Genomic DNA, 102,552 nt, shown 5'->3' on the forward strand with positions numbered 1-102,552 from the left:
AGCCACCACCCGCCGCCACCGCGGACACCTCAACCCCGCTTAACTTCGAAGAGCCCCGATGACGGGGCTCCGGACGGAACCGGACGACGAATCGACCTCCCGGTCGCCTGAGGAGCCGCCTACACCCCGCGCGCACCTGAAGCCTCTTCCAAGAGGAACGGCAAGGCGGTGCGGAGCCTCGACTGCGACGTCCAGCGGATGGTCGTGCCGGTGTGGGACGAGTCGGCCAGGGCGCTTGCTTGTGGCGCCGTAACGCACGCAAACAATCCGTGGCGGCGTCGACAGCCAGCCTTCGATAATGACCGGTGTGGAAGAGGTCGCGGTCGTCGTCGCCCACAACGAGCGCGTGACCCTGCGCGTCGGCGACGTGTTCCTGAAGGTCGACAGCGATCAGGCGCGCATCGATGTCGAGGTCGAGGCGATGCGGCTGGCACCCGTCCCGACTCCCGAGGTCCTGTGGCGCAAGCCGCCCGTCCTCGCGATCGCCGCCGTCCCTGGCCAGGCACTCGGCCGTCTCGGTGAGCCGTCACCCGCGTCACCGGCGGCGTGGGCCGCGGCGGGTGCTGCGATCCGGAAGCTGCACGACGCGCCACCGCCGCCGTGGGTCGGTAAGAAGCTCGTCGGGTTGGACGCGGAACTCGAGCGCGAATGCGCCTGGCTCGTCGACAACGGCGTCCTGCCTGCCGGCCTGGTCGACCGTAACCGCGAGATAGCCCAGGCCGCGATTCGGCCGTGGACGCCAGTGTTCATGCACGGTGATCTGCAGATCACCCATATCTTCACCGACGGCGACGAGGTCACCGGGGTGATCGACTGGTCCGAGGCGGCACCTGGCGATCCGCTGTTCGACCTGGCCATCCTGACCCTCGGGCACGAGGAACGTCTCGGCGACCTCCTCGCCGGTTACGGCACCGACGTCGACCGGGACCTGATCCGCGCCTGGTGGTCGCTACGCAGCTTGCTGGCATCCCGCTGGCTGATCGAACACGGCTTCGACCCCTCCTCGCCAGGCTGCGAGTTCGACGTACTGAGATCACAGATGGGTTGACCTCAACCAGAGTTGAGGTGCTTCACTGCCTGCCGTGGATCTTGATGGTGTGCGTGTCGTCATCACCGGTGCGGCACGGGGCACGGGGCGACTCCTGGCCGAAGCGTTCGCCGAACGCGGCGCACAGGTCTTCCTCTCGGCCCGCGACCTGGCGGCGGCCGAGCATGTTGCGGATGCGATCAGCCGGCGAGGGCCGGGTCGGGCTCACGCGTTCCGCTGCGACCTCGCCGTACCGAACTCCGTGCGCGTGTTCGCCGCGGCCGTGGCCGACCGGACGAGCCACCTCGATGTGCTGATCAACAATGGTGCCGCATACCTCGAAGGCGAGGACCTGGCGGACGGCTCCGACGATGCGATCGAAAGCGTGATGGCCGCGGGCGGAACCGGCACCGTGCTACTGACCAAGCACCTTTTGCCGCTGCTACGCGCATCGTCGCGGCCTGACGTCGTCAACATGATCTCCGCGTGCGGCGAGGTGGGGCACCGCCGTTCAGGCGCCCATCCCGCGTTCTACGCGGCCAAGCACGCCCATGCCGGGCTCGCTGAGATCCTGTCGTACCGGCTCCGGCCGGAAGGGATCCGAGTGATCTCCCTGTTTCCACCGGACTTCGTCCAGGACGGGCCGCGGCAGGCGGACAGCGACCTCACCGCGCGGTCGGTCATCGACTGCGTGCTCTTCGCGGTCGGTCAACCACGAGACTGCTTCATCCGCGAGTTCCACTTCGAGCAGGTGCGAAGTCCGTACGCGTGAACGCCCGCGGTGCCAGGCAGCCTGGCTGACGAGGCTTCTCGGCGCAGGTCAACGCGCGCGTTCGCCCACGACCGGAGCATTCACCAGGATTGCCGGACCAGTCAGTTGACGGGCCTACCCGAGCAGCGTCGCCGCGGCGGCCAGGGTCGCCAGCGACAGCGTCGTGGTCACCACCACCGCCCGATTGGCGAACGCCTGGCCGACACCGTACTCCTGGCCGAAGATGAACGTGTTCTGCGCTGTCGGCAGGCCCGCGCACACCACCACGGCGAGCAACTGCGGCGCGGACAGGTGCAAGGCCAGCCCGGCCGCGTACGCGATGACCGGCTGTGCGACGAGCTTCAACGCGGTGATCACAGCCAGCTCGGCCACCCCGACCGGTTCGGCCGGCTCTGCCCGGGACGGCGCCGTGTGGTGCAGGGACGCGCCGAGGGCGACCAGGGCCGCCGGAACCGCGGCACCCGCCAGCAGGGTGAGCGACGCGTCGGCCGCCGACGGCAGTTGTAGGTCGGCAGCCGAGCACGCGACGCCGAGCAGCGACGCCAGGATCACCGGGTTGCGTACCGGCAGGGAGGCGATACGGCGGACCCGTACCCGCCCGGCCGGGTCGCTGTGCCGGTCCAGGGCGACCAGGATCACGGGTGTCACCACCAGCGCCTGCAGCAGCACCACCTCCGCCAGGAACGACACGTCGCCGAGAACCTGCGTGGCGATGGGGATGCCGAGGTTCGCCGAGTTGACGTACCCGGCGGCCATGCCCCAGATGGGCCGTTCGCCGGGTGCGCGACCGAACAGCCGGCTCGCGCCGACCCACCCGAATCCGAGGACCACGGCGGTGCTCACCGCGAAGGCGAGCAGCGGGCGGCCTGCGAACCCGGAGAGCGGCATTCGGGACAGGGCCAGGAACAGGGCGGCCGGCATCGCAAGGTGGAATACGAACCGGCCGAGCACCGACGCCCCCGCCTCGCCCAGCAGGCCCCACCGACAAGCCGCGTAGCCGACCGCGGTGAGAATCCAGATCGGCACGAACGCCGACACCAGGCTCATACAGGCGTCACCGGCAGGCGGGCATCGCACCGGCCCAGGGACTCGCGGGCACCCGGGATGTACGAGTCGAGAGACCTGGCGATGACCTCGACCCGGGCGAGGATGTCATCAACCTGCCGCAGGTACGTCGATCGGGGAGCCACGCGTTCAGCCTCGCATCCCCTCCGGGCCGAGCACACGCCCCGCTCTCGCACGGCTCTGACGGGCCAATCCCCACGTGCACATCGCGGCCGAGCGCAGACGTGCGGCAAGCCCGGCGTGGCCGACTCCGGTCTGTCCAAGCTCGGGCCGCCCGGCCGATGGTTCCTGGAGTCAGGAACCTGCGCCCGGACCCTTCGGATCCACCGGAGGGAAGGGGACAGGGCTGATCGGGACAGGACTGGGCAGGTCGGCCGGCGGGGAGGGGACAGGGCTGATCGGGACAGGGCTGGGGAAGTCCACCGGTGGCTGATCGGCGGGCGCGGACGGCGGGGCGTCCCGGCTCACCGCCAACGCCAGTGGCGTGCCGACCATGAGGGCGGCGACGACGCCCGCCACCCCCACCGAGACGGTGAGGGTACGACGCCGGCGCGCCCGGGCGACGGCGGAGTCTGTCAGGTTCATCGGAACTGCCTCCTCGGCAAGGTCGGTAAGGGTGGATCGGATGAGGTCGTCGATCGGGGTGTTCATCGCTTCAGCTCCAGCACGAGTTCGGCACCGGGCAGCACCTCACGCAGCCGGCTGACCGCCCGGTGGGTCCGGCTGCGGACCGTCCCGACCGAGCAGCCGAGCACCTCGGCCACCTGTTGCTCGGGCAGGTCCTCGTAGTACCGCAGGACCAGCACCGCACGTTGCGCCACGGGAAGGCGCAGCAGAGCTGCCCGCATGGCCAGCCGCAGGTCGGCATGGCAGCTGTCGTCCGGGTGTTCCCGCTCGACCGGCGAGCCGACAAGCGTCTCCCGTAGTCGTCCCCGGCGCCGCCACCAGCTGACCCGCTCGCGGTACATCACCGCGCGCACGTACCCCTCGGGGTCCTCGTGCCGGAGAGTCGGCCATCTGGCATACGTCTTGGCCAGCGCCGACTGCACCAGATCCTCGGCGGCATGCTGGTCGCCGGTGAGCAGGTACGCCGCCCTGATCAGGGCGGCGGTCCGGTTCTGCGCGAAGTCACCGAACCTGGCTCTCGCCTTGTCGTCCAACCGCTGAACTCCGTCCCGTACGCCTCATTCACCACCACAGACGCACGGGATCGCGCCCACTATCCACGAAATGCTGTCCATGATCGTCGAGGTGGAACTGCTCCGGGCCGGCGACCTCGACCACCGCGTTGGCCGGCGCGCCGACCACGACCTCGGCCACCGCGACGACGTCGTCGGCTGCCATCGGTTGGATCAGCACCGGTGCGAGGTGCACGGTGCAGCCGGCTTGCGTTGACTACGGCTCCTAGGATGAGTTCCTTGGTGGATGATTCCGCCGAGATTGCGCCAACGACATCACTCCTTGGTCGGGGTTTAGGGTGGTCATCGAATGCGCGACCTCAAGAGGTTCACGGCTGACTGGGCAATCTCGGTTCTGGGCACGCTGGTCTCTCTCGTCGCAATCGTCGCCACGTTGCTGGCTGGCATCAGCGGGCCGATGAGCGTTGCCCTGGGTCTCACGGGCGTGGCCACGAGCCTGTTGTTCGGGATGATGCAGAAACTCAACGAGATCAAGGAAGAGCAGGCCCGCGCGCACCGCGAACTGGACCAGGGCTGGACGCGAACTGAGTCTGCCCTGCGCTCGGTTACCGAGACGTACGATTTCATCAGCAGAGGCGCCAACCTCGGATTGTTCGACCCCGAGGTCAAGCGGCTGGCGAAGATCGGGCAGGCCAGCCGCGCGGAGAACCTCGATCACATCCTCGTGGAGCAGGCCGTGGCGCGGGTACGAAACACTCTGGACGACCTGTCCGGCCTCGCCGATGGCCGTCTGCAACTCGACTTCACGTACTCCAACGTGCTGCTGGATCTGATGCGCTCCGCCACAACCGAGGTGCTCGGCACGAGCCCGGCCGAGGTTGAGGACGTGTGGTGGCAGTTGCCGCTTTACCGCGAGTATCTGGAGATCCAGCGTTCGCTCATCGCCGACCGCGGTGTCCGAATCTCCCGCATCTTCATCTCCGAGAACGTGACACCGAAACTCTACGACCTCATGGAAATTGAGGCAAATCTCGGGATCAACGTCAAATGGGTGCAGAACCGCCGGATACAGAAGTCGCTTCGCGAGTCATTTGTTGTCATCGACGGAAGGATCATGCACCGGACCGTGTCGATGTCGGACCATGACGACGACAATCACTTCTCGCAGAATGCTGCCGATATCGCGAGCTATGCCGGCAAGTTCCACCGGCTTCTCCCGTTTTCCCAGGACCTGGCTTCCGTGGGGCCGCGGACATGATGGAAAGCCGGCCGCCAACCAGCGCTTGAGCCTGGTGGAGCGCACCGGGCCGGCTCGTGCTGGCCTTGGGAAGAACCCGGTGTCCGTGTGGGCCGCGACGTCGTGAAGCAATCGCACCACGTCAATCGATGTGGATGTGCATGCGCACGCACTGGCGGGCCTCCATCGAGTTCACTCGATCGCTCCTCTGGCGCTGTCCGTGGTGACGTGCCGTCACTTGCGGGCAGGTAACAGGTTCGATACACAATGGCCAGTACACCGAGCGCGCCGGAGCGAGAACCCAGTGTGATCCGCTGAGACCGATGGAGGCACGTCCATGGCGTTGACCCCGGAGGCCGGCGGTCGTGGCGATTCCGCGTCATCCGTGCCGATGCAGTCCCCGGGGCCGGTGAATACCGAGGTCGAGTGGGACAGGTTCGACCCGCAGGCCTATGTCCGGCACAACTACGCGGACCTGCGCTCCGACGACCGGGAGCTGCTCCGCCGAACCCGTGACTTCTTCGCCGCAGCGAAGCTGGCCGACGCGCGTTGTGTCGACGTCGGATCGGGTGCCAACCTCTATCCGGCCCTGACGCTCCTGCCGTTCGCGCACACCATCGATCTGTGTGAATGGTCGGCGTCGAATGTGCGCTGGCTGCGTACGCAGGTCGACGGCTACGACGAACTCTGGGATCCGTACTGGCAGGTCTGCGTCGAGCATCCGGCGTACGCGGCGCTGTCGGATCCGCGACAGCGCCTGGCTCAGGTCGGCCAGGTCTGCCGGACCAGCGTCTTCGACCTGCCGCAGCACACCTGGGACGCCGGCACGATGTTTTTCGTGGCCTGCTCCATCTCGGCCGACCGGGCGGAGGCCGAACACGCCGTCACCCGGTTCCTGCGGGCGCTGCGTCCCGGCGCACCCTTCGCCGTGGCCGTCATGCTCGGATCCGTCGGCTACCGCGTCGGCCTGCGCTCGTTTCCGGCCGTGGCGTTGCACCGCGCCGAGGTGGTGGCTGGCATCGCGGCCGGCGCGTACGACGTGACCGTCCACGAGGAGCGCCCTCGACCGCCGTTGCGCGACGGATACCTGAGCATGCTGCTGACCACCGGCCGCACCCGCGGATAGGCGCCGGCGACCGTCATGGTCGCCCCCGACCGGATGCCCCGGCCTGCCGCGTGGAACCCTGCACCACGTCCTGCGGCTCGCTGACATGCGGGTGGCAGAGCGTCTCCGGTGACACTCGACCGGCCCGTTACCATGACACTGCACATCCGTGCCGGTCATCGTGGATCACCGTGCGCGCGGCAACACCAGCAATTCCGAGTCGGCGACTACATGCAGACGGCGGTGGATCATGCGGATACAGCCGCGCCAGGAGATCCTCGACATCTGGCGGGCCACGGTGCGGAGCTGCTGGGAAAAAGGCGAATGGCACTGGGGCGGCCGAAGCGGTAGCAATTCCATCAATGATGCCGAGCAACTGCTGACCCTGCTGCTGCCCGCATCGAAGATCCCTGCGCTGTCGCTCGACGACCCCGACCGCGCCGACGACGAGGTGATCGAGTCCCTCAATTCCCTCGGCGGTGCGATCGAAATACCCCGACGGCTGGTCACCGTCATGATCGATTACTTCCGGCGGTACACCGCCGAGGACGGCACGCCCGTCTTCGGCGGCGGCGGCTACCTCACCCCCGTCGAGGGCGGCCCGGAGCTCACCGAGGAACAACGTTCCCAGGACATCGTCGACTCGTTCGCCGTCTCCGTCACCCTCACGCTGGCGACCATCGGTTTCGTCAAGGTCTACCGCAGCGCTACCCAGCGACGGGAACTGCTCGCGCAACTGGACGAGTTGGAGACGATGGCCAGCATTCGGCTCACCGCCGCCATGGTGGGCCTGCTGCGCAGCTTCAGCACCTTCGTCTTCACCTCCACCGACGAGTACGGCCGACGACTGTGCGACATGGTCAACCAGGACGAGCTACCGCGCCGGGAACTCGTCGCGGCGCTGCGCGAGCAGTTGCGAGACACCATGGCCAGTCTGCGTAGCGTGGTCATCGGGTCGGGCCGGGTCACCGAAGACCTCGACAACAGCGACATGCTCTTCGAATGCGGCTGGTCGTGGGGCGTCATCGCCGGCGCCGAGGAAGTCCCCACCAGCGAGTCGATCGGTCGGCAACGCGAAGGCTCGGCCGAGAATGCCCCCTACCTCTACTTCACGGTCATCGCGATGGATGCCATCGAAGACCTGAACTCCGAACGTACCCGCCTGCTCGGCCTGCTCAACGAGGAACAACAACGGTTGTCCCGGGCGCTGCAGCTACGCTGGGAGCTGACCCGGACCTACTGGGCGACGGTGGCGACCTTCGGCAACCGTCGGCGATGGCCCATCGAGGACATCCCGTGGCGCACGACCGACGGTGACCGCACCGACTACTACACCCTCCAAGCGACGTCGCTGGCAGTCAAGGGACTGCTCGCGGTCGGACGCGGCGGTGACGAGGAACTCGGCCGCATCGCTGCGGTCCTGGTGGAACTGGCCCAGCGGGCCCGCGTCACCCGACGCGCAACGCCCGGCGAGTCAGCGCTGCTTGTGCACACTCCCGGTAAGCGGGTCACTCTCAATGACGATACGTCCAAGCCGATCATGACGTGGGTCGTGAACGAGTTCTCCACCGTGCTGCTGCAGCGGGCGATCACCGTCGCCGGTCTGCTGAGCAATGCCCGGCGGCGCAGCGAACTGCTCGAGTTGGCCGACGAGGTGTGGGACCACCTGCTGCTGCGCCGCATTCCCGACGGCCGGCACCGAGGGCTGTGGGACCATGCCGGCGGCGCTTTCCCCGGGCTGGCACCCAAGCCGGACGCGCCCTCCTGGTATCTGACCGCGCGGGTCGTACAGGCGCTGGTGAACGCCGGTCAGCTGCTCTGGGATCGGCCCTTCCCGCGCGCAGCCAGGCTCTCCGGGTACGCGCAGGATCTGATCGACGAAGCGGAATACCTGTTCGACCGGGAGTTGATGCGCGGCACGTTCGCCGGCGAGGCGATGCAACGCAGCATGCGCAGCATCCGGGCGAGCCTGCGCCAGGCGCAACTGCTGGTGGACGAACGCCCGGGCACGGCGGCCGCCCTGGCGAACACGCTGCTGCTCCTGCTCAACGACATCACTACCGGGCAGCAGAAAGCCAGCGAGGGGATCTGATGCTGGTCTTCGTCACGTCGCACAAGGGTGGCACCGGTCGTTCGGTGACCGCCGCGAACATCGCCTACCGCAGCGCCCTGTCCGGCCGTCCCACCTGTTACCTGGACTACGACTTCGGCTCGCCTACGGCCGGCATCACGTTTCAGATCCCGGACGCTGTCAACGGGGTGGAGGGCGCCGGACCCAACAACGGCGGCCTGCACCGCTACCTGCGCGGAGAAATCCCGTTTCCCGAGCAGCTGGACGTGTGGGGTAGCTCGGAACGGGCCAGCCTGCGCCAGCGACCGATCGGTTCGGGTCCGCTGGTGCTCCTACCCGGCCAGCGCAACGGCAGTGAGTTCGGTTTCACCAACGACATCGCCAAACGCTGCGCCGAGCTCTTCCTCCGACTGGAAGAGGAGTTCGACCTGACCCTGGTAGACCTCAGCGCCGGCCGGTCGTACGCCAGTCAGATGGTGCTGGCTGCCACCGCGACCCCCGCGCTACGCAAGGTGGTCGCACGCTGGTTGGTCTTCCACCGCTGGACTCCCCAGCACGTCACCGCCGCGGCTGATCTCGCCTTTGAGGCGGGCGGCATCCTCGCCATGGCCAAGGAGTACGGCCACGAGCCGGAGCGGCTGAGGGAGTCGCTGCGTTTCATCCGCACAGCAGTGATCGACTCCCGCGGCCCCGAGGTCGGCCACCTCGACCTCGCGCAGCAGGCATTCCTGCGCAAGTGCGACACGGAACTGTCGGAACTGGCCCGCCGCCGAGGTGTCGGACGCACGACGCTGCTCGGCGCGGTGCCGCTGGACCCGCTGTTGCAGTGGCGCGAACAGCTCATCTCGGACCATGACGTACAAGCCAAGATTGCGAATGTGAAGACGGTGGACGCCATCGTGGAGCTGACCGAAAAGCTCTTCGACGAGACCGCATGGGAAACCGTGTGATCGACGTGGATGTCAGGTTCCAGGAGGCAGCTGCGGTGCGTCGGACAGAGAGCGTGGCGTACTCACATCTGTCGGTCGAGTTGGGCCACTTCTACGCGGACGACTTCGGCAGCGGCTGCCAGGATCTGCGGCGCAGGTTCGCGCGCATCGCCGACTGGTCACCGGCGATCCCGGCACTTGCCCGCCAGGGACTGTCGGCCCCGCGCCAGCCGCGGATCAGCACCTGCTTCATGGTGGACGACTACTTCCACCGATTCGGCTCACCCCGCGAGGTGATCCCACAGGTGCAGAGCGCCGCGGCAGAGCTGGGCCTGGTGTTGGACTACGTGGCTCGGGAATCCAGCTTCGCCCGTCACGGCGGCGTCGAACTCGCCCAGATGGTGGTCGACACCCTCGTGGTGGAGCCACCTCGGCACACCACCGGAAGCCGGCCCCCGCTCAGTGAATCCGGGTGGCTGTCCAACGGCATGCGCTCGCCCGGGTACGTGGACGCGCCGGCGATGACCCTGCCTCGTCCCTGGTCCCCGCCGGTGCAGTCCGGTGACCCCCGGCACTCGATCTTCGTCGACATAGAGCTGTGGTCCGACGAACCGAAGACCCGGGAGTGGGCGTGCGCGCTGCTCGCATCGGTCTGGCAGATGGCCCGGCTGGGCGTGCTGCGACACCGCGGGCAGACGCTGATGCAACCGAGCCGGCTCACCGGCGAGCTGCCCGCCGACTGGGACGAGTTGCCGGCGATCGTCCAGCTCAACCCGACTGCCGCGCCGTTCTGCGCGTACCGCACACTGACCCTCATGGACACCCAGTACCTGCCGGTCGAGCTGGCGGTACGGACCATTCTCGGTCAGGTGGCGGTACCGCCGGCGGTCGCGCAACAGGTCACCCGGCGCGCTGGTGGTGAAGGGCTGGACCTGCCCAGCGAGCTCGTCGACCGGCTGAGTTACGTGTTCATCGGTGGGTGAGTGTGCTCAGCGCCCACATGGCTGGTCGACCGACATGCGGCCCGCCAGGTCACGCAGTAGCGCCAGGTTGCCCACACTGATCTGATCGCGGATCCAGTTCACCGACGAGTTCCACTGGCGGCTGAATCCGGGCACCTGCTCCAACCGGTCCCAGATCGGCCGCAGTCGCGGGTCGACCCGCGCGCCCGGCAACCACAGGTGCAGCAGGTGCTCCAACACCGGACGCAATCGCTCGACATGCTCCTGCCCGTTGCCGGACCGGGTGACAACGGCCTCCATCAGGGAGGAGAGCGTGGTCAGCAGCCAGTCGTGCAACGCGAGGTCCTCGCAGAGACCGGCCACGGCCGCCGGCACGTCCTGGGGGGCGAGCACCAGTTCGACCGTACGCAGGGTCGGGGAGTCCACGGTGACGACGGCCGAGACCTCCCGGTCCGGCTGCTGGCCCACCTGCGCGGTCCAGCGCAGCCGGGTACGCGCCGCACGCAGCGGCGGACGCCGGTCCAGCAGGTCGGACATCTGCACCCCGTCGAGCACCCGCCCGGTGATCGCCTCCAGGTTCAGCACGTCCGTGTCGTGGCCGTGCAGGAACCCCGAGGTCAGGTCGGCGCTGTCCAGCTTGCCGACCGTCTCCAGGACGCCCGGGTTGGCCAGATAGTGCGACCAGGGCTGGCGACGTTCTCCGGCGACGACCTGGATGACCGACGACGCCTGCACGATTCGGCCACCGGTGATGATGGCCCGGGTGACCACCGCGCCCACCCCCCGTAACCTCCTCCGCCTGGCGCTGGGCAGCCAGCAGTCCACGCCGGTGCGCACATCGGGCGAGACCGCATAGAGCGACGGACGGCGGGATGTCAGCACGGCCTCGCCTTCGACCAGGCTGAGTACCTGCGAACTCTGCTCCTGAACCAGCGCCGTGCTGTGTTGAAGCAGGTTGGTGTGCACCTCACCGAAAGTGATCATGGCTTCCTCCGCATCGCCGTCCGCCCGCAATCATCCTGCGGAATGCGACCCCCGCTGATTAACCTCGCCGTGACCTGCGCGGACACCGACCCCATTGAGACCCGGCGAAAACGGAATCGACCCGCGGGTCGGCGTCTGCCCTGGGGGCATCATAGGCCCGACATCGGCGGGAATCCTATGGCGGCGGAGCGTCGCCGGCCGCACGAACGTGACGACGACTGATATTTTCGATAGTGCGGACGCCAGCTACCCCTGGAGTTGCCGTTTATGAAGGTCTACCTTTCGGCCACTCAGAAAGACCTGCTGGAATATCGCGCTGCCGTACACGCAGTGGCACGCCGTCTGGAGATCGAGGACGTCGCCATGGAAGCGTACGGTGCCGACGTCCGACCACCGCTCGACCGTTGCCTGGCCGACGTACGCCGCTGCGACCTCTACATCGGACTTTTCGCCTGGCGCTACGGATTTCGCCCGCCCGGTCAGGAATCCTCCATTACCGAACTGGAGTACCGCGAGGCACTCGCGGCCGGAAAGCCCTGCCTGGTCTTCCTCCTCGCCGAGGAGACCCCCTGGCCGGTCGACCAGGTCGACCGGGGCGCCGACGGCGAGCGAATCGTCGAACTGCGCCGCGAACTCAAGGAACGACACCTGTGCGCCTTTTTCACCAGCGTCGACGACCTCACCGCCAAGGTCACCGCGGCGCTGGCCGACGTACGCAGTGGACGCTCTCCCGCACGTGGACCCGCCGATCCGGACACCCACCTACCCGAAGCCGTACGCAGCCACTACCACAAGCAACTGGCGCTCAGATATCAAGCCGTCCCGGTCGACGCCGTCTCACCACGTCCGACCATCGGCTACCTCACCGTCGGACTGCCGAAATTGTTCGTCGAGCCCCGAGTACACGAGGAAGCCCGCCCGGAGATGCCACTGGCCTGGTGGCGATGGGCCGGCACCACATCCGACGGCGACACCAGCGGCCTACCCGGCGTGGTGAACCCGGAAGAGCTCGAACGACTCTGGGAGGAGTACGCGGCCAAGGACGCGCTCTCGCTGTTCGACGTGGTCTGCGACCCCGGCCGCCGAACGATCGTCCTGCTCGGCGACCCGGGCTCCGGCAAGTCAGCGGCCGCGCAGTACCTGGCACTGGCACTGGCCGGAGCCTGCGACGAACCGCGACTCGCGGCGCTCAACCAGTACCTGCCCGTGCTGATCGAGCTCCGCTCCTACGCCGCGCACCGCGGCGACGGCCGCTGCGACGGCTTACTCGACTACGTCGGCCACCGCCACCAACAGGGATTGACCGGAATCGACCAGGAGGTGCTGGAGTCATACCTGCGCCAAGGCGGCCAAGCCCTCTTCCTCTTCGACGGACTCGACGAGGTGTTCGACCCGGCCCAGCGCGAAGAGGTGGCCGCACAGATCGCCACCTTCGCCAACGAGTATCCGGGAGTGCTGTCAGTGGTCACCTCACGGGCGGCCGGCTACCAGCGACACACATTCGCCAACGCCGGGTTCGACCACTTCACCCTCGAAGACCTCGACGACGAACAGATTACCCAGTTCCTCGACAACTGGTACCGCTACGTGATGCCCACCCCAGCTGTCGAAGCACAACGGCAACGACGACAGCTTCTCGACATGCTGCGCAACTCCCGAGCGATGCACGAGATCGCCGGCAACCCACTCCTGCTGATGCTCATGACGATCGTCGGCCGCAGCCACCCCCTGCCCCGCAACCGACGCCGACTGTACGCACACGTCACCGACGTCCTCATCTCCGAGTGGGACGTGACCAAACAACTGCGGGAGAGCCACGGCGACGTCCCCTCGCTGGACCTGCAGGCGAAGCGTCGACTACTGCGTCACCTGGCATTCCACATGCAGTTCCGGGAATCGGGACCAGCAGGCAACTACATCGACTCCGACGAACTGGGCCGCGTCTTCCGGGACCACCTCGTCGCGTTCTACGGTTTCGAGAACGAGCGGGCGCTCGCCATGGCCTACTCGATGATCGAAAAACTGCGTCACCGAAGCTTCATCCTGGAACGATACGGACTGCGACTGTTCGGGTTCGTGCACCGCGCGTTCCTGGAATTCTTCTGCGCCGAGGAGATCGTGGACAGGTTCGAAAACGACCCCGGTGCCTGGGACCTCGACCGGCTCCGCGCCCTCTTCCGCGAACACTGGGCCGACCCGTCCTGGCGAGAGGTGCTGCGCCTCGTCGCCGGTGCCCTACCCGCCCGGATCGCCAACGACCTGATCACCCTGCTCGCCACCGAGACCACCCAACCCTGGCCGCCGCTGAACCTGACCGCCCCGCCCTGGAACCTGGTGCTGGCCGCACAATGCGTGGCCGAAACCCCACAGCCCGCCGAACTGACCGCTGCGGGTAACGCCGTGCTGTGCCAGATCGTCCTGCTTGTCGAACACGGCATCTCCGCCGACGACCCCAACCTGACCGAGCTCACCGAACAGGAACTGCTCTCGTCGGTGCGGGCACTCGGGCCGAACTGGCCCGGCCGGCACACCTTCCTGAACTGGTACCGCCGCCGCGGCGTACGCACCAGCTGGCGCTCCGGCTCCACCTTTGCCACCCGGATCGCCGCAGCGCTGTCCACCACCGAGGAACACCTGGAGGAACTGCTGGTCCGGGAGCTCCAGCACGGCCGCGAGCGGCAAGCCCACCTCGCCCTGGTCGCCGGGCTCGCCGAAGCCGCCGGCCGGCTGAACGCCACCGACGGCGACCGTCACCGCTACCGGGACATCCTGATCACACAGGCCGGAGCCGAGGTCTCCACCGCCGTTCGGCAGGCCGCCGTACGGGCCCTGATCACTCACTTCGGCGCCGATGCCGACCTCATCCACGAGCTACGCGACCTCACCGACTCGCCCGACCCCGCGGTCCGCGCGCTGGCCGTACAGTCTCTCGGCGGTCGGGCGGAACTCAGCGACAACATCCGCCACGTCCTGCTCCGGGCCACCGAGGACAACGCCGCCACGGTACGACGGGCGGCGGTCGCCGTGCTCACCGCGCGCTGCACCGACCTACCGCACGCACCCGGCACCCTCCAGCGACTGCTGGCCACGGACTCCGATCCCGCAGTCGTGCAGGAGGCGCTGACAGCCCTGCTGGCCCTGCCCGAACACGCCGAGACCGCCCGCAGTCGCGCGCTACAGCGAATGACCGGCGACTCCCCGGACGAGGTGCGGCGCTGCCTGGCGACCAGACTGCTGCCGGGCCGGGCCGGCCCGGAGGAGACCGAGCTGTTGCTGAAGCTGGCCGGCTCAGACAGCTCCGCCCGGCTCCGCGCCACCGCCGTACAGCGGTTGACGCTCGTGCCTGACCCGGACGGCCGCTGCCGGGCCCGGCTGATCGATCAGATCGAACAGGACGAGGACGCCTCCGTGCGGGCTGCCGCCGTGACCGCACTGATCGACCGGGACAGCACCGACGACGCCAGCTGGACCGTGGTGGCGCGGGCGGCTCGCGCCGACGAGGACGCCACCGTACGCCTCGCCGCGGTACGCGCCCTGGCCGAGACCCACCCGGACCCGCGTACCGAAGAACTACTACTAGCCAGCGCCCGACGCGACCCGACCGCCAGCGTCCGACTCGCCGCCGTCGACCTGCTCACCGGCCGACAACTGTTCGGCCGTGCCACCCGCGACCTGCTCATCAGCCGAGCCTTCGAAGAGCGCGACGCGCTCGTCCGACTGCGGGTCACCCGAAGCCTGGCCCGTCTCGCCGACCCACCCGACCCCGCCGTACGGGAGTGCCTGGCCGAACAGGTCAGCCGAGATCCCGACCCGAACGTGCTGCGCGCGGCCGCCGACGCGCTCGCCCGGCACGGCGAGACCGACAGCCTTGTCGAAACACTGTGCCGGCGAGCCCGCCGGGACAGCTACGTCGGCATCCGGTTGGCCGCCGTGCGGACGCTCTGCCGTCACGGCAGTCCCGACGTGGTGACCGACACGCTGCTGGAATGCGTCGAGTCAGACACCGACCCGACCGTGTTCGACGCCGCGGTCTGCTGCCTCACCGAGCAGGGGAGCGCCTCCATGGCGGTGACACTGCGACTGATGCGCCGCCTGTCCGACCAGGACCCGGCGATCCGTGCCCGCATCGCCGCCGCGCTCGGCGAACACTTCGGCACCGACCCCGAGGTTCAGGTGCTGCTCGTCGGACTGGTCCGCGACGACCCGGCCCTGGAGGTCCGGCGCCGAGCGGTGGAACAACTCGGCGCGACCCTGGCCGGCCGGGCCGGAGTGCCGGAGCTGCTGCTCCGGCTGGCCGCTGACAACGACTGGGAAATCCGCCGGACCGCATTGCTGGCGCTGACCCGACACCACTACCGAGACACCCGGACTCGAGAGCTGCTCATACGGCTCGGCCGCCAGCGGGACGACGACACCGTACGGCGCCTGGCCGGGCAACTGCTCGCCACGCTGCCCGACATCACGCCCGACGACTTTCCGTGATCCACGGCCTCGTGCAGGGCCCGGGAAACCGCTTGTCGTCAGCCGCGCTACCTGCCTAGCCTGCTGGCTGTGCGGACCCTTCACCTTCCGACTCACCGAGTGTGCCGGTGAGCGGCCGACTTCGTGAGATCGCTCGCTAGACGGTGGCGATCGCCGAGTCGGGACGCTATCGCAACGCCGCCGGTGATGAGGTCGTCATCGGCGAGGCGGTACGTGCCGCAGTCGCCGGCACGCGCCATCACCTGCCGAACGAGGTCCTCGCGGTGGAAAGCGCGGCGCCTGGCGCGGGTGAGGTGGAGGTGACGTACGAGTCGACGTTGCAGGCGGCTTACCGGCTGGGGCCTGGGGCGGCCTGTCTGGTGTTCGCGTCGGCGAAGAACCCGGGTGGCGGATTCCTGGGCGGGGCGAAAGCGCAGGAGGAGAGCATCGCCCGCGCATCGGCGCTGTACCCGTGTCTGCTTACGGCACCAGAGTTCTACACGTTCCATCGAGGACAGCGGGATCTGCGGTACAGCGACCGCGTCATCTACTCCCCGAACGTGCCGGTGTTCCGTGACGACAAGGGCAACCTGCTCGACCAGTCGTACACCACATCGTTCCTGACCGCTGCGGCGCCGAACCTTGGCGCGATCCTCCGCAACCAGCCCGAGCACGCGACGGACGTACCGGCGGTGCTGGTCCGGCGCGCCCGGCGGGTGCTGCAGGCCGCGGCTGCGCACGGGCATCGGACGCTGGTGTTGGGTGCGTGGGGGTGCGGCGTGTTCCGCAACGACCCCGCCGCGGTGGCCGGTGCGTTCGCCGACGCGTTGGAGATGGTCGACCGATTCGACCGCGTGGTGTTTGCCATCCGCGATGGTCTGCCGGGCACACCGGTGTATCGCACCTTCGTGGAGCGCTTTCCGGAACTGCCGTGAAATCGGCGGCTGGGAGCGCGGACGCACGCCCTCAACAGGCGGACTGCGGCGGCGCTGCTACCCGACGCCGTCCGCAGGCATCTCGGCTCCATCGAGATCCGGCAGATCCTTGCTGACGACGGCTGGCTGCCGCCGAACGGGACGATATATCGATCTCCTCGCGGATGGGGTGGAGGGCAGAATGCACGCTGTGCTCACTGCCACCCATGACCTGCTGAACTCGCTCGATCCGTTGCCCTACCGCAAACGGATGAACCGTCTCGCGCAGTGGGCGCAGACTGCCCCTGACCGGGTGCAGGTGTGTGCCGACCTCCGCGAGCGGGGCCCCTACGAGCGGCACCTCGCTTTCGTCGCGGCGCGGGTGGCGGGGGACAGCGATGGCGTCGTCGCGGCGCTGCGTGATCCCCAGCCATCGATCAGGGGTGCCGCGCTCACCTCGGCGCTGCGTATGGGTCTCCCGATCGGTGAGGTCACCGATCGGCCGGCGGTAGAGCGACGGCGTGTCTATCGGGATCTTCGCCGCCGGCCCGCACCGGACATCGCCGATGCGCTGATCGGCGAGATCCGTGCCCAGTTCGGTGATGAAGAAGCCGCCGCCTTGTTGCCGGCATGCGGCACCGCGACGGTGCGGGCGTTGCTGCCCGACCTGGAGCACGCGACGCGCCTGGAGCGGCTTGTCCGGTGGCACGCCGGCCCGCTGCTGGACCGGGTCCGCGAGCGGCTCGCCGCAGCCCGACCCGAACTGCGGCAAAGAATCTGGGTCGAGGCCGCTGCTGCGGTGCTGAGGTGCGACCCGGCGCAGGCACTCGACCTGCTCGAACGGTACGCGCCTGAGGAGTGGCTACCCGGCCCTCTCACCGCGTACGGGGTGCTCGCGGCGTACGACGCCAGCCGGGTTATCCGGCTGCTCACCGCGCCTGGCCGGGCTGCGTGGCTGCGGCGTTCCGCGCTTCCGCCGGCTGTGCTGCGGCGGCTGGCGGTGCTGCCCACCGACGAGTTGGTGTCGCTGGCCAGTCGGCTCCACGACCGCAGCCGGGCTCTGGCGGCACTGCTCGATGCTGTCGCGCCGGCCCGGCGTGGGGAGCTGTACGACCGTGCCCTGGCCGAGGTCGACACGGCGGCGTGGATACCGAGCGCCGAGATCATGGAGGTGCTGCCAGCCGCGGTCCGGGTGCGTGAGGCGAACCGGGTGCTGGGCCTGCCGAAGATCCGCGAACGGGAGGCCGACGTACGGACCTGGTCGGCGTACCTGAACTGGCCGCAGGCGTCCGCGGCGCTGGAGAACGCGCTGCGTTCGGGCGACGCCGACGAGCGGGCGCACAGCTACACGCTGCTCTTGCAGGCCGCCCGCCGCTCCCGTGACCCACAGGCGGTGGCGGAGGTGGTTGTGCGGCTCAGTCGGCTGCGTAACGAGCAGGATCCGGTCCGGGCCGCCGCGCTCACCGCACTGGCGAGGGTGGCGCCACTGCTCACCGCGGACACGGCAGCCGGTCTCACGCAGCTGAGCACCGACGCGGTCGACGCCCGTGACGCCTCCGCCGCCACCACGACAGCACTGAGTAGCCTCGCCGTCGACGTGCTGCAACACCACGTCGCCGTGCCGCCGCTGTGGGAGTGGGCGCTACTCACGATCGACCTGGTGAGCACCGGTGCCCACGTGCCGGTGCTGCGCCGCTTCGACACGGTGCTGCGGCGAGGGCAGGAGACGCTGGTCTTCCAGCGGCTGCACGACTGGGTCACGGCCGGCATCGACCGGGGCCGGTACGGGCCGCTCTTCGCGCTCAGCTACGCGTTCGGCAAACGAGCCTGGCGCGTGCCGCAACTGCAGGACCTGCTGCGTCGCGCGATCGGCCCGCACACGCTGCCCTCGGTGGCCCGTACCGCAATCGGATTGTGGCTGGACGATCCACGTACGCGTGCGGGCCGCGTCGCCGAGGTAGTCGCGACCGATCCGTCGGCGGTGACGATCGACGAGGTGTGGACGACGATCTGCACCGTCCGCACCGACCTGCTCGACCAGGCGCTGGACCACCGTCCCCGCGGCCGGTTCATCGAGGCGGGAACGCCGTGGGTGCCCGTCCGGGCGGTGCACCCGGAGCGTTGGCTGCCCCGCCAACAGGCCCGCTTCGTGCACCTGCAGGAACTCGTCATCGCCGACACAGGGCAGAAGGTGTGGTTCCGGGCGGCGGCGATCTGGACCGCTGCCCGCGTTCCGGGTGCGGGACGGGAGTTGGTGTTGCGTCACGTCGACGCCCCTGAGGTGGCGATTGCCGAGGCAGCGCTGGGCGCGCTGGTCTGGACCGACCGGCCCGACGAGGCACTGCGGCTCCTGCTGCGGTACGCCGACAGCGACCGGGCTCGGGTCGCGCTGTACGCGGCAGGCCGGGCCGCCCGGCACGTCGCACCGTCGCTGCTGGTGCGGCTGCTCAGCGAGGTGCTCACCGGCGCGGTGAAGATCATCAGCCGGAAGGAGGCAGCTCGGCTGCTGGCCCGCTACGGGCCGCCGCAGACGCTGACGACCCTGCTCGACGTCCACCGACGCCCGGACGCGCACCGCGACGTGCGCGCGGCGATCGTGTCCGCCGCCCGGCAGCGGCTACACACCGACGCGAGCTGGACCATCCTGCGGGCCGCCGTCGACGGTAGCCGGGAGGAGCGCCGCGCCGTCCTCGACGCGTACCCGGACACGATCCCGCACCGACACCGCCCGGCCTACGGCGCGCTCGTCGTCGACGCCTGTCGGGCCACCGACCGTGAGATCCGACGTGCCGCGTTCGTCCAACTCGGGGCCTGGTCACCGTGGCTGACCGGAGTCGCCGACCTCGTCGTGCACCGCCTCATCGACCTTGACGAGACGACCACGTCCAGCGAGGTCGCCGATCTGCTCAAGGCCGGCGGCGACGACGTACTCCGTGATGCGCTGACACGCCTCGTCGCCCGGGATGCCGACGACAACCATCCTGGCGACCCCGCCACGGGTGACCGCCCGCACCGACGCCGCATCGAACTTCTCGCCCGGGGTGCGGCCGTCCGATCCGGCCACCAGCCGCCCAGTGCCGACCGCAGCACACTTGTCGAATCAGCACGCTGGCTCGCCACCCGACCCGGCTTCACCGGCACGGCGACCGCGCTGCTGGTCGACCTTCACCGACTCGACAATCTCGACGAGATCGCCGACCTGTGCGAAGGCCGACCCGTCCTCGCGGTCCGCACCGCCGAACGCGTCGGCGTCCGCCTGCGCAGCCTGCACGAGTGGCCCGACACCGACGCTCTCGCCACCACCATCGTCGACCTGGCAGAGCGCGGCGACCTTGCCGGTGGCCTGTTCGCGGTATCGCTGGTCCGTCACGGCGCCGGCTTCGGATGGAAAACGCCATGGCGAGACCTGCTGATCCGGCTACGCCAGCACCCGGACCTCGACGTGCGCGCAGAGGCATACGCCATCGACATGAGCTGACCGGGGTAGCCGTGTCCCCACCGTTATCGGGGCACCGGTCGCCCGGTCACCATCTCCGCGCGGGCTCAGGACCGTCGGGTTCGGTCGCCGGTCCAGGCCGCTTCGAGGATCGCGGTCAGGCTGGCGGTGTCGGTCGGGCCGGGATGGTTTTGGATCAAGCGGGTGACGCCGCTGGCCATCTCCGCGAAGCGGGGCAGGTCGGCGCGGGCCACGCCGATGTCCGCCAAGGTGGGCGGGATGCCGATGTCGGCGAGGAGCCCGTCGAGCCAGGTGAGGAACGTGTCTGTGGCCTCGGCATCCGAGGCGTCGGTCACGTCGAGCCCGCACACCCCGGCGAGGACGGCCAGCCGGTCGCCGATGGCGTCCCGGGCTGCGTCCAGGGCGTAGGGCAGTAGCAGCCCGACGCCCAGGCCGTGCGGCGTGTGCGTGGCGGCGCCGATGGGGTACTGGAGGGCGTGCGGGGCCGCGTTGCCCGCGTGGGAGAAGGCGAGTCCGGCGAGCATGGACCCGTAGGACATGTCGGCGCGTGCCTGCGTGTCGCCTCCGTTGCTGACGGCACGGCGCAGGCTACGGGCGATGCGCCGTGCGGCCTGGAGCGCGTAGTGGTCGGTGACCGGGTTGCGGCCGAGGAACACCTGTTCCACGGGGTCGCGTGGTCCGTGGGCCCGGGGTCGGGCGGTGTAGCTCTCCACCGCGTGGCAGAACGCGTCGATGCCGGAGTGGGCGGTGACGGTCGCCGGGCAGGTGTAGGTGAGTTCGGGGTCGACGATGGCGAAGTCGGGCACGATGTGGACGCTGGAGACCCCGACCTTGAGGGCGCGGTCCGGGTCGGTCAACACCGAGACAGGGGTGAGTTCGGAGCCGGTGCCCGACGTCGTCGGGACCGCGACGAGAGGAATCGTCGGCCCCGGCACTCTGGACTCGCCGTAGTAGTCGCGCGGCGTTCCGCCGTGGCGGCGGATGACGCCGACGATTTTGGCGAGGTCGATGACCGTGCCGCCGCCGATGGCGAGGATCACGTCGGCGTCCACCTCGGCGGCGGCCGTCACGGCCAGGGCGACGTCGGTGAGTGGCACGTCCGCGGTCGCGTCGGAGAACACCTTGACCGCCTCGACCTTCTCCCGTACGGCGGCCACGATGTCGGCCACGCCCGGCTGCCCCAGAAGCACCTGGTCGGTCACGATGAGGACGCGTGAGCCGCTCTCGGCCACCACTCGGGGGATGTTCTGCGCGACCCCTTCGCCCACGATCAGTTGGCGTGGTCCGCGGACGGTCTCAAGCATGTCGGTGCCTCTCGGAAACGGCGGCGACGATTGGCGGGGCGGACGTCCAGGTCACCTGCGCAACCGCGCCCGGGTGGCGCAGGCACATGCCCGGTGCCCGGGGCAGCAGGCCGGTCACGGGAGGTCGATCGCGGCGTAGGTGAGGTCGAGGTACTCGAGGATGCCCTCGTGCGACCCTTCCCTGCCGATGCCGGACTGCTTCACGCCTCCGAACGGCGCTGACGGGTCCGAGATCAGACCACGGTTGACGCCGAGCATTCCCGTGTCCAGCCCTTCGATGAAGCGCAGCGCACGCCGCAGGTCACGGGTGAAGACGTAGCCGACCAGGCCGTACTCGGTGTCGTTGGCCTTGGCGATCACCTCCTGGTCGGAGGTGAACGAGATGATCGGCGCCACCGGGCCGAAGATCTCGGCCTGCAGCATCCGCGCGTCGTCGGGCACGTCGGTGAGGACCGTGGGCGGGTAGAAGTGGCCCGGCCCGTCCGGACGTTCGCCGCCCACCAGGACCCGGGCGCCGCGACCGACGGCGTCGGCGACGAGGTCGTCGATCGTGGTGACCGAGACGGCGTCGATCAACGCTCCGACGTCCACGCCGTCGTCGAGACCATGACCCACCGACAGCGCGGCCATCCGTTCGGCGAAGCGTGCCGTGAACTCCTCGCGCACCGGTTCCTCGACGTAGATCCGGTTGGCGGCGACGCAGGACTGCCCGATGTTGCGCATCTTGGCCACCATGGCGCCGTCGAGCGCGACGTCCAGGTCGGCGTCGGCACACACGATCAGGGCGGCGTTGCCGCCCAATTCCATGGAGGTACGCAGCACGTTGTCCGCCGCCTGCCGGAGCAGGATCCGCCCGACCTCGGTCGACCCGGTGAACGACAGCTTGCGGGTCCGACCGTCGGCCAGCAGCGCGGAGACCACCTCGCCGGAACGCTTGGTGGTCACCACGTTGACGACGCCCGGGGGAACGCCTACCTCTTCCATGATGCGGGCCAGCAACAGCATGGTCAGTGGTGTCTGGGCGGCCGGCTTGGTGATCGTCGTGCAGCCCGCGGCCAACGCGGGCGCGATCTTGCGGGCGCCCATGGCCAACGGGAAGTTCCAGGGTGTCACGAACACGCACGGGCCGACCGGCTTCGGCACGGTGAGGATGCGGTAGCCGCCTGGGGGAGCGGTGCTGTAGCGGCCCTCGACGCGTACCGCCTCCTCGGCGAACCATCGGAAGAACTCCGCGCCGTAGGCCACCTCGGCCCGAGCTTCGGCCAGCGGCTTGCCCATCTCCAGGGTTATCAGCCGGGCGACCTCCTCGGACCGCTCGGTCAACGCCCGGTACGTGGCGGTCAGCAACTCTGACCGTTTCCGTGGCGGGGTCGCCGCCCACTGGCCCGCCGCCCTGCTCGCCGCGTCCAGAGCGGCGAGCCCGTCGACGACACCGGCGTCCGCCACCTCGGCGATGGTCTTGCCGGTGGCCGGGTCCTCGACGGCAAATGTGGCCCCGCTTGCGGCATCGCGCCAGGCGTCGCCGATGCGCAGCCGCCGGTGCTCGGGGGCCAGGACGTTCGTCGGGTCACTCATCGCGTCGCCTCCTGTGATCATCAACGCTGGGCTGCACCTGGGCGCAGGCAAGGACGAGCCGGGCGCGGCGTGTCGTCGCGCCCGGCGCGGTTACCGCCCCGCCTCGGACACCGACAGGCCGGTGTCCGCGTCGAACAGGTGCGCCCGGTCCAGGTCGACCGTGACCTGCAGCCGCTCGCCCGGCGTACCGGTGACCGTGGGTCGTGCCTTGACCTTGACGATCGTCGTCCCCACCTGGACGTCGACCACCGTCCGGTCACCGAGCGGCTCAAGCCCGTAGAGCTCTCCCGGCAACGACGCGTCCCCGCGTTGCTCGACGGACAGGTCCTCCGCCCGCAGGCCCAGCAGCAGCGGCTGACCGTCCTGCGCGGTGCTCCAGCGGGGCCGCGGCAGCGTCCACCCCTGCGCACCGACCAGACGATCTCCCTCGGCATGGCAGGCGAGCAGGCTGATCGGAGGGCTGCCGACGAATCCGGCGACCCACTGGTTGGCGGGACGCTCGTACACCTCGGTCGGTGTGCCGACCTGTTGCACCGTTCCCTCCTTGAGGACCGCGACCTGGTCGGCCATGGACAGGGCCTCGACCTGGTCGTTCGTCACGTAGACGAAGGTTGCTCCGAGGCTGCGGTGGATGCGGGTGAGCTCGGTACGCATCTCGACGCGGAGTTTGAGGTCGAGGTTCGTCAGCGGCTCGTCCATGAGGAACGCGCGCGGGCTACGGACCAGTGCCCGGGCCAGGGCGACCCGCTGCATCTCACCGCCGGACAACTGCGCGGGACGACGTTGCAGCAACCGTTCGATGTGCAGCAGGCGCGACATCTGCTCGACTGCGGCGGCGATCTCGCTGGACGAACAGCGGCGGGCCCGCAGCGGTGATGCGATGTTCTCGTACACGGTGTGTCGCGGGTAGAGGGCGTAGCTCTGGAAGACCATGGCCAGGTCGCGTTCGGCCGGAGCGTCACCTGTCGCGTCCCTGCCGTCCAGGTGCACCGACCCGGCGTCGAGCTTCTCCAGACCGGCGATCGCCCGCAGCGTCGTCGTCTTGCCCGCCCCGGAGGGGCCGAGGACGACGAAGAAGGCACCGTCCGGCACGTCCAGACTCACCCCGTCCAGGGCCTGAACCTTGCCGAAGGACTTGCACAGCCCGTGCGCTGCCACGGTTCCCATCAGGCCACCAGCTCTTCCGTACGCAGGTCGTAGACCGCCGGGGTCGCGCCGGTGTGCCGGAGCCCGACCGGTGCGTCAGCGTCGAATCGGACGGTCGGTGGCATCCGCACCCGCACGTCGCGCTGGCCGCCGTGGTCGACGACGTAGATGATTTCGTCGCCCAGCCACTCCGCCGAGACCACGCGGGCCGGGACCGAACGCTCCGCCCCCGGTGCGGTGACCTCCAGCGCCTCCGGCCGCACACCTGCGACCAGGTGACAGTCGCGGGACAGACCGGGCGGTGGCGTGAGGGCCAGCCCGCCCTGAGCGCGCAACGCCCCGTCGGCCACCTCCACCTCGATCAGGTTCATCGGCGGTGAGCCGATGAAGGCGGCGCAGAAGAGACTCGCCGGACGGTCGTAGACCTCCAGCGGCGTGCCGATCTGCTCGACGCGGCCCTTGTTGAGGATGGCGATGCGGTGGCCGAGCGACATCGCTTCGACCTGGTCGTGGGTGACGTAGACCATCGTCGCCCCCAACTCTCCCTGCAGGTGCTTGATCTCGGTACGCATGTCCGCCCGCAGCTCCGCGTCCAGGTTGGTGAGCGGCTCGTCCATCAGGAATGCGCGCGGCCGTCGCACCAGGGCGCGGGCGAGCGCGACGCGCTGCTGCTCCCCGCCGGACAGTTGACGCGGTCGCCGGTCCATCAGCGGACCGAGCCGCATCAGCCGGGCGGCCTCGTCGACCCGCTTGAGCACCTCCGACTTGGGCAGCCCCTCGGCCCGCAGGGGGAACGCCAGGTTGTCGCGGGTCTTCAGATGCGGGTAGAGGGCGTAGAACTGGAACACCATGGCGATGTCCCGCTCGGCCGGCGGCAGGTCGTTGACAAGCGTGTCACCGATGCGGATGTCGCCTGTCGTCTGCCGCTCCAGGCCGGCGATGGCGCGCAGCGTGGTCGTCTTGCCGCAACCCGACGGGCCGAGCATCACGAACAACTCGCCGTGGCCGATCGACAGGTCGACCTGTTCGACGGCGACCGTGCCGTCCGGGTAGCGCTTGTGCAGGGCGGTCACCTCGATGCCGGCCATCAGCGTCGCACCGCCCCGAGCGTCACACCGGCGATGAGGTGCTTGCGGACCAGGTAGGCGAAGACGAGCACCGGTAGGGCGAACACCACGGAGGCAGCGGCCACCAGCCCCCAGTCCGTCGTGGTGCCACCGATGAGGCCGGCGATGGCGGGTGGGGCGGTACGCACACTGTCGCTGGAGGTGAGGAAGATGGCGAACACGAACTCGTTCCACGAGAAGATGAGGGCGAAGACCGCCGTCGCGGCGATGCCGGGCACGAGCAGGGGAAGGGTGTGTCGCCGGAACGCCTGCAGACGGGTGTACCCGTCGAGCATGGCGGCGTCCTCGTACTCCGAGGGCACCTCGTCGACGAATCCCTTCATCATCCAGATGGTGAACGGCAGGTTGTACGCGGCGTAGATGAGGATCAGGCCGAGCTTGCTGTCGATGAGTCCGACCTGGCGGTACATGAGGAAGATCGGGATCACGACCACCACGGGCGGCATGAAGCGGGTGGACAGGATGAAGAACAGTTGGTCCTTCTTGGCCTTCACGGCGAAGCGTGAGTAGGCCCAGGCCGCCGGGACCCCCAGCAGGGTGGCCAGCACCGTCGAGGCCCCGGCGACCAGCACGGAGTTGAGGAACGCGACGGACAGGGCCGAGCGACCGCCGTCGGGGCCGACGAACACGTCCTTGAAATGTTCCATCGTGACCGTGAAGCCGAAGAACTCGGCGGGGACGGCGTAGACGTCCCGGTTCTCCTTGATGGACGTCTCGATCATCCACAGCACCGGGAAGAGCATCACGACGGCCAGCACGGTCAGCAGCGCGACCTCCAGCACCGAGCGGCCCCGGCCGCCCCGGCGGCGTGCGGGGCGGCCGCGATCCCGGGCAGGACCTGTGGACACGGCCTCGTCGACGGAGACGGCCATCAGCCCTCCTTGAGTCTGTTCAGGTAGCGCAGGTAGATCTGCGAGAGGACGATGACGACGAGGACCATGAGGATCCCGTACGCCGATGCGGTTCCGGTGTTGAAGCCCAGGAACGCGACCTTGTAGACGTGGAACGACAACGTCTCGGTGGAGACACCCGGGCCGCCGTTGGTGAGGATGTAGACGAGGTCGAACAGCCGGAAGGCCTCGATGGCCCGGAACAACACGGCGATCAGCAGCAGCGGCCACACCAGCGGAAGGGTGATGGTGCGGAACCGGAACCACTCCGACGCCCGGTCGATCGAGGCGGCCTCGTACAGGTACTTGGGCACCGCGGTGAGCCCCGCCAACGCGATGAGCATGATGAACGGCGTCCACTGCCAGGTGTCGACCACGATCAGGGAGATCAACGCCGTGCGCTGCCGGGTCAGCCACTCCACCTGACCCAGGCCGATCGACCCGAGCATGCTGTTGACCACGCCGAACTGTGCGTCGAGCATGAACCGCCAGAACAGCCCGACCACGACCGGCGACAGCATCATCGGGACCAGGAACAACGTGGTCAGCAGCCCTCGCCCACGGGTACGCCGGGAGATCAGGTACGCGATGGTGAAGCCGAGCACCGTCTGCAGGGTGACCGCGCCGACCACGTAGATCAACGTCGTCAGGGCCCGCTGGTGGACCTGCGCCGACGTCAGGATGGCGGTGTAGTTGCCGAACCCGACGAAATAGGCGCGCCCGCCACGGGTGGCCGAGTAGTCGGTGAACGACAGGTACAGCGCCCACAGCAGCGGGAACACCGACATCGCGAGCAACAGCAGCAACGCGGGGGAGATGAACGCCACCGCCAGTCCGCGGTCGCTCAGCCGGCGGGACCGACCCGGTGCAGGTGGCGGCGTCGCCGCCACCTGCCCGGCATCGTCGGTCATCACAGGTACGGAACTCACAGTCCGCCGCCACCCTTGCGGCCGCTGGAGTCCAGTACGCTCTGCTGCTCCTTGGCGATGTCGTCGAGCGCAGCCTTCGGATTCTTCGCACCGTTGAGAGCCGCGTTGACGTTGGTGTTCTCGATGTCGACGAGGCGCGCGTACTCGGGCACGTTCCACATGTCCCGCATCCGCGGCACCGAGTCGGCGTACACCTGGTTGAACGGCCCGGCGTTGAGGAACTCCGGCGAGGACAGGGCGTCCGTACGCGACGGCACGCCACCGGCCGCAGCCCACTTCTTCTGGACATCAGCCTGCTGGAACCACTTCATGAAGTTCAGGGCCTCCACCTGGTTCGCCTCGGCGGAGTAGGCCGACACGTGCATCCCCATGCCGCCGAGCGGGACCAGGTCGGTCTTCTGGCTCGGCAGGGTGGCGAAACCCAGCTTGTCGAGGATCTGCTCCCGGGTGTTGCCGAGCGTCGACTCCTTCGGATCGAGCAGGCCGCCGCTCGCGGCGATCCAGTTGAACGCGATGCATGCCTTGCCCTGGGCGACCGCCGCGTTCACCTCGTCGATGAACCAGTTGCCGGAGCCCCTGGCGGTCAGCGGCTTCATCTTGTTGACCAGGACGTCCATCGCCTCGTGGCCCGCAGCATCGTTGAGAACGCCGTCGATCTTGCGCGTCTTCGGGTCCCACAGGTTGCCGCCGTACACGCCGTTGACCGTGTTGTAGGTGACGGCCGCGGCGTCGGAGCCGTTGGCCTGGTGGAAAGCCAGCCCGCTGACGCCAGGGTTGTCCGCCTGACACTTCTCGGCGACGGAGATCATCTCGTCCCAGGTCTGCGGCGGCTTGTCGCCGATCAGGTCCTTGCGGTAGATCATCGTCCAGGTGTCGCCGAGCAGCGGCAGCCCGTACAGGCTGGCGTTCTCGTCGCGCTGGCCGGTCTCCGCCTGCGGGAACTGGCCGTAGGCCGCCAGCAGATACGGGTTGTACGCGTCGACCTCGATGTTGTTCTTGACGAAGTCGGTGATGTCGAGGATGTTGCCGTTCGTCACGGCCTCGCCGATGTGCTGCGAGTCCAGGATCGCGATGTCGAAGTCGGTCTTGCGGGCGGCGAACTGGGTGAACATCGCGTCGTGCCAGTTCGCGTTCGGTACGGTGTTGACCTTGACGGTGACGTTCGGGCGGTCCTTTGTGTACTCCGCGTTCGCGAAGTCTTCGAGGGCCTTGGCGGGGGGCCAGTCGAACCAGATGAAGCTGAGGGTCAGCGGGTCCTTGGTGAGCTCCGGGATGGTCGCCGGTGCCTTCGGCGCGCTCGCCGTCGCACCGTCGTCCCCGCCGTCGCCGCATGCCGCCACGGTCGTGGCCATCAGCAGCATGGCCGCCGTTGCCAGCTGCACCTTCCGCCGGGGAGCGGACAATCGATCCATTCGCTGTGAATGCCGCATATTCCTGCCTGCTTTCTGGGGACGGGCTTCAAGAACCTCGCTATGTGCTTCGCCGAGCAGTTGCTGAGTTGTTCAGCGCGTGGTGCCGGGGCGCCCAAGGGCGACCCACGGACCGGCACCCCGAGTGCGCCGGGCTGTACCGGGCCGTCATGCCGCTGAGAAGTCGTCGGTCCAACTGCCGCCCGGTGACGAACCGAGCCCGACGTCGCGCATGCTGAGGGGAGCTTCAGATGATCGAGCGGAGCGGTGGTGTGGGCGGTGCCCTGCGGGTTGCAGGATGGCGGTCAGTCGCCACTTTTCCTATACGATCCGGTGGGGCGTCAGCATGCCGCAGCGTGATGGCTGGTGTCAATGAGTTCCGGAAGACGCAAGGAAGGACCTCACGCCACGATGGATGACGAAGCGATGATCGGGCGGGGCCGCAGGGCGTGGACGGGCGGAGGATCGTCGGGGCGTGCCGGCGGCCGGCTGGCCGACGAGGTGTACGACACGCTGCTCGGACAGCTGATGTCGCTGCGGATCGAGCCCGGCTCCCGGGTCACGATCGACGTTCTGGCGCGAGAGCTGGGAGTCTCGCAGACACCGATCCGGGACGCCCTCAACCGCATGGAGTCCGAGGGTCTGGTCGTACGCGTGCCCCACGCCGGCTACCGCATTCCACCCCAGATCACCCGAAACCGGTTCGAGGACATGCTGGAGGTCCGCCTGCTCCTCGAACCGGCAGCGGCCCGCAGATCCGCCGAACGCGCAACGTTGGCGCAGGTGGCCGACCTGCGACGAATGCTGGAGGAGATGGCCGAGCTGGAAGGAGGAGACGGGCCCACCGCCTACGGCGCCTTCGGTCTGCGGGACGCCGCCTTTCACGACCTCGTCGCCCTGAGCGCGGAGAACCAGGTCATCCGTGAAACGCTCGCCCGCCTGCACAGCCACGTGCACCTCTTCCGGCTGCACCGCGACGCCCAGGTCACCCACCTGGCCATGGCCGAGCACGAGGACGTCGTGGCCGCGATCGCCGCACGAGACCCCGACGCCGCCGCCTACGCGATGCGCCGGCACATCCTGCGCTCCGGCGAGCGCTTTCGACGACTGTTCGACGAACTCAAGGAAACGGACCCGGTGGCGGTGGAGGCTTGACGGGCGGACGGGGCCGGGTAATGCTGAACCGATCCGATCGTATTGGATCTATCTCGCCCGTCCCCAGATGCGAGGAGAAGCAGATGCCCAGAGCGCTGCTCCTGACCGGCGACGCCGCCGAAGAACTCGACACCATGTACCCCTACTACCGCGTGCAGGAAGGCGGCTGGGACGTCGACGTCTCGTCACGCACGATGCGTGACGTGCAACTGGTCATCCACGAGTTCGACCCCAACTCCGACGCCTACGTGGAGAAGAACGGCCGGAAGCTACCGGTCGACGTGCCCTGGGCCGAGGTCGACGTCGAACGCTACGACGCCCTCATCATCCCCGGCGGACGAGCCCCCGAGTGGATCCGGGTCGACGCCGACGTCCGGCGCATCACCGAACACTTCTTCGCCCGCAACCTTCCCATCGCGCTTGTGTGCCACGGCGCCCAGGTGCCCGCGGTGTACGGGCTGCTGAAGGGTCGAAAGACCGCATGCTTCCCACCCATCACCGGTGACATGGAGAACGCGGGCGCGACGGTCATCGACGCCCCCGACGTCGTGGACGGCAACCTCGTCTCCTGCCGGGGATGGCCCGACATGCCGCAGTTCGGCAGGGCGATGATGGAAGTCTTCTCGAAGTCCGTCAACCCCGCGTGAGCACTGGCATCTTCCGGTGACAGCACTTCGGACCGTCACGGTCCACGGCTCTCCCGTCCACCTCATGGAGAGCGGTACCGGACCTGCGGTGCTGATGCTGCACGGCTCCGGACCCGGCACGACCGGGTCCGGAGCCTGGGCGACCACCGCGCAGGCACTGGGCACCTCCTGGCACTTCGTCGCTCCTGACCAGGCCGGATTCGGCCGCACACCCGTCCCGGCGGGCTCCAGGGGCGGGCTCCGGCTGTGGACGGAACAGGCCGCAGGCCTCATGGACGCTCTCGGCATCGAGCACTACGCCGTGATGGGTCACTCCATGGGTGGCGCCGTGGCACTGGCGTTGGCGGCCGCCCGCCCCCAGCAGGTCACCCGGGTCGTGGCTGTCTCGACGATGGGCGCCCCCGACGCGCCGCTGTCCGCCGATCTCGACGCGATCTGGGCCGCGCCCGCCGGCGTGCTCGGCGCACGAGACATGCTCAGTCGCCTCGTCCTCGACCAGGCACTCGTGACCGATGCGGCCGTCGACGCCCGCGCCGCCGCCATGCGAGCGGGAGCAGACGCGTTCGCCTCGCTGTTCCCGCCACCCCGGGCGCGATGGGCCGACGACCTCACCCTCTCCGCGCAGACGCTGGCAGGGATCCGCGTGCCCGTGCTGCTCGTACACGGCGCCGAGGACCGGGTCATTCCGCTCGAAACGGCAGCCCAGCCGCTACTCGCACACCTGGCCGATGTCCGTTTGCACGTGTTCGGCCGATGCGGGCACGTACCGGCGATCGAGCACCCGCACGAGTTCAGGCAACTGCTGTCAGGCTTCCTCCGCCCGAACCACTGTCCCTGACCGCTGCGGTAGGCCCCTGGCTTCCGATTCGTATTCGGGTGGTGGAGGCTTTGGCACGCTCGGCGGCGTGTAGCTATTCGGGCGGCGTGTTCGGGTAGGTGTCGAGGCGGGCGGCGGCCTTGTCGGCGCAGGTGGTGACGACGTGGCGGGGGTCGTGGCCGAGGCTGGTGATGGCGACCAGGGCGGTGAGCACCACGTCGGCCAGCTCGGCGGCCACGTCGTCGCTGGTGTGGGTGATGCCTTTGCGGGGGTTCTGGCCGATGGCGCCGATCCACGCTGCGGCGACTTCGCCTGCTTCTTCGGTGACCTTGAGGATGCGCAGGCCGATCTCCTCGCGGCTACGGCCGTTGACGGCGTCCAGCCGGGCGGTGACCAGAGCGGCGAGGTCGAACAGGTCAGTCATCGGGGAGTCCTTCGAGGTTGGGACGCAGTAACATTGACGGTTGTCTCTGGTGTGCGGCAAGATTGCTGCGAGCCATCCGCGCGGGAACACCCGCCCTCTTGTATCGGCTGAGGGCATGGGGACGTCTGGGCAACGACCCGCCTGCCACGGTCAGTTGATCGCACTCGCAGCATGCTGAGCCATGCCGCCGAACCGTACCCGTGCCGAGGCAGCGCCGCCTCCACTTTGCACAACCGACGATGCCTTGGGAGAACAAGACGTGAAGGAACATCAGGAGGGCCGGCTGCGGACGCGGTGGCGGCGGGCAGCTCGAACCGCCGTTGCCGCGGCGACGGCCGTCGTGGGAATCACCGTGCTCTCCGTCGGCCTTACGGCGGGCGCGGCCGCGGCGGGCGGCAGCCCCGCAGACCGGGACACGTCGAGCGCCTCGGTCGCCGCCGCGGCGGTGTCCCAGGTCGCCACGGGTGATCTGCACACCTGTGTGATCCCCACCGACGGGACGCTCTGGTGCTGGGGCAACAACTTCAACGGCCAGCTCGGCGACGGGACCACCACGAGCCGGGCCACTCCGGTCCGGATCGGCGACGCCACCACCTGGGCGCAGGTCGACGGCGGCAAGAGCAGCACCTGCGCGGTGCGCACGGACGGAACGCTCTGGTGCTGGGGTGCCAACAACAACGGGCAGCTCGGCGACGGGACCACCACGAGCCGGACCACTCCGGTCCGGATCGGTGACGCCACCACCTGGGCCAGCGTCAGCACCAGCAACAATCACACCTGCGCGGTCCGGACCACCGGCACCCTGTGGTGCTGGGGCCTGAACACTCACGCCCAGCTCGGCGTCGGTATGACCCACCTGATGTCGCCCACCCCCCTCCAGGTCGGCACGGCGACCACCTGGGCCAGTGTTGCGACCGGGTACGGACACAGCTGCGCCGTCCGCACCGACGGAACCCTGTGGTGCTGGGGCAGCAGTTCCGACGGGCAGCTCGGTCTGGGCATCATGAGCTACAAGACGACACCGACCCAGGTGGGCACCGCGACCACGTGGTCCGCAGTGACGACCGGGTACGTCCACACCTGTGCGGTCCGCACCGACGGGACCCTGTGGTGCTGGGGCGAGAACGGGTACGGCCAGTTGGGCGGGGGCAGCGGTCACCAGACCGTGCCACTGCAGATCGGTACCGCCACCACCTGGGCGCGGGTCGAGGCGAGCATCGACTCGTCCTGCGCGGCCCGTACCGACGGCAGCCTGTGGTGCTGGGGCAGGAACACCTACGGGCAGGTCGGTGACGGCACCACCACCCACCGGGTGGCCCCGACCCAGGTCGGCACCGCAACGACCTGGACGGGAAGTTTGGCGGTGTCGCACCACGGCTGCGCCGTCCGCACCGACGGAACCCTGTGGTGCTGGGGCGACAACTTCCTCGGGCAACTCGGTGACGGCACCACCACCGGCCGGACGACCCCGGGACAGGTCCTCCTGCCGGCCTGACCGCATCGACAACGGAGTGGAACCACTGCCATCGGGCGTGGTTCCACTCCGTGCGTCATGCCGCCGGGGACCATCGCCGCTGCCGGCGGCGTGTCAGACAGCGATCACCAGCTTGCCGGCGGTGTGACCGGTCTCCACGGCAGCCAGCGCCTCCGCGCTCTGGTCGAAGCTGTACGTGCGGGTGATCCGCGGATCGACGGTGCCGTTGAGCATCAGCGCGGCAACCGTCTCCAGTGACGCCCGGTCGAGGCGGCGGGGCAGGTACTCGCCGCCCAGTTCGCTGACGGCGACGTCGGCGGCCGACAACAGCTGCCGGGCATCAGTCACCAGCGCGGCGACCGACCGCAGCGAGTCGCCGCCGACGAGGTCGATCAGGCCGTCGACACCGGCCGGAGCGACATCGCGTACCTGTTCGACGACGTCACCGACGGTGTAGCTGGCGAAGGCGACGCCGAGAGCCTCGGCTTCGGCACGCTTGCTGTCGCTGCCGGTTCCGATGACCGTCAGGCCCCGCGATCGAGCAAGCTGCGCGGTGATCTGGCCCGTGCTGCCCCCGACGCCGTTGATCAGCAGCGTGGAACCCTCCGCCAGGTCGAGCCGGTCGAGCCCGTCGAGGGCGGTGGTGCCGGAGACCGGTATCGTCGCCGCCCACTCGTAGGGCAGGGCCTCCGGCTTACGAGCCACGTTCACCGCCGGCAGGACCGTCGTCTGGGCGTACGTGCCGGCGCCGCTGAGCGCGAACCCGAATACCGCGTCGCCCACCGTGATGTCGGTGACGCCGGTACCGACCGCGAGCACGTCGCCGGCGGCCTCCATCCCCATCACCTGCGGGAAGGGCAGGTGCCCGTTGAGCGCCCGGACGAGTCCGGACCGGAGCATGTGATCGATGCGGGCCACCCCGATGGCCCGAACCTGGATGAGGATCTCCCCATCGCCGGGCCGTGGATCGGGCCGATCGAAGTAGAACTGGACCTCCGGGCCACCGAAGGCGCGATACCCAAACACGCGGCTCATTGTCGTACTCCCTCACTCGTTGTCGACCGGCGACGCTAATTGCTGACGCCGACGTCAGGGGCAAGGACGTGTAGCCCAGCTCACGCGTACGTGCGGGGCCGTGAACATGCAAATGGGGCCGTACTCAGGACGATCGGGCGGCTCGGCGTGGGCCCCGGTCGAGCGCGATGACGCTGGACGACCGCTGACCCGGATTCACCAGCCTCGGTCGTCACGCATCGTCTCGTTGACCTGGCAGTACGCCGAAGTTAGCGTTAACAACACCACTCTCGTCCACACCAGAGAGTCCACCACCAAGGAGGACCCATTGAGATCGAGGCAGCCAAGGTCACGTCCCAGGCTGAATCGCAAGGGTAGGACCATCGCGGTCCTTGCCCTGGGTGCGCTTCTCTCGACCTCGTTCGCGGCCACCCCGTCGTACGCGGCCGACGACCAGCTCAACGAGGGCCTGGTGCACCGCTTCGCTCTCGACGAGACAAGCGGAACGACGCTCGTCAACTCCGGTAGCGCCGGGGCGGCGGCGAACGCCACGCTCGTCAACCCGCAGAAGGCGACGTTGACCGGCAACGGAGTCAGGTTCAACCCCGACTCGTACGAGGGTGCCCTTGAAGGCGCGTACGTGAAGCTGCCGAACAACCTCACCGCCGGCATGTCGAACCTCACCGTCGACTACGACGTGTGGATCGACCCGGCGAACGTCGGCGAGCACCAGATGTGGAGCTTCGGCGCGAAGTCCGGGTCGTGTGACGCCGACACCGGCGCCCAGGGCGCCATCTTCGCCTCGAACACCCAGCGTTTCCGCGTCGCGGTGGGTTCGACGAACCTCCAGCAGAACCGGGTCCGGATGACCGAGGGGGCGTGGACGCACGTCACGTACACCCAGTCGCTGAACGCGAACGGCACCAGCTGGACCGGTCGGCTCTATCTCGACGGCGTGCTGCACGCGACGCAAGCGAACCTGACCACGCCGCCGTCGGTGAACGCCGCGGGGACCACCTGCAACTTCCTCGCCCGCTCGCAGAACTCGGGCCACTACTCGTTCCGCGGCACTCTCCGGGACTTCCGCATCTACGACCGGGCCGTGAGCGCCGACGAGACGCTCGCGCTGGCGCAGCGGACCGTCTCCGACGGCGTCCGCGCCGACGCCGCCGCCATCGACCTTGGACTGACCAGCGCGATCGTACGCGACATCGTGCTGCCCAAGGTGGGCTCCGCGGCGGGCTCGACCATCACCTGGACGAGTTCGGACCCGTCGGTCGTCGCGGTCTACACCCCGCCGGCGCTCAACAGCGCCCGCAAGGTGCCGGTGACCGGCCGGATCACCCGGCCCGGGCAGGGACAGCCCGACGCGACGGCCGTCCTCACCGCGACGGTCCGCAAGGGCGCTACCGAGGTCGCCACGCGGGACATCCCTGTCGTGGTGAAGGCCGAGTTCGACAACGCGCAGGCGGTCGACCGGGACACGCTCGACCTGACCCTGTACGCCACCGACGACGTGCGCGGAAACATCAACCTCCCGGCGACCGGCGAGTTCGGGTCCACGATCACCTGGACGTCGACAACCGACCTCGTCTCCCCGACCGGCGAGGTGACTCGTCCGGCCTTCGGCCGTGCGGATGTCGAGGCCACCCTGACCGCGACCATCACCAAGGGGTCGGCGTCGAAGACCAAGTCGTTCCCGGTGACCATCACCGCCATGCCCCGGACCGAGGAGTACGAGCGGTACTTCATGGGGTACTTCAAGGGTGAGGGGATCGCCGACGGTGAGCAGATCATGTTCGCCACCTCCAACGGCAACACCGCGCTGGACTGGACCGGTCTGACCGGTGGTCGGCCGTCGCTCATCTCCCAGCTGGGCGACCAGGGACTTCGTGACCCGCACATCGTCCGCTCACCCGACGGCGACACGTTCTACATGATCGCCACCGACCTGAACTGGTACGACCAGGGCGGCTACGCCATCAACGACACTCAGTACATCGAGGTGTTCGAGTCGCACGACCTGGTCAACTGGACTCCGCAGCGGCACGTGAAGGTCGCCCCCGACGACGCGGGCAACGCCTTCGCCCCCGAGTCGCTGTGGGTCGACGAGATCGGCGCCTACGCCGTCTTCTGGGCGCAGTCGCTGTGGAACAACCCGGTGAACCGTACGGGTCAGGGCAACGCGCAGATGTGGTACGCCACGACGCGCGACTTCCAGACGTTCTCCGCCCCGCAGGTCTGGCAGGACCCGGCGCCGCTGTCGCGGATCGACACGACCGCCATCAAGGTCGGCGATCACTACTACCGGGTGACCAAGAACGAGGCCGGTAACCAGGGCTCGGACATCTTCTCCGAGAAGCACACCGACTTCCTGGACAGCAACATCAACAACTGGACGCTGCTGGCTCCGGCGCTGGGACGCACGACGTGGGTCGCCAACCAGGGCTACGAAGGGCCGGTCATCTTCAAGGCCAACCCTGGTGACACCGCCTGCCCCGGCCAGTTCTACCTCTGGGGTGACCGGTACACCAACGGTGGTGGCTACCAGGCCGCCTGCCACGAGGACATCGAGGCGCCGACCTGGAACGCCAAGCCGATCACGATGACCAACGCCGGTGTCGTCCGGCCGCGGCACGGCACGGTGATCCCGCTGACCCTGCGCGAGTGGAACGACATCCGGGGGATCCCGAACAGCGACGTCACGACCACCACCGAGGTGTCGGTCGAGCCGTACGCGAGCGGGGCCCAGACGACCACGGCCACCGCCACGGTCACCGCGGCCGACGGGTTCGAGACCGGCGGTCAGGTGCGGTTCAGCGTCGGCTCGTGGTCGGAGGTCGCCTACCTGACCGACGGCGCGGCCACGGTCACGCTGCCGACGGGGCTGCCTGCGGGTACCCGGTCGGTCAAGGCCGAGTACCTCGGCGTCGACTACCTGAAGGCGTCGGCGGGTACCGCGTCGGTCCAGGTGCCGCAGGGTTCGAAGGCTGTGAAGGTCCACGCGAAGGCCGCACCGGCGTCGGTGGTCCGAGGCGGCACGTTCACGTTGAACGTGACGGTCGAGCCGAAGGGTGGGCCGAAGAAGGACGCGGCGACCCCGACCGGCGAGGTCACTGTCACCTTCGCCGGCAGCGTGCAGGTCGTGTCGCTTGTCGACGGCAAGGCCGTCGTCACGCTGCAGACCGCCGATCTGAAGCGCGGGAACTACCGGGTCCACGTCGCCTACTCCGGCAACCCGACCTACCAGGGCCACGCCGACACCTATCAGAACCTGACGGTGCGGTAGCCGGCACAGGTACGCCGAGGCGGTGCGGAAACCGCCACACGAAGGAGCGGGCGAGATCGGTTGATCTCGCCCGCTCTCTTTGCGTCGCCCCGGTAACCGGACTACGGGGTGAGCATGCCCTTGGAAGCGACGAGGTGGTAGTTCTCCCCGAACACGCCTAGCTCGTGGACGCCGACCTTCACGTTCTCGGTCGTACCCAGGATCCTCAGTCGGACCGCGTTGGTCAGCACCCGGTCGAAGGTGACGTAGTCAGCCGTGTACGCGGTGGTGTTCGTACTCCGGTCGACAAGCGTCCGCCACGTGTTGGTGGGGATGTCCTTGTACTCCAGGGTGTACTGCACGGCGTTGTCCTTGGTGAACGTGCGCCCGAGTTCCTTCCACTGGATCTGGGCTGCGGAGATGTGGAACACCGTGCCGAAGCCCCTGATGTAGGTGGGCGTGCTGTCGTTGTCGGCCGGCTCCCACCAGGTCGACAGGGACCGGTCGCTGCCGTAGTACGGGCTACGTCCGGGCGCGTAGCTGCTCGACCAGTACGCCTGGCTGTTGGTGGCCACGTTGTAGAGCCCGACGTCGTCGCGGCCGGAGATCTTCCTGCCCGGAGCCAACTGCGGCGTGTTGGACAACTCGCACTCGATCGCACCCTTCTGCGGACCGTTGGGAATCACGGTGCAGACGTCCATCCCCAGGCGTCGCTCGAAGAACTCCTCGTAGGCGATGACGTAGGTGTAGAAGAACACCAGGTTGCCGGAGGCGTCGACCACGAAGCTGCCGTGCCCGGCGTTCGGATACACCGCGCTGGGGTGGTTGTCGCCGGCGCCGATCGGGTTGCGTTGCGTCTCCTTGAACCCGGACAGCGGCCGGTCCGACGTCATGACACCTGTCGCGTACGTGGTGAACTCCGTCCCGCCGGAGGCGACCTGCAGGTAGTACGTGTCGCCCAGCTTGAACAGCTGCGAACCCTCCACGTACCCGTGCGTGTAGGTGGCCTTGTTGTCGCCGATGTGCTGCCACTCCTGGCGTGGGTCGAAGGTCCAGAGCACCACCGGGTCGCTGATGAGCTGGCGAGGGTTGTTCGGGTCCAGTTCGGCGCCCATGATCGGCGAGCCGATGTTGTACGTCAGGTACAACCGGCCGTCGGTGTCGAGGAAGAACTGCACGTCGCCGACGCTCAGGACCTGGCCATTCGGGCGTAGGAAGTTGCCCATGCTGGTCCACGGGCCGGTGGGGGAGTCCGCTCGGTAGACCGGGGTGTTGTTGCCGGCCATGTAGAAGGTGTCGCCGACCTGCACGACGGTGGGCGCCACCAGGCCCAGGTTCATCTCGTGCGGCGTCCAGGTGAGGTAGTCGGTGGTGGACCAGACGGTGCGGTTGTTGTTCGGCGCGTTCTGCATGGCGCCAGAGGCGTAGAGGTAGATGGTCCCGTCGACGTTCACCGCGGACCAGTCCGCCCCGGTGCGCGCCGAGTTCTCCGAGATCCTGGTGAAACCGACGCTGGACCGGCTGGAGAGGGTCCGTCCGGACGCCGCCGTCCACGTCGGCAGGTTCAAGCTGGCGGGAATCTGCGAGGTGTTGGCGACATTCGCGTCGGTGGGCGGCATCGTCCCGACGATGTTGCGTACCGCCATCCCCGGCAGGTTGATCGGGTTGACGTACGTCTGCGTCATGTCGACGCCGCTCAGCGGCACCTTGGCCAGCTGGGTCTTGGGTCCGACGCCCTGTGCCCCCGGCTTCTCGGGCTTTTCCGCCGCAGCCGGCGCCACCGGTGACAGTTGGCCTATCCCGACGCCTACCGCGAGAGCGAGGCCGATCGCCGCTATGCCTCGACGTCGCTTCCCGGCGGCCCTTTCGTCAGCCATGAGTTCCTAACCTTCCGTTCGGCAGGGTTAGCGCTAACAGCGAGCGGAAGAGTCCCTTTTTCGGGTTGGCCGGCCTGTGGTGTGACTAGTCGGTGGTGAGGCGACCGTTAAAGGTAAAGGAGAGGGTTTCCGCAGGGCCGGTCCGTGAGTGCGCGACCATTAGTGTGCGGTCGTATCCGATGCTGTTTCTTCGGACAGACACGCTGTTAGCGCTAACACGATTACGGTCATGTTAACTATGCATTCTGGAGAATGTCAAGAGCGTCAATGTCATCTGAGCAGGCTTTGGCCTTTGTGGCGATTGCGGCGCGTCTGCCGGTGATGCCCGCCACGCCGACAGTCCCGCCGAGGCGCGAGCGACGGACGGTGGGACGCAGCGCGTCGTCCTGCGTACCGGCGATGTCGGCCTTGGTGGTCCGTGCCTTGCCACCGACGTGGCCCCACGGCCGCGAGCCGAGGGCCTGGTCGGGCGACCAGACGAAACCGTCGGCATCCACGTGCCCCGACCCGCCCACGTCGACACCCCGCCAGTGGGCCGAGGTCGCCAGGCGCACCGACCTGAGCTGGCTGTCGCCCTTGCCGGCATTCGACGCCACGAGCAGGCCACCGACGAGCACACCGGGTGTGACGGAGGCGTTGTCGACCGTGGCCGTGACGGTGGTGGACCCACCGACCGCGAGCGTGACCGTGCCGGTGGCGGCCGCACCCGTGAGGGTCAGCCACGGCAGGTCGGCGGCCTCGTGCCCACCGTCGTCGGTGCGCTTGCGCTCGCTGAGCCGTACCTCGAGCGGCGCGGAGCCGCTGTTGGTCACGGTCACGTCGGCGCTCGCCTTCTGGTCCGGGCCGAGCAGCCAGTCGAGGTCACCGGCGGTGACCGTGGCGACGCCCGAGGTCAACGCCGCGTCGACCACCTCCGCCTGATCCTTCCTGGCGATGGTCACCGGGCGGCTGGCCGCGACATAGTTCGGAAACCGTCGACGGGGTCCGGTCGCCCTCGGGCGAGGCGTCGAGCATGCGTGATGATCTCTCTCTTCGGTGTTCAGCCGCAACCACCCGCTCCCGGCGGCGTCAAATCTGCGGCGCAACGCGACCCACCACCCACGGTCGGTGCGCGGCCGGGGCGGCGACATCGGTCGAATGACCTACAAACGACAGGCCATCGACGGCGCGGTGCCCGGTTTGTTGCCATTGCCGGGCAGGGCCGATCGGGGCTGCCGCAGCCCGTCACCGCGCTTCCCACTGGCAGCAGACCCGCCGGATCGGCAGGCAAATGACTGATTCGACTCGACCTGTGCCGGCCGAGCATGGAGCCAGCCGGGACGTCGACGGTTCACCAGCACCGCGGCCGACACGTCCCGCCACGATCGTCGACTCACCCGATCCGCCCCAGCCCACGCCGGCGCGGCAACGAAAGGACAAACCCCATGAGCACCACCGGGCAGGAAATCAAGAACGTCGTACTGGTGCACGGTGCGTTCGCCGACGGCTCAGGTTGGCGAGGCGTGTACGAGAACCTGACGGCCCGGGGCTACCGGGTCACGATCGTGCAGAATCCGCTGACCTCGCTGGAGGACGACGTCGCCGCAACCACCCGTGTGCTCGACCTGCAGGACGGCCCGACGATCCTCGTCGCCCACTCCTGGGGCGGCACGGTCATCACCGAGGCGGGCGTACACCCGACGGTCGCCGGACTCGTCTACGTCTCGGCGCTGGCACCCGACGCCGGCGAGAACACCACAATGCAGTACCAGGGATTCGCCCCGACCCCCGACTTCGTCATCGACGTCGGCACTGACGGCTACGGCTTCCTCAACCACGACACGTTCAAGGCCGGCTTCGCCGCCGACGCCAGCGACGCCGACGCGGCCTTCCTCCGCGACACGCAGGTGCCGATCAACATGTCGGCCTTCGGGACGCCGGTGAAGCACGCCGCCTGGCGCGACAAGCCGAGCTGGGCCGTCATCGCCACCGACGACAAGGCCTTCGACCAGGCGATGCTTCAGCACATGGCCAAGCGCATCGGCGCGGAGATCACCAACGTCCCGGCCAGCCACGCCGTGTTCATGACGCAGCCCGCCGTCGTCGCCGACGTCATCGTGACCGCCGCACAGCACGCCGGCTGACCCCGGACCACGCCACCCCGGGCCGGCTCACCCGCGACGTGAGCCGGCCCCGAGCAGCGTGCGCTGACTCGTCGGCGGACGAAGGGCGCCGACGCCGCCACCGCGGCCCTGACGAACAACCACCACCGCACGGGGTAGCGTCGTCAGAGGCGACGGGTACGGTTGTCGATGGCCGGACGGCGCCGGGCGTCGGCCGGGCGACAGTGGTGCAGCGGGGAGGGAGCAAGTGTGACGCGGCGCAGAGCCCTGGTGGTCCGAGGCGGCTGGGAGGGACACCGGCCGGTCGAGGCGACGGACCTGTTCATCCCGTTCCTCGAAGGCAACGGATACACGGTACGCGTGGAGGGGTCGGCGGAGATCTACGCCGACGCCGCCGAACTGGCCGACACCGACCTCATCGTGCAGTGCATGACGATGTCGCAGATCACCGCCGAGCAGGTGGCCGGCCTGGCCACGGCAGTCGCCGCCGGAACGGGTTTCACCGGCTGGCACGGCGGCATCGTCGACTCCTTCCGCGCCTGCTCGGACTACCTGCACCTGGTGGGCGGCCAGTTCGCCACCCATCCGAGCGTCCCGCCGTGCGATCGCCGCGGCGGAGAACAGGACGCCTTCCTGCCCCACTCGGTCGCGATCACCGACCATGGTCGGCAGCACCCGATCACCGCCGGGATCGAGGACTTCGACCTGGTCACCGAGCAGTACTGGGTGCTGCACGACGATCTGATCGACGTCCTGGCCACCACCACCCACCCGACGCGGGAATGGCAGCCGTGGCACCGGCCGGTCACCTCACCGGCGATCTGGACCCGCCACTGGGGCGCCGGTCGCATCGTCGTGACTACCCCCGGACACAGCCTCGACGTGCTGGAACACCCGAGCGTGCGGACCGTCATCGAGAGGGGCATGGTGTGGGCGACCCGCACGGCATCGGCATCGTAGGTCTCGGGTTCATCTCCCGCGCGTACCTGAGCACCCTCGCCGACCATCCCGCCGTGCGCATCGTCGCGGTGGCCGACATCGACGCGGCGCGGGCCGAAGCGGCCGCCGCCACGATTCCCGGCGCCGAGGCGGTAAGTGTCGAGCGACTGCTGCACCACCCCGACGTGACGACGGTGCTCAACCTGACCATCCCGGCGGCGCACGCCGAGGTCTCGGGCGCGGCGATCGACGCCGGCCGCAACGTCTACGTCGAGAAACCCCTCACCGCCACCTTCCCGCAGGGCCGGTCGATCATCGACCGGGCGGCGTCGGCCGGCGTCCGCATCGGCTGCGCGCCGGACACCGTCCTGGGCACCGGTACGCAGACCGCCCGAGCGGCGATCGACGGCGGACTGATCGGCCGCCCACTTGCCGCCTCGGCCGTCATGGTCACCCCCGGACATGAGCGCTGGCACCCGCATCCCGACTTCTACTACGCCCCCGGCGGCGGCCCCCTGCTGGACATGGGGCCCTACTACATCTCGGCGCTGGTCCACCTGCTCGGGCCGGTCCGGGCGGTGATCGGGGCCGCCAGTCAACTGCGTGACTCCCGGGTCATCGGCTCGGGTCCCCGCGTCGGGCAGCGGATCCCGGTCGAGGTGCCGACCCACGTGACCGGGGTGCTGGAACATGCCGGGGGTGTGCTGACCACCCTCACGACCAGCTTCGACGGCGTCGCGACCACGGCCGCACCGATCGAGGTGCACGGGGACAACGGCACCCTCGCCGTACCCGACCCCAACCACTTCGACGGCACGGTCCGCCAGCTCACGCTCGGCGACCCCGAGTGGCGTGCCCTCGAACCGCAGGCCGGCTACGTCGGCGCAGCCCGAGGGGTCGGCCTGATCGACCTGGTCCGGGCCGACGAGACCCGCCCACCACGGGCCAGCGGTGACATGGCGCTGCACGTCCTCGACATCATGACCGCCCTGCTCCGGTCAGCCACCGAAGGCCGACGGATCGAACTGACGACGACAGTCGAGCGCCCCGCAGCCGTCCCGCTCACCCCGACCGAGGACTGGCTCTCCGCGCCCGGCCGCTGACACCCGGTCACATGTCGGGGCCGACCAGCCCGGTCTGATAGGCGATGACCACCAGTTGCGCCCGGTCACGGGCGCCCAGCTTCGCCATCGCACGGCTGACATGGGTACGCGCGGTCGCCGGGCTGAGGAACAACTCGCCGCCGATCTCGTCGTTGTTCAGACCCCGCCCCACCAGCGCCAGCACCTCCCGCTCCCGGTCGGTGAGCACCGCGAGCCGCTCCTGAGCGGCGTCGGCGGCCGTCCGTCGTGCCGTGAACTGGCCGATGAGACGGCGGGTGATCCGCGGGGCGAGCAGCGCCTCCCCTGCGGCGACCACCCGGATGGCGTGCAGGAGTTCGGCAGGTCCGGCGTCCTTGAGCAGAAAGCCACTGGCACCGGCCTGCAGAGCGTCGAAGACGTTGGCGTCGGTGTCGTAGGTGGTGAGAATGAGAACCCGCACCCGCTCCAGCCCGCGCATCCGGCTGATCTGTGTCGTGGCCTGGATGCCGTCCAGCTTCGGCATCCGGATGTCCATCACCACGACATCCGGGCGGGCGCTGCGAGCACCCTCCACCGCTTCGGCACCGTTCGTCGCTTCACCGACCACTGTTATGTCGTCCTCCAGGTCGAGCAGCAGCTTGAACCCGGAACGCACCAGCTTCTCGTCGTCGGCGAGCAGCACCTTGATCTGCGCCTGGGCAGCTGCCGTGTTCACCGGCGTGACCCGTCCGGTGCCAGCGGCAGCCGGGCCCGGACCTCGAACCCGCCGCGCCGCGTCGGCTCGGCGTCGAGTTCCCCGCCGAGCAGCTGACAACGCTCACGCATGCCCACGATCCCGCGTCCAGGATCGGCCGGCGTGTCCGCACCGTCGCCCGCCGGCGCAGGGGTGCGGCGGCCCTCGTCGGTCACCCGAACCTCCAGGACGTCGACCCCGGCGCTCAACACGACAGTCACCTGAGTCGGACCGACATGACGGATCACGTTTGTGAACGCCTCCTGCACGATGCGGTAGGCGGCACCGTCCACCGCGCTCGGCAACGACGCAACGGGCGAGGCCGCCTCGACCGTGACGTCTAGTCCGGCCTCACGCGCCTTGGCGACAAGCTCGTCGACCTGCTCCAAGCCCGCCTGCGGCGCCCGAGCGTCGTGGTCGTCACGCAGTACGCCGAGAATGGTCCGCATCTCCCGCAGCGCCCGGGCACTTGTCAGCTCGATGGCCCGCAACGCCTCCCGGGCCTGTTCCGGTCTCTTGTCCAACACGTGCGCGGTGACTCCGGACTGGACGTTGATGATGGCGATGGCGTGCGCCACGGTGTCGTGCACCTCCCGGGCGATCCGCAGCCGCTCGGCGTCGACCCGTGCCCGCGCCGCCTCCTCACGGCTGCGTTCGGCCAGTTCCGCACGCTGCTGGGCGTCGGCGGCGATGACGCGTCGGGACCGCACGGATTCGCCGAGCGCCGCGCTCATCACCGACGCGCCGATGCGGAAGAACACCCACCCGATGGCGGCCCGCGGCTCGATGTCCGCCGCCGCGACCAACCATCCCACGGCGAGCACCGTGACACCCACACCGGCGATCACCAGCGACCGACGCCCGTCACCATAGGCGGCCAGCGTGTACAGGGCGACGAACAACCCCAGCCAACCGGGCGCGTCCGGGAAGTCGAGACCGTAGTACACCAGGCTGGCCAGCGCGGCGGTCACGAACACGGCCACCGGCCACCGACGGCGCACGGCCAGGACCAGTCCACTGACCACCAGCAGCGCGTATCCGAGGTTCCCGAAGTCGGTCAGCGGCCGTGGCGCGCCCTCGACGGCGACCTTGGCGACCGTGCCCTGCACCTGCATCACGGTGACGAGCAGCGCGAGCACCACGTCATGCGCCACCACCCGCAGGGGACGCGACCCGGCTCGCTGTTCCATTCCGTGAACCTACCGCCGGCACGCACGCTCATCACTGCGCACAACCGCGCGACCGGCTACGACGACCGGCGTAGCAAGCCCCGAACCGGCTACGCCCACCTGCGTAGCCGGTGCCATCCGCCGTCGGAGGCCACGGCACCCGCACCGCCGCGACGATCTGAGCGTCCCCCGGAGCCGACAGCGTCCGTATCGCCGTCAAACCGATCAGGAGAACGACATGAGCTCATCAAGGATCCGACAGGTGCTGACCGTCACCGCTGCCGCCATGATCGGAGTCGTCGCACTCGCCGTACTGCTCGGCGCGACCGGGCTCGGCGGCCCGGCTGCCGCCGACGGGCCGGCAGCAGCCATCGACGCGTACGCCCTGACCACCGGGCGACTCGTGGGCCTGGTGGGCGCCCTGGCGGCGCTGGCCGGTGTGGTCGTCGGCGGGCTGGCCGTGACCCGCCCCCGCAGCCGCATCGGCACCGGCAACGGGCGACTCGGGGCCACCATCGCCCTGGTGGCGGGGCTGATCGGCGTGGTCCTCGGCGGATACGTGGTGGCCGCCGCCGAGGGGGGACCCGGCACCGGCTACGGAATAGTCGGCGGCGTCGTGGCCGTCGTGGTGGGCCTGGCGAGCCTGGGACTCGGCGGGTTGGCCATGACCCGCTCCCGGCGTGCCAGCGAGTCGCAGGGCTCGCGGTGAACGGCAACACCGCTCATCGGCTGGACGGCCCGGGCGTGGGCCGTCAGGCCTGTGATCGACTCCGTTTCGCCGCAACGGCGGTATCCGGAGCGGCGGGAAACCGCCGTTTCGCCGAAACGGCGCGCGTCACGGCCGCGCGTCACGGCCGGGTGTCGGTCGGCAGGGTGGCGCGGTCGGCGGCCTGCCGACCGGACTCCCAGCCCTCGTGGCTCTCCACCCGGCTGGCCCGGGCCCGCACCGTGTGCGGGAAGACCCGCCGCATGGTCTCGCGGACCTGCTCGTCCCTGGAGGCCAGCACCGGCAGCAGGTCGACCGGATCGCTCACCCCCGTCCCGTCGCTCCCGCCGGTGACCTGGGCCAACGCACGCTGTGCCGCGTCGGTCAGCCGTTCGTCGATCCGGACGGCGAACGCCACCAGGAAGGACTGCCGGAACGCCTTGAGGCGGTTCCGACCGGCCTTGCCGCCCGGCGGCTCGGCCCGGGCCATCGCCCGGTGCGCCTGCACCAGCAGTGAGGTGTAGAGCAGGTCGACCGCGTCGATGTCGGTGTCGAAGCCGAAGACGGTGCTGAACGCCAGTTCCGGTGACGACACCGTGTGGCAGCGGTTGGCTCGGGCGACGACATCCAGTAGGGACGCCTTCTCCCGCTCATGCGGATGATCCACGCCGATGCGCCGCGCGTACGGCACCACCGGCGTCGCGTCACTGCCCCGGGCGGCCAGCAGCGCCTCGTCCAGGCTGTGTCGGGTGACCAACTCCTGGGCCTTGGCGGTGTACGTCTCCGCCTCGGCCGGGAAGGTCGTGGACTCCGCCTTGGCCAGCAGGGCGCGTACCCGGTCCAGCAGCCGGGCGTCGATCCGGGACGCCCCGGCACGGCCCGACCCGCCGCCCGGCGGGGGAGCGGACCCGGGCGGGGGCACCAGCACCTCGATCGGCGGGAGCGCGGCCAGGATGACGAGCAGACCCACAAGCAGATCGAGTACGGCCACCCGGTCGAGCCGCCAGCGAGCGGCAAGCTCGTCGACGTACGTCGCGTCGCCGGTCCACCAGACCCGCGCGCCGAGAGCGTCCGCCTGCGCCAGCCACCGCTCGTCGACCGCGTCGCGGGGAAACCGTCGCAGGTACGCGGCGACCGCGTCGGTCACCAGCTCGGCCTGGCGCGGTTGACCCCGTCGGGCGACCACCCGGTGCACCTCGGCCGGCTGCCATCCGCCCCGCCACAGCCGCGCGCACGCCTCGTCCTTCGCGGCCACCAGCTCCGGATCGACCTCGGTCGACCGCGTCACGGCCAGGGCGTCCAGCCCCGCCTCGTAGTCGATTGCCCCGGCGAGAACCGCCCTGATCCGCTCCCGCACCGATGTCACCAGCCCAGGCTACGGAGTCCGGGCCGGGCCTTCCGGCCAGTGGCCGGATCAGCGACGGTGGTCACTCCACCCGAGCGCGACAACACCCGACGGAGCTGTCGCCCGCCACCCGATGACGCCGCCGGGCGGCACGATCCGCCCGCTCTGAGTATCTGTACTCAGCGATGCCGACGTGCCCGTACTCAACGGCGGCGACATCGATGATGTGCACCCGTTTGTCAGGTGGCGCAGGCTTGATCGCTGTGCTTATCGTCAGGCCCGGCCGAGGAGTCCGACGAGACGAGGAGCACCATGAGCGTGGCAGCACCCACGATGACGGCAGGCCGTGCCGGACCGAACAGCGGTACCCGGATCGGTATCGGATTCGTAGTGCTGCTTCCCGCCCTACTCGCCCTCGCCTGGTCGTACCTGCTCCCCACCGTGCAGGCCCTGGGGCGCTCGACCACCCGTGACCGGATGGTCGGCCCCAGCGAGAGTGTGGGCGCCGCCAACTACGAAGCCCTCTTCACCCGGGGATTCCTCGGTGACATGGGCTCGGCCCTGCTCCTGGCGCTGGTGCCGCTGGCGTTGGCCCTGCTTGTCGCACCGGTGCTGGCGCTGCTCGCCGACCGCGCCGGGCGCCCGGCGCGGCTGGCGCTGCGGGCCCTGGTCGTGCTCCCGGTCGCCGGGTACGCGCCGGTGGCGCTGCTCATCGGTTGGCGCCTCGACCGGGTGGAACCCGGCACGATGCTGGACCGTCCCCTCGCGACCCTCGTGGAGTTCACCGCAGTCACTGGTGCCGGACTGGTGGTGGCGATCGCCACCACGGCCTTCCTCGGCACGCTCCGCGGCCGGCCGCACCGCCGCGACGCCCTGCCGGCCGCGCTGACCGTCGCCGGTCTGCTGATGCTCGGCATCATCGCGGTCACCCTGCAGACCTTCACCGCGACGCTGATGACGGGCAACAGCCGTACCCCCGTGGCGCACGTGGTCACCCAATCCCTGCAGCGTATGGACCTCGGTGGCGGCTCCGCCGCAGCGGTGCTGCTGCTGATCCCGCTGGCCTTGCTCGGCCTGGCGGCGACGGTCCTGCTGCTGCTCACGAAGGCCCGCATCGAGGTGGTCGACGAGGCCGTCACCCACCGCGAGCACCCGGAGGGCGTGGTCAGCAAGTCCGGTCCGGTCGCCGAGTCCGCTCCGGTCACCGAATCGACCGGTAACCGGCAGGCCCGGATCGGGCTGGCGGTCGCGGGGGCGATCGTGTTCGCCGTCATGCTGTGGGTGGCCTGGCCGTGGCTGACCCGCAGCCTGCGTTTCACCACCGAGATCCCGCCGATGCCGGCCCCCGACCTGAGCAGCATGTTGACGGCGACCTGGCTGCCGACCCTGCTGTCGGCGGTGGTCACGGTCGCGGTCGCGGCGGCGGCCGGCTTCGCCATCGGGGGCCTGCGTCCCCTCGGTCGGTTCAGCGAGTTGCTCCTGCTGCCCTTCGCGCCGTGGCTGTTCGTCGGCACCGGGCCGCTGGCCATCGAGTCGTACCTGCGGGCTCGCGACTTCGACCAGCTCAACACCTTCCTCGGCCTGGTGCCGCCGGGTTGGGTCAGCATTCCCGCGTTGTTCCTGTTCACCGTGCTGTTCCGTGGGCTGGAGCCCCGGTGGCGGGCAGGCGGTGGGTTCGGGCGCGCCATGCTCGCCCCGGCGGCGCCGATGATCCTGCTGGTCGGGCTGGTCACCTGGTTGGTCACCGCCGCACAGGTGCTCTGGCCGATGCTCGTGGCGTCGACACCGATGAATCGACCGGCACCGCTGGAAGCCATCATGATGTTCGCCAGGTGGGGGAGGGCCACCGACGAGTTCGCCCTCGGCGCGGTCCTGCCGCTACCGATGATCCTGATCTTCCTGGTCGCGTTCGGATGGCTACAGGTGCGCTACCTCGACCGGCTGGCGGTGCGAGTCGGTCGATGATTTCCCGGCAGAGGGTGCGTTCAGCCCGGCACGCGACAATCATGTAGGGATGTTCAGTACTCTTCGGACACGGAAGGTCGTGGCCGCCGGCGTGATGCTGGCGGCCACGATCGCTGTTCTACCCGCATCCGCCGCAGCGCAGCCCGGACCGTCCGCCGGCAGGCCGGACCGCGCCGAGTTGCGCGCCGCGCTCACCGCAGTACCCGAGGCCGGGGTGCCCGGCGTCCTGGCCGAGGTGCGCCAGGGGCGGCATGACTGGCGAGCCGCCGCCGGCCAGGCGTATCTGACCAAACCTCGACCCATGCAGCCACAGATGCGCCACCGTATCGGCAGCATCACCAAGACCTTCGTGGCCACCACCGTGCTGCAACTCGTCGACGAGGGACGGTTGGGTCTGGACGACCCGGTCGGCAAGTGGCTCCCCGACACCGTGCCGGGGGAGCGCGGTGACCAGGTCACCGTCCGGATGCTGCTGAACCACACGAGCGGCATCGGCAACTACACCAACGCGATGATCGACTCGTACGCGGCGATCAACCAGATGCAGGTCACCACGTACGCCCCGGCGGACCTGGTCGCCACCGGCCTGGCCATGCCGCCGACCGGCGCCCCCGGCACCACGTTCAGCTACTCCAACACCAACTACGTCCTGGCGGGACTGCTGATCGAGGCGGTCACCGGCAACGACGCCCCGGCCGAGGTGCAGCGGCGCATCCTGCGACCGTTGAAGCTCACCGGGACGAGCTTCCCGGGCACCGATCCGACGATCCGCGGCCCACACAGCGGCGCCTACTTCGCCCCGTTCGGCGCACGCGACCTCAGCGAGTTCAACATGAGCTGGGGATGGACGGCCGGCGAGATGATCTCCACCACGGCGGACCTGAACACCTTCTTCCGCGCGCTGCTGGACGGAGACCTGCTCAGCCCCGCCACCCTCAAGCAGATGCTCGACGGTGTGCCGATGCTGCCGGAGCTGCCGGAGGCCGGCACCTACGGCCTCGGCATCTACTCGCTGCCCACCCCGTGCGGCGAGTTCTGGGGCCACGACGGCGCCGTGTTCGGTCACCTGACCTACTCGCTGCACAGCCGCGACGGCACCCGCCAGGTGTCCTCCGGCATCAACATCAGCCACTACCAGGTCGGTCTGCCCGACCCGCACCCGTTCGACATCGCCTGGCAGACCTTCCTGCTCACCGCGATGTGCCCGGCCGGCGACGTGAGCAGCCGCTCGGCAGAGACTGCACCGCAGCTGCCCAGCGTGACCCGGATGCCGGGCAACGACGCGGCGGTGGCGGCACCCTAGGGCGTCACACGGCGTTGCGGCCGGCTGGACGGCGTTACCTCGTGCAGAGTGACGGCGTCCAACCGGCCGTCGGCCAGCTCGGCGGTGAGATACGTCGCGTACGGCTGACGCCGCCGGTCGGTCGGCGAGCCGGGATTGAGCAGCCGCAGACCGCCCGGCGCCTCGCTGTCCCACGGGATGTGGGAGTGCCCGAAGACGAGCAGGTCGCAGTCGGGAAAACGGGCCGCGCAGCGACGCTCCCGGCCACTGGCGGGGCCGGTCTCGTGCACCACCGCGATCCGCATCCCGGCCACCTGCACCCGGGCGATCTCCGGCAGCCGGGCACGCAGCTGCGGGCCGTCGTTGTTGCCGTAGACCCCGACCAGCCGGGCGCTGCGCCGCTCCACCTCGTCGAGCAATTCCACGCTGACCCAGTCGCCGGCATGGATGACCAGGTCGGCGGCATCGACGGCAGCCCACAGCCCGGACGGCAGGTCACGGGCCCGCTTCGGCACGTGCGTGTCCGCCATGATGACCAGCCGCATCCCGGCAGCGTAGCCCCGACCGGCCCGGTCAGCCCGTCACCGCGGCCAGCGACCGGAGCAGATCCTCGCCGTCGGGCCAGGGGCCGAACCCGGCCCTGGAATCCAGATGCCCGACCGCGCCCGCGTCGAACAGCTCCGAACCCCAGTCCCGCGCGTACGCCTCGAACTGTTCGACGGTGGTGTTCGGGTCGGTGCGGCTGGCTACCAGGATCGAGCGGAACGGCAGGGGCTCGCGTGGCACGTGGTCGATGACGACATCGACGCTCTCGCCCGGACCGGGTTTCCAGTCCGGATCCAGGTACGGCGGTGTGACCAGCAGCGCGGCCCGGACGGGACCGAGGTGCCGGTGGGCCCAGACGGCGACGGTCAGGCATCCCGCACTGTGCGCCACCAGGATCACCGGCTCACGGTCAGCGCTGATGGCAGCGTGCAGCGCGGCGACCCGTTCGGTGGCGACGTACGGCGGCCCGGGCGGCTCCGGCGCCCACTGAAACCCCGGACGGTCCCGCACCCACCTTCGCGACCAGTGGTCGGCCGACGGCACACCCCGACCGGGCACGACCAGGTGACGCGTCACGCCCGGCAGCCGTTTCCCGAGGTCATGGCAGCGGCTGGTCGGGCGGGAGCTGCCGGATGGGGTCGCCGACCCGGATCGTCGCACCGACGACCACCCGGGCGTTGAGGCCACGCAACCGTAGTCGCTGACCTTCCTCGGTCCACACCACCTTGTGAGCGTCGCGTCCGAACCGGGCGGCGAACTTGGCGCAACCGTTGTGCGGCTGGTCGGTCACCTCGATGACCGCCCGGTCGCCGATCGCCAGACGAGTGCCGGCCGGCAGCGCCTCGACGCTCAGGTCCAGGTCGACGTAGAGCTGATCACCGGCCAGCGCCCAGGCGTCGCGATCGGCACCGGCGATCAGCTCGATGAAACGGGAGTTGATGACGTTGAGCTGCATGTCGGGGTGCGGTGACCGGTCGGGTGTGCGTTTGCTGGGTCGTTGACCCCAGCTGTCGCCGAGCAACCCGACGCCCGCGTCCAGTTCGGCCTCCGACAGCACCTCGCGGGCGTCGACGGCCGGCCGACGTACGGCCAACGCCAGGGTGCCGGACTCCCGGGGGGACTGCCGCACCAGGTGCAGCCCTGCCATGATCTCGTCCATCGAGCGATGCCGTACGGCGACAGAATTCTCCATGATGCGACTGTCCCTCATGGGTCTGCACGACGTCCATCAGTATCGACACCTGGGACCCTGCCCGGACGCCCTCGGGTCACCCCTCCACGCCGCCGAACCGGGTTGATCGTGACCGGTATCGTGGCCGGGCCGGCCGCGGGACTTCGGTGCGACTTCCGGAACCCGCCTCTGAAGCGATGCTTCGCAGTTCGTGCCCCCATTCCCCGGCCGGCACCCAGGGTGACGAGAGAAGGTGCAGTCGCGGTCATGTCGCGGGCGGATCGGGTCGCGTGCGAGGACGTGGTGATGTTCGTCAACGCCGCGATCACCTCGACGGCCCAACGCGAGTTCCGCTCCACCGCCGCCGCGCAGCGCCTGTCGTTGGACTTCCTCCACGAGTACGTCCTGGGCAACTACCGCGACCTGTACGCCGCGACCCTCGCCCTGGACGTCAACCAGCTCAACGCCGCCATGGTCGTGACGAACCTGCTGCGCACCGCCGCAGAGGCCAGCCGCGAGCAACGCGCGCAGGAGGGGCGACTGATCGCCGCACGGCTGCGGACCCTGCCACCACAACGGGTGTACGGCGTGTTCCGCGACCTGCGCCGGCGGGGGATCAACAACCGGCGTACCCGTGCCATCGTCCGCGACTGGGTGACGGCCCGCCCCGACCCGGCCTTCGACGCGGTCAAGTACCGCCGCTCGTTGTCCGTCGCCGCCCGACACGCCCACCTGCCACTTCCCGGCGAGGTCGGCACGGTGCTGTTCGACTGGCGTCGACCCAAGCGCTACGAGACACCGATCCTGGAGGCGTGGCGGCGCGCCCACTACGACCAGCGGGCCCTGTACGAGCTGCCCTACACCGTCGCCGAGGGACTGGCCGCCCAGCACGGCATCGACCGGGCCCGGTTCCTGTCCGGCATCGCACCCAGGCTCACCGCCGGTGAACGGCTGCGGTTGCAGGGCAACGCCGTACGGCACAAGGTCGACGGCGTCGCGATGGACCTGGCCACGGCACCCCTGACCCGGCTGGCGAGCTACGTGCTGTCACTGCCACGTCCGGAACGCCTCCGGCGTCGCGACGAGCTGACCGGCGCGCTCCGGGCCGCCGCGCGTCGAGCCGCCCGCCGGCAGGCGGGCACCTGGGGCCAAGTGGTGGCCGTCCTCGACGACAGCTACTCCGCCGCCGGCTCCGGGACCAAACGTCGCCGGCCACTCGCCGTCGCCCTGGCCACCCACTATCTGCTGGAGGCCCTCGCCGCCGACTTCACCGGGCTGTGGCTGCACCACCGCGGCGACCCGCTGCTGGTCCACCCCGTCGGGGCCACCGGGCTGGGCGTGCGCATCCTCGACGCGCTCGAACGTCGCCCCGACCGGCTCGTCATCGTCTCCGACGGCTGGGACAACGCCCCACCCGGACAGGCCGCCGAGGTGCTGCGGATCTGGCGCACCCGCCTCGACCCCGACCAGCACACCAGCATCGTGCACCTCAACCCGGTCTACGACGCCGACACCTTCGACGTACACCGCCTGGCCGCCGGCGTGGCCACCGTCGGGGTCCGCGACGCCGAGGACGCCGCCGCGCTCGTCGAACTGGCCCGCTTCGCCACCGGCAGCGCCGGCTTCGACGAGCTACGCCGCCACCTCGCCGACCGGGTCGAGCGGTTCCTCGACGCCCAGGAGGCAGTGTCGTGACCGCCGTCATCGAGGGCATCGACCTGGCCGGGCTGACCGCCGGACCCGCCCAGACGTGGGGGGCGATCCGCCTCGTCCCGCTCCTGCGGCGCGACCCCGTCACCGACCTGCGCCTGCACGCCCGGCTCCACGACCCCGACGCACTGTCGATCGTCCAGACCGCGCCCCGCACGGCGTACGTCTCGTTCATCCCGCACGCGTTCGTCGCCACCTGGACCACCGACAGCACCCCGGCCGCCGCCTACGGCACCCAGTTGCGCGGCAGCACCGACACCGAAGTTCCGGAGGGGATCCGGCTGGTGTTCCGCCGCCGCATGGCGCGCCGGGAGGACCGGCAGCGGCTGCGTTTCCTGCCGCTGCACCTGGCCATGGAGGGGTACCTGGCGTTGCAGTTCGGCGGCCCGCCCATCGCCTGGCAGGAGTGGACCCGCCAGGCAGTCACCCGTGGCCTGTCCCCCCGGGTGGAGGCCGGCTACACCGGTGCCGCCATCGCCGGCCTCGACGACGCGCTGCGCGTCTTCGAGATCCATCCCGACCAGTGCGGCATGGTGCTCTACGTCGCCGACGCGCTCACTGCCGCGTTCGTCGTTCCGCACCCGGACGACTACCGCGCCCTGCATCCCACGCTGCTGCAGGACTTCTACGGCGATCTGCTGTTCCACTACGCCCACCTGTATCCGGCCGTACCGGATTTCACTGTCCGGCTCGACGACACGGCCGTCACCAGCGTCGCCGATCTGCGCGCCCAACTCGCCCGGGTGGACGCCGAGTGGCAGGGCTTCCACGCCGTGCTGGCCGACGGACTGCTCGCCGCCGGACGGCTCACCGTCACCCCGGTGCACCGGATGGGCCGCTTCACCCTGGCCCGGTTCCTGCCCGCCTTCGACCCCGATACCGACAACCACATCGGCGAGGTCATCACCGACGAGACCGGCCAGTTGGCCTACCTCAAGACGTTCCGGCTGTCGGCTGCGCAGACCCGCCGCGGACATCTGCTGTCCCAGCTCGCCGCCCACGACTGGAACCTCGACACCACCGCCACCGCCCTGAGTACCGACCGCGTCGGACTGATTCAGCGTCTCGACCGGGCCGGCTTCGGCCACCTGCTGCGTCCCGACATCATCGACGCCTGCCGCAGGCGCGCGCGTGAGTCGCGCGGCCGTGCGGCGCGCTGAGGGCTGAGGGCCGTGGATTGTTCGAGTATCAGGTTGTTCGAGGAGCGACGGTGAGATCCCAGCCGGGAAGGTCTTCGTCGTCGTTGGGCGTGAGGGTGGGCTCGTACCACGTCGCGGCGGGTCGGCCGGCGTGTTCCCACCGGTCGAGCCAGCTCCGCAACGCGGCAAGCGAGGGGGACCGAGGACTGTCCGCGATGATCGTGGAGTCGGTCAGGATCACGGCTGCCGAGGAGGCGGTGGTGTGGCCGATGCCGCGTACGCCGTCAGGGGGCAAGGCGACGACGCTGCGGTTGCGGCCCGCGACGATGACGGAGAAAACCGTCCACGACAGCCAGTCCAGCGGTGATCCGGCGTACGTCTCCGTGTGACCGGGGCGCAGTAGCAGGTCGAGGGCGGCGCGGGCACCGGTGTGCTGCCTGTCGTCGCGGTCGCGCCAACCGATGGACAGCCACGCTGTCCCGGGTTGTCGACGGACGTGATCCACCCAACGACCGGGAACTGTCAGCGCGTCGGGCACCGCGCGCGTGGTGCTCTGGGCGTACCCGCCGAAGGTGAGCGTGTCGACGCGTGGAGTTCCGGCCGCGAGAGTGATGCTCGTGATCACCGTGGTGGACGGCTGCGCGGCGACAGGTAGACAGGCCACGATCCGGCCGTCGGCGGTCACCTGGTCGACCCAGGCGCGGGGCAACCGGGGCGGCGTGCACCAGGCCACGAGTCGCTGGTAGGGGGCGTGCGGCAGGTAGCCGGCCAGGCCGTCGGCGACATGGCAGGTGATGGTGGTCAGGCCGCGTTGGCGATGCAACCGGTTGGCCCAGCCGACCAGGTGGTCACTGATGTCGACGCTTGTCACACGACCGGAGGTCCCGGTCAGGGCGGCAAGCAACGCCCCGGAGTATCCGGTGCCGGTGCCGATCTCCAGCACGCGTGCGCCTTCGGGTACGTCGAGGGCGATCACCTCGCGCTGGATCGACTCGGCGGCGGAGCGGTGCAGGGTCTCACCGCGCTGTTCGTTGTGGACGTAGTGGCGCTCGGGCACGGTGCCGAACACTGCCCTGTCCTGGTCAGCTCAATGTGAAGGTCACGTCGTCGACGTCGAAGGCGGTGACCCCGTTGCCGGCCGTCTCGCTGGCGAGGAAGGTGACCGTCGCGGTGCGCTCGGTCGTCGCCGTCTCGGAGGACATGCTGTACTCCCGCCACTGCGACCCGCCGTCGTAGGCCAGCGAGAACCTCGTCTTCGGGGGGATCCCGGTGACCGCCAGCCCGACGTTCAGGTAGTCGCCGCGGCTGGTCTCGGTGGTGAGGGTCCGGACCCAGAACCGGACCGTCAGGTTGCAGTTCGCCGGCACCGTCACGTCGGTACGCAGCAGGTCGTACCGGCTGACGTCCAACCCGGCGAAGGTGGCGTACGCGCGGCCGGTGTGGGCGGGCCGGGCCGTGTCGCCGAGTACGACGATGCGGGGGTCGGCGGTCCAACCGGTGGTGCCGCGCTCGAAACCCGGGTTCGGGTGGATCTGCCCGCGGCAGGGCGCATCGGCTGTGGGCGGGCGGTGGGGTGCGCTGGCCGTGGTCAGCAGCAGTAGGGCAGCAGAGGCGAGAGTGACGAGGGTCTTCATCGGTTCTCCCCGTGTCGAGCATCTATGAGGTCGATTTCAATCGACGATGCTCGATCGGTGTTCCCGCGTCAAGGCTTTCCCGTTGTCGGCTCTGGGCGGTCTGGTCGACGGTGTGCCGACCGAAGATCCCGCGCCGCCAGGTCGAGGCTCTGATCGGTGGCCGTCCCCGACCGTCCCCGGTGGCCGCAGTGCCGCGACCTGCGGTTACCCGGGCGAAGCGATCTGAGGGACGCGGCAGGTCGGACCGGCTGGGTAACTACGGTGAACGAAGGGGCGCGAGCTGCACGGTCCAGGTCCGGGCTGTTCCGACGACGGCGATTGCCCGGCAGAGGAGGTCGCAGCCCAGCTGAGCGCTTCCCTCGGCGAAACCACGATTGATGATGCTGATTGCTCTCGGGTGGTCGCCTGCTTCCAGGGCATTCTCCAGGGCCGTGGTCAGAACCTTGGCGAGCGCAGAGTGAAAGCTTTCCGCCCCTTTTTCGCGAAGATTTTTGATCGGCCTGCGCGGCTCCGGTGAAGAGACCGCCGATGGGGCCAGTGCGAAAGTCATGTCCTTCTCCTGTGCCGGAGGGCCGCCCGAAATGGCGGCACCCGAAACTGGAGGTCAGCCAGACCTCCGATGGGTTGCCTCACGACAACGCTGGTCACCGCCCGCAACGTGGCGTTATCCGGCAGCACGTCCGAAGTGCCGGTGGGCGCGGACGCAGACGGTGATTCACCGCTCCACTCTACGCGCACGCCCACTACGCGCTACCGCTGTCACGTCAGCCGTCCCCACCCCACGGGCGCCAGCGGCCAGTGGCCCGCACGCCGTCAAGTTCTGTGCTACGGTTGCCTCGTTGCAGTTTTGATTTCCGTTGACGTCTCGGCGCCTGATGGGTTAACCAAAACCCGTTCAGGTGCTTTTTTCGTTTTTCGTGTCGTTCCCGACGCGGGTCATCAACGCAGCGGCACGCGAGACCGCACAGTGCGGTCTCCAACAGCCTGCGAAGGAGCAGACATGGCTACTGGTACCGTGAAGTGGTTCAACGGTGACAAGGGCTTCGGTTTCATCAGCCAGGACGACGGCGGCGCCGACGTTTTCGCCCATTTCTCGGCGATCTCGGCGAGCGGTTTCCGCAGCCTTGAGGAGAACCAGCGCGTCCAGTTCGACATCACCCAGGGCCCGAAGGGCCCTCAGGCGTCGGACATCCGCTCGCTCTGATTTCACGCTTCGTCGAACGGCGGCCTGACTGGTTCAGCAGGCCGCCGTTCGGCGTTTCGTCTGTCATTCGTTCAGGTTGTTCTCGGCGATGTGCCGACCCGAAGGAGCCCTTCGATCCCGCGCAGGAAGGTCTCGGACACCAACGCGGGGTCGTAGAGGCATCCGGCCGCCATGGCGCCGTCGCGGAGCATGACGAAGTGGCGCGCGGCGTCGTCTGCGGTCTCCTCGCGTATCTGCGCCATCAGCCTGGTGAGCGTGTCGAGGAACCACTGCCGGTGAGCGATGATCTCCTGATGCACGGGGTGGTCGGTGTCGGGGTACTCGGCCGCCGCGTTCAGGAAGGCGCATCCGCGGAATCCGGGGGACTGGATGTTCTGCGCGATGGATCTGGCGATGGCCAGTAGGGAATCGGCGGGCGACGGGTTGGCGGCGATGGCCGTCTCGACCGCGCCGCGATCCACCCCATGGACCTCCCGCAGGTAGGCGAGGATGAGGTCGTCCTTGCTGGCGAAGTGCCGGTAGAAGGTGGCCCGGGTCACCTTCGCCTCGGCGATGATCCGATCTACGCCCACCGAGTGGATGCCGTGCGCGTAGAAGATCCTGGTCGCCGTGGTGAGAAGACGGGTTCGCGCCTCCGAGGGCCGGCTGTCGGGTTCGCCGCGTGTCATGCCTCCAGCCTAGCGGACAGAACGTTCGGTCTTGACGATGCGGTTCGGCGCTGGCACTGTTGCGGTGGGAGAACGTTCTGTCTCCCATCCCTTCCGTGGAGAGGGTCACCGTGACCACCATTGCTGCTTCACCCGCCATCTCCCAGACAGCCTCGGCACTGCGGCGCCTGTACTTCATCCGCTTCGCGTTCGCCATCGTCTGGGCGGGCGTCACGATCGCCACCGCCAAGGAACTCGGCCTGCTCACGGTGGCACTGTTCGTGCTCTACCCGTTGTTCGACGTGGGCGCCGTCATCGTCGACCTTCGTTCGACGCGGACCACCGGTTCGCCGGTCCTGCTGTACGTGAACATCGCGGTGAGCCTGGCCGCAGCCGTCGGCGTCGGTGCCGCGGGCACCTCCGGCATCCCCGCTGTGCTGCGGGTATGGGGTGGCTGGGCCATCGTTGCCGGTCTGGTCCAGTTGATCGTGGGCGTCACCCGTCGGCGAATGGGCGGCCAGTGGCCGATGATCATCAGTGGTGGCATCTCCACTCTGGCCGGCGGGTTCTTCGTCGCCGGTGCTGCCGCGGAGAGCCCGTCGTTGATCAATGCGGCCGGCTACGCCATCCCGGGCGCTATCTTCTTCCTCGTCGCGGCGATCCGCCTCGGCCGTGCTGCGAAGGGGAGCTGACATGACCGAACTGGCGTACGACGTCGTCGTGATCGGCGCGGGACCGGTCGGGGAGAACGTCGCCGACCGGGTCGTGCAGGGTGGCCTGACCGCGGCCATCGTCGAACGGGAACTGGTCGGCGGGGAGTGCTCGTACTGGGCCTGCATGCCGACCAAGGCGTTGCTGCGCAGCGGGTCCGCGTTACGCGCGGCCCGCCAGGTGCCCGGGGCGCGTGAGGCGGTGACGGGAGACCTGGACGCGGCGGCGGTGCTGGCGCGGCGGGACTCCTTCGCCGCGAACTGGCGCGACGACGGGCAGGTGTCCTGGCTGGAATCGGCCGGGATCGCACTGCACCGAGGTCACGGACGGCTCAGTTCCGCCAAGGTCGTCGAGGTGACCGACGCCGACGGCGCCACCACGACGTTGACCGCGCGGCACGCGGTGGTCGTGGCCACCGGCAGCAGTTCCCGGAAGCCGGACATCCCTGGCCTGCGCGCCGCAGCGCCTTGGTCCAGCCGCGAAGCCGCTGCGGCCACGTCGGTTCCCCGCCGACTCGCCATCATCGGCGGCGGCGTGGTGGCGACCGAAATGGCCACCGCGTACGCCGCACTCGGGTCCTCGGTGACGATACTGGCCCGCGACGGCGTGTTGCCGTCGGTGGAACGGTTCGCCGCCGAGCAGGTCACGCAGTCGCTGCGTGCGGCCGGTGTGACCGTACACGTCGACGCGGAGGCCGTGTCCGTGCACCGCGACGACGAAGGCACCGTCCACGTCGAAACCACAAAGGGCGAGCGGGTCGAGGCCGACGAGGTCCTCGTCGCGATCGGCCGTACGCCGAACACCCGGGACCTCGGACTCGACACCGTCGGCCTGACGCCCGGTGACTGGCTGACCGTCGACGACACGATGCGGGTCGTCGACGCCGGCGACTGGCTGTACGCCGCCGGTGACGTCAACCGGCGGGCGCTGCTCACCCACCAGGGCAAGTACCAGGCACGCGCGGTCGGCGACGTCATCGTGGCCCGCGCGAAGGGCGAGAAGGTCGACGACGGCCGGTGGGGCCGGCACGTGGCGACGGCCGACGAACGTGCGGTGCCGCAGGTGGTGTTCACCGACCCGGAGATCGCCGCCGTGGGTCTGACGGCGGCTGCGGCCGAGGCGGCAGGGCTGCGGACCCGGGTCGTCGACTACAACCTCGGTGCGGTCGCCGGTGCTGCCCTGCATGCGGATGACTACCAGGGGCAGGCCCGGATGGTCGTCGACGAGGACCGCAAGGTGATCGTCGGCGTCACCTTCGTCGGTCCGGACGTGGCGGAGCTGATCCACGCCGCGACCGTCGCCATCGTCGGTGAGGTCCCGTTGGACCGGTTGTGGCACGCGGTTCCGGCGTACCCGACCGTCAGCGAGGTGTGGCTGCGGTTGCTGGAGGCGTACGGCCGCTGACGTCGTCTGTTCGAAGGGAAGTCGTTGATGCAGGTGCGGCCCGAGTTCATCCGTGGCGTCGCCGAGGTCGAGGTCACTCCGCGCGGCATCCGAGCGCACCGGCTGCCCGCCTGGGTACGGGAGCAGTTCCCCGACGGGCAGTTGCTGTCGATGGAGAACCAGCCCTCGGGCGTGCGCGTGGTGTTCCGGACGGCGGCGAGCGCGTTCGACCTGGTGGTCCACCCGACCCGGATCGCCTATGTGGGCGCCGACCGGCCGCGTGGGCGCATCGACGTCTACGCCGACGGCGGCCTCGTCGTCCGTGACGTGCTCGACGGCGGCGACCGGTTCGAGGTCGACCTCGCCAGCGGCGACAGCACGCTGCACCCCGGCCCGGCGCACACGACACGGGTCTCCGGCCTACCCGAGGGCCGGCACCGGATCGAGGTCTGGCTGCCGCACAACGAGTCCGTCGAACTGGTCGAGCTGCGTGCCGATGCCCCGGTCGAGCCGGACGACGTCGACCTGCCGCAGTGGGTGCATCATGGCAGCTCGATCAGTCAGGGCTCGAATGCGCTGGCACCCAGCGAGATCTGGCCGGCCGTCGCCGCCCGCCGTGCCGGAGTGGAGCTGCGCAATCTCGGCCTGGGCGGCAGCGCGTTCGTCGATCCGTTCCTGGCTCGCGTGATCCGCGACGCCCCGGCCGACTATGTGAGCGTCAAGCTCGGCATCAACGTCGTGAACCTCGACGGGATGCGGCTGCGGGTCTTCGTCTCCGCCGTCCACGGCTTCCTCGACACCATCCGCGACGGCCATCCGGACGTGCCACTGCTGCTGATCTCGCCCCTGTTCTGCGGCATCCACGAGGACACTCCCGGGCCGGGCGCGATCGACCCCGCCTCGATCGGCACCGGTCAGGTGCGTTTCGTCGCGACCGGCACACCGCACGACGTTGCGCTGGGACGTCTGACGCTCCAGGTCATCCGGCGCGAGCTGCGGTCCCTGGTCGAACGCCGGGCGGCCGACAGGAACCTGCACTTCCTGGACGGCACCTCGTTGTACGGTGCCACCGATGCCGCTGAACTCCCGCTGCCCGACGGCTTGCACCCGAGCCCCGAGGCCCACCAGCGGATCGGTGCCCGTTTCGCCGAGTACGCCTTCACCGGCACCGGCCCGTTCGCCCGGCCCGCAGCCGGCGGTGGCGCCTAGCGTCGGACGTCTGACCGACAGGGCGTCTACGCGCCCTGGCCCTGGTTCTGCATCAGTCCGCCGTCCATGAAGTACGTCGACCCGGTGACGTAGTCGGCGTCGTCGCTGGCCAGGAAGACGGCGAGCTTGGCGATCTCCTGCGGCTGCGCGGCCCGCTTCCAGGGGATGGACTGCACCTGCTCCTCCAGGTACTTCGGGTCGTCGATCGCCTTCTGGTTGAACGGGGTGAGCACCATGCCCGGCCCGATGTTGTTGACGTTCATGTGCATCGGGGCGACCTCCAGGGCGATGCTCTTGGCCAACTCCAGCATGCCGCCCTTGCTGGCGTCGTAGTCGGAGCCGCCGGCGCGGGCCACCTCCTGGTGGACGGAGGTGATGTTGATGATCTTGCCGTGTCCGCCCTGGTCGCGGCGGTGCTGGATGAACCGCCGACAGCAGAAGAACATCCCGTACAGGTTGGTGCGGATGGCCCGGTCCCAGGTCTCGGTGTCCAGGTCGGCCACCGGGATGCCGGAAGCGTCCACGCCCGCGTCGTTCATCAGGATGTCGAGGTGGTCGAACTCCCCGAGGGCCTCGTCGAACATGGCCTCGACCTGATGTTCGACGCTGATGTCGCCCTGCACCACGACAGCCCGCTGACCGGTCTTCTCGATCTCGGCCTTGGTGTGGTTCGCGCCCGCGTGGTCGTGCAGGTAGTGCACCACCACGTCGGCGCCCTCCCGGCCGAACTCGATCGCCGTGGCCTGCCCGATACCCGAGTCGGATCCGGTGATCATGGCGGTCCTGCCTGCCAGCCGTCCGGTCATCAGCACGCTCCCCTTTCGTGGCTGTCCCCGTCCACCGGCGCGTACCCGCTCGCCGCAGTCGTAACCGGGCGGGTGCCGACGGGAGGCAGCCGTGGGCTCACGTTGCCGGACTCGACCTCGCCGATGATCCAGGCGGCGTTGATGACCCCGATGTGGGACAGCGCCTGGGGGAAGTTCCCGATCAGGCTGCCGTCGCGGCGGTCGATCTCCTCCGACAGCAGCCCGAGGTCGTTCGCGTGGCCGGTGACGTTCTCGTAGACCTGCTTGGCCTCGTCGAGCCTGCCGGCCCGCGCCAGGGCCTCCGCCAGCCAGTACGAGCAGATGATGAAGGCGCCTTCCGTACCGGCTCCGGTCCAGCGTTGCAGCAGGTCGTCGCGCCCCAGCTCACTTCTGATCGCGTCCACCGTGGCCACGACCCGCTCGTCGTCACCGGGAAGGAACCCGGTGATCGGCATAACGAGCAGCCCGGCGTCGAGGTGGTCGGAGCCGAACGCGCCGGTGAACGCCTGACGGGATTCGTTCCAGCCCTGGGTCAGGATCGCCGCACGGATCTGGTCCCTGACCTGCGACCACCGGGGCACCTGCGCCTCGGCGTCCAGGGTCGACGCCAGGGTGATGGCCCGGTCCAGCGCCACCCAGCACAGCAACTTCGACGTCAGGTAGTTCCGCTCGCCCTCGCGTCCCTCCCAGGTGCTGGCGTCCGGCTCCTGCCAGGTGTCGGCGGCCCGGTCGGCCAGGGTGCGCAGCAGGGTCTTGGCGGCCGGCGACAGGTCCCCGAGTTCGTCGCGCAGGACCAGGGCGCACTCCAACGGTTCGCCGAGGACGTCGAGTTGCTTCTGCTGCCAGGCGTTGTTGCCGACGCGTACCGGGCGACTGTTCTGGTAGCCGTCAAGGTGGTCCAGGGTGTGTTCGGTCAGGTTCCGCTCGCCACCCACGCCGAACATGATCGGTATGTTCTCCGTGGTGTCCACCGATCCGATGGAGGTGGCCATCCAGTCGAAGAAGCGGCTCGCCTCGTGCGGACAGGCGGCGACCCACAGCGCCCTGAGGGTGACGCTGCCGTCGCGGAGCCAACCGAACCGGTAGTCCCAGTTCGCCGCCCCGCCGACCTGCTCGGGCAGCGAGGTGGTGGCGGCCGCGACCACCGCACCGGTGGGCTGGTAGGTCAGCGCCTGAAGGACAAGCGCGCTGCGCCGGACGTGTTCCCGGTACGGGCCCTGGTAGTCCTGGTGCAGGCGGTCCCAGGACTGCCAGGCGGCGACGGTGTCCCGCAGCGCGGCCCGCCCGTCCAGCGGGGCGGTCGGTGGGTCGGCGGAGTTGCGGTGGTGCAGCGTGAACACCGCGCTGTCGCCCTCGGCGAGGGTGAATCGCGTGGTCACCAGTGCACCGTCGACGGCGAGGTCACGGTCGGCGGTCAGGGTCAACCGGTCGCCGCCGCCGGCGATGTCGATCCCGGCCGGCGTTTCGGTGATCGTGGGACTGACCAGCCCGTACTCCGGCCGGACCGCGACCTCGACCGCCACGTCGACCGTGCCGGTGATGGCCTCGACCTGCCGGATCAGCACGTGCGGGGAGGTGAAGCCGATGCGGTGACCGCGTTCTCCGGCACCGAGGCTGAGGGCGTCGGTCAACCGCAGCACACCGGTCGGGGTGTGGAACTCCGTGCGGAGCACCATCGTCCCGTCGATGTAGTGCCGGGAGGTCGTGTACTTCCCGAGCGGCCGGATCGACCAGGAGCCGCCGGTGGCGCCGAGCATCCGGGCGAAGACGCTCGGCGCGTCGAATCGGGGCGGGCACCACCAGTCCACGGCCCCCTCCGAGGAGACCAACGCCGCGCCCTGACAGTCGCCGAGAAGTGCGTAATCACTGATCACGGCCATGTTCGCTCCTACCCGTGGTCGCGTTTCCCATGCCCCCGGGACCTGCGGGGGTGGCGACCCGACGTCGCAACCGTCGGCAGGTTGGAACGCGCGCTCAGTACTGCACCGGCACCAACGCGCAGGATTTGGCTGGAATCGGGCGCCGTGGCGTATACCCCGCGAGACGGCGCGGCCGGCTGCTCCCGGGTCGGGGGAGCGGGTGACTGGTGATTTCGCCGATGCGGTGTCGGCGGGCCGCCCCAAACACTGATCGCAGTCGATACAGCTCCAACCCAAGGGAGTACCCGACGTGCGATCAACCACCACCACCCGTCCCCGTTCCCTCACCCTGCTGGCCCGGCTGGCGATGACCGCCGTCCTGGCCGCCGGTGGCGTCGTCGCCACCTCGTCCGCCGCCCAGGCCGCCAACCCGTACGAGCGGGGACCGGCGCCGACCAACGCGATCCTGGAGGCCAGCCGCGGCCCCTTCGCGACCTCGTCGACGAACGTCTCCTCGCTGGTCAGCGGCTTCGGCGGCGGCGTCATCTACTACCCGACCACCACCACGGCGGGCACCTTCGGCGCGGTGGCCATCTCGCCCGGCTACACCGCCTCCTGGTCGAGTCTGGACTGGCTGGGTCCGCGGATCGCCTCGCACGGCTTCGTGGTCATCGGCATCGACACCATCACCCGCCTCGACCAGCCGAGCAGTCGGGGTCGGCAACTGCTGGCCGCGCTGGACTACCTGACCGAGCGCAGCTCGGTGCGCAGCCGCATCGACTCCAGCCGGCTCGCCGTGGCCGGTCACTCGATGGGCGGCGGCGGCAGCCTGGAGGCCGCCGCGAGCCGGCCGTCGTTGCAGGCCGCCGTGCCGCTGGCGCCGTGGAACCTGACCAAGAACTGGTCGAACCTGCGGGTGCCCACGCTGATCATCGGCGGTGAGAGCGACTCCGTCGCCTCGGTCGCCACGCACTCTGAGCCGTTCTACAACAGCATCCCGGCCTCGTCGGAGAAGGCGTACCTGGAACTCAACAACGAGGGCCACTTCTTCCCGAACACGGTCAACACCCCCACCGCGAAGCAGATGGTGGCCTGGCTGAAGCGGTTCGTCGACGACGACACCCGCTACGACCAGTTCCTCTGCCCGGGCCCGAGCGGCTCGGCGGTGGAGGAGTACCGCAACACCTGCCCGCACTGACGTCCTGCCGGGGCGGCCGCGACGCGGCTGCCCCGGATCGTTCGGCCGCCGGTCTTCCGTCCCGAGGACCGGCGGCCGTATATTGCATCGACAGTGCAATAATTCTGGAGGTGGTGGGTGTCCGACCACACGGCCGACGGGCTGCGCGCGCTGGTCGCCGCGTTCCTCGACACGCACGACCCGAACGGTGACCGCCTCGGTTTCCTGCGCGCCCGCTTCGACGCCGGGCTGGCCTGGGTGCAGCACCCACCCGGGCGCGGTGGCCTGGGCGCGCCGCCGCAGCTGCAGGCGATCGTCGACGACGCCTTCGCCGCAGCCGGCGCACCGGACAACCAGCCCCGGCGCAACAGCATCGGTCTCGGCATGGCCGCGCCCACCCTGCTGCGGCACGCCAGCGACGCCCAGTGCCGACGCTGGCTGCGACCGCTGTGGACCGGCGAAGAGGTGTGGTGCCAGCTGTTCAGCGAACCCGACGCCGGCTCCGACCTGGCGAGCCTGCGGACCCGGGCCGTGCCCGACGGCGACGACTGGATCATCGACGGCCAGAAGGTGTGGACGTCGCTGGCCCACGAGGCGCGCTGGGCGATCCTGCTGGCCCGGACCGATCCGGCCGCGCCGAAGCACCACGGCATCACCTACTTCGTCTGCGACATGACCGCACCGGGAGTGCAGGTGCGTCCGCTGCGGCAGGCCACCGGCGAAGCGGAGTTCAACGAGGTCTTCCTCACCGGTGTCCGGGTACCCGACGCCCACCGCATCGGCGCGGTCGGGCAGGGCTGGCAGATCGCCCGTACGACGCTGATGAACGAACGCGTCGCCATCGGCGGCCGACCGCTGCCCCGCGAGGGCGGCATGGTGGGCGTGCTGGCGCGGCTGTGGCGGGAACGCCCGGAGCTGCGCACCGCCGGGCTGCACGACGAGGTCCTGCGCGCCTGGGTGAGCGCCGAAGCCGCCCGGCTGGCCGCGCTACGGCTGCGGCAGCTGATCGCCGCCGGTGAGCCCGGCCCCGAAGGCTCGGCGGTGAAGCTCTCCTTCGCCGAGCTGAGCCAGCGGATCAGCGGACTGGAGGTGGAGCTGCGCGGCGCCGAAGGGCTGCGGCACGACGACTGGACGATGCGTCGCCCGACCGAACCCGACCTGCTCGGCCGCACCGCCACCTACCGCTACCTGCGCGCCCGGGGCAACTCCATCGAGGGCGGGACCTCGGAGATCCTGCGCAGCATCATCGCCGAGCGGGTGCTCGGGCTGCCCACCGAACCCCGGGTGGACCGATGAGCGACCTGCTCTACGACGCCGACGAAGAGGCGCTGCGCGACACCGTACGCACGTTGCTGGCCACGCACGCCCCGTGGCAACGCACGCTCGCTGCCGTCGACGGCGACGATCCGTACGACGCGACACTGTGGCGTCGACTTGTCGACCAGCTCGGCGTGACCGGGCTGGCCGTGCCCGCCGAGCACGGTGGCGCCGCGGCCGGCTTCCGTGAGGTCGCGGTGGTGCTGGAGGAGCTGGGTCGGGCGGTCGCGCCGGTGCCCTTCCTGGGTGCCGCCGTGGCGACCCGGGCGTTGCTGGCCTGTGCCGAGCACACCCTGCTGCGCCGGCTGGCCGCCGGTGAATGCGACGTGACGATGGCGATCGGCTTCGCCACCGCACCCGACCTCGCCACCGCAGCCGACTTCGCCACCGGGCCAGAGGCCCGCCCCGCCCCGGTCACGGTCGGTCCCGGACCGACGCTCACCGGTCGGGTGCGCGGTGTGGCCGACGCCGTACCGCACGGACTGCTGCTGGTCCCGGCCGGCGACGCGCTCTACGTCGTCGACGCCGCCGAACCGGCGGTGCGGATGTCCGCCGTGGTGTCGCTGGATGCGACCCGACCGCTCGTCGACATCGAGTTCACCGCTGCGGCGGCCCGTCCGATCGCCACCGGCGCTGCCGCTGCCGACGCGGTGGCGGCGGCGCTGACCGTCGGCGCGGCGCTGCTCGCCTCCGAACAGGTCGGGCTGGCCCAGTGGTGTCTGGACACGACGGTGGCCTACGTGCGCCAGCGTCACCAGTTCGGCCGTCCGGTCGGCTCGTTCCAGGCGGTCAAGCACCGGCTGGCCGACGTGTGGGTGGAGCTGACCGAGGCCCGGGCGGTGGCCCGGTACGCCGCCGACCGGCTCGGCGCGGGCGGTCCCGAGGCGGCGCTGGCGGCCGCGTTGGCTCAGGCGTACTGCGGACCGGTGGCGGTACGGGCGGCGGAGGTCTGCGTCCAGTTGCACGGCGGGATCGGCTTCACCTGGGAGCACCCGGCGCATCTCTACCTCAAGCGCGCCAAGAGCGCCGCGATCGCCTTCGGCACCGCCGATCGGCACCGGGCCGCCCTGGCCCGGCTGGTCGATTTGCCCCCACCGGTCACGGCCACCGCCCCACCCGGCGCTGCCGTCCGTTGAGGACCGGCATCGAAGGTGTTGACGAAACACGCGAGAAACGTACACTCCCAGTGTAATAAGTTTGGCCGCACGGCGAGGGGCAGGGTTGATGACGGACGGTCTCGCACTGCACCAGGTCGGCGTCCGCTTCGGCGGCCTCACCGCCCTCGACGACGTCTCCCTTCAGGTCGGTCCGGGTGAGGTGGTCGGGGTGATCGGCCCCAACGGCGCCGGCAAGACCACCCTGTTCAACGTCGTGTGCGGCTTCGTCGCCGCGCACACCGGCACGCTGACCCTCGACGGCCGGCCACTGCGGCCCCGACCGCACCGGCTCACCCGACTGGGCATCGCCCGCACCCTGCAGGGCACCGGCCTGTTCGCCGGGCTCACCGTGCTGGAGAACGTGATGACCGGGGCCACCCACACCGCCCGCGCCAGCCTGCTGCCGGCACTGCTCGGACTGCCCCGCAGCGACCGCGACGAGCGCCGGCTGCGCGAACACGCCCGCACCGTTCTCGACGAACTGGGCATCGCACAGCACGCCGACGCCGCGCCGGACACCCTCCCGTTCGCCGTACGCCAACGGGTCGCCCTCGCCCGCGCGCTGGCCGCCCGCCCCCGCCTGCTGCTGCTCGACGAGCCGGCCGGCGGACTCGGCGCCGACGACGTGGACAACCTCGCCGAGCTGATCCGGACGCTGCCGCACCGGGGGACCGACCCCTGCGCCGTGCTGCTCGTGGAACACCACATGGACCTGGTCATGGCGGTCTGCGACCGGATCGTGGTGCTCGACTTCGGACGGGTCGTCGCCGCCGGGCCACCCGAGGCGGTCCGCGAGGACCCGGCCGTGGTCGACGCCTACCTCGGCGCGACCGTCGACGAGGCCGCCTGATGACCGCCGACCTGCTCACCGCCGAAGCCCTGGCCTCCGGCTACGGGCCGGTGCCGGTGCTGCACGGCGTCGACCTGCGGGTGCCCACCGGCACCATCACCGCAGTCATCGGTGCCAACGGCGCCGGCAAGACGACCCTGCTGCGCACCCTGTCGGGCATGCTGCGCCCGAGCGCCGGCCGGATCATGTTCGACGGACAGGACCTGCGGGGCACCCCGGTCGAGCAACTCGTCCGGCGCGGCGTGGCACACGTACCGGAAGGCCGCGGCGTCATCGGCGAACTCACCGTGGCGGAGAACCTGCGCCTCGGCGCGCTGTGGCGCCGCGACCGCCGCGACGCCGCACGCGCCCTCGACGAGGTCTACCAGCTGTTCGAACCGCTCGCGCGGCGACGACGGCACCTCGGCCACCAGCTCTCCGGTGGCGAACGGCAGATGCTTGCCCTCGGCCGGGCCCTTGTCGCCCGCCCCCGCCTGCTGTTACTGGACGAACCGTCGCTCGGCCTGGCACCCCGCGTGGTGGCCCAGACCATGGCGCTGCTGCGCCGGCTGCGCGACGACACCGGGCTGACCGTGCTGCTTGTCGAGCAGAACGTACGCAGCGCCCTGGCCGTCGCCGACCAGGGCATCGTGATGTCGCTCGGCCGGGTCGTCCTGGCCGCCCCGGCCGAGCGGCTGCGCGACGACACCGACCTGCGCCACGCCTACCTCGGATTCTGACAAACGCTAGGAGGACCGTGGACCGCTTCCTCTTCCTCACCCTCGACGGACTGTCGAGGGGCGCGGTCTACGCCGCGTTCGCCCTCGCCCTGGTGCTCATCTGGCGAGCCGGTCGGATCGTCAACTTCGCCCAGGGCGCGATGGCGGTCGCCGCCGCGTACGTCGCCTACAGCGTCACCGCCGCGACCGGCTCGTACTGGCTCGGCTTCGCCGCGGCACTGCTCGCCGGACTGCTGCTCGGCGCGATCGTCGACATCGCGGTGATGCGACTGGTGGACCACCGCTCACCACTCAACCCGGTGATCGTCGCGCTCGGGCTGGTCCTGCTGATCCAGGCACTCCTCGGCATGCTGTACGGCAACGAGTACCTGCCCGCACAGGCCCCGATGAGCCGTACCGCGCTGACGGTGGGCGACACCGCCCTGCTGTCCCCGTACGACCTGTTCGTCTTCGCCACCGTCGGCGTGGTCGGCGCGGCCCTGGTCTGGATCTTCACCCGGACCGCGATCGGGCTCCGGATGCGGGCGGCGGCGTTCGCACCCGAGGTGTCCCGACTGCTCGGCGTGAACGTCGGCGGCATGCTCACCCTCGGCTGGGCGCTGGCCTCGGGCGTCGGCGCACTGGCCGCGATGCTTGTCATCCCCACCGAACTGGGCCTGCATCCCCACGCGATGGACATGGTCTTCGTCTTCGCGTTCACCGCCGCGGTGCTCGGCGGGCTGGACAGCCCACCCGGCGCGGTCGTCGGCGGACTCGGCGTCGGCCTGCTGCTGTCCTACGTCAGCGGGTACGCCGGTGGCGACCTCATCCCGCTCGCGGTGCTCGCCCTGCTGCTGACGGTGCTGCTGCTGCGCCCCGGCGGACTGTTCGCCACGGTCACCGCGAGGCGGGTGTGAGCGCCACCCGGGCGCCCGCGCCGCCTTACCGACAGCGCGCCGTCGACCTCGTCCGTACCGGCCGGTCCGTGCCGACCCTGCTCCGCCACCTCGCCGTCGCCGTCGCCGTCGCGCTGGTAGTGCTGCTGGTCAGCTACCAGCTCGACTCGTACCGCAACTTCCAACTCGCCACGGTGGCCGCCTACCTCTGCGCCACCGCCGGACTGACCATCCTCACCGGGCTCTGCGGGCAACTCTCCCTGGGGCACGGGGCGTTGATGGCCACCGGCGCGTACACCGTCGCGCTGTGCCAGACCGCCTTCTTCGACCGGGGCGTCACCTCCGGTGCGGTGCTGCTGCTGTCGCTGGTCGCCGCCGTGGCGGTCACCGTGACGGTGGGTCTGGTCGTCGGCGTCGCCGCCGCCCGGCTGCGCGGCCCCTACCTGGCCGGGCTCACCCTGGCGGTGGCGGTGGTGGTGCCGGCGTTGACAGTCACCTTCGACGGCATCTTCAACGGCGAGCAGGGCCTGCCGGTGCCGGTGGCACCCGCACCGGCAGGGCTGGGTCTCTACTTCCCGCACGAGCGGTGGCAACTGTGGATGGCCGCCGGGGCGACCCTGCTCTGCCTGGTGGTGCTGGCCAACCTGGTCCGCAGCCGCTACGGCCGGTTGTTCCGGGCGGTACGCGACGACGAGGTCGCCGCCCGGCTCGCCGGCATCCACGTCGCCCGTACGCAGGTCATCGCCTTCGTGGTCAGCGCGGCCGGCGCCGGCCTCGGCGGCGCCCTGCTGGCGGTGCTCGCGCAGAGCGTGTCACCCGGCGCGTTCGGACTGAACCTTTCGCTGTTCCTGCTCATGGCCGTCGTCATCGGCGGTCTCGGCCGGCTCGCCGGCGCCGTGTGGGGCGCCTTCCTGCTGGTCGTCCTACCCGACCTGACGCACTCCCTGACGAACCTGTTCACCCTCTCACCGGCGACGGCGCAACGGCTGGAGGGCAACCTCCCGCTGGCGATCTTCGGGGCCACGTTGATCGTGGTCATGATCGCCGCCCCCGGCGGTGTGCAGGGTCAGCTGTCCCGACTGACCCGGGCGCTGCGCGCCCTCAGGCCGGCCGGGCGCTCGTAACCCGCCCCACCCCCACCACCCGCCTCGCACAACCGGACCGATGAAAGGTCGGTGTCCCATGCGAACCACGGAACGGCGCGGTCTCGCGATCGCCACCACCCTCACCTTGCTGCTCACTCTCACCGCGTGTGGCTCCGACGACGGCCCCGGCTCGGGGGAGCCGGTTCCCGGGGTCACCGACACGGAGATCGTCGTCGGCACCCACATGCCGCTGACCGGACCGGCGTCCGCCGGCTACTCGAAGATCGCCCCGGCCACGAAGGCCTACTTCGACTACGTCAACGCCAACGGCGGCGTACACGGCCGCAAAATCACCTACAAGGTCATGGACGACGGCTACAACCCGGCCACCACTCAGCAGGTCGTGCGCCAACTCGTCCTGCAGGACAAGGTCTTCGCCGTCCTCAACGGCCTCGGCACCCCCACCCACACCGGCGTGCTGGACTTCCTGCACACCAACCGGGTGCCGGACCTCTTCGTCGCCTCCGGCAGCCGCAACTGGGACCAGCCCGACCGCTACCCGAACACCTTCGGCTTCAACCCGGACTACACGGTCGAAGGCAAGATCCTGGCCAACCACGTGAAGACCACCCTGCCCGGCCGGAAGGTCTGTTTCCTCGGCCAGGACGACGACTTCGGGCAGGACGCCCTGGCCGGCGTGGAGAAGGTGCTCGGCACCGACGGGGTGGTGGCCCGCGAGACGTACGTGACAAGCAACACCAACGTCGCCCCCCAGATCGGCGCGTTCAAGGCCGCCGGCTGCGAGGTCGTCATCCTCGCCACCGTGCCCGGCTTCACCGCCCTGTCCGTCGGCACCGCCGCCCGGCTGGGCTTCCGCCCCCAGTGGGTGGTGTCGAACGTGGGCGCCGACCACCCGACGCTGGCCCGGCAACTCGGCGACGCCGCCGGACTGCTGGAGGGCATGGTCGGGCTGAACTACCTGCCGATGCAGGGCGACACCGACAACCCGTGGATCCAGCTGTTCACCAAGGTGAACAACGAACACAACGGCGGCGCGGAGTTCGACGGCAACGCCGTCTACGGGATGGCCGTGGGCTACCTGTTCGTGCAGGTGCTGCTGGCCGCCGGCAAGGATCTCACCCGCGAGTCACTTGTCGAGGCCGTCCGCAAGGGCGGCTACCAGGGGCCCGGCGTGGCGCCGCTGCGCTTCTCCGCCACCGACCACTCCGGTTACGGCGGGGGCCGGCTGAGCCGGGTCAGTGGGGGCAAGCAGACCTACTTCGGCCCGACGTACGAGACCGACGAGGCCGACGGACCGGTCAACGAGTACACCGCACCGCCGGTGTCACCACCGGCCAACGGTGTGCCGAACGCCTGAGCAACACGTCCGCGTGGTCCGCACCTGCGTACGGGTGCGGACCACGCCCGACCGCAGACGGGAGTCCGATGTCGACAGCCGACCCGGCCACCGACGGCTCGACCGCCGGCCAGCCGGAAGGAGCACGGTGGTTGCCGGGGGCGGCGGTCGTGGTTACCGGTGCCGGCTCCGGCATCGGTGCGGCCCTCGCCGAGCGGTTCGCCGCCGTCGGGGCCCGCGTGGTCGTCAACGACCTCGACGCCGAGGCGGCACAGGCCGTGGCCGCTCGGATCGGCGGCCACGCCTGTCCCGGTGACGCCGCCGACCCGGCCGGTGTCGCCGAACTTGTGGACTTCGCCCGCCGACGCCTCGGCGGCGTCGACCTGTACTGCGCCAACGCCGGCGTGGCACCCGCAGGCGACGCCGACGACGCGGCGTGGGAGACGGCCTGGCGGGTCAACGTGATGTCCCACGTTTACGCCGCCCGCGAACTGCTGCCGTACTGGCTCGCCGCCGGGCGGGGGCGGCTGCTGGTCACCGCGTCGGCCGCCGGCCTGCTGACCATGCTCGGCAACGCGCCGTACGCGGTGACCAAACACGCCGCGCTCAGCTTCGCCGAATGGCTGCGGGCCACGTACGCCCACCGGGGCATCGTCGTGCAGGCACTCTGCCCGCAGGGTGTGCGTACCCCGATGCTGGCCGCGGGCGACGCGATGAGCAGCGCCCTGCTGGACGCCACCGCCGTCACCACCGACCAGGTGGCCGACTGCGTGCTGGAGGCGCTGGACGACGACCGGTTCCTGGTGCTGCCACACCCGCAGGTGGCCGACTGGTACGCCCACCGGGCCGCCGACCCGGACCGCTGGCTGCGCGGCATGAACCGCCTCCAGCAGCAGACGGAGCACCGCGATGCCTGACCCGGCAGACCACGCCACGCCGGACGACGCCGCTTCGGACGACGCCGCTTCGGACGACGGCGGCCCGCTGCCCGGACTCGACCTGGACCGGCTGGCGACCTACCTGCACCGCCAGGTGCCCGGGCTGCTCACCGGGCCGCTGCACGGTGCGCTGCTGACCGGCGGGCGGTCCAACCTCACCTACGCGGTGACCGACGGGCAGACCCGGTGGGTGCTGCGCCGCCCGCCGCTGGGCCACGTCCTGGCCACCGCCCACGACATGGGCCGGGAGTACCGGGTGATGCACGCCCTCGCGCCGACCGCCGTCCCGGTGCCGCCGATGGTCCACCACTGCGCCGACCCGACGGTGCTCGGAGTGCCGTTCTACCTGATGGGGCAGGTGCCCGGCCGGGTGCACCGGGAACCGGAGGAGCTTGTCGGCTGGTCCCCGTCGCAGGTGCGCGACCTGGCGTTCCGGTTGATCGACCTGCTCGCCGTGCTGCACACGGTCGAGCCGGCCTCGGTCGGCCTGGCCGACTTCGGTCGCCCCGACGGGTTCAACGCCCGGCAGGTCCGCCGCTGGAAACGTCAACTCGACGCCTCCCGCAGCCGGGACCTGCCCGGCATCGGCGAACTGCACGACCGGCTGGCCGCCGCCGTACCCGAGACCCGTGCGGCGGCCGTGCTGCACGGCGACTTCCGGCTGGACAACGTCCTGCTCGGCGAGGACCGCAGCGTACGCGCCGTACTGGACTGGGAGATGTCCACCCTCGGCGACCCGCTGGCCGATCTGGCCCTGTCGCTTGTCTACGCCCGGCGGGTGACGGCACCCGGCCAGCCCGGCACCGACGAACTGGCCGCCCGGTACGCCCGACGCACCGGACGGTCGGTCGACGCACTGCCCTGGTATCTCGCCTTCGCCGCCTTCAAGCTCGCGGTGATCCTGGAGGGCGTGCACTACCGCTACGTGCAGGGCAAGACCGTCGGTGACGGATTCGACCAGATCGGCGCGCGGGTGCCGCCGCTGATCGCCGAGGGCCTGAGCACCCTAGGGAGACGATGACGTGGACTTCCGCTACGACGACACCACCGAACGGCTGCGCGAGCGCCTGCACGAGTTCATGACCGAGTGCGTCCATCCGGCCGAGCCGATCTTCGAAGCCCAGACCCGGACGGCCGACGAACCGTGGACGGCGCCGCAGGTGGTGGCCGAACTCCAGGCCGAGGCGCGTCGGCGCGGGTTGTGGAATCTCTTCCTGCCCGGCGAACAGGGCGCGGGCCTGACCAACCTCCAGTACGCGCCCCTGGCGGAGATCACCGGCCACTGCCCGTGGCTGGCCCCGGTGGCGCTCAACTGCGCCGCACCGGACACCGGCAACATGGAACTGCTCGCCCAGTTCGGCTCGGCTGAGCAACGCGAGCGGTGGCTCACGCCGCTGCTCGACGCCCGGATCCGGTCCGCCTTCGCGATGACCGAGCCGGCCGTCGCCTCCTCCGACGCCACGAACATCGCCACCCGCATCGAACGCGACGGCGACGCGTACGTGGTCAACGGCCGCAAGTGGTTCGTCACCGGCGCGATGGACCCACGCTGCGCGATCTTCATCGTGATGGGCCGGACCGACCCGTCTGCGCCCCGGCACCAGCAGCACAGCCAGATCCTCGTCCCGCGCGACACCCCGGGCGTCACCGTCCGTCGAGGCATGACGGCTTTCGGGTACGCCGACGGCGACCACGGCGGCCACGCCGAGATCGACTTCGTCGACGTACGGGTGCCGGTGACGAACCTGATCGGCACCGAGGGCTCCGGCTTCGCCATCTCACAGGCCCGGCTCGGTCCGGGTCGGGTGCACCACTGCATGCGGCTGCTGGGCATGGCGGAACGGGCCGTCGAGCTGATGTGCCGGCGGGTCAGCCAGCGGCACGCCTTCGGTGCGCCCCTGTCCGAGCAGGGCGTGGTGCGGGACTGGATCGCGCAGGCCCGGGTACGCCTGGAGCAGGCCCGCCTGCTGGTGCTCAAGACCGCCTGGCTGATGGACACCGTCGGCAACCGGGCCGCACACACCGAGATCCAGGCCATCAAGATCGCGGTACCTGAGGCGGTCGAATGGATCATCGACCGGGCGGTGCAGGCCCACGGCGCGGCCGGCGTCAGCCAGGACACCCCGCTGGCCCGACTCTGGGCCCGCGCCCGCGCGGTACGCATCGCCGACGGCCCCGACGAGGTGCACCGCCAGTCGCTGGCCCGCCGGGAGCTGCGCCGGCATCGGGACGCGGATGCCGTACCGGCACGCGTCTAGACTCGGCTGGCACGAGGGAGCAGCAAGGGTGAGGAGACGGGCGCGGATGGTCGGTGCCGAGACCGCCGGTCGGGTCGACGGGCGCACTGCGCGGGCGGAGCGCACCCGGGCGGCCATCGTCGAGGCGCATCTCGCGCTCATCTCCGAGGGCGACCTGCGTCCGACCGGTGAGCGCATCGCCGAGCGGGCCGGCATCTCCCTGCGTACGCTCTGGACCAACTTCAAGGACATGGAGACCCTGTTCGAGGCCAGCGGCGCGGAGCTGCTGCGCCAGCAGGACGCCGCCTGGCGGCCGATCTCGCCCACCCTGCCGCTCGCCAAGCGGGTCGACGCCTTCTGCCGGCAGCGGGCCAAGCTGCTGCAACTGATCGCACCGTCGGCGCGGGCCGCGCAGATGCGCGAGCCGTTCTCCGCACAGCTGCGCCGCAACCGGCTCAAGCACATCGCCCGGGTACGCGACGAGATCGAGCAGTTGTTCGCCGAGGAACTCGACCGCGCCGGGCCGGCACGCGACCAGGTGGTCAACGCGGTGGTGGCGGCCAGCACCTGGCCTGCCTGGTCCACCCTGCGCGACGGCCTCGGGCTGGGCGTGGACGCCGCCCGGGCGGTGATGGCCCGTACCGTCGGCGCGCTGCTGGCTCAGGTGGACGAGCGCTGACGGGTCGCGGCCGGTACCGCGAGGCGGGTGACCTGGGGCAGTTGCCGCAGAATTCCGCTTCTACCTCTTCTCAAGCGCTGTCCGATAGGTGAGACTCGATGCATGGTTAGTGCATCAGCAGTGCAAATAGAAGTGCTACGGGGCCGGCAGGGGGAGTGCCGGGAGATCCGCTCGCTGCTCGCCGCACCGGCCGGAGGAGCGCTCCTGCTGCACGGCGAGCCCGGCGCGGGGCGCACCGCCCTGCTGGCGTACGCCCACCGCCACCGTGCAGGTCGCCGCCTGCTGGCCGCCGCCGGCCTGGCCGACGAGGCGATGCTGCCCTACGCCGGACTGCAGCGGCTGCTCGACCCCGTGCTCGACCGCGCACACGCGCTACCCGAACGGCAGCGGCAGGTGCTGCGCGACGCCCTGACCGGCGAAGGCTGCCCCGACCGCGACCAGCTCATCCTCTCCCACGCCGTCCTCGGACTGCTCGCCGAAGCCGCCCACGACGGCCCACTGCTCTGCACCATGGACGACCTCGACGCAGGCGACACCCCGACGGCGCGGGTACTGACCTTCGTGGCCCGACGGCTGCCCCAACTGCCGGTCGTGCTCCTGCTCACCGCCGGCAACGACACCGCAGCGCAGGCGATACCCGGCCGCCGACTACTGCCCCTGGACCCCTCCGACAGCCTCGCCCTGCTGACCGCCCGACGCCCCGGCCCACCACCACCCGAGCCGGTGCTGGCCGCCCTGACCACCCTCGCCGCCGGAAACCCACAAGCACTCGTCGACCTCGCCGACACGCTGACCCCCGGCCAATGGAGCGGCACCGAACCCCTGCCGGCGGCACCGCCGACCGACGGCACCCTCGGCCGGACGTACCGCGCCCTGCTGGCCCGCCTACCCCGCGACACCCAGGGCGCGCTGCTGCTGGCCGCGATCGCCGCAGCCGACCTCGCCAACCCGACCCCGACCGGCCGGGCCGCCGCCGTGGACCCGCTCACCCTGGGCCGGGCGTTGCGAGCGGCCGGCAGCGGCGTCGAGGCACTCGTGCCCGCCGAAGCCGCCGGCCTGATCCGGATCACCACACCCGGTGGCGCCGAGTTTCCCCGACCGCTGGCCCGCAGCATGATCGAGGCCACCGCCTCCGTCGCCGCCCGCCGCGATGCCCACCTGCTGCTCGCCGCCGCCCTCGACGGCACCGGCTCGCGACTGCGTCGGGCCCTGCACCAGGCCGCGGCAACCGACGGAGATGATCCGGCGCTGGCCGCCGAGCTGGAGGACGCAGCACAGGTCCACCAGGACCGGTCGGTGGCCGCGACCGCGCTGGCCCGGGCCGCCGAACTCAGCGACGACGCGGCGCTCGCCACCGCCCGGCAGGTCACCGCGGCCCGCTACGCCTGGCAGGCCGGACAACCCGAGCGGGCCCAGGCGCTGCTGCACCGCGTCGCCGACGTGACCGGCGCACTGCCACACCAGGCTCTACCCTCACCGACCAGCCGCGGCGCCACTGGCCTGCCGATGGCCTCACCCGCGCCGGCCGGGCATAGCGCCGCTGGCCCGCCGGTGACCGCCGCCACGGCTGGTCTGGCCGAACTGCTGCGCGGTGAGATGCACCTGCGGTGTGGTCGCGCCTCCACCGCACTGCCCACCCTGCTGGCCGCCGCCACCACACTGGCCGACGTCGACCGCGAGTCGGCGCTCGTCGCCCTGGTCCGCGCCGGTGAGGCCGTCTGCTTCTCCGGCGACCACTACCGCTACGCCGAGGTGGCCCGCCGGGTGCAGGCACTCCGCCGCGACGGAGATCCACCGTGGGCGGACCTGCTGACCACCCTGGTCGCCGGGGTCGCCGCCACCCTGCGGGGCGAGCACGCCCACGGCGGCCCGCTGCTGCGCCGGGCGGTGGCGCTCGGCGGCCGGCTGCGCGGTGCCGCAGTCACCCCGACCGCGTTGACCGGTGCGGCCGCCGCCGGCCTGCTCGTCGCGGTCGACGCCGCGGCGTACCGGCTCGCCGAGGACGCCGTCGACCTGGCCGCCGACCGAGGCGAGGTGTCACTGCTACCCAGGGCGCTGGAACTGCGCGCGATGAGCGAATACTGGCTGGGTCGGCACGACGCCGCAGCGAAAAGCTGCCAGGAAGGACTGCGGGTGGCCCGGGCCGCCGGACAGCACGCCACTGCCGGCGTACACCTGGGTCTGCTCGCCGTGCTGTCGGCCGTGCGGGCAGACCACGACGCCTGCCTCGGCCACGTCGCCGAGCTGGGCGACACCGCCGCACCCGGCAGCCGCCCGTACGCCCTCGCCCAGTGGGCCCTCGGGGTGCTGGACCTGGTCGACGGCCGGTACGCCGACGCGGCCGACCGGCTGGCCACGCTGGCCCGACCCGGCACCGGACGTGGCCAGGTGCTCGTCCAGGTGATGGCCACACCCCACCTGGTGGAAGCCGCCGCCCACGACGGCAGGACCGCCCGGGCCCGAGCCGCGCTCGCCGTCTTCGACCGCTGGGCCGGAAGCACCGCCAGCCCGCTGCGCCGGGCGCTGTCGGCCCGCTGCCACGCGCTGCTGGCCCCGCGCGGCAGCGCCGAAGCCGAGGAACACTTCGACCGGGCGTTGTGCCTGCACCCGGCCGACGCCGCCACCTTCGAACGGGCCCGCACCGAACTGCTCTACGGTCGAGAACTACGCCGCAATCGGCGGCCCCGCGACGCCCGCGACCACCTGCACCGGGCCCGGCAGACCTTCGTCCTGCTCGGTGCCGACGTATGGGCCCGGCAAACCACCGTGGAGCTACGCGCGGCGGGGGAGTCCGTCGGTACGCCGGACCGGCAGGCGGTACGGCTGCTCACCGGCCAGCAGTTGCGCATCGCCCAACTGGTCGCCGCCGGCGCCACCAACCGGGAGGTCGCCACACAGATGTTCCTGTCCACCCGGACCATCGACCACCACCTGCGCAACATCTACCACCGACTCGGCATCCGCTCCCGTACCGAACTGGCCCGCGCCTTGGGCTGAGGCCGCGACCCATTCGTTCGGCACGAATGAGTCAGGTGCCGGTCCGCTGTTCCAGGTGTCGACGAGCATCCCGCCACAGACGCTCAAACTCCCCGGAGGACAGGCTTTCCAAAGCAGGCTTCAACGCGGGCTCGGGTGGAGGAAACGGGGCCTCCGGCACAACCCCGTACCGCCGTTCGTACTCAGATACCGCGCCCACGGTCCCTGAGTCACGAGCGATGAGCACCTCTGCGAGCGACGCCGCCGCCACGAAGACCCCGTCCGACCCGCGCAACTCAACGTGACGTAGCGCCCACCGATCAGCATCCAGCTCGTCGTAGTTCCAACGGTCATCATCGGACCAGTACCAACGGATGTAGGTGAGCACATAACCATTGTCGCCCGAAGCCTGTGGCAGCTATGCGGCCGACGGCCGCAGGTTCTTGCGCCAGTACCAGTCCAACTGCTCCGCGAGCCGCTCGCTTATTGTCATTTCCGCACCCTACGTACAACGGAGACCTGGCAACGACCCTCACGGACGCCGGGCCATTGCCTGCCGCGTGCTGGTCCGTGCCCGATGTAGGGGGCAAGATGGGTCAACGGCAGCGCAGTCTGCAGTCGCGTGTGCACGCCCCGTGCTGGACCGAGACGGTCGTGGTCACCCAGTGTGTAGATCAACACGATTCCCAAGCTGAGGGTCGAGTGTCACCTACGCTTACGTCCGTGCCTCACTGGTCGGAGACTGTGCGCGCCGCCGAGGAACGGGGCGACTGGGATCGAGCAATCGCGGTAGTCAGTGCTGTCGCGGAGTGTTACAGCACCGACCACGAGCGCCATAACGCGCACCTGTGGCACATGGATCTGCTCGCGCGCGCCGGCCGTCATGTCGAACTGGCGACTCTTGGCCAACAAGATGTGCATGCGCGCAGGCGGCTGAACCGGCTGCTCTACGAGGAAGGCCGGCTGGATGATCTGCGACAGCGAGCGCGTTCCGGAGACGGTGGAGCGGGGTACCTGCTCGAACGCGCGGGAGGTCGGGATGGCCTGGGTGCCGAGCAGGTGGGTGACTAGCTGGGCGACGACCGAAGCGGCCGACCCCGGACGGTCCACGGACGACGGTGGACCGTTCCAGCAGCCTGGAAAGCTCTGGCGAGACCTGTTTTGCCGGTAGTAACAGTGTCCCGAGTTGTGGCCGATACAGGGATAACTGCAAAAGTGCCCGAGAGCCTGACACGCGGCCCGACGGAGAAAGGTGGAGATGGTAGAAAGCGGTCCCCGGCGTCGGCATCTGCTCTGGATCTTGGCGTATGCGGCAGTGGCGATTTGGGCGGGTGTGAGTGGAGCTTCGCGGATCGGCGAGGGAAACCTCGGCTTGGGAACGTTCCTCCGGATCCTCTTGGCTGTTTTCATGTTAGGTGCCCTAGCAGCGGAGATTCGGCAGTATCGGCGCCACCGCCGATCGGCAAGTTAGGTCGCCGCTTGGTTGGCGTAGCTTCGACGACGGCACCTTGCCGAATCGCCAGATCTTCCAAGCTGACTTTGCAGCTCAAGGCGAGTGTGGCGAGCCGGAGACTAGAACCGCGCGGGTCGCCAGGACGGCCCCGCGATCTTTGGTGGCTTGGTCAGCGTGGGATCGATAGCTTGCCAGGTGGCGCGCCACTCACTGGGAGGAAGTGCCAAGGTGGCGCACACCTCGCGCGCCACCTCCTCGGGACCACGGCCACGCCACAGGGTGTCGACGAAGACCTGGTAGTCACCGTCGATCTGAAGGGCGACCCGGAACAGTTCGTGATCGCGGTAGTCGTTGGCGACCCAACTGGGTTTGAGGCCGTGAGAGCGCAACCGGTCGCGGTCCATGTCCGTCAGGACACGTCGTCCGGCTGTGCGCTCTGCCGTCTCCCACGAATGATCCGCAGCCACCCGTGCGACTTCCACGTCGTACTCGGCGGCCGAGAAGGAGACGCCGCGGTTCATGGGCACCTCGATCGACCAGTCCCAGTGCACGAGATCGCCGTCCCGTCTGATGGTGACGTCTGTGGATCCACAGCCATACACGCCGCATTCGCAGCGGGCGATCGGGACGGTGCGCGGCTGGGAGGCGGCCACCAGACGATTGGTGGGGACAAGGATGTCGTACGGGTCCATCCCGAGTCCGGCTGCGGCAGAGGTCATCTCCGTACCGTTGACGTAGACCTCCACCTGGAATCCGCCGCCTGCATCGCCGGGCGTCGGCACTACTTCCAAACGTAGAGAGTCGACTCCTGGCCGACGGGCGACTCCTCCACCTGTTGCGAGGGCGAAGCCTGGGGGGACAGCGCCCGGGTAGGGGATTCTGAGTTCCTCGAGCGACTTGGCCACGAGTTCGCGGATATCCCAGGATGGATCTCTCAGCGAAGCGCCAGCGAGTTCACGCAACGTCGGCGAGTCCAGCCCGTCGATCAGTGCCTGGCAGGCGGCATGGATCATGTCCGCCAGGCCGTACCCGGTGTCGGCGTTCCATCGCCCCACAGCGTCGTACAGGCGCTGCTCCGCAGACCCGCTGCCCTTCCCAGTCACGCCAACCATCATCCACAGCCCCTGCGAGGACCGCACCGTCGTTTCGCATCTACCGCCCTCGCAGCGTCCGCTCATCGGCTACGAGCGCGCGGCTTTCGTGAGCGCGCACCGGCGCGGGTGTCGAGTAGATGGTTACGGCGTTCGCGAGGGCTCGTCCGGGTGGCTGCTGGTGTTGTACGAGTTCTTGGCGGCGACCACGGCCGCCTGAAGGTGCTCGGGGTCGACGCCGTGTACGTTGAGCGGCGGGTGCAAACGCCGGACAAGTTCGGCCTCGATGGTCGCCGGCTCTGCGTCCTCCGCCCAGGTCAAACGCAGGTGCGCGGACATCCACGCGGTCAGCCGCGACTCGTCCTCAGGGATCAGGACGACACGGTCGGTAAAGGTCGTCTGGTATCCCTCGGACACCAGCAGCCCGGCCAAGGTGCGGCGCAGAGTCGAACTGCCCGAACGCCTCAGATGGTTGCGCAGGATCCGGCCCCGCAGGCTGGTTGCCCGTCCGAGGTACAGCAGCCGTAGCGACGGGACGTTTTCATTCGGTGGCCCGGGAAGCTCGGGAAGGATCGAAGGACCGGCCCACCAGGCGTAGACGCCGCTGCCACGGCTCAGCCGCTTGACGGCGACATCGACTTCGACCGGCGGGCCGCAGAGTAGTCGCAGGGCCTCTTCGACCCGGGTTCCGTCGGTGGGAGCACCGTCCGGTCGGGTTTGGGGAATGGTCATCGAGGTCATCCTAGGCGTCCCCGGCGGATCGGGGCCGGGGGCTGCAAGGACGCGGATGCCGCCGGCAAGGTCCGGCAGGGCCACGATCGGCGGCTACGCATACTGACAGGCCGATCAGCAAGCCGCGCGCTGTCTGCGGCAGAAGGGGATGTCGAGTCGGGCGCATATTGGAACGATGCGGGTTGCAGTCGTGGTCTGACTGCTCGCGAGGTTGACTCAGAGGTCGGTGATGCTCCCGTTGAGGGCGAAGGCAGCCACGGCGGCCAGCAGTGCGTCCAGGAAGTCGTCCAGGTCCTCAGCGACGACCGTGACGCCGAAGTCGGCGGACCCCGAATAGATGCCCTGCTCGTACCCGCATTCCCGCAGCCGGTAGACAGTGCCGACGTCGCCGACGGCGATGGCGTACAGGGCGCCGCCGCCGTCTGCACCGAAGATGACCACGTCAACGTCCTCGTCGAACGGCTCGCCGATGCGATCCGGGATCCCGTCGTCGTGGTACAGCATGCCCTGGATGTGGCTCGGCGAGAACATGAAGTAGCCGTTTGCGATGTCGGGCAAGGAGACCGCGCCCACCCATCTGGCGACGGCGAGGAGGGCGTCGGGTATCCACGGCAGTCGCTGCCGGAGCGCGGCGAGATCCGACTCCGATGCCGGCGGACCCACGGTGTGCTTGTCCGGTTTGAACGGATACCTCGATACGACGTCACGTAACGCACGCTCGGTGGCCGCCTCGATCGCTTCCGCCCAGCAAGTCAGCCGCTGCTCGTCCAACGCGGGTGCCCCTTCGGCTTGCAGCCCTCACACGCAGTACTGCGAGATGCGCTCCGAGCAGGTGCCGATGCCCGTTCCCGCTGGTAGATAGGGCAGGTAGTTCGGCCAAGGGTGTCACAGCCCAGGCAGCGCTGTCGTCGGCGTGGCTGAGTCGCTCTTCCGCCAGGCCGTGCCGCATAAGGGGCAGACATCAGCGGCACGATACCTGCGGCCAGATCGGCGAACTGTTCTTCAAGTTGAGACTGAAGTGCGACCCCGGGTACCTGGTCCTCGCCATCCGGGCGAGGCGGGAGTGAGCCACCGGCGACGGCATCAAGGACCCGGACGTGAACGGGGTCAACGATGCACGTCGTTGGGAGTACCGTCGACAGGTGGTGGCTGGGTGAGTTCGCCTGGCATCTTGAGCTTGGAGCGGCGTTATGGCTTCGTCCGTCGATCCGCGCTTCGGCGTAGCTCTGCGTGAGTTTCGGGAGCGGCGTGGTTTGTCGCTTCGGGCCCTGGGGCAGCTCGCGCATCGGAGTAAGAGCCATCTGCACGAGTTGGAAGCAGGGCTCAAGGCTCCGACAGTCGACACGGCGCGCCACCTGGACCGGGTTCTCGACGCTGGGGGTTCGCTCGCTCGCTTGGTCGATGCGCCTGTCGACCATGCGGCCGAGGCCGGCGAGCTGCGGGCGAGAGTCGCCGCCAGCGATGTCAGCAGGGACGTGCTCGAACGGATCGAGCAGGGCGTTGACGACCTCGCCAGTGCCTATCCGACGATGGCCCCGGCGGATCTGTTGCCGCTGGTACGGCAGCACCTCGCCTATGTCGGGCGGTTGCTGGATGGGCGGGTCACGCTTGCTCAACAACGGCGGTTGTTGGTTGCCGGTGGCTGGTTGGCGGTGCTGCGGGCGACGGTGCATATCGACCTGCGGCAGCGGACAGCTGCGGCTGCCCACTTGCGAGCTGCTCGTGATCTTGCCGAACATGCGGAGCATGACGAGATCCAGGCATGGTGTCTCGAAACCCGGGCCTGGGACGTGCTGACTCAAGGCGACTACCGGACGGCACTCGATCTCTCCGAACAAGCTCAGCGGGTCGCCCCGAAGGGCAGCTCTGCCCGCATTCAGGCAACTGCTCAGGAGGCTCGTGCGTGGGCGCGGATCGGGGACGTCGGTGCGACACGGCGAGCGTTGGACCGGGTCGAGCGGCTGACGGCGAATCTGCCCGTTCCTGAGCGAGCCGAACACCATTATCGGTACGACCCGGCGAAGGCCGCCGCATATACGGCTACGACTTTGGCGTGGGCTGGTGATCCCGGTGCCGAGCAGGTAGCGCGGGCTGTGTTGGCCGATTTGGACCCGTACGGCGATGGGGGAGCGCGGCCCCGCCGGTCCGCGTCGGCCCGCCTCGACCTCGGTCTTGCCCTGGTCGCCGCCGGGCAGCCGGACGAGGCGGTCGCACTTGGGGCGCAGGCCGTGGAGTCCGGGCGGGTGGTGCCGTCGAACTGGTGGCGGGCTGCGGAATTGCTGGCGAAGGTGGAGCAGTCGGGGGCACCAGAGGCCGCGACATTGCGTGACCTGTGCATCGAGTACGCCCCGGAACGTCGACCGCCAGCGGACAGCACACCTGGTTAGCGGACAGTCACCTTCTGGATCGTTGACGCGCACGGCGTAACGCTGGACCTCACTGCACCCGGGCGCGGAACGAGACACATCAGCAGGTGTCCCTCCGCGCCCTCAAGACGGAGGGCCGGACACATGACAGTGGGCATCGGACTCCTACGGCGGATCGTCAGCCGGTACTTCCCGTCGCCGGTCGGCTCCGGCTTCGGACAGCGCATCCAGACCATCGAGCAGGAGGCCGCCAGGCAGCGGCTGTTGGATCAGGCACGAGGCGCACAACAGCCTCCGGCGGGTGGGGATTCTTCGGTGCCGCTGAAGCGGCGCGTCTCGTACGACGAGTACCTGTCGGCTACCGCGTTGACCTTTGCCCGGCGGCATCGTCCGGTCTGGTGTTGGCGGCGGTGGCGGCGAGTCTGCCGCTGCGGAGCCGACCTGCCCTGCCGTGCTCGGCACCGGATTCCGATCAATCGTGGTCACTGGCCTGGGGAGGGTGAGCAGTGACCGGCGGGCCGGAATGGACGATCCTCGCCGTACACGTTCGTGGGCTTGATGGGATGTGTGCGGGTTGCCGGGTGTGGTGGGCGCGGCTGGTGCCGTACCCGTGTTGGCAGGTGGAGTGGGCGACGAGCCGGCAGGCTCGCGCGAGCGTGGCCCGGTTTCTGGGTGGTGTGCGGTGACCAGCCACGGTCCGGTGATGCCGATCTGGAGTTGTGGTGGCTGTGACCTTCCCTGGCCGTGTCCGACGCGGCGGCGGGAGTTGCGCGCGGAGTACGCGGGCGCGCCGGTGTCGTTTGCTCTCTACCTCGGTGTCTGTCTCGTGCAGGCCGCTGAGGACATGCCGTGGGCGCCGGCCGGGGTGCTGCATCGCCGGTTCGTCGGCTGGGCCAGGCAGGTGCCGGAAGTGCAGGAGTGAAGAACAGCAGCCGGGCCAGGCGAACCAGGCGGAGGGTTTACGGGCGCGCCCAGCTGGCGAGTTCTCTGGCCCCGGTTGCTGTGGTGGAGTCGGGGTGTTGGGCCAGGGCGTCGCAGAGGATGAGGAAGGCGTCCACGGTCCCGGTGACCTGGCCGAGCCAGTCTGGGAGGAGGTAGTTCACGACAGCGTCGTGGAGGTGGTCGAGATGGTCGAGGCCGATGGTCAGGAGATCGTGGGCTGTGGTGGTTGCTCGTGCGACGAGCCGGGTGCCGTGGATGTCGTTGCGGCGTAGCAGGGCCAGGCAGGTTGCTTCGACGACGGCGGTGTTGCCGCGGTCGAGGAGGAGCCGCTGGAGGATGTCGGCGATGTCGTCCTGGTCGGCCCAGGCGGCGAGTTGTTGTCCTGCGGCGGCCCGCGTTGACCAGTCCGGGCTGTTGGCGGCCGTGATTGCTTCCTGAGGTGGGGTAGGGGCCTGCATGGGCTCAGGCTTCCACAGGGGGTTGTGGGGTGGGGGTGGGTCGGGGTAGCAATTGGTGTTGACTCCATTGATGATTTCGCCGGTCCACAGCAGGCGCGCTGATGCGCGTACGTCAATAAGGAAACAGGATGAAGAAATGGCGCAACGTGGCGATAGCGATTGCTAGTGGCGTCGCAGGAGGACTCCTGTTCGTGTGGCTTGCCCCCGACCGAGGCCACCCAGTGGCAGAGTTCTTGGTCTGGTTGGTTGTCTGGACGCCCTTGTTTTACTGGTTCGCGCTCCGTCCGGCTATGGGTAACGAGTGGCGGCCAAAGGCCAATCGTCCCGCGCCTCCCAGCACAGAGGGGAGCGGTGACTCGCGAAGGCCGCAGTGAAGATGAAGCCGAGTGCCTGGGCGTAGGTCGGTCGCCCGCGCACCCGTCACCGGTAGACCACGCCGTCGACCGTGATGAGCCGTGAGCCCTTCCTGGTCAACGTCACGTCGATCCCCTCGCCGTCGGCTGCGCGTCAGTCGAACAGAACCACGGTGCGGGCGCCCTCGCCGCGGGCCATCCGGGCGAGCGCCTCGGGTGCCTCGTCGAGACTGACCCGGTCGGTGACCAGGAAGTCGAGGTCGAAGCTGCCGTCGAGCACCGCGCGGGCCAGCTCCGGCAGGTCCCGGTCCGGGTCGGAGGAGCCGTACACCGAGGAACGTAGTGTCCGGGCCGAGTGGAAGATCTCCAACGCGCTGAGACCGACGATGTCGTCCTTGCCGCCCATGCCGACCACGATGACCTGCCCACCGCGCCGGGTGGCCCGCCAGGCGGTGCGGATGGTGGCGGCCCGACCGACGCACTCCACCGCGTGATCGACGCCGCGACCGCCGGTCAACGTTCGTACCGCGCGGCTGAGGGTGTCGTCGGCGAGCAGGAAGTCGGTGGCGCCGGCGGCGCGGGCCAGATCGGCTTTGGCGGGGGAGACGTCGACGGCGATGACGGTGGCGGCCCCGGCCGCGCGGGCGGCGGCGACCGCGGACAGGCCGACGCCGCCGAGGCCGATGACGGCGACCGAGTCGCCGGGGCGCACATCGGCGGTACGCCGGATCGCGCCGACGCCGGTGAGCACCGCGCAGCCGAGCAGCGCCGCGGTGGGGAAGGGCAGGTCCGCCGGTACGACCACCATCGCGTGCTGTGGCACCACCACCTGTTCGGCCAGTGCGCCGAGGCCGAGGGTGACGTGCAGCGGCTCGCCGTCGAGGGTGTGCCCGGCCTCTGTGGCCGGGGTGCCGGTGTGTTCGCACAGCCAGGGTTCGCCGTGGGTGCAGGACCAGCAGGCCCGGCAGGGGGGCGCCCAGTTGAGCACCACGTGGTCGCCGACCGCGACCCGGTCGACGCCGTCGCCGATCTCGACCACCACACCGGCGGCCTCGTGGCCGAGCAGCAGCGGGTACGGGGCGGCGATGGTGCCGTCCACCATGGACAGGTCGGAGTGGCAGACGCCGGCGGCCCGGATCGCCACCCGTACCTGCCCGGTGTCGATGTCGGGCAGGTCGACCTGCTCGACGCGTGGGGGAGTGCCAGCGGCCCTGGCGACGAGGCCCTTCACCGCTGGATCGCCTTCAGTTCGCAGAACTCCGCCAGCCCGTGGGTGCCCAGCTCGCGGCCGAGGCCGGACTGCTTGTAGCCGCCGAACGGTGCCAGGGGGTTGAAGGGTGCGCCGTTGATGTCGACGGCCCCGGTGCGCAATCGGCGGGCCACCTGCACCGCGCGTTCCTCGTCGGTGGACCAGACCGCGCCGGCCAGCCCGTAGCGGGAGTTGTTGGCGACCCGTACGGCGTGGTCGTCGTCGTCGACGGGGATGACCGCCAGGACCGGGCCGAAGACCTCTTCCTGGGCCAGGGCGCTGTCGGGGTCGACGTCGGCGATGATCGTCGGGGCGACGAACCAGCCGCGCGACGGTACGGGGGTGTCCGGTCCGCCGGCGACGAGTCGGCCGCCGTCGGCCAGACCTCGGGTGATGTGTTCGCGTACCCGGTCGCGTTGTGCAGCGGAGACCAGGGGGCCGAGTCGGGTGGCCGGGTCGAAGGGGTCGCCGAGCCGGTAGCCGGCGACTGCCTTGGCGGCCAGGTCGAGGGCTTCGTCGTAGCGGTCGCGGTGCACGAGCATCCGGGTCCACGCGGTGCAGGTCTGTCCGGAGTTGAGCATCGCGTTGCCGACGCCGACCTTGATCGCGGCGGTCAGGTCGGCGTCGTCGAGGATGACGTTCGCCGACTTGCCGCCGAGTTCCAACGCGACCCGGGCGATCCGGTCGGCGGCCAGGTGCGCGATGCGTCGGCCGGTGGCGGTGGAGCCGGTGAAGGAGACCAGGTCCACGTCGGGGTGACCGGCGAGGGCCTCGCCGACGATCGGTCCGGTGCCGGTGACCAGGTTGACCACGCCCGGTGGCAGGTCGGCGGCGTCGATGGCGTCGAAGAGCAGGTACGCGGTAAGCGGGGTCAGTTCGCTCGGCTTGAGTACCAGCGTGCAGCCGGCCGCCAGGGCGGGGGCGAGTTTGGCGACGATCTGGTGCAGCGGGTAGTTCCACGGGGTGATCGCCCCGATGACTCCGACGGGTTCGTGGACCACCAGCGAGTTGCCCACGGTCTGCGGCGCCGGCGGGTGGGCGGCCAGGTCGACGTAGCTGCGCAGGACGGTCAGTGGCAGTCCGGCCTGGACGCGGGTGGCGACCTTGAGCGGGGTGCCGAGTTCGGTGGCGACGGTGCGGGCGATGTCGTCGGCGCGGGCGGTCAGCTCGGCGTGCAGTCGGTCGAGGTGGGCGGCCCGGTCGACGGGGTCGGTCGCGGCCCAGCCCTCGAAGGCGGCGCGGGCGGCGGCAACCGCCCGGTCGACGTCGTCGGCCGTGCCGGCCGGGACCGTGCCGATGACCTCCTCGGTGCTGGGGTTGTGCACCTCCAGCGACTGCCGGCCGTCGGCGGGAACCCAGCCTCCGTCGAGGTAGAAATCGGTCCGTACGGATTCCATGAGCCTCCACCTCGACCTAAAACTAGCGGTGCAAGTTTGGACTCTAGTGCGTCGCGCCCTCCGGCGGGAGGGGGGCAAGTGGACCTACGAGGCGCTCGTAGGTGTGCGACAGCCCGTCGATGAGCGCCTCCAGGCCGAGGGCGAACGCGCCCTCGTCGACGCGCTGCTGGTGCTCGGCGAGGCGGTGGGCCTGGCTCAGGTGCGGGTACTGCGCGGCGTAGAGCCCCGGATCCTCCACGAAGCCGCGGGCGAAGGAGCCGAGCGCCGAACCGGTCACGAAGTAGCGCATCAGCGCGCCGATGTGCGTCGCCCGGGCGGGCGGCCAACCCGCCGCGACCAGCCCGCCGTAGACCGCGTCGGCCATGGCCAGTGCCGCCGGGCGTCGGCCGGGACCCTGGGCCAGGTGCGGCACGATGTTCGGATGCGCCGCCAGGGCGGCCCGGAACTCGTACCCCCAGCGGCGCAGTGCCTCGCGCCAGTCGACCTCGCCGAAGTACGACACGTCCACCTGGCCGGTGATGCTGTCCGCGACCGCGTCGAGGATCTCGTCCTTGGTGGCGAAGTGGTTGTACAGCGAGGGCCCGCGTACGCCGAGCGCGGCGGCGAGCCGCCGGGTGGAGAACGCGTCGAGTCCGTCGGCGTCGATCAACGCGGCGGCGGTCTCGACGATCCGCTCCCGGCTGAGCAGCGCCTGTCGAGGCCGGGGCATGGGCGTCCTCCTTCGCATCGGTGGCTCGCGGGGAACTGTCGCACACCGGGGTCTGGACAGCATAAAACTTGCAGCGCTAGTTTAATCGCATGGACCTTCACCTCTCCGCCGAGCAGGTCGCGGTCCGGGAGCTCGCCGCCGACTTCGTCAACCGCGAGGTGGTGCCACACGCGGCGACCTGGGACCGGCGCGAGGCGGTCGACCCGGGCATCGTCGGCAAACTCGGCGACGTCGGATTCCTCGGCCTCACCATCGACGAGGAGTACGGCGGCTCCGGCGGCGACCATCTCGCGTACTGCCTGGTGCTTGAGGAACTCGGCCGAGGCGACTCCGCCGTACGCGGCATCGTGTCGGTCTCCCTCGGCCTGGTCGCCAAGTCGATCGCCACCCACGGCACGCGAGAGCAACGCGAACAGTGGCTGCCCGCGCTCTGCTCGGGCACCGCGCTCGGCTGCTTCGCGCTCACCGAACCGGACAGCGGCTCGGACGCCGCGGCGCTGACCACCCGCGCGGTCCGCGACGGCGACGACTGGCTGCTCACCGGCCGCAAGACGTTCATCACCAACGGCACCACCGCCGACGTCGCGTTGCTCTTCGCCCGCACCGGCGGCCCGGGCCACCGGGGCATCACCGCGTTCCTGGTGCCCACCGACAGCCCGGGACTGTCCCGATCCGAGATCAAGGGCAAGCTGGGGCTGCGCGGACAGGCCACCGCCGAACTCGTCCTCGACGGCGTACGGGTGCCCGACACTGCCCGCCTCGGCGAGTGCGGCGCCGGCTTCCGGCTGGCCCTGGGCACCCTCGCCAAGGGACGCATGTCGGTCGCCGCCGGATGCGTCGGCATCGCCCAGGGCTGCCTGAACGCCGCCGTCGACTACGCCGGAGCGCGCACCCAGTTCGGCAAACCCATCGCCGGACACCAACTCGTGCAGCAACTGCTGGCCCGCATCGCCGTCGACACCGCCGCGGCGCGGCTGCTGGTCTGGCAGGTCGCCGACCTGATCGACCGGGGCCAGCCGTTCGCCACCGAGGCGTCGATGGCCAAGCTGTTCGCCAGCGAGGCCGCCGTGCGTGCGGCCAACGACGCCATCCAGGTCTTCGGCGGGTACGGCTACATCGACGAGTACCCGGTCGGCAAGTACCTGCGCGACGCTCGTGTCACCACCCTCTACGAGGGCACCAGCCAGATCCAGCAGCTACTCATCGGGCGGGCGCTCACCGGCGTCAACGCCTTCTGACGAAAGGAACCGTGAGCACATGGACTTCGGGCTGTCCGACGAGGAACGGGCCATCCGCGACACCGCCCGCGACTTCATCACCCGCGAGGTCATGCCGCTGGAACAGGAACTGCTGCGCCGGGAACGGGCCCACCAGCCCGGCCTGGAACCCTCCGAGCTGCGCGAGCTGCAGCTCAAGGCCAAGAAGTTCGGCTTCTGGGGCCTGGCCACGCCGCAGGAGTACGGCGGCATGGACCTGCCCGCCGTCATGCAGTCGCTGATCTGGACCGAGATCGGCCGCACCTTCGTGCCGTTCCGCTTCGGTGGCGAGGCCGACAACATCCTCTTCTACGCCACGGAGGAGCAGCGGCAGGAGTTCCTGCTGCCCACCATCGCCGGTGAGCGGAACTCCTGCTTCGCCATCACCGAGCCGGGGGCCGGCTCCGACGCCGCCAACATCCGCTTCCGCGCCCGCCGCGACGGTGACGACTGGATCCTCAACGGCGAGAAGACCTTCATCACCGGCGGCAACGAGGCCGATTTCGCCATCGTCATCGCGGTCACCGATCCCGAGCGGGGTGCCCGAAACGGCGGGGCGACCGCCTTCCTGGTGGACCGGGCGATGGGCTGGCGGTCGGAGTTCATCCCCACCATGGGCGAGGGCGGCCCGGCGTCGCTGTTCTTCGACGACGTACGCGTACCGCACCGCAACATCCTCGGCGAGGAGGGCCAGGGCTTCGCGCTCGCCATGCAGTGGATCGGCAAGGGCCGCTACACCATCCCCTCGCACGCCGTCGGCATCGCCGAACGGGCACTGCGGATGGCCATCGACCACGCCAACACCCGGGAGACCTTCGGCACCAAGATCGGCACCAACCAGGCCATCCAGTGGATGATCGCCGACTCGGAGACCGAGCTGGAAGCCGCCCGCTGGCTCATCCTGCGGGCCGCCTGGACGGTCGACGCCGGAATGGACCCCCGGCACGCCTCCTCCATGGCGAAGCTCTACGGCGCCGGCATGGTCAACCGGGTGGTCGACCGGGTCATGCAGATCCACGGCGGCATGGGCTACACCCGCGAACTGCCGATCGAACGCTGGTACCGGCAGGTGCGGCTGTACCGGATCTTCGAGGGCACCGACGAGATGCAACGACTGATCATCTCCCGCGACCTGCTGCGCGGCTACACGAAACTCGGAGGACACCTGGGATGAGGACCTTCGCCAGCATCGACGAGTTGGCCGGCGCGGTCGGCGAGCGGCTCGGCCCCGGCCCGTGGTTCACGGTCGACCAGAGCCGGGTCGAGCTGTTCGCCGACGCCACCGACGACCACCAGTGGATCCACCTCGACCAGGAACGGGCGGCAGCCGGACCGTACGGCGGCACCATCGCCCACGGCTACCTGACGCTGAGCCTGATACCGGCCCTGGTCGGCCAGCTGTACCGGGTCGACGGGGTGCGGATGGGCATCAACTACGGCCTCAACCGGGTCCGCTTTCCCGCACCGGTACGCGTCGGCAGCTCGGTACGGGTCGTCGCCACCATCGACCAGGTCACCCCGTTCGACGGCGGAGCGCAGCTGGTCGCCACGGTGACCGTGCAGAACGACGGCGGCGACAAGCCGGTCTGCGTGGCCGAGACGGTGAGCCGGCTGTACACCGACCCGCCCCGATGACCACGCTCTCCCCGGCGACCGTGCTGGCCGGCTCCGCCCGCCGGCACGCCGACACCGTCGCCGTCGTCGACGGACGGGTCCGCGTCACGTACGCCGAACTGTGGTGGGAGGCCCGCTGCTACGGCACCGGGCTACGCGCCGCAGGGGTACGCGCCGGCGACACGGTGGCCCTGCTCGCACCGAACGTGGTCGACTTTCCCCGGGTCTACTACGCCGCCCTCGCCGCCGGCGCGCACCCCGTGCCGATCGGCGCGCCGACCAGCCCGCAGACGGTTCACCTGCTGCGCGGCGCGCGGCTGCTCGTCTGCCACACCTCACAACTGGCCGCCGGGCAGAGGGTCAGCGCCCGGGTCGGCGTACCGCTGGTCACCGTCGGACCGACCCGCGGCCCGTCCGGCGTACCCCGACTGGAAGACCTCAGCGACCCCGCACCCGGCGGCACCGCCGCGGACCCGGACACCGACACCGACCCGGGCGGCCGGAGCGCGACCGACCCGGCCGACGGCGACGTGGTGCTCAGCTGCCTGCCGCTGGGTGGCCGGTTCGGCCAGGACGTCGCACTGACCGGCACCTTCGCCGCCGGCGCGACCCTGGTGCTGCTGGGCCGCTTCACCGGCCCGGCAGCACTGGAGCTCATGCTCCGCGAGGAGGTCACCGTCTTCCACGGCACCTCAGCCATGTACGCGGCCCTGCTCGACGCGGCACGGGGCAGGCAGACCCTGCCCCGGCTGCGACGCTGCGTCAGCAGGACCCCCCTGCCGCCGGCCCTGGGACAGCCCTTCACGACCACCTTCGCCACAGTCGTCACCGTGGCCGAGGAGAAGTCCCGATACGGCGGTGGCCGACGACAGCGCTGGCGCTGCCGACACCGACGGTGACGCCGGTGCCGGCGGCACCGCCCGTCGCCCGCGCCAGGTGGACAACAGGCGCGGTCAGCGAGTTGCCGACCCGGTCAGGCCGCAGCGATGTCCGGCGTGGCCCGGAAGAGGTTCGTCGGGTCGTAGCTGGCCTTGATGGCGACCAGCCGCTGGTACGTCTCCGGCAGGTACGCCTGCGCGAACTGCTCCGGTGCGGCGTCGGCGGCGGTCAGGAAGTTCACGAACAGCCGACCGGTGCTCCACGGCGCGATGGCCGCGAGCACCCGGGTCAGGTGAGCGTGGATCGCCTCGGCCTCGTTCGGGCCGCCGAGCCCGACAGCGTAGAGGCTGAAGGCGGCACCCTGAAGGTCGCTGGCGTTACCGGCCGCCGGGCGGCGCTCCAACGCCCCGCCGAGGTGCCGCAGCTCGAAGATGACCAGCGGGCTGCCCGAATCGGGGCCGGCATGCTCGACGATGGCGTCGACCAGCTCCGGGGTGAACTCCCGCAGCAGCCCCGAACGGTCCTGGACCGGGATCGGGTTCGGCGGGTCGGCGTGGATGGAGGCGATCGCGGTGTACGGCATCTCCATCACCGAGTCGATAAGCATCGGGGCGATCTCCCGCAGCGGGGCGACCAGTCGCTCGCCCTCCTCGGCGGCGCCGACGTAGGCGATCCGCACGTGCACCACCATCTGACCGCGCAGCGGCTCCGGCACCTCCGGAAGCGGCGGCAGCTGCAACAACGCGATGGACGAGTTCATCTCGTCCGGCACACCAGCGGTCCACCGGCCCCACGCGTTGAACACCTCGGCCGCCCGGTCAGCGGTGAAGAACAGACCGCCGCCGTAGATGTGGCTGACCGGGAAGAGGTTGAACTCCAAGGCGGTCACCACCCCGAAGTTGCCCTTGCCGCCCAGCACGGCCCAGAACAGGTCCGGCTCCTCGGTGGCGGTCGCCACGCGCAGCCGGCCGTCCGCGGTGACCAGCTCGACCCGGCGTACCTGGTCGGCGGCGAAGCCGAAGGTCCGGCCGATCGGGCTCAACCCGCCGCCCAACGTGTACCCGACCACCCCGACGCTGGGCGACGCCCCGTTCAGCGGCGCCAGACCGTGCTTGCCCGCCGCCTCGACGACCTGCTGCCACTGGACACCTGCCTCGACCCGGGCGGTACGCGCCTCGGCGTCGATAATGACCCCGTCCATCCGTCGGGTGTTGATCAACACCGCCCCGGCCGTGGGGAGCGCCGAGTGACCGGTGGCCAGCATCGCGACCGGCAGACCCTGTTCCGCGGCGAAGTCGACAGCAGCCTGGACATCGGCGACGCCCGCGACACCCACCACGAGCGCCGGCTGGTGCGAGACGGCGAGGTTGTACGACGCGCACTCGACGTCGTACCCGTCCTCGCCCGGAAGCAGCACCGGCCCGACCGTCTGAGCGGCGAGGCGTGCCGCGGCCTGCCGGGTGACCACAGAGCCACCCGGTATCGAACTCTGGTTCGGGTTCATACGATGCCTTTCGCGTATTGGCGGGTGAGCAACCAATTCCGCAGACGTCGTCGTACCTGACCAGTTCGAGACTCGTGTCGTGTCACGCCTCACATCGGCGAAGATCGGCTTCACAAACGCGTGAGCCATGGGGGCGTACCAGGCATTTATGTCGCACAGGAATCGTCAGCGGCCGGTCTCCGACAGACGTCCCTCGGTGAGCCGCAGCCAGCGGCTGACATTGATCTCCGCGAGGAACCGCTCGTCGTGGCTGACCACCAACAGCGCACCCTGGTAGGCGTTGAGCGCACTCTCCAACTGACCGACGCTGACCAGGTCGAGGTTGTTGGTCGGCTCGTCGAGCAGCAGAAGTTGCGGTGCCGGCTCCGCGCCCAGGACACAGGCCAGGGTGGCACGCAACCGCTCGCCACCGGAGAGCACCCCGACCGGCAACTGCGCTCTGGCACCCCGGAACAGGAAACGGGCGAGCAGGTGCATCCGCCGCGCCTCCGGCGCCTGCGGCGCGAACACCGCAAGGTTCTCCGCCACCGTACGCTCCGGATCCAGCAGATCCAGCCGCTGCGACAGGTACGCGATCCGGCCGTCCGCCCGCCTGACCTGGCCACCCTCAGGCTCCAGAGTGCCGGTGACCAGGCGCAGCAACGTGGACTTGCCGGCACCGTTGGCACCGAGCAGCGCGATCCGCTCCGGACCCCGGATCGTCAGGTCGACGCCGTCACCGGCGAAGACCGGCCGCCCGCCGTAGCGGACCTGCATCCGCTCAGCAGCCAGCAGCGTACGTCCGGCCGGCACCAGGGTGCCGGGCAGATCCAAGGAGAGCTTCTGTTCGCTGCGCAGCGCCTGCCCTGCCTCGTCGAGCCGAGCCTTCGCCTCGCTGACCCGCGCGGAATGCAGCTCGTCCGCCCTACCCGCCGACTCCTGGGCGTTGCGTTTCAGCGTGCCGGCGAAGATCTTCGGCAGGCCCGCGTTCTTGAGGTTGCGAGAGGCGTTGCCGGCCCGCCGCGCCGCCCGCTCGCGCGCCTCCTGCAACTCCCGCTTCTCCCGCTTGAGTTCCTGCTCGGCGTTGCGGACGTTCTTCTCCGCCACCTCCTGCGCGGCCCGCACCGCCGCCTCGTACGCGGTGAAGTTGCCGCCGTGGAACCGCAGCTCACCGCGGTCCAGTTCGGCGATCCGGTCCATCCGGTCCAACAGCGCCCGGTCGTGGCTGACCAGCAGCAGACAGCCGGTCCACTGCTCCAGCACCTCGGTGAGCTTGTGCCGGGCGACGATGTCGAGGTTGTTCGTCGGCTCGTCCAACAGCAGCACGTCGGGCCGCTTCAACAACTGCGCGGCCAGACCGAGAGAGACGACCTGCCCGCCGCTGAGCGTGTCCAGACGCCGATCGAAGGCCAGTTCACCGAGGCCGAGCCGGTCCAACTGCGCACGGGTCCGTTCCTCGATGTCCCAGTCGTTGCCGATCGTGGTGAAGTGCTCCTCGCTGGCGTCCCCGGACTCGATGGCGTGCAGCGCCCCGATCAGCGGAGCGATCTCCAGCACCTCGGCCACCGTGCGGTCACCCACCAGCGGCAGGGTCTGCGGAAGATAGCCCAGCACCCCCTGGACCGAGACAGACCCGGCGGTGGGCCGGTACTCGCCGGCGATCAGCCGCAGCAGGGTGCTCTTGCCGGCACCGTTCGGCGCGACCAACCCGGTACGGCCGCCACCGATCGTGAAGGACAGGTCCTGGAAGACCGGAGTGTCATCCGGCCAGGAGAAGCTCAGGTTCGAGCAGACGACAAAAGAATCGGACATCGGGACAGAACCTCGGATGTGAGGGCAGGCGGACCTCAGCCGCCCGACAGGGGGACACGGTCTGGAAGAAACGACGACCGACCACGGCACCGGCGCTCACGGGCGCGGGCCGGACAGCCGATCACATGTCCGGTCTCACCCGGAGATGTCGTCGTCTCCCTGCATGTCTCGTCTCCCTGATTCGCTGACCATCCAGGGCCAGATCCTGCGTGACTACGGTAGCACCGGCGGCACTCGACTCGCCCGATGAGCCGCCTTCCTAGGAGTATCAGGACCAGGCTGCTCGCCGACGGCGAACCTACCGTGGTCGACATGGCGAATCCGAGACTAGGTGGACACCAGCCCGCGCCGCGACAGGTTTTCGGCACCCCCGGCCGACCACGACGGGACCGGTCCGGGACGCCGTACCTGGCCACCCTGGGCAGCGGGGCCTGCCTGGTCGTGACGCTCGCGGCATGTTCCGCCGGACCGGGCAGCGACACCGCCGCTGACGACACGACACGGTCCGACCGGCAGGCCTCCACGACGGCCGCACCGACCCCGCCGCCATCGCCCGGCGACACCGCACCGCATCCGTACGTCGGGATGTGGGTGACCGCCGACGGTCACATCCGGCAGGCGTTGCTCGCCGACGGCCGCTACGACGAGGCCCGCGGCGAGCGGGAGAGCGCCTACACCGGCTCCTACCGGGTGAGCGGAAACCGCATCGAGTACGCCGACGACACCGGTTTCAGCGCACACGGCACCTTCGACGGGGACGTCCTGCACCACGCGGGATACGTCTTCTACCGCGAGGGCAGCGACGCACACCGCAACGCGAGAGAGGACTGACCATGATGGACAACGCGACAGGACATGGCCGACGCGTGCTCTTGACGGCGGGGATCGCCGGTGGGCTGACGGTGCTCGCCGGGGCCGGCGTCGCCTCGGCGGGAGGGCCCAGGAACCCCGACGTGCCGGGGCGGCCGGCCATGGAACGCCGCAACATGGAGGCGGTGCGACGCGCCTTCGCACGGCAGAACGCCGGCGGCGACATCTACGACATCCTGCACGACGAGGTGGAGTGGACGATCGTCAACGGCCGTACCTACACCTCCAAAGCCGAATTCCTCGCCCAGGGATCGGCACCGATCATGGACCGGCTGGCCTCGACGCTGGTGATGACGATCCGGGACATGTGGGCGGACGGAGACACCGTGATCATCCGGTTCGCGGGCGACGCGACGGCGACCGACGGCGTCGACTACCACAACGAGTACTGCTGGATCTGGCAGCTGCGCGGTGGCGACGTGGTGCGCAGTCACGCCTTCCTGGACATGGTCGCCGTGCGGGAACTCATCGACCGTATCGACCTGACCTGACCGGTCACCGCAGCCAGCTGCTGGCGGCCAGGGTGCCCAGCAGCCGCAGCGCCTCGGCGCTGCGGCTGTCCGGCTGGGCGCGGTACACGATCAGCTGCTGTCCGGGCGCCTCCCGGACGTCGAAGGCGTGGTACGACAACGTCAGTTCACCCACCGCGCCGTGCCGGAACGTCTTGGCCTCGTGCGTCTTGCCCTGCACGTCATGACGCCCCCACAGTCGACGGAACTCCGCACTCGCCGAGCCCACCTCCTCGACCAGGTCCCGCGCCTGCCGGTCGTGCGGGTCGTGACCGAGGGCAAGACGAAGGTTCGCCACGCACGCCTCGGTGGCCCGTCGCCAGTCGGCGAAGAACGTCGCACCGGCCGGGTCCAGGAACGTCATCCGGACGAGGTTGTCCGCCTCGGCGAAGTCCGCATAGAACGCGTCGGCCAGCGCGTTGCCGGCCAGCAGGTCGAGTCGTCGGTCGAGGACGAAGGCCGGGGTGTCCGGCCAGGCGTCGAGCAGATCCCGCAGGCTCTGCTCGACCCGGGACCGAGCGGGGGTCGGCGCGTCGCCGGACACCGGTGGACACGAGACCGACGTCGCCCGGCGTCAACCGGGCGCGCCGGGCGGTGAGGAACGCCCCGAGCGCGGTTGTCGGCATGCCACCAACGGTATCCGTGCGGGACCCGACCAGGCAGGGTGCGCCGCACCCTGGTTGCGCCCGGCTGGCTGCCGCCGACGACTGTGGATGCGTCCTGCGCCGCCGGTGACCGGCGCGGGGAGTCCGTCGGCAGGACACACGTCCCGCCGACGGACTCGGGTGACCGAAGCCTACGGTTTGCGGGCGAGGAGCCCGACGAAGGTGTGATAGGTGTCGGTCTGCTGCCGAGCCGGCGTGCCTGGCTCCGGACGCCACTCGGCCAGCGGCACCAACCCCGGCTCCAGCACCGTCAGCCCATCGGCGAAGGAGAGGATCTCCTCGTCGGTGCGCCAGCGGCCGGTGCCCAGCGACTCGTTGAAGACCCGTTCGACCTCGCGCGCCTTGCGGGAGCCCTCCGGATCACGCTCACCCGGGTCCCGGAAGTGGGAGATCGCCACGTAGCTGCCCGACGGCAGCGCGTCGATCAACTCGGCCGCCAACGCTCGCGGCTGCTCGTCGTCACCGACGTGGTGCAGGATCGCGAAGAGCAACAACCCGATCGGTCGGTCGAAATCGAGGAACCGACGTACCTCCGGATTGTTGAGGATCTCCTGCGGCGCCCGGACATCCGCCTGGATCACCGTCGCCGTGCCCTCCTCGGCGAGCAGGGCACGCCCGTGCGCCAGGACGATCGGATCATTGTCCACGTACACCACCCGGGCCTTCGGGTTGTGCTCGGTGGCGACCTCGTGCACGTTGCCCTGGGTGGGCAGCCCCGACCCGATGTCGAGGAACTGGTCGATGCCGGCCTCGGTGACCAGGAAGCGAATCACCCGACGCAGAAAGGCCCGGTTCGCCTGGCCGGCTGCCGGCCCGTCCGGAGTGATCCGCAGGGCGTGCTCGGCTACCTTTCGGTCGACCTCGAAGTTGTCCTTGCCCCCGAGAAAGAAGTCGTAGACCCGGGCCACGCTGGGAATGCTGGTGTCGATGCCAGGGGGTGCCGCCTTGTCGCGGGTCACAGGCGTCTCCATTCAATGAGGATCGACGCCGGGTGAAGTCTGCGGGCGGTTCCGGCGCTGCGGTGAGTGTAGCCATCGACTGAGTGAAATTCTCACCCTGCCTGGTACCGCTCCCAGCAGACGTGCGGGCTCACTCGACCGGCAGCAGCGCGACCCCCTGCATCTCGATCAGCAGGTGCGGGTGCGGCAGCTGGTGCACCGCCACTGTGGTACGCGTCGGCCCGGTCTCGTCGAAGAGTTCGGCGTACACGCGGTTGTAGCCACCGAAGTCGTTCATGCTGACCAGGTACGTGGTCACCTGCACCAGATCGGACAGGTCCGCGCCCACCTCGCGCAGGATGTCGCGCATGTTCTCGATCACCGCGCGGGTCTGCACCTCGATGTCCAACGAGGTCGTGCCCAACGCGTCCACAGTCGCACCGGCGATCGTGTTGTCGGGACGGCGGCTGCTCGTACCGGAGACGAAGGCGAAACCGCCCGCGACCTTGACGTGCGGGAACCGGCCACGCGGCACGGCCTTGCCGGCGACGACCCTGGCCCCGCTCATGCCGACGCCCGCAGCGAGACGGTGCCGAGCTGTTCGACAGTGACCCGCACGTGCGCGCCCGGCGTCAGCGGCACTGCGGCGGTCGCCGCGCCGGCCAGCAGCACCCAGCCGTCGCGCAGCTCCCCGGCGAGGCGGGCCGCCTCGGGCAGGGCGCGGCGCGGGTCGCCGAGGATCGCCGCGGTGGAGCCGACCTGCGCGACCCGACCGTCGACCTCCAGCAGCACACCGAGGTTGTCCACGTTGTCGGGCACCGGCTGCCACGGCCCGACGACGAAGCCGGACGCGGAGGTGTTGTCGGCGATCACCTCCGGCAGGGTGAACCGGAAGTCCCGGTACCGGGAGTCGATGAGCTCGACGGCGGGGGCGACGGCGGCGATCGCGCCACCCTCGACGAGGAACGCCACCTCCGGCTCGACCTTCGGATGGATGTGCCCGGACAGGTCGACGGTGCCGCCGTCGGAAATGTGCATCGCGTCGGTGAGCCGACCCCAGATCACCTCGTCGACACCCATCTGGGTCATCTTCGCGCGGCTGGTCAGGCCCAGCTTCACCCCGACCACCGCCTCACCACGGCCCACCCGGCGGGCCACCAGCGCGTCCTGCACCTGGTACGCGGTGGTCACGTCAAGGCCGGCGTCGGCACCGAACTGGGCGAGGGCGGTCCGTGTCACGGCGGCCTCGTCCAGCCGGGCGGCGATAGTGTCGATCACTGCGGGTCCTTCCCGGCGTCCCGGACCAGGTCCAGCGCCACGTCGACGATCATGTCCTCCTGGCCGCCGACCATCTTGCGGCGACCCAACTCCAGCAGGATGGTGCGCACGTCCACGCCGTAGCGGCCGGCGGCGCTCTCCGCGTGCCGCAGGAACGACGAGTAGACGCCGGCGAAGCCGAGCGACAACGTCTCCCGGTCCACCCGCACCGGCCGGTCCTGCAACGGACGCACCAGATCCTCGGCGGCGTCCATCAACGCGAACACGTCACAGCCGTGCTGCCAGCCGTTCAGCTCGGCCACCGCGATGAAGACCTCCAGCGGCGCGTTACCCGCCCCGGCACCCATCCCGGCCAGTGAGGCGTCCACTCGGCGCACCCCGTGCTCGACCGCGACGAGGCTGTTGGCCACGCCGAGGGAGAGGTTGTGGTGCGCGTGGATGCCGATCTCCGTCGTCGGATCGAGCACCTGCCGGTACGCGTCCGCCCGCTGCGCCACGTCCGCCATGGTCAACCGGCCGCCGGAGTCGGTGATGTAGACGCAGTGCGCGCCGTAGGACTCCATCAGCTTGGCCTGCGCGGCCAGTGCGGCCGGGTCGTTCATGTGCGACA

Annotated in this window: 93 protein-coding genes and 1 pseudogene; 50 read left to right on the forward strand and 44 right to left on the reverse strand. The window is 69.9% G+C overall.

The features are described 5' to 3' along the window. Positions 1 to 298 precede the first annotated feature (298 nt). Both C1A38_RS09710 and C1A38_RS09715 read left to right on the forward strand, forming a co-directional pair. On the forward strand, positions 299 to 1,048 hold the full coding sequence (locus C1A38_RS09710; RefSeq protein ID WP_199180158.1) for a phosphotransferase family protein: 750 nt from the start codon (positions 299 to 301) through the stop codon (positions 1,046 to 1,048). Between the two features lie 34 nt (positions 1,049 to 1,082). Further along, complete coding sequence (locus tag C1A38_RS09715; protein ID WP_102657506.1) at positions 1,083 to 1,799, forward strand: SDR family NAD(P)-dependent oxidoreductase; 717 nt, start codon at positions 1,083 to 1,085, stop codon at positions 1,797 to 1,799. Between the two features lie 114 nt (positions 1,800 to 1,913). Here C1A38_RS09715 and C1A38_RS09720 read toward each other — a convergent pair whose 3' ends face one another. The 5 genes from C1A38_RS09720 to C1A38_RS31135 form a co-directional block, all read right to left on the reverse strand. Then, positions 1,914 to 2,846 (reverse strand): AEC family transporter, encoded by a 933-nt coding sequence (locus tag C1A38_RS09720; protein ID WP_102657507.1) that lies wholly within the window; start codon positions 2,844 to 2,846, stop codon positions 1,914 to 1,916. Further along, entirely contained in the window at positions 2,843 to 2,989 is a 147-nt protein-coding gene (locus tag C1A38_RS31130; RefSeq protein ID WP_158244878.1) for a hypothetical protein, read from the reverse strand. Before C1A38_RS31130 ends, C1A38_RS09720 begins: the two co-directional genes overlap by 4 nt. A 169-nt stretch (positions 2,990 to 3,158) precedes the next feature. After that, the gene (locus C1A38_RS09725) at positions 3,159 to 3,449 is read right to left on the reverse strand and encodes a hypothetical protein (protein ID WP_146017505.1); all 291 of its coding nucleotides are present in this window, start codon (positions 3,447 to 3,449) and stop codon (positions 3,159 to 3,161) included. A 62-nt stretch (positions 3,450 to 3,511) separates the two neighbouring features. Next, positions 3,512 to 4,024 (reverse strand): SigE family RNA polymerase sigma factor, encoded by a 513-nt coding sequence (locus C1A38_RS09730; protein ID WP_102657509.1) that lies wholly within the window; start codon positions 4,022 to 4,024, stop codon positions 3,512 to 3,514. A gap of 28 nt (positions 4,025 to 4,052) precedes the next feature. Further along, positions 4,053 to 4,208 (reverse strand): hypothetical protein, encoded by a 156-nt coding sequence (locus C1A38_RS31135; protein ID WP_158244879.1) that lies wholly within the window; start codon positions 4,206 to 4,208, stop codon positions 4,053 to 4,055. 144 nt (positions 4,209 to 4,352) lie between these two features. On the opposite strand from C1A38_RS31135, the gene C1A38_RS09740 reads away from it, so the two are divergent. From C1A38_RS09740 to C1A38_RS09760, 5 genes are all read left to right on the forward strand, one after another. Beyond that, positions 4,353 to 5,261, forward strand: a complete 909-nt coding sequence (locus C1A38_RS09740; protein ID WP_102657511.1) for a hypothetical protein — start codon at positions 4,353 to 4,355, stop codon at positions 5,259 to 5,261. Positions 5,262 to 5,649: 388 nt separating this feature from the next. After that, a complete protein-coding gene (locus C1A38_RS09745; protein WP_199180159.1) occupies positions 5,650 to 6,366 on the forward strand; it encodes an SCO2525 family SAM-dependent methyltransferase in 717 nt (238 codons plus the stop codon). 229 nt (positions 6,367 to 6,595) lie between these two features. Further along, a complete protein-coding gene (locus C1A38_RS09750; protein ID WP_102657512.1) occupies positions 6,596 to 8,437 on the forward strand; it encodes an SCO2524 family protein in 1,842 nt (613 codons plus the stop codon). Then, on the forward strand, positions 8,437 to 9,366 hold the full coding sequence (locus C1A38_RS09755) for an SCO2523 family variant P-loop protein (protein WP_013733235.1): 930 nt from the start codon (positions 8,437 to 8,439) through the stop codon (positions 9,364 to 9,366). The genes C1A38_RS09750 and C1A38_RS09755 overlap by 1 nt, the downstream gene beginning before the upstream one ends. Continuing rightward, positions 9,351 to 10,328, forward strand: coding sequence for an SCO2522 family protein (locus C1A38_RS09760; protein WP_238360011.1), 978 nt, complete (start codon positions 9,351 to 9,353; stop codon positions 10,326 to 10,328). The genes C1A38_RS09755 and C1A38_RS09760 overlap by 16 nt, the downstream gene beginning before the upstream one ends. A 6-nt stretch (positions 10,329 to 10,334) precedes the next feature. Here the strand turns inward: C1A38_RS09760 and C1A38_RS09765 are convergent, their stop codons facing one another. Then, positions 10,335 to 11,291, reverse strand: coding sequence for an SCO2521 family protein (locus tag C1A38_RS09765; protein WP_102657514.1), 957 nt, complete (start codon positions 11,289 to 11,291; stop codon positions 10,335 to 10,337). A gap of 267 nt (positions 11,292 to 11,558) precedes the next feature. Between C1A38_RS09765 and C1A38_RS09770 the strand changes: the two genes are divergently transcribed. From C1A38_RS09770 to C1A38_RS09780, 3 genes are all read left to right on the forward strand, one after another. Next, positions 11,559 to 15,773 (forward strand): HEAT repeat domain-containing protein, encoded by a 4,215-nt coding sequence (locus C1A38_RS09770; protein WP_102657515.1) that lies wholly within the window; start codon positions 11,559 to 11,561, stop codon positions 15,771 to 15,773. A 143-nt stretch (positions 15,774 to 15,916) separates the two neighbouring features. Then, positions 15,917 to 16,687 carry a TIGR02452 family protein gene (locus tag C1A38_RS09775; RefSeq protein WP_102657516.1) on the forward strand — a complete coding sequence of 257 codons (771 nt, stop codon included), beginning with the start codon at positions 15,917 to 15,919 and terminating at the stop codon, positions 16,685 to 16,687. 181 nt (positions 16,688 to 16,868) lie between these two features. Continuing rightward, positions 16,869 to 20,144 carry a hypothetical protein gene (locus C1A38_RS09780; RefSeq protein ID WP_102657517.1) on the forward strand — a complete coding sequence of 1,092 codons (3,276 nt, stop codon included), beginning with the start codon at positions 16,869 to 16,871 and terminating at the stop codon, positions 20,142 to 20,144. Positions 20,145 to 20,209: 65 nt separating this feature from the next. Here the strand turns inward: C1A38_RS09780 and C1A38_RS09785 are convergent, their stop codons facing one another. The 7 genes from C1A38_RS09785 to C1A38_RS09815 all read right to left on the reverse strand — a co-directional run bounded on the left by C1A38_RS09785 (position 20,210) and on the right by C1A38_RS09815 (position 28,506). Beyond that, positions 20,210 to 21,427, reverse strand: coding sequence for an iron-containing alcohol dehydrogenase (locus tag C1A38_RS09785; protein WP_102657518.1), 1,218 nt, complete (start codon positions 21,425 to 21,427; stop codon positions 20,210 to 20,212). 114 nt (positions 21,428 to 21,541) lie between these two features. Then, positions 21,542 to 23,002 (reverse strand): NAD-dependent succinate-semialdehyde dehydrogenase, encoded by a 1,461-nt coding sequence (locus C1A38_RS09790; protein WP_102657519.1) that lies wholly within the window; start codon positions 23,000 to 23,002, stop codon positions 21,542 to 21,544. A 90-nt stretch (positions 23,003 to 23,092) separates the two neighbouring features. After that, complete coding sequence (locus tag C1A38_RS09795) at positions 23,093 to 24,169, reverse strand: ABC transporter ATP-binding protein (protein ID WP_102657520.1); 1,077 nt, start codon at positions 24,167 to 24,169, stop codon at positions 23,093 to 23,095. Next, positions 24,169 to 25,236, reverse strand: a complete 1,068-nt coding sequence (locus C1A38_RS09800) for an ABC transporter ATP-binding protein (RefSeq protein ID WP_102657521.1) — start codon at positions 25,234 to 25,236, stop codon at positions 24,169 to 24,171. The genes C1A38_RS09795 and C1A38_RS09800 overlap by 1 nt, the downstream gene beginning before the upstream one ends. Continuing rightward, positions 25,236 to 26,147 (reverse strand): carbohydrate ABC transporter permease, encoded by a 912-nt coding sequence (locus C1A38_RS09805; RefSeq protein WP_102657522.1) that lies wholly within the window; start codon positions 26,145 to 26,147, stop codon positions 25,236 to 25,238. The genes C1A38_RS09800 and C1A38_RS09805 overlap by 1 nt, the downstream gene beginning before the upstream one ends. Then, positions 26,147 to 27,094: a carbohydrate ABC transporter permease gene (locus tag C1A38_RS09810; protein WP_233196742.1), complete on the reverse strand. Its 948-nt coding sequence runs from the start codon at positions 27,092 to 27,094 to the stop codon at positions 26,147 to 26,149. The genes C1A38_RS09805 and C1A38_RS09810 overlap by 1 nt, the downstream gene beginning before the upstream one ends. Further along, entirely contained in the window at positions 27,091 to 28,506 is a 1,416-nt protein-coding gene (locus tag C1A38_RS09815) for a sugar ABC transporter substrate-binding protein (protein WP_233196743.1), read from the reverse strand. The genes C1A38_RS09810 and C1A38_RS09815 overlap by 4 nt, the downstream gene beginning before the upstream one ends. A gap of 408 nt (positions 28,507 to 28,914) precedes the next feature. Here C1A38_RS09815 and C1A38_RS09820 point away from each other — a divergent pair, with 408 nt between their 5' ends. The 3 genes from C1A38_RS09820 (at position 28,915) to C1A38_RS09830 (ending at position 31,143) form a co-directional block, all read left to right on the forward strand. Next, positions 28,915 to 29,658, forward strand: coding sequence for a GntR family transcriptional regulator (locus C1A38_RS09820; protein ID WP_102657525.1), 744 nt, complete (start codon positions 28,915 to 28,917; stop codon positions 29,656 to 29,658). An 83-nt stretch (positions 29,659 to 29,741) separates the two neighbouring features. Further along, the gene (locus tag C1A38_RS09825; RefSeq protein ID WP_102657526.1) at positions 29,742 to 30,305 is read left to right on the forward strand and encodes a DJ-1/PfpI family protein; all 564 of its coding nucleotides are present in this window, start codon (positions 29,742 to 29,744) and stop codon (positions 30,303 to 30,305) included. Positions 30,306 to 30,369: 64 nt separating this feature from the next. Next, positions 30,370 to 31,143, forward strand: a complete 774-nt coding sequence (locus C1A38_RS09830; RefSeq protein WP_233196744.1) for an alpha/beta fold hydrolase — start codon at positions 30,370 to 30,372, stop codon at positions 31,141 to 31,143. A gap of 73 nt (positions 31,144 to 31,216) precedes the next feature. Here C1A38_RS09830 and C1A38_RS09835 read toward each other — a convergent pair whose 3' ends face one another. Continuing rightward, a complete protein-coding gene (locus tag C1A38_RS09835; RefSeq protein ID WP_102657528.1) occupies positions 31,217 to 31,546 on the reverse strand; it encodes a MazG-like family protein in 330 nt (109 codons plus the stop codon). Between the two features lie 259 nt (positions 31,547 to 31,805). Between C1A38_RS09835 and C1A38_RS09840 the strand changes: the two genes are divergently transcribed. Continuing rightward, a complete protein-coding gene (locus C1A38_RS09840) occupies positions 31,806 to 33,041 on the forward strand; it encodes an RCC1 domain-containing protein (protein ID WP_102657529.1) in 1,236 nt (411 codons plus the stop codon). Between the two features lie 93 nt (positions 33,042 to 33,134). On the opposite strand, the gene C1A38_RS09845 is transcribed toward C1A38_RS09840, so the two are convergent. Next, entirely contained in the window at positions 33,135 to 34,055 is a 921-nt protein-coding gene (locus C1A38_RS09845) for an NADP-dependent oxidoreductase (protein WP_102657530.1), read from the reverse strand. A gap of 307 nt (positions 34,056 to 34,362) precedes the next feature. On the opposite strand from C1A38_RS09845, the gene C1A38_RS09850 reads away from it, so the two are divergent. Next, positions 34,363 to 37,323: an immunoglobulin-like domain-containing protein gene (locus tag C1A38_RS09850; protein WP_158244880.1), complete on the forward strand. Its 2,961-nt coding sequence runs from the start codon at positions 34,363 to 34,365 to the stop codon at positions 37,321 to 37,323. A 101-nt stretch (positions 37,324 to 37,424) separates the two neighbouring features. Here the strand turns inward: C1A38_RS09850 and C1A38_RS09855 are convergent, their stop codons facing one another. Next, on the reverse strand, positions 37,425 to 39,179 hold the full coding sequence (locus tag C1A38_RS09855; RefSeq protein ID WP_102657532.1) for a family 43 glycosylhydrolase: 1,755 nt from the start codon (positions 39,177 to 39,179) through the stop codon (positions 37,425 to 37,427). Between the two features lie 236 nt (positions 39,180 to 39,415). Continuing rightward, positions 39,416 to 40,120: a hypothetical protein gene (locus C1A38_RS09860; protein WP_233196745.1), complete on the reverse strand. Its 705-nt coding sequence runs from the start codon at positions 40,118 to 40,120 to the stop codon at positions 39,416 to 39,418. Between the two features lie 483 nt (positions 40,121 to 40,603). On the opposite strand from C1A38_RS09860, the gene C1A38_RS09865 reads away from it, so the two are divergent. The 3 genes from C1A38_RS09865 to C1A38_RS09875 all read left to right on the forward strand — a co-directional run bounded on the left by C1A38_RS09865 (position 40,604) and on the right by C1A38_RS09875 (position 43,323). Beyond that, positions 40,604 to 41,302 carry an alpha/beta fold hydrolase gene (locus C1A38_RS09865; RefSeq protein ID WP_102657533.1) on the forward strand — a complete coding sequence of 233 codons (699 nt, stop codon included), beginning with the start codon at positions 40,604 to 40,606 and terminating at the stop codon, positions 41,300 to 41,302. Positions 41,303 to 41,530: 228 nt separating this feature from the next. Then, a complete protein-coding gene (locus C1A38_RS09870; RefSeq protein ID WP_102657534.1) occupies positions 41,531 to 42,241 on the forward strand; it encodes a ThuA domain-containing protein in 711 nt (236 codons plus the stop codon). Then, positions 42,211 to 43,323: a Gfo/Idh/MocA family protein gene (locus C1A38_RS09875; RefSeq protein WP_102657535.1), complete on the forward strand. Its 1,113-nt coding sequence runs from the start codon at positions 42,211 to 42,213 to the stop codon at positions 43,321 to 43,323. The genes C1A38_RS09870 and C1A38_RS09875 overlap by 31 nt, the downstream gene beginning before the upstream one ends. A 7-nt stretch (positions 43,324 to 43,330) precedes the next feature. Here C1A38_RS09875 and C1A38_RS09880 read toward each other — a convergent pair whose 3' ends face one another. Further along, positions 43,331 to 44,017, reverse strand: a complete 687-nt coding sequence (locus C1A38_RS09880; RefSeq protein ID WP_102657536.1) for a response regulator transcription factor — start codon at positions 44,015 to 44,017, stop codon at positions 43,331 to 43,333. Then, complete coding sequence (locus tag C1A38_RS09885) at positions 44,014 to 45,225, reverse strand: sensor histidine kinase (protein ID WP_102657537.1); 1,212 nt, start codon at positions 45,223 to 45,225, stop codon at positions 44,014 to 44,016. Before C1A38_RS09885 ends, C1A38_RS09880 begins: the two co-directional genes overlap by 4 nt. A 217-nt stretch (positions 45,226 to 45,442) precedes the next feature. Here C1A38_RS09885 and C1A38_RS09890 point away from each other — a divergent pair, with 217 nt between their 5' ends. Further along, positions 45,443 to 45,913, forward strand: a complete 471-nt coding sequence (locus tag C1A38_RS09890) for a DUF6223 family protein (protein WP_102657538.1) — start codon at positions 45,443 to 45,445, stop codon at positions 45,911 to 45,913. A 139-nt stretch (positions 45,914 to 46,052) separates the two neighbouring features. Here the strand turns inward: C1A38_RS09890 and C1A38_RS09895 are convergent, their stop codons facing one another. After that, on the reverse strand, positions 46,053 to 47,276 hold the full coding sequence (locus C1A38_RS09895) for a DUF2786 domain-containing protein (protein WP_233196746.1): 1,224 nt from the start codon (positions 47,274 to 47,276) through the stop codon (positions 46,053 to 46,055). Between the two features lie 291 nt (positions 47,277 to 47,567). On the opposite strand from C1A38_RS09895, the gene C1A38_RS09900 reads away from it, so the two are divergent. Both C1A38_RS09900 and C1A38_RS09905 read left to right on the forward strand, forming a co-directional pair. After that, entirely contained in the window at positions 47,568 to 49,220 is a 1,653-nt protein-coding gene (locus C1A38_RS09900; RefSeq protein WP_146017506.1) for a sugar ABC transporter permease, read from the forward strand. A gap of 79 nt (positions 49,221 to 49,299) precedes the next feature. Next, positions 49,300 to 50,523: a serine hydrolase domain-containing protein gene (locus C1A38_RS09905; RefSeq protein ID WP_199180162.1), complete on the forward strand. Its 1,224-nt coding sequence runs from the start codon at positions 49,300 to 49,302 to the stop codon at positions 50,521 to 50,523. Here C1A38_RS09905 and C1A38_RS09910 read toward each other — a convergent pair. The 3 genes from C1A38_RS09910 to C1A38_RS09920 are packed head-to-tail and all read right to left on the reverse strand — an operon-like array spanning position 50,520 to position 52,240. Then, positions 50,520 to 51,047, reverse strand: a complete 528-nt coding sequence (locus C1A38_RS09910) for a metallophosphoesterase family protein (protein ID WP_102657542.1) — start codon at positions 51,045 to 51,047, stop codon at positions 50,520 to 50,522. The two genes, C1A38_RS09905 and C1A38_RS09910, sit on opposite strands and share 4 nt — an antisense overlap. A 28-nt stretch (positions 51,048 to 51,075) precedes the next feature. Further along, positions 51,076 to 51,624, reverse strand: coding sequence for an RBBP9/YdeN family alpha/beta hydrolase (locus C1A38_RS09915; RefSeq protein WP_158244881.1), 549 nt, complete (start codon positions 51,622 to 51,624; stop codon positions 51,076 to 51,078). Between the two features lie 22 nt (positions 51,625 to 51,646). Further along, complete coding sequence (locus C1A38_RS09920) at positions 51,647 to 52,240, reverse strand: MOSC domain-containing protein (RefSeq protein ID WP_102657584.1); 594 nt, start codon at positions 52,238 to 52,240, stop codon at positions 51,647 to 51,649. Positions 52,241 to 52,486: 246 nt separating this feature from the next. Here C1A38_RS09920 and C1A38_RS09925 point away from each other — a divergent pair, with 246 nt between their 5' ends. Continuing rightward, positions 52,487 to 53,914 (forward strand): hypothetical protein, encoded by a 1,428-nt coding sequence (locus C1A38_RS09925; RefSeq protein ID WP_102657544.1) that lies wholly within the window; start codon positions 52,487 to 52,489, stop codon positions 53,912 to 53,914. Continuing rightward, entirely contained in the window at positions 53,911 to 55,089 is a 1,179-nt protein-coding gene (locus C1A38_RS09930) for an ARPP-2 domain-containing protein (RefSeq protein ID WP_102657545.1), read from the forward strand. The genes C1A38_RS09925 and C1A38_RS09930 overlap by 4 nt, the downstream gene beginning before the upstream one ends. A 28-nt stretch (positions 55,090 to 55,117) precedes the next feature. Here the strand turns inward: C1A38_RS09930 and C1A38_RS09935 are convergent, their stop codons facing one another. The 3 genes from C1A38_RS09935 to C1A38_RS30760 form a co-directional block, all read right to left on the reverse strand. Beyond that, positions 55,118 to 56,137 carry a protein-L-isoaspartate O-methyltransferase family protein gene (locus C1A38_RS09935; protein WP_102657546.1) on the reverse strand — a complete coding sequence of 340 codons (1,020 nt, stop codon included), beginning with the start codon at positions 56,135 to 56,137 and terminating at the stop codon, positions 55,118 to 55,120. A 13-nt stretch (positions 56,138 to 56,150) separates the two neighbouring features. Next, entirely contained in the window at positions 56,151 to 56,702 is a 552-nt protein-coding gene (locus tag C1A38_RS09940) for a hypothetical protein (RefSeq protein ID WP_102657547.1), read from the reverse strand. Positions 56,703 to 56,958: 256 nt separating this feature from the next. Next, positions 56,959 to 57,252 carry a hypothetical protein gene (locus C1A38_RS30760; RefSeq protein WP_146017507.1) on the reverse strand — a complete coding sequence of 98 codons (294 nt, stop codon included), beginning with the start codon at positions 57,250 to 57,252 and terminating at the stop codon, positions 56,959 to 56,961. A 450-nt stretch (positions 57,253 to 57,702) separates the two neighbouring features. On the opposite strand from C1A38_RS30760, the gene C1A38_RS09945 reads away from it, so the two are divergent. Further along, positions 57,703 to 57,906, forward strand: coding sequence for a cold-shock protein (locus C1A38_RS09945; RefSeq protein WP_102657548.1), 204 nt, complete (start codon positions 57,703 to 57,705; stop codon positions 57,904 to 57,906). Positions 57,907 to 57,977: 71 nt separating this feature from the next. Here C1A38_RS09945 and C1A38_RS09950 read toward each other — a convergent pair whose 3' ends face one another. Continuing rightward, positions 57,978 to 58,574 (reverse strand): TetR/AcrR family transcriptional regulator, encoded by a 597-nt coding sequence (locus C1A38_RS09950; protein ID WP_102657549.1) that lies wholly within the window; start codon positions 58,572 to 58,574, stop codon positions 57,978 to 57,980. A gap of 95 nt (positions 58,575 to 58,669) precedes the next feature. Between C1A38_RS09950 and C1A38_RS09955 the strand changes: the two genes are divergently transcribed. The 3 genes from C1A38_RS09955 to C1A38_RS09965 are packed head-to-tail and all read left to right on the forward strand — an operon-like array spanning position 58,670 to position 61,856. Further along, positions 58,670 to 59,245 carry a hypothetical protein gene (locus C1A38_RS09955; RefSeq protein ID WP_233196747.1) on the forward strand — a complete coding sequence of 192 codons (576 nt, stop codon included), beginning with the start codon at positions 58,670 to 58,672 and terminating at the stop codon, positions 59,243 to 59,245. A gap of 1 nt (position 59,246) precedes the next feature. Then, entirely contained in the window at positions 59,247 to 60,668 is a 1,422-nt protein-coding gene (locus tag C1A38_RS09960) for a dihydrolipoyl dehydrogenase family protein (RefSeq protein WP_102657550.1), read from the forward strand. 27 nt (positions 60,669 to 60,695) lie between these two features. After that, a complete protein-coding gene (locus C1A38_RS09965; protein ID WP_102657551.1) occupies positions 60,696 to 61,856 on the forward strand; it encodes a GDSL-type esterase/lipase family protein in 1,161 nt (386 codons plus the stop codon). A gap of 26 nt (positions 61,857 to 61,882) precedes the next feature. On the opposite strand, the gene C1A38_RS09970 is transcribed toward C1A38_RS09965, so the two are convergent. Beyond that, positions 61,883 to 62,662, reverse strand: a complete 780-nt coding sequence (locus C1A38_RS09970; protein WP_102657586.1) for an SDR family oxidoreductase — start codon at positions 62,660 to 62,662, stop codon at positions 61,883 to 61,885. Further along, positions 62,662 to 64,542 carry a glycoside hydrolase family 15 protein gene (locus C1A38_RS09975; RefSeq protein ID WP_502696927.1) on the reverse strand — a complete coding sequence of 627 codons (1,881 nt, stop codon included), beginning with the start codon at positions 64,540 to 64,542 and terminating at the stop codon, positions 62,662 to 62,664. Before C1A38_RS09975 ends, C1A38_RS09970 begins: the two co-directional genes overlap by 1 nt. A gap of 289 nt (positions 64,543 to 64,831) precedes the next feature. Here C1A38_RS09975 and C1A38_RS09980 point away from each other — a divergent pair, with 289 nt between their 5' ends. The 13 genes from C1A38_RS09980 to C1A38_RS10040 all read left to right on the forward strand — a co-directional run bounded on the left by C1A38_RS09980 (position 64,832) and on the right by C1A38_RS10040 (position 79,909). Continuing rightward, positions 64,832 to 65,719 (forward strand): poly(ethylene terephthalate) hydrolase family protein, encoded by an 888-nt coding sequence (locus C1A38_RS09980; protein ID WP_199180160.1) that lies wholly within the window; start codon positions 64,832 to 64,834, stop codon positions 65,717 to 65,719. Between the two features lie 117 nt (positions 65,720 to 65,836). Then, positions 65,837 to 66,994 carry an acyl-CoA dehydrogenase family protein gene (locus tag C1A38_RS09985; RefSeq protein WP_102657552.1) on the forward strand — a complete coding sequence of 386 codons (1,158 nt, stop codon included), beginning with the start codon at positions 65,837 to 65,839 and terminating at the stop codon, positions 66,992 to 66,994. Beyond that, positions 66,991 to 68,151 (forward strand): acyl-CoA dehydrogenase family protein, encoded by a 1,161-nt coding sequence (locus C1A38_RS09990; protein ID WP_102657553.1) that lies wholly within the window; start codon positions 66,991 to 66,993, stop codon positions 68,149 to 68,151. Before C1A38_RS09985 ends, C1A38_RS09990 begins: the two co-directional genes overlap by 4 nt. An 88-nt stretch (positions 68,152 to 68,239) precedes the next feature. Beyond that, the gene (locus C1A38_RS09995; RefSeq protein ID WP_102657554.1) at positions 68,240 to 69,022 is read left to right on the forward strand and encodes an ABC transporter ATP-binding protein; all 783 of its coding nucleotides are present in this window, start codon (positions 68,240 to 68,242) and stop codon (positions 69,020 to 69,022) included. Continuing rightward, complete coding sequence (locus C1A38_RS10000) at positions 69,022 to 69,741, forward strand: ABC transporter ATP-binding protein (RefSeq protein ID WP_102657555.1); 720 nt, start codon at positions 69,022 to 69,024, stop codon at positions 69,739 to 69,741. Before C1A38_RS09995 ends, C1A38_RS10000 begins: the two co-directional genes overlap by 1 nt. 17 nt (positions 69,742 to 69,758) lie before the next feature. Continuing rightward, positions 69,759 to 70,637, forward strand: a complete 879-nt coding sequence (locus C1A38_RS10005) for a branched-chain amino acid ABC transporter permease (RefSeq protein ID WP_102657556.1) — start codon at positions 69,759 to 69,761, stop codon at positions 70,635 to 70,637. Next, positions 70,634 to 71,740, forward strand: a complete 1,107-nt coding sequence (locus C1A38_RS10010; protein WP_102657557.1) for a branched-chain amino acid ABC transporter permease — start codon at positions 70,634 to 70,636, stop codon at positions 71,738 to 71,740. Before C1A38_RS10005 ends, C1A38_RS10010 begins: the two co-directional genes overlap by 4 nt. Before the next feature lie 58 nt (positions 71,741 to 71,798). Further along, positions 71,799 to 73,079 carry an ABC transporter substrate-binding protein gene (locus C1A38_RS10015; RefSeq protein ID WP_102657558.1) on the forward strand — a complete coding sequence of 427 codons (1,281 nt, stop codon included), beginning with the start codon at positions 71,799 to 71,801 and terminating at the stop codon, positions 73,077 to 73,079. Between the two features lie 68 nt (positions 73,080 to 73,147). Further along, complete coding sequence (locus tag C1A38_RS10020; protein WP_233196748.1) at positions 73,148 to 73,975, forward strand: SDR family NAD(P)-dependent oxidoreductase; 828 nt, start codon at positions 73,148 to 73,150, stop codon at positions 73,973 to 73,975. After that, entirely contained in the window at positions 73,968 to 75,017 is a 1,050-nt protein-coding gene (locus C1A38_RS10025; protein ID WP_233196749.1) for a phosphotransferase family protein, read from the forward strand. The genes C1A38_RS10020 and C1A38_RS10025 overlap by 8 nt, the downstream gene beginning before the upstream one ends. Before the next feature lies 1 nt (position 75,018). Then, complete coding sequence (locus C1A38_RS10030) at positions 75,019 to 76,254, forward strand: acyl-CoA dehydrogenase family protein (RefSeq protein ID WP_102657559.1); 1,236 nt, start codon at positions 75,019 to 75,021, stop codon at positions 76,252 to 76,254. A gap of 46 nt (positions 76,255 to 76,300) precedes the next feature. Beyond that, entirely contained in the window at positions 76,301 to 76,912 is a 612-nt protein-coding gene (locus C1A38_RS10035; RefSeq protein ID WP_102657560.1) for a TetR/AcrR family transcriptional regulator, read from the forward strand. Positions 76,913 to 77,032: 120 nt separating this feature from the next. Next, entirely contained in the window at positions 77,033 to 79,909 is a 2,877-nt protein-coding gene (locus tag C1A38_RS10040) for a helix-turn-helix transcriptional regulator (RefSeq protein ID WP_233196750.1), read from the forward strand. A gap of 31 nt (positions 79,910 to 79,940) precedes the next feature. Here C1A38_RS10040 and C1A38_RS10045 read toward each other — a convergent pair whose 3' ends face one another. Next, the gene (locus C1A38_RS10045) at positions 79,941 to 80,276 is read right to left on the reverse strand and encodes a hypothetical protein (RefSeq protein WP_102657562.1); all 336 of its coding nucleotides are present in this window, start codon (positions 80,274 to 80,276) and stop codon (positions 79,941 to 79,943) included. 335 nt (positions 80,277 to 80,611) lie between these two features. Between C1A38_RS10045 and C1A38_RS30765 the strand changes: the two genes are divergently transcribed. After that, on the forward strand, positions 80,612 to 80,959 hold the full coding sequence (locus C1A38_RS30765) for a hypothetical protein (RefSeq protein WP_146017508.1): 348 nt from the start codon (positions 80,612 to 80,614) through the stop codon (positions 80,957 to 80,959). 501 nt (positions 80,960 to 81,460) lie between these two features. On the opposite strand, the gene C1A38_RS10060 is transcribed toward C1A38_RS30765, so the two are convergent. From C1A38_RS10060 to C1A38_RS10070, 3 genes are all read right to left on the reverse strand, one after another. Then, positions 81,461 to 82,453, reverse strand: a complete 993-nt coding sequence (locus tag C1A38_RS10060; protein ID WP_102657590.1) for a hypothetical protein — start codon at positions 82,451 to 82,453, stop codon at positions 81,461 to 81,463. A 123-nt stretch (positions 82,454 to 82,576) separates the two neighbouring features. Further along, positions 82,577 to 83,173, reverse strand: coding sequence for a GIY-YIG nuclease family protein (locus tag C1A38_RS10065; RefSeq protein ID WP_102657564.1), 597 nt, complete (start codon positions 83,171 to 83,173; stop codon positions 82,577 to 82,579). 207 nt (positions 83,174 to 83,380) lie between these two features. Beyond that, positions 83,381 to 83,935 (reverse strand): SMI1/KNR4 family protein, encoded by a 555-nt coding sequence (locus C1A38_RS10070; protein WP_102657565.1) that lies wholly within the window; start codon positions 83,933 to 83,935, stop codon positions 83,381 to 83,383. Positions 83,936 to 84,354: 419 nt separating this feature from the next. Between C1A38_RS10070 and C1A38_RS10075 the strand changes: the two genes are divergently transcribed. From C1A38_RS10075 to C1A38_RS10090, 3 genes and pseudogenes are all read left to right on the forward strand, one after another. Then, positions 84,355 to 85,551, forward strand: a complete 1,197-nt coding sequence (locus tag C1A38_RS10075) for a helix-turn-helix domain-containing protein (RefSeq protein ID WP_102657566.1) — start codon at positions 84,355 to 84,357, stop codon at positions 85,549 to 85,551. A 305-nt stretch (positions 85,552 to 85,856) separates the two neighbouring features. Then, a pseudogene (locus tag C1A38_RS32390) lies at positions 85,857 to 86,216 on the forward strand (hypothetical protein); the annotation flags it as partial. Then, positions 86,213 to 86,452: a hypothetical protein gene (locus C1A38_RS10090; RefSeq protein WP_102657568.1), complete on the forward strand. Its 240-nt coding sequence runs from the start codon at positions 86,213 to 86,215 to the stop codon at positions 86,450 to 86,452. The pseudogene C1A38_RS32390 and the gene C1A38_RS10090, both read left to right, overlap by 4 nt. A gap of 37 nt (positions 86,453 to 86,489) precedes the next feature. On the opposite strand, the gene C1A38_RS10095 is transcribed toward C1A38_RS10090, so the two are convergent. From C1A38_RS10095 to C1A38_RS10110, 4 genes are all read right to left on the reverse strand, one after another. Next, entirely contained in the window at positions 86,490 to 86,930 is a 441-nt protein-coding gene (locus C1A38_RS10095; protein ID WP_102657569.1) for a hypothetical protein, read from the reverse strand. Between the two features lie 507 nt (positions 86,931 to 87,437). Further along, positions 87,438 to 88,514 (reverse strand): Zn-dependent alcohol dehydrogenase, encoded by a 1,077-nt coding sequence (locus C1A38_RS10100; protein WP_102657570.1) that lies wholly within the window; start codon positions 88,512 to 88,514, stop codon positions 87,438 to 87,440. After that, positions 88,511 to 89,929: an aldehyde dehydrogenase family protein gene (locus tag C1A38_RS10105; RefSeq protein ID WP_102657571.1), complete on the reverse strand. Its 1,419-nt coding sequence runs from the start codon at positions 89,927 to 89,929 to the stop codon at positions 88,511 to 88,513. Before C1A38_RS10105 ends, C1A38_RS10100 begins: the two co-directional genes overlap by 4 nt. Before the next feature lie 43 nt (positions 89,930 to 89,972). Continuing rightward, positions 89,973 to 90,638: a TetR/AcrR family transcriptional regulator gene (locus C1A38_RS10110; protein WP_102657572.1), complete on the reverse strand. Its 666-nt coding sequence runs from the start codon at positions 90,636 to 90,638 to the stop codon at positions 89,973 to 89,975. An 89-nt stretch (positions 90,639 to 90,727) separates the two neighbouring features. On the opposite strand from C1A38_RS10110, the gene C1A38_RS10115 reads away from it, so the two are divergent. Genes C1A38_RS10115 through C1A38_RS10130 form a run of 4 tightly spaced genes read left to right on the forward strand, consistent with a single transcriptional unit; the run spans position 90,728 to position 94,407 of the window. Next, complete coding sequence (locus C1A38_RS10115) at positions 90,728 to 91,876, forward strand: acyl-CoA dehydrogenase family protein (protein ID WP_102657573.1); 1,149 nt, start codon at positions 90,728 to 90,730, stop codon at positions 91,874 to 91,876. A gap of 19 nt (positions 91,877 to 91,895) precedes the next feature. Then, complete coding sequence (locus C1A38_RS10120) at positions 91,896 to 93,068, forward strand: acyl-CoA dehydrogenase family protein (RefSeq protein ID WP_102657574.1); 1,173 nt, start codon at positions 91,896 to 91,898, stop codon at positions 93,066 to 93,068. Beyond that, positions 93,065 to 93,529, forward strand: coding sequence for a MaoC family dehydratase (locus C1A38_RS10125; RefSeq protein ID WP_102657575.1), 465 nt, complete (start codon positions 93,065 to 93,067; stop codon positions 93,527 to 93,529). The genes C1A38_RS10120 and C1A38_RS10125 overlap by 4 nt, the downstream gene beginning before the upstream one ends. Further along, positions 93,526 to 94,407: an AMP-binding protein gene (locus C1A38_RS10130; RefSeq protein WP_102657576.1), complete on the forward strand. Its 882-nt coding sequence runs from the start codon at positions 93,526 to 93,528 to the stop codon at positions 94,405 to 94,407. Before C1A38_RS10125 ends, C1A38_RS10130 begins: the two co-directional genes overlap by 4 nt. Before the next feature lie 74 nt (positions 94,408 to 94,481). On the opposite strand, the gene C1A38_RS10135 is transcribed toward C1A38_RS10130, so the two are convergent. Continuing rightward, entirely contained in the window at positions 94,482 to 95,855 is a 1,374-nt protein-coding gene (locus C1A38_RS10135; protein WP_233196751.1) for an FAD-binding oxidoreductase, read from the reverse strand. Positions 95,856 to 96,056: 201 nt separating this feature from the next. After that, the gene (gene abc-f, locus C1A38_RS10140; RefSeq protein ID WP_102657578.1) at positions 96,057 to 97,682 is read right to left on the reverse strand and encodes a ribosomal protection-like ABC-F family protein; all 1,626 of its coding nucleotides are present in this window, start codon (positions 97,680 to 97,682) and stop codon (positions 96,057 to 96,059) included. Positions 97,683 to 97,994: 312 nt separating this feature from the next. Between abc-f and C1A38_RS31740 the strand changes: the two genes are divergently transcribed. Then, entirely contained in the window at positions 97,995 to 98,513 is a 519-nt protein-coding gene (locus C1A38_RS31740; protein ID WP_102657592.1) for an Atu4866 domain-containing protein, read from the forward strand. Between the two features lie 35 nt (positions 98,514 to 98,548). After that, positions 98,549 to 99,043 (forward strand): nuclear transport factor 2 family protein, encoded by a 495-nt coding sequence (locus C1A38_RS10150; RefSeq protein ID WP_199180161.1) that lies wholly within the window; start codon positions 98,549 to 98,551, stop codon positions 99,041 to 99,043. Positions 99,044 to 99,047: 4 nt separating this feature from the next. Here C1A38_RS10150 and C1A38_RS10155 read toward each other — a convergent pair whose 3' ends face one another. From C1A38_RS10155 to dmpG, 5 genes are all read right to left on the reverse strand, one after another. After that, positions 99,048 to 99,605, reverse strand: a complete 558-nt coding sequence (locus C1A38_RS10155; RefSeq protein WP_233196752.1) for an MmyB family transcriptional regulator — start codon at positions 99,603 to 99,605, stop codon at positions 99,048 to 99,050. A 252-nt stretch (positions 99,606 to 99,857) separates the two neighbouring features. Further along, positions 99,858 to 100,697, reverse strand: coding sequence for an SAM-dependent methyltransferase (locus tag C1A38_RS10160; protein WP_233196753.1), 840 nt, complete (start codon positions 100,695 to 100,697; stop codon positions 99,858 to 99,860). 118 nt (positions 100,698 to 100,815) lie between these two features. Then, on the reverse strand, positions 100,816 to 101,232 hold the full coding sequence (locus tag C1A38_RS10165) for a RidA family protein (protein ID WP_102657580.1): 417 nt from the start codon (positions 101,230 to 101,232) through the stop codon (positions 100,816 to 100,818). After that, complete coding sequence (locus C1A38_RS10170; RefSeq protein ID WP_102657581.1) at positions 101,229 to 101,942, reverse strand: 2-keto-4-pentenoate hydratase; 714 nt, start codon at positions 101,940 to 101,942, stop codon at positions 101,229 to 101,231. Before C1A38_RS10170 ends, C1A38_RS10165 begins: the two co-directional genes overlap by 4 nt. After that, a partial coding sequence (gene dmpG, locus C1A38_RS10175) for a 4-hydroxy-2-oxovalerate aldolase (RefSeq protein ID WP_102657594.1) occupies positions 101,939 to 102,552 on the reverse strand: 614 nt, incomplete at its 5' end. The genes dmpG and C1A38_RS10170, both read right to left, overlap by 4 nt.

It is taken from the genome of Verrucosispora sp. ts21, assembly GCF_002879555.1.
In the GTDB taxonomy this organism is placed as follows: Bacteria; Actinomycetota; Actinomycetes; order Mycobacteriales; family Micromonosporaceae; genus Micromonospora; species Micromonospora gifhornensis.

Bases quoted from the DNA above. Each gene is read 5' to 3' on its own strand.
- C1A38_RS09900 (WP_146017506.1), top strand. From the start codon at position 47,568: ATGAGCGTGGCAGCACCCACGATGACGGCAGGCCGTGCCGGACCGAAC.
- C1A38_RS10120 (WP_102657574.1), top strand. From the start codon at position 91,896: ATGGACTTCGGGCTGTCCGACGAGGAACGGGCCATCCGCGACACCGCC.
- C1A38_RS09790 (WP_102657519.1), bottom strand. From the start codon at position 23,002: ATGAGTGACCCGACGAACGTCCTGGCCCCCGAGCACCGGCGGCTGCGC.
- C1A38_RS09970 (WP_102657586.1), bottom strand. From the start codon at position 62,662: ATGACCGGACGGCTGGCAGGCAGGACCGCCATGATCACCGGATCCGAC.
- C1A38_RS09720 (WP_102657507.1), bottom strand. From the start codon at position 2,846: ATGAGCCTGGTGTCGGCGTTCGTGCCGATCTGGATTCTCACCGCGGTC.
- C1A38_RS10125 (WP_102657575.1), top strand. From the start codon at position 93,065: ATGAGGACCTTCGCCAGCATCGACGAGTTGGCCGGCGCGGTCGGCGAG.
- C1A38_RS09885 (WP_102657537.1), bottom strand. From the start codon at position 45,225: ATGGAACAGCGAGCCGGGTCGCGTCCCCTGCGGGTGGTGGCGCATGAC.
- C1A38_RS10000 (WP_102657555.1), top strand. From the start codon at position 69,022: ATGACCGCCGACCTGCTCACCGCCGAAGCCCTGGCCTCCGGCTACGGG.
- C1A38_RS10020 (WP_233196748.1), top strand. From the start codon at position 73,148: ATGTCGACAGCCGACCCGGCCACCGACGGCTCGACCGCCGGCCAGCCG.
- C1A38_RS10160 (WP_233196753.1), bottom strand. From the start codon at position 100,697: ATGGAGACGCCTGTGACCCGCGACAAGGCGGCACCCCCTGGCATCGAC.
- C1A38_RS10025 (WP_233196749.1), top strand. From the start codon at position 73,968: ATGCCTGACCCGGCAGACCACGCCACGCCGGACGACGCCGCTTCGGAC.
- C1A38_RS09825 (WP_102657526.1), top strand. From the start codon at position 29,742: ATGCCCAGAGCGCTGCTCCTGACCGGCGACGCCGCCGAAGAACTCGAC.
- C1A38_RS10035 (WP_102657560.1), top strand. From the start codon at position 76,301: ATGGTCGGTGCCGAGACCGCCGGTCGGGTCGACGGGCGCACTGCGCGG.
- C1A38_RS09920 (WP_102657584.1), bottom strand. From the start codon at position 52,240: ATGGAGAATTCTGTCGCCGTACGGCATCGCTCGATGGACGAGATCATG.
- C1A38_RS09950 (WP_102657549.1), bottom strand. From the start codon at position 58,574: ATGACACGCGGCGAACCCGACAGCCGGCCCTCGGAGGCGCGAACCCGT.
- C1A38_RS09830 (WP_233196744.1), top strand. From the start codon at position 30,370: ATGGAGAGCGGTACCGGACCTGCGGTGCTGATGCTGCACGGCTCCGGA.
- C1A38_RS30760 (WP_146017507.1), bottom strand. From the start codon at position 57,252: ATGACTTTCGCACTGGCCCCATCGGCGGTCTCTTCACCGGAGCCGCGC.
- C1A38_RS31135 (WP_158244879.1), bottom strand. From the start codon at position 4,208: ATGGCAGCCGACGACGTCGTCGCGGTGGCCGAGGTCGTGGTCGGCGCG.
- C1A38_RS10075 (WP_102657566.1), top strand. From the start codon at position 84,355: ATGGCTTCGTCCGTCGATCCGCGCTTCGGCGTAGCTCTGCGTGAGTTT.
- C1A38_RS10015 (WP_102657558.1), top strand. From the start codon at position 71,799: ATGCGAACCACGGAACGGCGCGGTCTCGCGATCGCCACCACCCTCACC.
- C1A38_RS09890 (WP_102657538.1), top strand. From the start codon at position 45,443: ATGAGCTCATCAAGGATCCGACAGGTGCTGACCGTCACCGCTGCCGCC.
- C1A38_RS09845 (WP_102657530.1), bottom strand. From the start codon at position 34,055: ATGAGCCGCGTGTTTGGGTATCGCGCCTTCGGTGGCCCGGAGGTCCAG.
- C1A38_RS09725 (WP_146017505.1), bottom strand. From the start codon at position 3,449: ATGAACCTGACAGACTCCGCCGTCGCCCGGGCGCGCCGGCGTCGTACC.
- C1A38_RS09760 (WP_238360011.1), top strand. From the start codon at position 9,351: ATGGGAAACCGTGTGATCGACGTGGATGTCAGGTTCCAGGAGGCAGCT.
- C1A38_RS09995 (WP_102657554.1), top strand. From the start codon at position 68,240: ATGACGGACGGTCTCGCACTGCACCAGGTCGGCGTCCGCTTCGGCGGC.
- C1A38_RS09755 (WP_013733235.1), top strand. From the start codon at position 8,437: ATGCTGGTCTTCGTCACGTCGCACAAGGGTGGCACCGGTCGTTCGGTG.
- C1A38_RS09795 (WP_102657520.1), bottom strand. From the start codon at position 24,169: ATGGGAACCGTGGCAGCGCACGGGCTGTGCAAGTCCTTCGGCAAGGTT.
- C1A38_RS10105 (WP_102657571.1), bottom strand. From the start codon at position 89,929: ATGGAATCCGTACGGACCGATTTCTACCTCGACGGAGGCTGGGTTCCC.
- C1A38_RS09805 (WP_102657522.1), bottom strand. From the start codon at position 26,147: ATGGCCGTCTCCGTCGACGAGGCCGTGTCCACAGGTCCTGCCCGGGAT.
- C1A38_RS10095 (WP_102657569.1), bottom strand. From the start codon at position 86,930: ATGCAGGCCCCTACCCCACCTCAGGAAGCAATCACGGCCGCCAACAGC.
- C1A38_RS09710 (WP_199180158.1), top strand. From the start codon at position 299: ATGACCGGTGTGGAAGAGGTCGCGGTCGTCGTCGCCCACAACGAGCGC.
- C1A38_RS10115 (WP_102657573.1), top strand. From the start codon at position 90,728: ATGGACCTTCACCTCTCCGCCGAGCAGGTCGCGGTCCGGGAGCTCGCC.
- C1A38_RS10165 (WP_102657580.1), bottom strand. From the start codon at position 101,232: ATGAGCGGGGCCAGGGTCGTCGCCGGCAAGGCCGTGCCGCGTGGCCGG.
- C1A38_RS09975 (WP_502696927.1), bottom strand. From the start codon at position 64,542: ATGGCCGTGATCAGTGATTACGCACTTCTCGGCGACTGTCAGGGCGCG.
- C1A38_RS10130 (WP_102657576.1), top strand. From the start codon at position 93,526: ATGACCACGCTCTCCCCGGCGACCGTGCTGGCCGGCTCCGCCCGCCGG.
- C1A38_RS09815 (WP_233196743.1), bottom strand. From the start codon at position 28,506: ATGGATCGATTGTCCGCTCCCCGGCGGAAGGTGCAGCTGGCAACGGCG.
- C1A38_RS09960 (WP_102657550.1), top strand. From the start codon at position 59,247: ATGACCGAACTGGCGTACGACGTCGTCGTGATCGGCGCGGGACCGGTC.
- C1A38_RS09800 (WP_102657521.1), bottom strand. From the start codon at position 25,236: ATGGCCGGCATCGAGGTGACCGCCCTGCACAAGCGCTACCCGGACGGC.
- C1A38_RS09855 (WP_102657532.1), bottom strand. From the start codon at position 39,179: ATGGCTGACGAAAGGGCCGCCGGGAAGCGACGTCGAGGCATAGCGGCG.
- C1A38_RS09750 (WP_102657512.1), top strand. From the start codon at position 6,596: ATGCGGATACAGCCGCGCCAGGAGATCCTCGACATCTGGCGGGCCACG.
- C1A38_RS09990 (WP_102657553.1), top strand. From the start codon at position 66,991: ATGAGCGACCTGCTCTACGACGCCGACGAAGAGGCGCTGCGCGACACC.
- abc-f (WP_102657578.1), bottom strand. From the start codon at position 97,682: ATGTCCGATTCTTTTGTCGTCTGCTCGAACCTGAGCTTCTCCTGGCCG.
- C1A38_RS09910 (WP_102657542.1), bottom strand. From the start codon at position 51,047: ATGCGGCTGGTCATCATGGCGGACACGCACGTGCCGAAGCGGGCCCGT.
- C1A38_RS09865 (WP_102657533.1), top strand. From the start codon at position 40,604: ATGAGCACCACCGGGCAGGAAATCAAGAACGTCGTACTGGTGCACGGT.
- C1A38_RS10060 (WP_102657590.1), bottom strand. From the start codon at position 82,453: ATGGTTGGCGTGACTGGGAAGGGCAGCGGGTCTGCGGAGCAGCGCCTG.
- C1A38_RS09940 (WP_102657547.1), bottom strand. From the start codon at position 56,702: ATGAAGACCCTCGTCACTCTCGCCTCTGCTGCCCTACTGCTGCTGACC.
- C1A38_RS10065 (WP_102657564.1), bottom strand. From the start codon at position 83,173: ATGACCTCGATGACCATTCCCCAAACCCGACCGGACGGTGCTCCCACC.
- C1A38_RS31740 (WP_102657592.1), top strand. From the start codon at position 97,995: ATGGCGAATCCGAGACTAGGTGGACACCAGCCCGCGCCGCGACAGGTT.
- C1A38_RS09785 (WP_102657518.1), bottom strand. From the start codon at position 21,427: ATGCTTGAGACCGTCCGCGGACCACGCCAACTGATCGTGGGCGAAGGG.
- C1A38_RS09820 (WP_102657525.1), top strand. From the start codon at position 28,915: ATGGATGACGAAGCGATGATCGGGCGGGGCCGCAGGGCGTGGACGGGC.
- C1A38_RS09780 (WP_102657517.1), top strand. From the start codon at position 16,869: ATGCACGCTGTGCTCACTGCCACCCATGACCTGCTGAACTCGCTCGAT.
- C1A38_RS09925 (WP_102657544.1), top strand. From the start codon at position 52,487: ATGTCGCGGGCGGATCGGGTCGCGTGCGAGGACGTGGTGATGTTCGTC.
- C1A38_RS09965 (WP_102657551.1), top strand. From the start codon at position 60,696: ATGCAGGTGCGGCCCGAGTTCATCCGTGGCGTCGCCGAGGTCGAGGTC.
- C1A38_RS09835 (WP_102657528.1), bottom strand. From the start codon at position 31,546: ATGACTGACCTGTTCGACCTCGCCGCTCTGGTCACCGCCCGGCTGGAC.
- C1A38_RS09765 (WP_102657514.1), bottom strand. From the start codon at position 11,291: ATGATCACTTTCGGTGAGGTGCACACCAACCTGCTTCAACACAGCACG.
- C1A38_RS09770 (WP_102657515.1), top strand. From the start codon at position 11,559: ATGAAGGTCTACCTTTCGGCCACTCAGAAAGACCTGCTGGAATATCGC.
- C1A38_RS09740 (WP_102657511.1), top strand. From the start codon at position 4,353: ATGCGCGACCTCAAGAGGTTCACGGCTGACTGGGCAATCTCGGTTCTG.
- C1A38_RS10110 (WP_102657572.1), bottom strand. From the start codon at position 90,638: ATGCCCCGGCCTCGACAGGCGCTGCTCAGCCGGGAGCGGATCGTCGAG.
- C1A38_RS09945 (WP_102657548.1), top strand. From the start codon at position 57,703: ATGGCTACTGGTACCGTGAAGTGGTTCAACGGTGACAAGGGCTTCGGT.